Raw genomic sequence first — 95957 nt, 5'->3', positions numbered from 1 at the left:
TGCAGGGGCCAGATTTGAACTGACGACCTTCAGGTTATGAGCCTGACGAGCTACCGGGCTGCTCCACCCTGCATCAATATATTAGTTAATTAATTAAGCCAGTTGGGCAACAACCAGCTTCCAAAATTGGGTGCAGGGGCCAGATTTGAACTGACGACCTTCAGGTTATGAGCCTGACGAGCTACCGGGCTGCTCCACCCTGCATCAAATGGAAAGCTCAGGAACAAATCGGGTGCGCCGTCCTCATGCAAGAGAAATTTCAAAGTATTTTTCACAATCGTCAAAAAACAATACTTTTCCTGCTTGCCAGAGGCCTGACAGCGCCTAGTCTTCCGCCCTTCAACTTTTGCCAAGGCGTCTTCCCGGGCCGCTTTGGTTTATCAACCCGATAAGAAACAATGGCGAGTCCGTAACGGATGAGCCGCCCTATTATCCAAGGTTCGCCCAATGCCGGGGCTGGCGCGAATACGGAGACAGATCAAAATGAATATCACTGTAAAAGACCTCCTGGACGCAGGCGTCCACTTTGGCCACCAGACCCGTCGCTGGAATCCGAAATCGAAGCCTTACGTTTTCGACCACCGCCACGGCATCTCCATTATTAATCTGGAGAAGACCTACGCCCTCCTCGAAAAGGCCTACGCCTTCATCGAAGAGCTCGTCGCCAGCGGCGAAGACATTATGTTTGTTGGCACCAAGCGCCAAGCTCAGGAAATCCTGCGCGAAGCAGCCACGACCTGTAACATGCCTTTCGCAGTGAACCGTTGGATGGGTGGTGCCCTCACTAACTGGACCACCTCCAAGGCCAGCCTCGAGAAATATAAGCGCTACCTGCGCATGGAAGCCGATGGCTCCCTGCAAAAGCTGCCGGGCAAGGAACAAGCCGCGATCCGTCGCGAAATGGCCCGCATGCACCGTAACTTTGAAGGCATGCTCGAAATTAAGGGCATCCCGAAGGCTCTCTTCGTCATCGACGTGAAGAACGAAGCCATCGCTGTGAATGAAGCTCGCCGCCTCAAGATCCCGGTCATCGCTCTCGTCGACACCAATTCCGACCCAACCATCGTCGACCTCCCGATCCCGGGCAACGACGACGCCGTAAAGTCCATCCGTCTCGTAACGGAAGTCATCATGGAAGCGATCCAAAACGGCCTCGCCCGCCGCACCGAAGTGCGCAATGCACCGCAGCAAGGCGTGACCCCGATCGTTCGCCAGGACTTCACCGAAAACGAGCCGGAAGTGACCTTCGCCGACGACATCGTTCTCGAAGATCCGAAAAAGTCTGCTCCCGCCGCTGAAGAAGCTGCTCCCGAAGCACCAGTTGAAGAAGCACCCGCTGCGGAAAAAGAATAATTTCCACCGATTAAAACCCGAACGTTAGAAAAACCATGTCAGCAATTACCGCAACTATGGTCAACGAGCTCCGTCAGCGCACGGGCCTCGGTTTGATGGACTGCAAAAAGGCGCTTGTCGAAGCCGGCGGCGACCAAGAAGCAGCGATCGATCACCTTAAGAAGAACGGCGCGATCAAGGCAGCCAAGAAGGCAGGCCGTGACGCCAGCGAAGGCACCGTAGCCAGCTACATCCACACCGGCGGCAAGGTCGGCGTGTTGCTCGAGCTCAACTGCGAATCCGACTTCGTTGCCAAGAACGACGCTTACCAGGCCCTGGCTCGCGACATCGCGATGCACATCGCTGCCGCCAACCCAGTCCCGCTCGCCGTTAGCCGCGAAGAGATTCCGGAAGACGTGATCGCCAAGGAGCGTGAAGTCGCCGAAGCCCAGGCTGCCGGCAAGCCCGCCAATATCATCGAGAACATCGTGAAGGGCAAGGTCGACAAGTACATCTCCACCGTAGCCCTGCTCGAACAGTCCTACGTGAAGAACCCGGATCAGACGATCCAGGAGCTCCTCACGGAGAACATCCAGCGCATTGGCGAAAACATTAAGATCCGCCGCTTCGCCCGTTTCCAAATCGGCGAATAAGCAATGCGTCGGTTTCACGACTAGTTTTTCAGGCCTTCGTTCCTTCGGGAGCGAAGGCTTTTTCTTGGCATGAGCGAAGACACCCCGCCTCACATCATCATTGCCGGAGCAGACCCGGCTGGCGTTTTTGCCGCCATCAGCGCCGCAACTACCGCCCCTGAAGCCAAAGTAACCCTGTTGGCCGAAGACGCCCCCCTCCCCACCTGGCGCAACAGCGAGCCCTTTGCCTGCGGGCTAACCCGCGAGATCTGGGACCCTGCCGAGCTCGCTGCGCTGCTCGTAGCTGGCGAAAAAGAACTCATCGGCCCCTTCACCCGCTATGGTCCCGGCGACTTCGAAGCCTGGCTCGAAGAATGCGGCCAAACGCTCGTCATCAACGACGATGGCCGCGTATGCCTGGCGAATTCAACCACCGCTGACATTGCCAACTTCTTCCAAGCACAGCTCGCCAAACTCCGCGTCAATGTGCTCACCAAAGCCGCGCCGCGCGCAATCGACATTAAGTCAACTGGCGGCTTCTGGTTAACCTTGGCCGATGAGCGCACCCTACAGGCGGACCGCTTAATCGTTGCGGGCGGCGGACTGATTAGCAGCGCCTTCAAGCGCATCATCCAGACTGACCTCAAGCACAGCGTCACCGAGCTTTACCCGGCGCTAACTGGCTTTCAAACGATCGACGATCCGCGTCTGCGTGGCCTTACCGAGACGCTCCCCAGTCACTGCGAGCTGCGCATAGGCGAAACCGATCGCCGCGCTGCGGGCATTGTCAGACTCGAGCCCTGGGGCATCAGCGGCCCAGCCGCCTGGGAGCTATCTGCCCAACAGACAGACTATTTAAACAAGCTGCAATATCGGTTTCCACTGCGCATCAGTTGGCTCACTGGTGGCTCCCGAGCTGCGGCCAAGTTAATCGATGAGCAACTACGCCAATTTCCAAATGGCAAAATTGGGGCGCTGGAGCACCCGCAAATTGCATCTCGGCTCTGGCATAATCTCGTCGCGACAGCCAAGCTCAAGGGAGAGGAATCCTGGGGCTCACTGACACCGCCTCAGCGCTCAGCGCTGGTGCGTGAGCTTGCTTCCGGCGACTATGAAGTCGTCAAAAAAAAGAACGTGCGCGGCATCAGCAGCGTCCTCGGCGGCGTGGCCAGCGAGGAGATCGACTTCCGCACCCTCGCCAGCCGCATCACACCCAACTTGTTCTTCGTGGGGGACGTCCTAAACGCCACCGCCATCTCCCCTGAGCTCAACCTACAGATCGACTGGACCACGGGCTGGATCGCCGGCGCTCAAGCCGCGGGAAAAGCAGACTTTGAGTGCGCCTGAAATGACTAGACCTAAAGGAGCAATCAACGCATAGTTGGCGACTCAATCCCTTCATCTCCATGAAAAAACTACTGATACTCTTCACGATCCCCCTACTGCTCGCGACACTTTCCGCTCACGCCGACAAGCCCCTGCCGGAAGTATGGGAAGTTGGTGACGGCGAAGGCGGCACGTTCCTGATCAAACTCTTTGAGGGCAATCTTGCCCGCACCAACTACAGCAAGGGCGACAATGGCTTTCTCGGCGAAGTCGGCTACTGGCACCGCCACGACAATGTCATCACCATTCTATATGATAGCGGCTGGGCTGACTCGATCATCAAAAACGACGACGGCAGCTACACCAAGCACGGCTACAGCCCAATCAGCTCCCTAAAGGCAGAGCCTTCCAATACCTCCGCCGCCAAGCAAGTGATCAACCAACCGCTCTTTGCACCCGTTAGCGAAGAAAACTTCGTCGGTGTATGGAAGCTCGACGATGAAAACGGTGACACCTTTTACCTAATCACCAAGCCCGATCGCACCGCGCGCAGCAGCTACAGTGGCGGCAAAGAAGGCGTCTTTGGCGAAACGGGCGTCTGGCGTCATGAGGGCAACCGCATCACCATCGTTTACAATTCCGGCTGGGTAGACATCATTGTGTTTGGCGACGGTAAGTTTAAGAAATACGCCTACGCCCCAGGCCACATCATGGCGGGTAAGTTCGACAACACCTCCTCCGCGGAGAAAGTCGCCCCCAAGGAAGCCGGCATAACGCAGTAAGCCTTCCGCCATTGGCGCACTGCGCCAATCTCAGGATGCAACGGCACGTTGCGAAAAGGACGCCCGTCGTCGAGCGTCCCTTTCTCATTAACCACTGCTATTCGCGCTATGCGAAAGTTTTTTACGCACTGATTGCCTCAAGGAGATCGTCACTGCGGTCATCATCTGTATAAACCGTGGCAGCGTGCGAGGCGCCCGTCATATCGAGCATTAGCTTGAGGGCATTGACCACATCCTGACCAGTGAAGCGCTGGAGTTCCATTGTGCGCGTCACCTTTTCGGCGATAGTGAAAGGCTTCGCCCAATGGCGTAGCCAGTATTCTTCCAGATAGTGCGCCGATATCTTGCCGCGCTCGATCATCTCTAACGACAGGTCTTGAATCGGATTACCATCGAGATTGATCGCATCAAACGGAATGCCATGATCATGCGAATCCCGCGTAATAGCGCGACGAATCTCAAAATACTGCCTAAACTGGTTACCTGAGAGATTCAAACGGAAGCGCTTGGCGCGGCGAATAACAAAATGCACTTCAGGAGGTAAAGATTCGAGCTGTAAGTTCGAGAGGTCGACTTCCATGTTCTCATAGCGCGTGCCGTCGGCAATGATTTCCTGGAGCCGATGCTTAGCCACCAGGTAATCGCGCTGCCGCTCCTTATCCCAAGCGGTGAAGGCGTCGATTTCAATCAGGTGATGTTGGGCTGAGGGGGTTTTGAGAATTTCAAGAATGAGCGACTTGGGGGCTTGAGCCAGATAAAGCAGCTCGTCAACGGATAGGTAGCGTTTTTTGGTTTTCATGGTTTGCGTTGGTATAATTGTGAGAATGATGCATGGGTGCTATTCCATCTGCTCCGACGGAAAAAACCTTATCAAAACCTGAGCAAAACACAAAGTTTTATCCTGCTGAAGGATTTGTAAAACTTCAGCGACGTCAGGGCCATCCCCCTAGCCTGCCCTCAAATTGTCAGTAATTTCACGGGTGTAAATTACGCCCACAGCAGGGCCGATTTGCGGCTAATTGGCGAATACGTCATAGACAGCTGAAAAATCCTCAAGAAAAGAGTTTATTGGAGCACATTCTCCGTTCAGCCGTTTAAAACTTTGCCCAAACGAACGCACAAAAAGCTTGAACTTCGGCGCAAAATGCTGATTTTCTCTCGCCTTGCGTTAGAAGCCAGTCTGCTTGCCGTAGTCTCGCTTCCTCGAGCCCAGCCCGTTAGCACGGGTTGTTAACGGCATTTCCGGCGCGTCGCGGGAAATGCGATTCCGAGCAATTTCGGGGTCCCGGCGTTCGTGAAAAACAGTAATCAATACAATGGCTAGTTCCACCGCAATCGATAAAGATAAGATCATCGCTGAATACAAAACCAAGGACGGCGACACCGGTTCGCCCGAGGTCCAGATCGCTCTGCTGTCTGCTCGTATCAGCCACCTCACCGAGCACTTGCGCACCCACCGCAAGGACTTCCACACCCGTCGCGGTCTGATCCAAATGACCAACAAGCGCCGCAAGCTGCTCAACTACCTGCGCAAGAACGACCTCGAGCGCTATAAGAATATTATTCAGCGCCTCGGCCTACGCCGCTAGGCAGCGTGCCGCTGCACCCAACGGTTGGGCATTGCCCAAAGTTTAGCATGGCTCAACGCCTTCTAAAGCAACGACAGTTCTTTTAAATTCCGCAATAGCGGGCCCGGTTACGCCGCGCCCGCTATTTCTTTTAATTAGCCCCACCCAATGATCAATTGGCTGCAATTAATTACTTTGTTGTTCCCCTTATTGCTCATCGTGCTTCATGTCTGGCTGGCGCTATATATTTTCTTTGACGCCAAAGTATTTCGGAACCGCCAAGGGCTCTTTCTGGACTCACCCGCATTGTGGGGACTCATGACGCTCATTTCCGGCATCATCGGCGCCGCCTTCTACTGGCTCGTCCACTACTCCACTCTCCGTAAAACCATTTCATCATAAAACCCAAAAAGAAACATGTCCGCGACCGCGTCCGATCCGCCCGCTGACACATCCAAAAAGATAAATGAAACAAGAACATAGCGTATACATCGAATCGCTCGACATCACTATTGCGTCGGGCACCATCGCAAAACAGGCCAACGGCGCTGTTACCATCACCAAGGGCGAGACCACCGTATTTGTCTCCGCCACCGCTGCTACCAGCCTGCGCTCACCAGACCAGGACTTCTTCCCACTCACTGTGGACTACCGCGAGCGTTTCTCCGCTGCCGGTCGTTTCCCTGGTGGCTACTTCAAGCGTGAAGGCCGCCCCTCCGAGAAGGAAATCCTCACCTCGCGTCTCTGCGACCGCCCGCTGCGCCCGCTCTTCCCGAAGGGCTTCCTCTTTGAGGTTCAGGTCATCGGCATCCTCATGAGCACCGACTTGGTCAACGACCCGGACGTCCTCATGGTCAACGCCGCATCCGCCGCCTGCTTGTGCTCCGACATTCCGTGGCACGGCCCGATCGGCTGCATCCGCCTGGGCGAGATCGACGGCGAGTTCGTCGTCAACCCGACCCACGAAGAAATGTTCGAGTCCACACTCGACCTCATCTACGTTGGTAACGAAAAGGAAATGATGATGATCGAAGGCTCGGCGGACCAGCTCCCCGAATCTCGCTTCATCGAAGCCCTTGAGTTTGCGCAAAACGCCATCCAACCGCTCATCGCCGCTCAGAAGGAACTCGCTTCCAAGGTTGGCAAGACCAAGAAGGACTTTGACCTCATCAAGGTTCAAGACGACGTCCTCGAGCTCTGCCGCAAGACGGTGGGCGAAAAGATGCAGGCCGCCGTATTCCAGGACTCCAAGGTCGAGCGCGGCAACGCCGTTTCCGCCCTGAAGGACGAAGCCACCGCTGCCCTGACCGAAGCCAACCTCGTCGAGGAAGGCATGATCGGCCCGCAGATCAACATGGCTTTCGAAGTGCTCCAGGAAGAGCTCTATCGCGAAAACATCCTAGTGAACAAGAAGCGCGTGGATGGCCGTGGTCCGGATGACCTGCGCCCGATCTCCTGCAAAACCGACGTCCTTCCCCGCGTGCACGGCTCCTCGCTGTTCCAGCGTGGTGAAACCCAGGGCATCGTTTCCCTGACCCTCGGCACCAGCAAGGACTCGCAGGAACTTGACGCCCTCACCGGCGGCGTGAAGAGCAAGAGCTTCATCCTCCACTACAACTTCCCGCCGTTCTCGGTTGGCGAATGCGGTCGCTTCACCGGCCCGGGTCGTCGCGAAATTGGCCACGGCGCACTTGCCGAGCGTTCGCTCCTCGCAGTGCTCCCCGGCGAAGATGAGTTCCCTTACTCAATCCGTCTGGTCTCCGATATTTTCGAGTCCAACGGCTCCACCTCGATGGCTTCCGTTTGCGGCGGTACCCTGTCCCTCATGGACGCGGGCGTGCCGATCAGCGCTCCAGTTGCCGGCATCTCCGTGGGCCTTGTGACCCGTGGCGCGGAAGAAGGCAACATAACCGAAAGCGTCATCCTGACCGACATCCTCGGCGCAGAAGACCACTTCGGCGACATGGACTTCAAGATCTGCGGCACCAAGGAAGGCATCACCGGCTTCCAGCTCGACCTTAAAATCAAGGGCATCCCGCTGGATCTCGCGAAGGAGGCTATCTACCAGAACAAGATCGCCCGCGACAAGATTCTCGACATCATGACCGCTTCCATCGAAGCGCCGAGCACCGAGCTCAAGCCCTGTGCACCGCGCATCGAGCAGGTCCAGATCGACCCGGAAAAGATCGGTGCCCTCATCGGCCCCGGCGGCAAGAACATCAAGCGCATCGTGGAAATCACCGGCGCACAGATCGACATCAACGAAGACAACTCCGGCCGCGTGCTCATCTTCGCCAGCGATGGCGACGCCATGCAGCGTGCGATCAACGAGATTGAACTCGTCACCGCCGAAATCGAACCGGGCAAGACCTACAAGGGTATCGTCCGTGCGATTAAGGAGTTTGGCTGCTTCGTCGAATGCCTCCCGGGCAAGGAAGGCCTCGTTCACGTTTCCGAACTCGCAGAGTTCCGCGTGGAGAAGGTCGAAGACGTTTGCAAGCTGGGCGACGAAATCCTCGTCAAGTGCGTTGGCATCGACGACAAGGGCCGTGTCCGCCTGTCCCGCCTCGCAGCCCTCTGCGAAGCCCAAGGCAAGCCTTACGAGCCCAAAGGCCGTGATGGAGGTGGTGATCGTGGCCGTGGTGGTCGTGACGGTGGCCGTGGCCGTGGCCGTGACGGCGGTCGTGGCGGTCGCGATGGTGGTCGTGGCCGTGGTCCGCGCCGTGATCGCGATGGCGACTCCGGCGGGGACAAGCGTGAAGAAGCTTCCTCCGAAGCCTAAGCGCCCGCTCTCAATTCATTCATTTCAAACCGCGTCCTGTAAGGGCGCGGTTTTTTTGACACACGCAGAGAATCGACACTCATGATGGTAACCTGCACACCATGCACACCGCATCACTTTGCCCGAAAATTTTTATTAGCTCCCGCTGCGATCTAATATCGCCAAACCCATGTGGCCCTGCGGCGTAACACTATGCAACGCCTTCAATACAATGCGTAAAATACAAATTCTTAATGAATTTTTCGATAGAATCCGTCCCTTCGAAATCATAAATCCTCGTTTGAGTCGGTAACGTTCCGCCAATGATCAGTAAAAACAACATACAATCCTTGACGTAATCATACTTCTGCTCGAGCTCAAAACTGAACCTCAGCACATCATCATGCACCTCACAAGATGTACGCTCATATAGTTCGAGCAAAAGCCTCTTCAAAAAGGACACATCTGCTTCGAACTCAGATAAATTACATTGCTCAACTAAACGATTCATCGCAGCCCATCTAGGTTATAATACCTAATTGTTGAATAAATCAGCCCTCAGTGACAAGATGATTTTACAATTTAACAAGAATATGATTAAGAAAATGCCGATTTAACGCCACTTTAGGTAAAGCCATTGATGTGACTAATTACCCCGACTAATGCGAGCACTATTTTTCAGAATTTTCCACATCAACGGTGAATTTCCGAAGCAGAAAACAGTAATCAAACCCCACCAAACATAAGTGAATAGAATTCAACATTAAGCAGAGGATTGACCCATTAATCCATTTACACAAACTCTGACCATGCAGGAATGCGGCGATGGGTAAAACCACCCTTGACTTGCGGTGTGAAAGCAGCAGACTCCCCGCCTTTTGCAAATAGTGCGCCAATCGGCGACCAAGCCGTCAGGCAATGGAACTCAAAGACACCTTAAACCTCCCAGACACCAAGTTTCCCATGCGTGGGAATTTGGTCAAACGAGAACCCTCCCGCCTCGAGCATTGGCGGAAAATGGGGCTCTATGAAAAAATTCAGGAGCAGAACGCCCAGGGCCCTTCCTTCGTGCTGCACGACGGCCCGCCGTTCACCAATGGTGATGTGCACATTGGCACCGCGCTGAACAAGATTCTTAAGGATTCCATTTTGCGCTACAAGTCCATGCAGGGCTTCCGCGCGCCCTACGTGCCTGGCTGGGACTGCCACGGCCTGCCGATCGAATTCAAGGTCACCAAAGAGCTGCGCGAAAAGGGCGAAGACCTCTCCCCCGCTCAGCTGCGTGAAGCCTGTGCCGATTTCTCCGCATCGTTCATCGAGAAGCAGCGCGGTCAATTCCAGCGCCTTGGTGTCCTCGCCGATTGGGCCGAGGAATACAAGACCATGAAGCCGACCTACGAGGCGACTATCCTGCGCACCTTTGCGTCGTTCGTCGAGCAGGGTTTGGTTTACCGGAGCAAGAAGCCGGTTTACTGGTCGATCCCCTGCGAGACGGCACTAGCCGAAGCCGAAGTCGAATACCACGACCACATCAGTCCGTCGATCTGGGTTCGCTTCGAAATCCCCGGCCATCAGTTCCTCCACATCGACGGCCCACTTTACATCGTCATCTGGACGACGACTCCCTGGACGCTGCCTGCCAACCTCGCGGTAGCCGTGCACCCGGACCTCGAATACGTCGAGGTGAAGCACAACGGCGCGACCTACATCGTCGTCGACCAGCTTGCGGAAAACTTTATCCAGAGCTGCGAACTCGAAGGCGCGACGCTGGGCGAAAAGCACCTAGGCCGCAAGCTGGAGAGCCTCCAGCCCAAGCATCCGTTCATCGATCGCAACAGCCCGGTCGTCCTCGCCGACTATGTCACCACCGAGTCCGGCACCGGCTGCGTGCACACCGCCCCCGGTCACGGTCTGGAAGACTACCTGACCGGCCTCAAATACGGCCTCGAAATTTACTGTCCGCTCGACGATAATGGCTGCTATGTCGATGATGGCCAGGTTCCTGCTGAACTCGTCGGCGTGACCGTCCTCGAAACAAAGGGCAAGTGCCCGGCCAACAGCGCCGTCCTGAGTATCCTTACGGAGAAAGGCGCACTCATGGCGGTCAAGAAGCACGAGCACTCTTACCCGCATTGCTGGCGTTCGAAGACGCCGGTTGTCTTCCGGGCGATGGACCAATGGTTCGTCTCGCTCGACGCGCATCACATGCGCGAAAAGGTCCTGGAGCAAATCGAGCAGGTCAAGTGGACGCCCGAAGCTGGCATCAAGCGCATCCGCGGCGCGGTCGAAACCCGCCCGGACTGGTGCATCAGCCGTCAACGCTCCTGGGGCGTGCCGATCCCTGTTTTCTATGACGATGACAAGAATCCGCTGATCGACGCCGACGTCATCAAGGCCCTCGCCGACAAGGTGGCTGAAAACGGGACCAACATCTGGTTTGAGCAGTCTGCCGCAGAGTTGCTCGATGGCATTGAGCTGCCCGCTGAATTTGCTGGCAAGACGCTGACCAAGGGCGGCGATACGCTCGATGTGTGGATCGACTCCGGTTGCTCACACCGCGCCGTGCTTCAGCAGAACGAAAAGCTTTCCTGGCCCGCCGACCTCTATTTAGAAGGCAGCGACCAGCACCGTGGCTGGTTCCAGAGCTCGATCTGGACGGGGGTCATCGCCGATGGCGCGGCACCGTATAAGAACGTCGTCACCCACGGCTTCATAGTCGACGAAAAGGGCGAGAAGATCTCCAAGTCCAAGGGCGCGATGAGCTCCGACGGCTGGGTGAAAAAGTTTGGCGCGGACATCATGCGCCTGTGGGTCGCTTCACAGGACTACCGTGGCGACATCCGTTTGTCGGAAAACCACTTCAAGCTCGTCTCGAACGTCTATCGCGGCGTTCGCAACACGCTGATGTATCAGCTCGGCAACCTCGCCGGCTTCGATTACGAAACCGACGCCGTGAAGCCTGCCGACCTGACTCCGATCGACCAGTGGGCGCTCATGCAGACCGCTGGTTTCGTGGAGCGCGTCACGACGGCGATGGACAACTACGAGTTCCACCGCGCCTATCAGGAAATCGACCGTTTCGTGGGCGTCACCCTCTCGCGCGTGTATCATGCGATCCTCAAAGACCGTCTTTACACCTTTGCGCCGGAGTGGACCGAGCGCGCGTCCTCGCAGACCGCGATCTACCTGATTTTCCGTGCGTTGGTGCGCGTCATTGCGCCGGTGCTCACCTTCACCGCCGACGAAGCCTGGAGCTTCCACGTCAGCGGCGAAGAGCTGGCCGACGACAGCATTCACCTACAGCCCTGGCCCAAGGCGAGCGACTTCCCGTTCGACGCCCAAGTCGCGGCCGACATCGACGCCGTCATCAACTTCCGCGAAGAGCAGGTCAACCTGCCCCTCGAAAAGCTGCGTGAAGAGAAGGTCATTGGGGCCAACCTTGAGGCCAAAGTTTCCATCACGGCGACGGAAGAAGATCCGCTCCTGAAGCTTCTTAAGAAGTATGAAGCAGATTTACCGGAACTATTTATCGTTTCTCAAGTCAGCTTGGCCACGAAGACCGATGGCGAAGTTGAACTCACAGCCGCACATGCCGATGGCGAACGTTGCCCACGCTCCTGGCGTTGGGTTTCTGAGCTCGTGCCAGCAGGTGATTTTGGTAGCGTATCCCCACGCGACCGCGACGCTCTGAAGGCGCTGAACTTAATTTAACCACATACCCTTTACCTTAAATCACACATAATTATGCCCGCAAAAAAGAAAACAGCATCCAAGTCGTCTAAGAAAACATCTGCTAAGGCTTCTCCCGCGAAATCGAATGGGAAAAAGGATGCGCCTGCGGCTAAAAATGTGCCTGACGAACAAACCAAGGCACTTGTGCTCGGCGCTCGCCGCCGCAGCAACACTCCCTCCATGTTCAAGGTGAAGAAGGGCAAGACCCCCGTCGTCTTCACAATGGAAGACGTGGCTCAGATTTTGGAATCCAAGAAGCCGGAGGCCGAAGAAGAAAAGCCCAAGGTAGCCAAGAAGGCTGCCAAGGCAAAGACCGAAATCAAGGACGAGCCAGTCGAGAACCGCGCCCACAACGCCGCTTCGCTAGCCGACATCCTCGGCTTCAACCCGACCGAGAAGAAGTCTTCAGACGTCCCCCCTGGCCGCCAAGTCCCCAAGAAGTGGGCCAAGCACTACAAGCTGCTCCTCGAGCTACGCGAGCACGTCACCGCCGAGCTCGAGCTTCACACCGCAGACACCCTCAAGCGCTCCAACCGCGACGACTCCGGCGACCTCTCTGGCTACGGCCAGCACATGGCCGACGCCGGCACCGACACTTTCGACCGCGACTTCGCCCTGAGCCTCGTGTCCAACGAGCAGGAAGCCCTTTACGAGATCGAAGAAGCGATCCAACGCATTTTCGACGACGACTATGGCGTCTGTGAGCACACCGGTGAACCCATCGACAAGGAGCGTTTGCTGGCTGTGCCGTTCACCCGCTACTCACTCGAAGGTCAGCGTCAGATGGAACGCACCCGCAAGCACAAGAGCCACCGTGGCGGCGTCTTTGCAGATGCGGACGACAACGATCTCGCTATGGGTGGCGACGACGACGACAACTAGTCGATGGCCGCTACGAACCCGGCCGTGAGCAGCCCCAGCAACCCAAAGGCCGCTTCGGCCCCCGTTAGTTACGCCAAGCTATGGATCATCGCAGTGGTGGTATTGGTCCTCGATCAGGCCACCAAGCTTTGGATCGTCAACTCGGTGCCCGCGGGTGCCAACCCGTATGATGGGGGGATGATCGAGGTCGTCCCCAACTTCTTTTACATCATCCACGTTTACAACGATGGCGCGGCCTGGAGCATCTTCTCCGGCTACTCGACCATCCTCGGCCTGCTGGGCTTTGTTGCGCTGGGCGCTATCTACTTTTTCCGCAAACAGCTGGAGCTGCATCGCAGTCTCTTACAGTTGATCTTCGGCCTGCTGATCGGCGGCATTATCGGCAACATGATCGACCGCTTTGCCTACGGCCATGTGGTGGACTTCCTTGATTTCCACCTCGGCAGCTACCGCTACCCGGCCTTCAACGTCGCCGACAGCGGCATTACCGTTGGCGTCGGCATCTATATCGTTTTGTCTCTGATTGAGGCATTTAAGGAAAAAAAGGCCGCCCCCGCTCCAGAAAAGAGCTAAAACTTCCTAAACGCTAGGTATTCATATACTTACAGCACACTTACCGTGCTTATGAATTTCCAAACCAATACTTTTATTCCATTTTCCGACCCATTTGGGGCAATTTCATGGAATCTAAAGCATACTTTGGGCCGCGCCTTGCCTCGGGTTTCGCCAAGTCAGATTACCGGATTAGACAAATAGCCAGCGCTGTCATGCGATAGCCCAATCACCCGCGAGACGTTTTTTAACCGCGAAGGACACGAAAAGCACGAAGGTTTCCACCGAGGCGAGTGTTGTTTCACGCGAAGGCGCGAAGAGCCAACCATCGAATTTGAGATTATGTGGCAATGACTGCCCCAAAGAATCTTCGCGTCTTTGCGTCTTCGCGTGAGACTAAAATCATTGCCTCTCAGCCTTCGTGCTTTTCGTGTCCTTCGTGGTTAAAAGTCCGTTGTGCCGGAAACCCCGCCCTACGCCAGCCAGGCCAGTAACCCAACCACGAGCAGCCAGCCGTCGGCCACACAACGACGGTCTTCCGGATCGCGGGGCCATTCAAATTTATCAATCGCCAGAAGCGAGAGCCCGTAAATCGCAAGTGCGATGGCGCTGTGCGACAGGATCGGCGTGGCAAAGACAAAGACCAGCAGTCCAAAGATACACGTGGCCAGCGCGTAGTGCCGGAGCTTTGCAGCGCGGTCTGGCATAGCTAGCGGCAAAGACTGCCGCCCCAGCGCGACGTCTGCATCCATTTCCCAGCGCGCCAGCAGCACGCAGTTGGCAAAGCAAGCCATGCCAAACAGCATTAGCTTCAGCACGAGCCAAAACCACGCTGCGCCGCCCAATGTTTCACCCACAAAAAACGCCCCCACGCCCACGGCAAAGATCAACGCCACCTGCAGCTCCTTCGTCCGTCGCACTCGAGCCCGCCGCTGAATACCAACCGTATAGGCCACGCTCAAGCCAAGCACGAGCAAACCAGCATTAAACTGTGCGGCAGTCAGCGTCTGCCAGGCCAACCAGACATCCACGATCAGCACCACAAGCCACAAGCCCAGCAACGGCCAACGCCAGCGCGCTGCCAGCCAGTGGCGCTGCGTCGGCAGCTGCGACGGTGCTTTCCGACGCACGTCCAGCCAACGATCTCCCAAATACACCAGCCACACCGACAATCCCAACACCCACTGAGAGCCCGCCGAGACCGTTAGCCCCAACCCATGCGCCAGCGCCAGGCGCCACACCACAGCGATTCCTGCGGCGTCCAGCGCCAGATCATTCGGCAGGCGCCTCAGCGCAAAACCCGGTTTCAGCGAGGACATCTAAAAGCCATGCATTCGGTGGCCCGCAGAATTAACATTAAATTCACGTGCGACCTTGATTTTCCCGGCATATATCTGTAGCTTACCACTTTAATAATACTCGCTACTCAACTGAGACGCGCGCAACATTTAAACTGGAGAACAACACATGAAAGTAATTGCTTGGTTAAAACCATACTGCGGCTGGAGCAATGGCGTCCGCGCTATCTTCAAAAAATATAACATCGAATTTGAAGACCGGGACATCATTAACAACCCGGAGATCTACGCCGAAATGGTAGAAAAATCAGGCCAAACACTTTCACCCTGTGTCGAGATCGACGGCGTCATGCTCGCCGACGTCAGCGGCGAAGAAGTCGAAAATTACATGCTCAGCAACCAGATTGTCGAGCCCAGCAGCGCCGAAGCAGACGTCCCCACCAACGCCCCGTGCACCGATGAAGAGCACGAGCGCATGGCGTCCAAAACGATGCGCTTCTTCTAAGCCAGCCTCCGGCTGGACCGTTAGATTTTCGCACTGCGAAAATGACGCGCCGCACCCAATTCGGGAGCGGCGTTTTTCTTTGGGCCGTACGTTGTTGCCTCCGCTCGCGTCAGGTAGGGACGGTTGCCCTCAACCGTCCGCGTTTCATTCAGTTGGACAAACGATCTTCTGTATGCACAGTGGCGGGCGGTTGAGGGCAACCCAATGAAACCGGACGGTTGAGGGCAACCGTCCCTACCTGAGTTCAAAGATCACGCTACGCATGCCGAAACCACTGGGCAACGCCATCACCGGCAAACGACCAACCCACCGGGAACCCCCGCAACCGGAGGCTGGCTCGCGCCGCATCTTCAGCTTGGCGGTGTTTTTGATCACTGTTTGAAGATGGTAGGGACGGTTGCCCTCAACCGTCCGCGTTTCAATCAGTTGAACAAACGATCTTCTCTAGGCACAGTGGCGGACGATTGAGGGCTACCCAATGAAACCGGACGGTTACCCAATGAAACCGGACGGTTGAGGGCAACCGTCCCTACCGGAGTTCAAAGATCACGCTACGCATGCCGAAACCACTGGGCAACGCCATCACAGGCAAATTACCAACCCACCGGGACACCCCGCAACCGGAGGCTGGCTCGCGCCGTATCTTCAGCTTGGCGGTGTTTTTGATCGCTGTTTGCAAATGGTAGGGACGGTTGCCCTCAACCGTCCGCGTTTCATTCAGTTGGACAAACGATCTTCTGTATGCACAGTGGCGGACGGTTGAGGGCAACCGTCCCTACCTGAGTTCAAAAATCACGCTACGCATGCCGAAACCACTGGGCAACGACATCACCCGCAAACTACCGACCGACTGGGACACCCCGCAGCCGGAGGCTGGCTGGAGCCGCAACCCTGCGCTGGCCGAATCACTCGCCGCTTGCAAAGAGGCCACGCGCGAACACGCAACGAGCTTCTTCTTTGCGTCGTTTCCGCTGCCCGCAGAGAAGAAATGCGCGGCCTATGCGATCTATGCGTTTTGCCGCTGGGTCGACGACGTGATCGATGAAACGCCGCCGGATCAACAGCCCGACCTCGCCACGCTACAAGCCGAGCTCGACGCCATGCTCGCTGGGCAAAGCGCCCTGCCCTTCGCGCCCGCCTTTGCCGAAGTGACGCACCAATACGCCGTGCCAACCAGCTTTTACGTGGACCTGATGGAAGGCTGCTGCTGGGACCGCAAGCCCGTGGAGTTTGTCGACTGGCCTGAGCTGGAACTTTATTGCTACCACGTAGCCTCAGTCGTCGGGCTGATCATGAGCCGCATCTTCGGCTTACAGGAAATCGAAGGCGTGCCGCGCGCCATCGAAATGGGCATCGCGATGCAGCTCACGAACATCCTGCGCGACGTGGCGGAAGACTTTGCGCGCAACCGTATTTACCTGCCGCGCGAGGAGCTGACCGAGTTCGGCCTCGACCGAGAATTCCTCGCCACGCCCAACGCCGCGGACCCGCGTTGGCAGAAGTTTGTGCGCTTTCAAATCGAGCGCGCGCGCGACTACTACCGCTCCGGCGAAACCGGCCTGCGCTACCTCGATGGCGATGGCTCGCGCTTTTGCGTAAAACTGATGAGCCGCGTTTACGGCGGCATCCTCGGCGCGATTGAGCGCAAGCAAGGCGATGTATTTGCGGGCCGTTGCTACGTGCCGACCCGCCGCAAGCTCTGCATCGCGCTGAAGTCAGTTGCGAGCTAGAGCACGGCTATTTCTTATACCAGTTGCCTTTGGTGTCCTGGAGCCAGAGCCCGGGCTTGGCGCCTTTGGAAATCTGTAAGGCGCGCTGTTGGCCGACTTGCGCAGCGGAAACATTCGCCGATTTGGCAATGGCCGTGTAGACAGTTTTGCGATCGGCATTTTCCGCGGCAACGAGCTTCGTCTGATCTGCCGAGAGGCTGCCGCGGGCTTCGAGGTAGCCCTGATTGTTTTCACCAACCAGGCCCTGGGACCACAAGGATTCAATCTGCGGCAGGCGCTGCTGCATCGCTTTTTTCACCGCTCCCAAATCGGCGGCGCTGGCGGAGGCGATGGAGAAAATTAAAGAGAGGAAAAAGGTAATGATGACTCGTTGCTTCATGGCTCGTAAAGGGGGTTGAGGTTATTGAGCGCTGTCTGCGGCGGATTCGTCGATCAAGCTCGACTGGTTGTCAAGATCGCCAAAGAAATCGTCCAGCTCGCGCTCTACTTTCAGGTTCACGTCGACGGTGATATGAATCGGGTCGATCTTGTGATGCGTTTCGACTTTGTGCTCGGTCTGTATACAACCGCAGAGGAGGCTCGAGGCGATGACCGCCAGAGGAAAGGCTTTTTGCATAAACCTGAGCATACACTGGGCAACGTGGGCGTCAATGCATGCCACGCATTATTACATCTTTTGTTGAAGTTTTAAAATCAGGTTGAGCGTCTCCAGCACGTCGCCCTTCACCGGGATATCGAGCACGATAGGCACCGTCGTGCCCTTCACTGTGCTCTCACCTTCGATGGAAATCACCACCTTTGCGGGCTGAGCTTTCTTGGTTTCGGAAACATCGAGGCGAAAGTTCGTCATCGACAGATCGCGCATGGCAAGCTCGGTCAGGATCGTCGCCCCATTGGGCTCTTGCAGCAGCGTCAGCAAATCCTTGTCGCGAACGTAAGCCGCCACATCCATGCTCGGGTCCTGGGTGATCCAGCCTTGTTTATAAAATTGAAAACGCCCCGTCGTGCCCGGAGTCATTTCAAGATGCCCTTGCATGAGCCCGTCGATTTCGTGGCTCAGCCGTAGACCAAGTTCGCCCGACACGGAGCCGATGATGCGCCCTTCGAAATCGGGCATCAGCGCAGCGAGTTTCTCCAAGTCCACGTGGTCAAAGCGCACGCGTACTTCCAACGAACGCGGCTCAAACGGGCTGCCTTTGATGAAAATGGTAATCGTTCCATCGAGCGCCTTCGCGTCCAAATCCACATCAAGCACTGGCTCGCTATCCGGCGTGTAAGTAAACGTGAGCCGACCTTCGCTGGCCGTGAGTTTGCCCTGTGCAAAACTGTCGAAGCTGAGCGTCTGCGGCTCGAAGACGCCAAGCGGCGTCAGTGAGACGGGATCGATCTTGCCACGTAATCCTTCGATGCTGCCCGAGCCGTTGAGCCAAGCCAGCGTGGCGGGCGTCAGGGCCAAACGCGCCTTCAAGCCATCCGGCCAAAAGCCATAAACCGCGGCCTCCAGCGAATCGCCTTCCAGCGAACCATCGGCAATCGACGCAGAGATCGGAGCCGCGCGCAAACTTGCCTTTACATCGAGCGCGTCCTTGCGCGCCAAGGCTGCATCAAAATTCAGCGTGCCACTCATATCGATGCCGCGCGCGAGCTTCGGCAATTGAACATCGAACTCCTTCGCAGAGTTCAGCCAATGCGTCACGCTGTCGAGGGTCCACGAGGCGCGCAGCACGGCGCGCTTGCCTTCACGGTAGCCAACAGCAGTCATGTTCAGCGGACTCACACCATCGTCCACCATCAGCTTAATGCGCGTGCGCGCATCGAAATTGATGTCCGCATTGGCGTTCAGCTGCTGCCGCCAGTCGCCCTTGAGCAGCTCGATCTCGGCGTCCTCTACCAGGAACTGACGCAGCGGTTTTTCAGCTGGGATATGGAAGCCACTGGATTCGTTTTCGACCTCTTCCGATTCGCTTGACTGATTCAACAGCGCACCGAGATCGAGCGCCAGAAACGGATGACTGATCGTAATCGAATCGATGTTCTGACGCTGCAATTGCTCGACGGTGTAATCGACTTCGATTTCGGTGTCTCGCAAGGTCACGCCCGGCATGCGCAGTTCATCGATCTGCACTTCACTGGCCGTAATGCCCAGCTCTCGGCTTTCCAGCGTTGCTTGCTCCAAAGGAGCTTTCGCCAGCAGCGGCGGCAAGGCGGCATTCACAGCGCTCGTCACCCACCAGCGCAGCGTGAACAACGCCACAGCAATCAGCAGGCCGATTACCAGCGCGGTCCACCAAATGAATCGCCACAAGCGTCGCATTAAAGAACCACGCTATTTACTTTGCCGCGCAAAGCAATCTTGCAGGGTGCAAAAGACGAAGACTCCGCCAATACCCGTAGCGCAACCACCGGATGGTGCGACTCGACGCGGACCACGGGCCTGCGCTCGGCAAAGGCCAAATCAAAAATATAGATCAATTCCTGCACTTACTGCATTGATCTAAACGAATAACTACTACTACATAAACACAGCCTTCCCCATTCCGGCCAATATTTTTCTCTCCCGCCCTCCCACACTTATGAACGTTCTCTGCCGATCCGCTGTATCTTTGGGCGCTATGTTCCTTCTGGTAGCCTGCTCTCCTGAGCCAGAAGCCCCCCCAACGCCACAGGATCACGCAGATAAGCCCGCACCACGCGCCCTCTCCCGCAGCGAGCAATTTGACCGCGACTTCGCCTTGATCGAACACGGCAACGTGCAGGATTGGGCCGAATTATACGGCCGCATGATGGATGAACTGGATACGGGCCGTCCGTTCCTTGCCGCGAATCTGCTGGATGCGTTACTCACCCAATGGGCCGAACAAGACGCCTCCAACCTTGCCACAACAATCAGCCAAGATCCCCGCTGCGTTCTCCACGAACTCAGCCCCCAACCAGTCCAAGTTCTGAGTCGGGAGAATCCAGAAGCGTTGTTGAAGATTTGCCAGGAACACGACCTTCGGGGGGCAGCGAAATATGCCGCCTATCTGCTGAAAGGAACGGATGCGGCAGCACCATTTCAAGCATGGCTAAATGAGCAGGCAGACTCCGGGCAGCCCAATGCGAAAAGCATCTACGCCCTTGCCGAGACAGATTCAGAAAAAGCGCTCAACCTCATGCGTATTCACCTGGGCCCGGAGACGGACACCGACACCACCATTACCTTGCTCCGGCGCATCTACGAGGGTGAGCCCGAGGGCGCGGCAAAGTATGCATTGGACTACGTCAGCGACCACCCTGATCAAGCATCCCGCTTTGCGTTCATCGTGGCAAACTGGGCAGCCGTCGATCCCGATGCGGCGATCATGGCTATTGACTCACAGCCAAGCCTGACCGCCATCAACGAGCTGCTGCCCGACGCCATGCTCGTGTGGGCTCGCACAGAGCCTGTAGCGGCCCTGGATTTCGCAACCAACAACATCGTTGCCACCGGCATCCGGCAGCAAGTGCTCACCGATATCTTGTCCCAATGGATGGAGCGCGACCCCGCCGCCGCCTCCGAATACGCCATCGCGCTGCCTTCCTATGAAATCCGCATGATGAGCACCGTCTTCCAGCCTTGGGTCCAGCAAGATCCAGAGAGCGCCATGAATGCGGTGAGTTCCAGAATGGTCGGCCTTCGCAGTTTAGCGACCAATTCAACCTCTCACCAAAGGTTGATTGGATTCTGGGCTGATAAAGACTTGGGCGCCGCCACCGAGTGGGCGTTAACGCTCCCCCCGGGGCGCACCCGCAATCATTACCTGCTCGAGCTGGCCAGCCATTATCGGCATAACCCCGAACGCGCCGCGGAACTAATCAGTGCGATCAATGAAAATTGGGCCCGTGACAAGGCGACGGAATCCATGCTGGACTCGTGGGGCGCACAAGACCCCGCGTCTGCTCTGGCCTGGGTCGAGTCAGTCCCCATCGAAAACCGGAACCCGGACATGGAAGAATCCCTGTTTGAAGGCTGGGCCAGCGAATCCCCCCAGGAAGCCGCCAAATACTTGGCCTCAAGTGAGAAAATTAACAACAAGGATCTCGTCGAAGCAGTCGCCAATGACTTCTACCGCCAAGACCCGGCAGCCGCAGCAAAATGGATTCGAACCCTGCCGACTGCGGCCCAGAAACATGCCAATGCGGAAATCGCGAAGTCTCTATCCCGGCGAACTCCCGTTAAGGCGGCGGCCTACCTGAAAGATCTACCGGACGAAGCTTACGACGTCAATGCCATCAACCCCATTGCCCGCAGTTGGGGCCGCAAGGACCCGCCTGCCGCCTTGGAGTGGGCGCTCTCGCTCAATGACGAGGTTCGCACCAACGGCGTGATCATTTCGCTCTATGGCTACCTCCGCCAGACGCCCGATACCGTGGAGCAGTGGACTACTTCGCTGGAGGCCGGCTCGCTGGAGCACTCCGCCGCCGCCTACGCCTGCTCCCTGCATTTTGAAGAAATAGACGCCATCAAATCCGCGCGCTATGCCGCCCAGATTCAAGATCCGGATCGCCGCAAAAAGGCCTTTGGCACCATCTTTTGGGACGAAAGCAAAGAGCGCAAACAACAGATACTCGACGACGCGCGCGCCTCAGGAACCTTTACCGAAGCAGAGCTCGCCAACGTTCAGGAATACGTGAAATAGCCATGCCGAAACTTCCCATCCATCTCACGATTTTCGCGTTCATGTGTTGCCTGCTCAATGCATTCGGGCAAGGCCCCACGTTTGCAAGTTATACGGCGATTTCTGACCCAGCAGTCCAAGCCGATTACCTGACCGGCGTGATTTCACTCATGCCTCCGCCGAAGTCGAAGAATGCGGACTACCAACCAGCGCTGACCCTCGCGGCAGCTTGGGCGCTGAGCGAGCGCCCCGCCCTGGTCAAAGCCATTGGCGACAGCTTACAAAGCGAAAGGGAGACGGTCGGCGTGCTGCTCAACGCTCTGGTGCGCGTCACCTTCGACCAACCCCAAGAAGTTCTGGCCGTGGTTGAAGCACTGCCCGAGAAGGCGCAGGCGAAATACCTTTATGACGTAATGCAAACCCGCTTGCGATACGGTTTGAAAACACCAGACACAGACCTGCTGCCCGTTTATTTCCAATATAACCTGGCCGAGTATTATCTGAGGCGTCATCCACAGCCAGACTTCTACGCCTATGAGAAACTACTCAGCAAAGCCGAGTTAGAGGACTGGGATCGCAAGCAACAGATGCGGCATCTACTCGACCGCTGGCTCTACCTCGACTCCGAAAGCCTGATCCAGTATCTGAAATCAAAGCCTGAGACCGCCTGCCAACACAGCGACTTATTTCAGGACTGGGCCAGCAAAGACGCCCACGCGGCAATCGCCGCATCCACCCAACTCACCGGAGTCTGCGAAGGATCGGGCAACTCTCCCTTAGGCAAAGCAATCAATGGCTGGTATCAAACCGACCCAACCGCCACTGAAGCATGGTCACTCTCGGTGGACGAACCCACGCTCCAGCCATTGGTCATCCAAGCCCTCAGTCATGCATCTGCCAATGCAGATGGCCGCTTGGCGGCTCAGCTGTTTAACCAGGTTCAAGACTTGGGCGCGCGGGCAGAATTAGCGCCAAAGATCGCCCGCGCCTTGGCGGACAGCGACCCCGCGCTTGGCCTCCAGTGGATTCGCGACAACCAAAACGCCATGGACATGCGCGAACCCACCAAGGCATTTTATAAGCACGTCGCCAAATACGATTTGGAATTTGCCATCGAACAATACCCGCACGACCTCCCCGTCAATCTCCAGCAAGTCACGGTGCAAGCGATTATGAGCCACGCCGCTCAAGCAAACCCCGAAGTCATGTTTGAATGGCTGGCAGCGCTGCCGCCGATCACCACGCGCGACTACAACTTCACCCGCCTCGCGGACATGATCATCATCAGCCCGGACGCCGTGACCCATTATCTGGAGAATCACCCGGACTCCAAGACCCACCACCGCCCCTACATGAGGGTGGCCCAAAAGTGGGCGTCCGAAGACCCCGAAGCCGCGATTGCCTGGGCCAAAACGATCACTGCGGGCGGCCCGGAATACGGCTCCGCTTATGGCGTAACCACGGGCTTGCTGGAAATTAATGACGACATGGCGGTCGAGTGGATTGTTGAGCTGCCCCCCGGCCATCGCCGAAATTCCGCCATTCTGGCCATGATCGATAAGCGTCTCAAACAACGGCCGCAACTAACCTTCGAGCTCATCGCGACGATGACTCACGATGACAAGCGGCGCGCCGAGAATCTGGAGAAAGCAGCAAAATTGTCGCTCAAGCGCAATCCACAAAACGGCGCGGCTCTGCTCAGCACCCCCAATCTCTACGACGCAGATCGCGCCATGATTCAGAATTTGCTCAAGCAGTGAGCCATGCTTCAGATCGGCAACAAAATTTGCATTGAGCCGTTGCTTTTATTACAATTCACGTGAAAGAAGATAAAAGCTGTTCACCCGCCATGAACTTACGCTATGCTTCGCCTACCACCTATGGCTTTAGAAGAATCGATTATCGAATTGCTGGGGAAGAAAGATTACTCCCCGATGCGCCAGGACGAACTGGCAACCGCCCTCCTGCTCCGCAAAAACGAACGTAAACAGCTGCGCCGAACCCTGCATAAACTGCTCGACGAGGGCGTCATTGCCCGCGTCAAAAAAGACCGCTTTGTGCTGCCCAAGGACGCCGACCTCGTCGCCGGCGAAATCAGTTTCCGCCAAAGCGGCTCCGCCCGCGTCTTTCCCGAGCAAAAACCCGGGCAGGCCACCCGCGAGCCCCTGGAAATCAAGTCCGAGGACACTGGCCTCGCCATGCATGGCGACAAAGTCCTCGTCCGCGTGGACGATTACGAAAAGCGCTTTCACGGGCGCGACCGTGGCAGTCGCCGCCGCACCGACTTTGCCAACATGCAGTTTGGCCGCGTTATCCGCATTCTCCAGCGCAAGCGGGAAACGTTCCCGGGCACGCTCAAGCGCTCTCGCATGTTTTGGTATGTCATCCCGGACGACCCGCGCATCATCCAGGACATCCTCGTCTCACCGCCTGAGCAATCTGCCTTCCTTCCACGCCCCAAGGAGGACGACAAGGTCATCGTGCGCATGCTCGAATGGCGCCAGCGCCACCTTAATCCCGAAGGCGAGATCATCGAAGTCCTCGGCGAAACGCATGAGCCCGGCGCCGAGTTTAAGGCGCTGCTCCACAAGTTTGACCTCACACCGGAATTCCCACAGGCCGTCAGCGAGCAGGTGCTCGAAGTCTCGCCCAAGGTGACGAACAGCGACATCGGCAACCGCTTCGACGCACGCAAAATCTTCACCTTCACCATCGACCCGGACGACGCGAAGGACTTCGACGACGCCCTTTCCATCGAGTATAAAAAGAGCGGCGGCGTGAAGATCGGCGTGCACATCGCCGACGTCTCCGCCTACGTAAAACACAACACCCCGCTCGACCGCGAGGCGCAAAAACGTGGCAACTCCACCTACCTCGTCGGCTGCGTGATCCCCATGCTGCCTCACGCCTTGTCCAACGGCATTTGCTCGCTGGTCGAGGCCGAAGACCGGCTCGTAAAAACCGTCTGGCTGGACTTCGATGTCAAAGGCGGCTTGCGCAAAAAATCTTTTAGTAACTCCGTCATCCGCTCTAACAAACGCCTGACTTATGCACAGGCCCTAGCGCTGCTCAAGCAGAGTGATTTGGAGAAAGTTCGCGCCACACCGCTGCCCGCCGCGCACCAGACCGGCTCCACCGGCCGCGCGCTGAATGAGCTCAAAGACGACGAACTACTCGACCTGCAAAAGGGAGTCCGCGCCCTGTGGAAAGTCGCTGCAAAACTTCGCCGTGACCGCTTCAAGAAAGGCAGCCTGGAGCTCGATATGCCCGAGGTTAAAATCTACGTCGATGAGGCTGGCTATGCGGACAAAATCGTCCAGCACGAATACGACGAGAGCCACCAGCTCATCGAGGAATACATGCTGTTGGCCAACGAAGTCGTCGCCAAGGAATTGTCCCTGGCGAAGCTGCCTTACCTCTCGCGCGTCCACGACGAACCCGAGCCCGACAAGCTCGACGAGCTGCGCCAGCAAATGGCCATCGCCGGCATCAAATGCGGCGACCTCACCAAGCGCGGCGAAGTCACCAAGCTGCTCCGCACGATCAAGGATCACCCGCAAGGCTACACGCTCCGCATCAGCTTTTTGCGCAGCCTGAAGCAAGCCTGCTACCGCGCCGAGGCCGACGGCCACTACGGCCTAGCCAAGCAATTCTACGCGCACTTCACCTCGCCGATCCGCCGTTACTCGGACCTCATTGTCCACCGAATCTTCGACTTCCACCTGACGAAGTCCGGCAACGAAACCGCGCCTTCGCGACCGCCCAAGATTTACTCCAAGAGCGAACTCGACCGCCTCGGCGACCACGTCTCGATCACTGAGCGCAACAGTCAGGAAGCCGAACGCGAGTCCAATAAAATCAAGCTCCTCGAATTCTTCGAACGCGAGGCCGAGCGCCCCGAGAAGAATCACTTCGACGCAGTCATCACCGACGCCCGCAACCACGGTCTCTTCATCGAGCTCACGCAAACAATGGCCTTCGGCATGGTGCACATTTCCACGCTGCAAGACGACATCTACCACGTCGTCGATGGCGGCGCAGCCCTCCTCGGCCGCAAGAAGCAAAAGCGCTACAGCGTGGGCGACAATGTGCAGGTGGTCATCGAGCGCATCGACCGCTTCAAGCGCCAGATGGACTTCCGCCTCACCGACCAAATCGAAGAGAAGCCCAGGCGCGGCGGACGTGGGGGCAAAGGCTATGGCAGTGGCGGCAAAAGCCGGCAGGGTCAACGGCGGCGCAACAAGTAAGGATTTGCGCGCCGCCCCCTGATCATAGCCGCTACTTTTCCAGCGGGTAGAACTTCACCCAGTCGATGAAGTAGTCCGCGTCTTCCGTGGTCGGACCGTGGATCCACTTCGGCATGGTCCAGGAGTTGAAGAACATTTCGTAGCCTTCGTTGGCGTATACCTCCTCGGTGTATTTCCACTCGTGCAAGAGTTTGCCATCGATGTGCCAAATGATGCGGTCGGGCAACACGTCGAAGCCCCACTCGTGATAATCGTCGGAGGGATTGAAATCCAGCGTCGGGTTGATGCTGATGTAATTGGTGTAGCCCTTAGCATGGATCGCGAGGTGGACCGCGCCCTTGTCCTTGCCAAAGGTGTAGGAGAGCAGCTCAATATCGATCTCGAAGCCGGTGCCGTCGTTATCGGGCTTGGCGGTCGTCAAATCGTCCCAATCCTTGGTGAACATGCTGTTCAACGCGCCGGGAACATCGGTGGGCTTAATACGCGCAACCCAGCGCCCCCAGCCAAACTCACTCGCGCTCTGCAACGAGCCACCCTTGTAAGGAGGGCCGCCCTTTAAAACGGTTTGCACGAGCATGCCAGAATCGTCCACATAGCAGCGCTCCGGGCTCATCATCGTGCCGTTTTGCTTCCAGCTTGCCACGCGCCAGGCCTTCTTGTTGGGCCAACCGGGATCAAAATTGTCCTCAAACGACGGCTCCGCCGCAAAACCTCCTTCTGCCAAGGTCGCCACTGGAGGAGCTGAGTTCATGTAAAACGGCTTGGCCTCGGCAGTGATTTTCTCGTACTCCATCGTCTCATGGCCGGTAGCTGGCTTTGCTTTCGGTGTGAGGCCAACCACGCCCGACTCGGTCTTGTTTTTCCAATTGCCATCGGGTGAGAGATACAGGGCCAAGCTCACGCTCTTCAAGTCGGGCTTGGACTTCTTAATCGTCACTTGGAACTCGAAACTTTTCGGCTCGGAAATGTCCTCATTGATATTGAGCAGCTGTAGGAATCCGCCAAAGCCGCCGCTCTTCTTCAGCCAATTTGCATTGATGACCAACTTCGTCGGCGCATCAACTTTTAGCACATCGACCTTGATCGTAAACGGAACGCCTTGCTGGTATTCCGTTGGCGCAGTCACTTTGGCCCAATCTCCGAGGGCGACATTTTGCTCAGCCTGTGCTCCCGAGACGAGCAGACACAAAAGGGTAAATAATACGAGGTATCGTTTCATGGAAACAGAATTGCTCAGTAACCCAAGCGAGTCAATGCATTGATAATTACGAGAATCGCGATGCAAATACACTTATCCGTGATTATCTCTTAGAGGACGTCTAAAAAGTCTGATCGAGTCGGGGAGATGTATTCGAGAGGCAAAATTTCGGCTTCTGAAGCGAGGCGAAACCAGTTTCGTCGAGATGAAGAAATGATATTTTGACCCCGAAGACGCTCTCGGGCGAAGACCACTTGAGTTTTTAGACGCCCTCTAAGAGGGCGTCACTCTGCACTTCCCGAAGCACTATCGCCATGCGCTTGGCTGACTCGCTTGGCAAAGCGCTGCGCCCAGGTGTCGATGCCCTGCGCGATGTCGCCCCACTTGTTGAGGCTTTGGCGGACATCGAGCTTCTTGCCAGCCAGCGTATCGATCGCCGCCGCCACCGGTTCTCCCGTTGCGGAGTCGAGCGCCTCGGCTTCGATGGAGATAACGCCCACGCCCATGTGCGTGCCGCCAGTCGCAGACTTCGTGGCGTCGGCAATGCGCGCGTAGGGAAAAAACGAGCCCGCATACTTCACCGGGTTGCCTGGCACGACGTTGACGATCGCAATGCGCAACACGGCCACGCCCTTGCCTCCCTGCTCCACCACGGAAAAGCCTTGCGCCTCCAGAGCCTTCGTCAGCTCGTAGCGGAAATAGTCCGTGAGCTTCTTCAGGTCGTCGGGGCTCACGGCTTGAAACTCCGCCCCCTTCATTGGGTAAACCACGATCGGTGCGATGGCGAAGCTCTTGTATGCGGCCAACGGCTTGGGCTTCGCAGTCCAGATCCAGGCGCCAGTCTCGGGGTCTTCCTTAAAGCCATCGTAGCTCGGTAAAAAGCCGGACTTGGTCATCGGCGCCGCGCGCGTAGGCGTCAGCTCGGAGATGCCGTCCTGAATCGGCGCCTTGACCGTATCGACGATGGCCTGAGCTGGCCCGGTTTGGTTGGCGGAATCGGTGTCCAGCGGCTCGGTCGAAGACAGAAGTGCGCTGCGATCAGTGATGTTTTCAGTGCGCTCATTGAGGCGCTCCTGGATGTTGGAAAAAATTCCGGCACCCGCAAATGTCGGGGTGTATACGGCCAGGGCCAGGTAGATCGCGGTAGCTTTCATTGGATAAACAATCAGACTGCATCGCAGCCTGGGAAGCAATCTCGAAGTCATCGCCACAGCTTTGCGCCTTGTGTTCAGGCGTGGTCTTCCTCCATTTTGAAGCACGAAGGATTTCAATAGAAGTAACCAAGCACTCCCAGTAAGTCAGCCACCCATGATCGACGTAAAGACGCCAGCCATTCTATTCCCTGCAGTATCACTGCTGATGCTGGCTTACACGAACCGCTTCCTCGCGCTCGCGCGCATCGTCCGCGACCTCGCCGGGCAGCTCATGGAGCACGACGACGAGTCGATGCAGCGGCAGATCGACAACCTCGAAATACGCCTTGTCCTCATCAAGTGGATGCAGGCGCTGGGCATCCTCTCGTTGCTCAGTTGCCTGGCGTCGATCCTCGCGATTCATACCAATCTTCAAATGCTCGGCGAAGTGCTCTTCGGGCTGAGCGTAGTGCTGCTGTTTGCGTCACTCACCGTCTGCCTGCGCGAAGTCATGCTCGCTGGCAACGCGTTGAAAGTTGTCCTCGAGAACTGCCGCCCTGAAGGCCGCGCCAAGAAGCGTGGCTGAGACAACTCTTTGAACAGAATGCAGCAGAGTTAGCAAAGGATAGCCGTAAGTGGCTTTGCTCTCTTTGTTACCTTCTGTTCAAAAAATCCGGTTCATTCTCACCTGCCCCTAACGCTCTCCTGACAAGGCAAAGCGGCAAAATGCCGCTTCAACTTTGATGCACTACCTCCGCGAAAAAAGTGGCGAACTCCATTCAAGGAATTCGCCACTACTTTAATCTTTAAACTTTTTCCTTTAATCTCCGTTTCGGCTCCGCCGAAACGGCATCAGTGCTCCGGCGCGTCTTCGATATTGATTGAGCCTTCGGCGTCTTCGGGTTCGCGGACGGAGTCGATCAACTTCTGAATTTCCGGTCCCGGCTTTTCGCAAACATAGGACAACGCAATCGCGACGATGAAGTTGATCACCATGCCGATGGCGCCAATGGCCGCCGGTTGAATACCAGGCTCACTAAGGCCCCAGAAGGTCCACTGTGCCATCCCGAAGTATTTCACCGCGATGATGTAGAACATCGTGAAGCCCATGCCCGCCATCATGCCAAACACGGCTGGAGTCGTGCTGACGCGGCGATTGAAGATGCCGAGCAGAATGACCGGGAAGAAGCTCGCCGAGGCCAAACCAAACGCGAAGGCCACCACCTCGCCCACAAACCCGGGCGGGTAGATGCCAAAGATGCCCGCGATCACGACCGCCAACCCAATAAAGCCGCGACCGACCATCAGCCTTTGCTTCTCCGAGGCCACGGGATTGATGATGCGGTAGTAAAGGTCGTGCGCGACAGAGGAGGAAATCACCAGCAGCAGACCACTCGCCGTGGAGAGCGCCGCGGCCAAACCACCAGCCGCAATGAACGCGATGATCCAGTTCGACAGCTCGGCCATTTCGGGCGTTGCCAAAACGATGATATCCTTGTCCGGACCGCTTAGGCCCATGTCGCGCAGAACCGCACGTCCGTCGACGCCTCGCGGGTCTGCAGTCCCCTTGGTGTCAATGTAGAGCTGGTGATCCTTGATGATGTGGAGCAGTTCACTATCGCTGAGCGTTGGCCCCTGACGGAAGATTTCGTTGTCCTCTTTATTGGAGAAATGCAGTTTGCCGTCGCCATCATCCACCCATAGAATCAGGCCGGTTTCCTCCCAGTTGGTGAACCACTGGGGAATGTTTTCCTCGGTCGCACCATTGAGCGTATTGATCATGTAGAAGCGTGCAAAGCCTGCCAGCGCCGGCGCGCTCAGGTAGAGGCCCGAGATGAACAGCAGCGCCCAAAAGCCACTCCAGCGAGCCGCCGCGGGTGACTTCACTGTGTAGAAGCGCACAATAACGTGCGGCAAGCCTGCGGTGCCAGCCATCAAAACGAGGGCGACCATGAAGACGTTCGCCTTGTCCCACTTGCCCTGGAAAGGCTCGGTGTAGCTGCTGAAGCCTAGTTCCTTGTGGAGGCCGTCGAGGCGGTCGAGCAGCATCATGCCGCCGTCAACCAGCTCCGAACCGAGACCGATCTGCGGGACCATTTCCCCAGTCAGTTTGAGCGAAATGGCAATCGTCGGCACGAGGAAGGCCGTGATCAGCACCCAGAACTGCGCTACCTGCGTCCACGTAATGCCCTTCATCCCACCAAGCGTCGAATAGACAAACACAATGATCATACCAATGACCACGCCAACGTTGATCTCCACTTCGAGGAAGCGGCTAAAGACCAAGCCCACACCACGCATTTGCCCGGCCACATAAGTGAAGCTCACGAACAAAGCGCAGACCACCGCCACCACGCGCGCGGGGTTGGCCAAAATGCGCTTCATCATCGAGTCCGGCTTGCCTTCACCGTAGTTCGTGCCAAAGCGGTCGCCCACAAAGTCCGGCACCGTGAAATGGCCAAACTTGCGGAGATACGGCGCGATGAGCAACGCGAGCAGCACATAGCCTCCGGTCCAGCCCATCAGGTAAACGCCACCCGAATAGCCCATCGTCGAAACGAGGCCAGCCATTGAAATAAACGACGCGGCGGACATCCAGTCAGCCGCCGTAGCCATGCCGTTGGCGGACGCCGGCACGCCGCCCCCGGCAATGTAGAAGCCCTTCGTGTCGGCCACGCGCGCCCACCAGGCGATGCCCAAATAGAGCGAGAAGCTGAGGCCGACGAAAATATATGTCCAAACTTGAACGCTCATGCCTCACCTCCCTTCGCCTTAAACTCGTCCATCTCACGCTTGTGCTTGCGGTCGAGTGCATTCATGAAAATCGCGTAGAACAGAATCAGGAAGACAAACACAATAATCGAGCCCTGCTGAGCGAACCAAAACCCGAGCGGGTAGCCAGTGCCAAACAAATGGATAGCGTCCAGTTTATCGGCGAATAAGATTCCGCAGCCAAAGCTGACGAACGCCCAGACAAACAGGAGGCCAAGCGTAATTAAGACATTTGCTCGCCAATAGCGGTTAACGAGCGCTTCTTTTGTAGGGGTGGGTTGAGGCACGCGCGCTGTTATCGAAGGTAAAGCACTGGAGCGCAAGCAATAATTATCAATCCACCAAGAGATGCTAATGATAGAAGCGTCCTTTGATGTGTATCAGACGCCCACGCGCTATCAGCGCACGTAATCTTCCAGCATGCGTACCGCCTTCGCGGGGCCGTCTTCCTGGCCCAACGTCTCCGCCACCGACACCGCCGATGCACGGTAGCCAGCGCCGGCCTCCACCGTCGCCACCCATTGGGGCAAATCACGGGACCAAGTTTTCTGTCGACCAATGATCGCCACGCCGAGCTTCTCGCATTGCCGCGCCCAAAAGAATTGGTCCGCAATGCTGGGGATCACGATTTGCGGCACACCGGCATGCAGCACGGAAGCCGTCGTCCCGGCGCCGCCATGATGAATCACCACTGAGGCCCGCGCAAAGAGGCGGTCGTGGTTCGCATGGCCGATTAAAAGAATGTCCTTCCGCTCGGCACCCGGCAGTTGGGCAAAGCCCGCCCAGCCGCTTTGCACGATGAGTTTTTTGCCACGTGGCCAGACCTCCAGCAGCTCGGTAAACTCATCCGTCGCGCTGTCCCACGTCACGCTGCCAAAGTTCAACACCGGCACGCGCTCGCCCGCGCAAAACGCGTCAACCTCCGCTTCGAAGGCGTCGTTGACCGGCGTTTGGTAGCGCCAGTAGCCGGTGTAAACAAAGCGCGGGTCCACCCGGCCCTTGCCCGGTGCAAACAGCTTTTCCGACACCGTCACCAACGCCAGCGGCGCCGGCCGCCGGAAGAAACTCCACTTCGTCGAATAACCGCGTGCGCGCAGGTCAGCGCCCACCACGCCATTGAGCGTTGGCACAACAGCGGTGTCCGCGATCCACCACCAAAGCCGACGCCACGCAACTCCCAAGGCACCCGGCAAAAACGGAAAATCCAGCAACGGCAACGGCGACTGATCATCCGTCGGCACGGCATTGTGCGCAAAGGTCGCCACGGCAAACTTCGCGCCCTGTCGCTCGGCCAAGGCCTGCAAGCACGGGTATAAATACGACGACACCAGCAGGTCCGCGCCCTCGGTCAGCGCCTCCAGTTTCTCGAAATACTCTTGGTAATGCCCGCTGCCAAATTCGTAAATTCGCTTGAGCTGATTCATCGGCGACTTGATGCGCGCCAGCGCTTTCATCGCCGTGCGTCCGTCTTCCGTGGACCACTTGGGCGGGACCTCGTAAAACGGCACGCCCGCGCCTTCGATCAAATCTTGAAACAAATCCGGCGCCGTAAACACCACGTCATGCCCGGCATCGAGCAACGCACGGCTCAGGGCCACCATAGGCACCATGTCCCCCGTGGAGCCATGACTGGTGATGACGACGCGCATCGAAATTCTCCTAGGCCAAGTCAGCCAGGATCTCGCGCAGCTCGGCGGCGGGGTCGTCGTGATTTTGGTCGACAGCCAACTGTAGCGCGTCAGCCAGGACCGGCTTTGCGGCCTCGGTATCGCCAGCTTCGAGCAAGGCCTTGCCCAGCAAAATGCGCGGCATCATCCAGTCCTCGCGACTGTCCGCACAGAACTGCAAGTGCTCCTGCGCATCGGCGTATTGCTTCTCGTCAAAGAGCGCCTGTCCGAGGCTGTAGCGGAAGAGGCTGTTGTTCGGGTCTTTGGCGACCTTTTCTTTAAAAATGTCCGAGCGGTTATTCATGAAAACAGTTTCGAGTTATGAGGGGCGAGTTGCGAGTTAAGAAACGCTTAACTCCCATTCCGCGAAGAAAGCAACCCCACTCCCAACTCGCAACCCCCAACTCGCCACTCGAAACTAGTTTCAAAAAAGACTTTTCACTCGATTGATTTAGCCTTTGGGTAAAGGCTTGAACGCCGAACGCCTGAAATCTACGCTACGCTGGCTGAAGCAAGCTAACCAGCTGGACTTTTTCCCGCTTCGCAAGCACGTGCGCGGATACAACGCGAAGACGGCGGGCTGCGACTTTCGCGCCGGGCTCAATGTCGCGCTGCTGGCCTTTCCGCAAGGCATGGCCTACGCGCTGATCGCCGGGCTACCGATTCAATACGGAATTTACGGCTCGGCGGTGGCGGCGATTGTTGCGTCGTTTTTCGCAGGCTCGCGCTTCATCACGTTGGGGCCAACGAACGCCACCTCTGTCACTTTTGCTTCGGCGATGGCGGCGCTCTCGATCATCAACGAAGAGGCGCGCGCGGCGATGCTGCCCCTGCTCCTCGTGATGATTGGCGGCTTCATGGTCGTCGGCGCCTACCTGCGTGTGGCCAACGTGATCCAATACATTTCGCGCACGGTCGTCACCGGCTACATCACGGCGGCCTCGCTGCTGATCATCGTCGGCCAGGCCAAGAACGCGCTCGGCATCACTTTTACCCCCGATGAAAAAGAGCGCGCCACGACGTTTTTTGAAAAGCTGATCGTCACCTGCCAGCACCTGCCCGAGCTCCATCTGGAGTCCGCCACGCTCAGCGCCATAACGGCCATCCTGTTCGTCGCGCTGCAAAAGAAATTCAAGACGCTGCCCAACGTCGCCATCACGATGCTGGTCGTATCCGGCATCGCCGTGCTCGCGACCAAGACGCTCAACCCGGAATTCAGCTTCGAGCGCCATGCCCAGCTGATGACCATGCAGAGCGCAATCGTCGAGGAAGAGATGAAGGAGGAAATTCTCTCGCCCGAGTCCATTCCCCCGCGTGCAGACGAATTTCCGCTCGAAGTCATGGCCGACCAACAGCGCCCCGAGGAAGAGCGTATATGGTCAGGCTCCGACATCCGCTGGCTCCAGCCCATCGACGCCAGCAATTGGCCCATCACGATGCCCAGCATCGATTTCGACTCCATCGCGCAGCTCGCCAACGTGGCCCTCGCCCTCGCCCTGCTCTGCGTCCTCGAAGGCACCAGCATCGGCAAAAGCCTCGCCGCGCGCTCGGGCGAAAAACTCGATGGCAACCAGGAAATGTTTTCCATCGGCGCAGCCAATATTGCCTCCGGTTTCTTTGGCGGCATGCCAGCCTCGGGCTCGCTGACGCGTTCCCAGCTCTCGTGGAGCAGTGGCGGGCGCACGCCGCTTGCCTCGCTAATGAACGGCCTCATGGTCGCCGCCGGCGCCTTCATCCTCGGACCGCTGATCATGTATATCCCGCAGTCCGTGCTAGCGGTGCTCGTCATCTTCATCGGCATCGGTCTCTTCAACCGCCACGCGATCAAGATCGTCACCAAGGCCACCCGCAGTGACGCCGCCGTCTTTTACACGACGTGCATCGCAGGCCTGCTGATCCCCCTCGATACTGCGATCTATCTCGGAGCCGCGCTGAGCATTATCCTCTTTCTGCGTAAGGCCGCCACGCCCGAGCTTTCGGAGTTTGGCTTCGACGACGAAGGCGGCCTCTCGCAAATGGAAGACAAGGACAAGCCACAGAATGCCGAGATCTCAATTGTCCACGTGGAAGGCGACCTCTTCTTTGGCGCTGCCGAAATTTTTGACGAGCAAATGCGCCGCGTCTCCGAGCGCGAAAACCTGAAAATAGTCGTCCTTAAAATGCGCAACGCGCGCCACCTCGACGCCACCTCCGCCATGGCGATTGAGGAGCTAGTGGGCTACATGAATGAGCGCGACCGCATCCTCATCCTTAGCGAATGCCGCGAGGAATGCATGCGCACGCTGACCAACTCCGGCATCATGGACACGCTCAACCCGAAGAACGTCTTCCCTGACAACCACGCCAACGCCACCCTCTCCACCGCACTCGCCCTCGGCCGCGCCCAGGAGATTCTCGGCGACCAAGAGGTCGACATCAAAATCTACGTCAACCCCAACAAGCGCAAGAAAGTCGGAGAGGAATAATCAACTTTGCGATGCAAAGCTTACAATTCAAAATTATAAATGCAAAATTCAAAAGATGCGAAGTTGAGCCACATTATTTTGCATTTAGAATTTATAATTTTGCCTTTCTCACGCCATGCCTGAACTCGCCGAAGTCGAATATTTCCGCCAGCAATGGGACCCCGGTATCGGCGGCAAAGTTCAAGCCATCGAAGCCAACCCCAAGGCGCGCATCTACCGCGAGTCAGCCGCCACAGTGGTCATCAACGCCTTGACCGGCGCCACGCTCAAGGCCTCCTACGCGCAGGCCAAGCAAATGCTTTTTGAGTTCTCTGGCGGACGCTGGTTGGGCCTGCATCTTGGTATGACAGGGAAGTTACTTTGCGATGCAAAGCAAGTCGAGCGGGCCAAGTGGGACCACTTCGTTTTGCGGCAGGCGAAGCGCACGCTCATCTTTCGCGACCCGCGTCAATTTGGCCTACTCAAGCTGCACATTGGCAAAGAGCCGCCCCAATGGTGGACCGATTTTCCGCCGCCGGTTTTATCCGACGCCTTCACGCAGGAAGTCATGGACGCCTTTCTCGCCCGGCGTGCAAAGTCGCCGATCAAAGCCGTGCTGCTGATGCAGGAACGCTTCCCCGGCATCGGTAACTGGATGGCCGACGAGATACTCTGGCGCGCGCAGGTTTTCCCCGAAACCAAATGCGGCCAACTCACCGCCGCGCAGCGCATTACTTTGTATCGCAATGTTCGCGAAGTCGCAGCCGACGCCATGCGTTGCATTGCCGGCGCTGGTGGCGAACTGCCGCCCGACATGAATGTCAACATCCCCGAGAGCTGGCTCTTTTGGCACCGCTGGAGGGATGGCGGCCATTGCCCCAAAGACGGCGAAGCTTTGCAACGCAAAGCAGTCGGCGGCCGCACCAGCTGCTTCTGCCCCCTCTGCCAACCCAGCGGCAGCGTGCCGCTGCACCCATAGTTTTGCCCGGTGGGCAAATGGCTTAGCGATGTATCGTGGAGGCGGTGTGTATTGGCGTAGCACGGGCGTCTCGCCTGTATACCGATTCTCATCTGACTAAAACAACACAGGCGAGCGGATGAAACTGCGGGGCGAGACGATCCGCGCTATCTCAGAGTCCTTGATTGGCTATTGGCGCAATGCGCCAATCTATGGATGCAACGGCACGTTGCCTAGTCGGCTGGGAGGGGGAAGTCGTCGCCGGTTTTGGTAATCCAATCTTGGAGTAGCGCCTTGAGCTCGCAGCGCTTTTGGTGATACCAAGTATTGAACGCGAGGTTCGTTTGCTCGTAGGGGTCCTCGTTGAGATTATACATGAGCCAGTGGCCGCTTTTCACGGCTGCATATTTCCACCCGTCACGGGTGACCACGCAACGCCAGGCATAGCCGGATTCACGGTCGCCAATTAGCTGCAGGAAGGCGCTGTCGGGCTCTTGGTGAACGCGGTCGGCGAAGTCGACTCCGGTGCGGCGATGCGAGTAATCGAAGCCTTCCATCCAGTCCGGCGTGGCGATGCCGCAAAGGCCAAGCGTGGTCGGGGCGATGTCCACATGGTTCATCAGGCAATCGTTTTTACCGGCGCGCCCGTAGTAATTCATCGGCTGCCCGCCGCCCATCAGGAAGGGCACGCGGGCCGACTCCTCGTAGGGCACGCATTTGCCAAAGGCCCCCTGGCTGCCCATCTGGTCGCCGTGGTCGGAGAAGAACATCAGGTGCGTGTCGTCGATCATTTCCTCGGTGCGCAACAGCTCCATGATGCGGCCGACGTTGTGGTCGATATTCTCAATCTGGGCGTAGTAGCCGGAGAGGTCGAAGCGGGCCTGCTCCTCGTGCTTCGCCGACACGTTGGGACGCAGCTCCAGCTGCTGCGCCTGGTAGTGGCGATGCTCCGGCGGCGCGAGGCACGGCACATGCGGCGGCTGGACCGACACCACCATGAAGAACGGTTTGTCGGAATCCTTGCGCGCCTTGATGCGCTCCAAGGCCATGTCGGTCAGGGCATCGGTCTCGTAATCAATCAGCTTGAAATGCGGGATCTCGGTGTCGCCCTCGTGGCCGTGGAGGTGGCAGTCCCACTGGCTATTATTGTTTTCGTAGCCGATCCAGGTATCAAAGCGGAAACGGTCTTCCCGGGGAACGGTCATCAGCGAGACGCGCCCTTCGCGTTGCTTAAAGCCGGCCAAGTGCCACTTGCCGAGGTAGATGGTCTCATAGCCATTCTCATTAAATGTATCGGCCAATGTCTGATAGGACGGCTCCAGCTTGTCCTCGTGAATCTTAACCGAGTGGTTGTGCGCGTAGCGCCCAGTGAGCATCGTAGCGCGAAAGGGACAGCAAAGCGGGTAGCCCGAGACGGCCTGGCTAAAGGCAGCGCCGCAAATGGCCATGTTGTCGAGATTGGGGGTAAAGACGTTCGGGTCGCCATTGTAACCCGTGGCTTGGCCACGCATTTGATCACAGACAAACCAGATGACGTTGGGCTTCTTCATGGCTATCCAGTTAGGAAAATGCCGGAGAATATGTCCAGCCGCTTAGCAGGAGAATTTTATGGAACAGGTTCATACTAATGGAATGAGCACCGCCAAAACGAGAAGTTTGCGCTTTTTCCTTTCATCCCACGCGCGAGGTGTGTTTGTTCAGCCCCATGAAAGTTTTGGTCATTGGTTCTGGTGGTCGTGAGCACTCGCTGGTCATCGCCTGCAAGAAAAGCCCCCTGGTGGACGAAATCATTGCCGCGCCCGGCAATGGCGGCATGGCGATGGACGCCGATTGCCGCCCCGTCGATGTGAACGACTCCGAGGCAATCGTGGCCTTGGCCAAGGAAGTTGCGGCCGATCTGGTGATTGTCGGCCCCGAGGCCCCGCTTGCCGTCGGCGCATCCGACGCCCTGCGCGCCGCCGGTTTTGACGTCTATGGCCCAAACCTCGATGGCGCCCGTCTGGAGGCCAGCAAGACCTTCACCAAGGACTTCCTGATCAACAACAAGATCCCCACCGCCTGGGGCGAGAAATTTACTGACTACACCAAGTCGGTCAACTACCTGAGTAACGTCGACTACCCGATCGTCATCAAGGCCAACGGCCTCGCCGCGGGCAAAGGCGTGCTGATCTGCCAAACTTTCGAGCAAGCCCAGGCAGTCGCCAAGGATATGCTCATCCAGAACGCCTTTGGCGCCGCCGGGCGCGAAATTCTCATCGAGGAGTTCATGGACGGCGAGGAAGCCTCCATCATGCTGATGGTCTCCGGCGAAGACTACGTGATGCTGCCAGCCAGCCAGGACCACAAGCGCGTGGGCGAAGGCGACACCGGCCTCAACACCGGCGGCATGGGTGCCTACGCTCCCGCAGCCGTGGTTGACGAGGCCGTCGAAAAGAAGGTCCGCGAGGAAATCATCCTGCCGACGCTCAAGGCTCTCAAGGCCGACGGCATCGACTACCGCGGCACGCTTTACATCGGCATCATGGTGCTGCCCGATGGCCAGCCCAAGGTGGTCGAGTTCAACGTCCGCTTTGGCGACCCCGAGTGCCAGATCCTCCTGCCGCTGCTGGAGCAAGACCCCGTTCAACTGATCCTCGACTGCGCCCGCGGTGAGCTCAAGCCCGAGTCGGTCCGCGTGAAGGACGAGTATTCGATGATCGTCGTCATGGCCGCCGGTGGTTACCCTGACGCCTACCACAAGGGCGACGTGATCTCTTTCCCGGCTGAGCTGCCGGACAACGTGTCGATCGTCCACGCTGGCACGGTGAAGAACGAGGCTGGCGAAATCCTGACCGCCGGCGGTCGCGTGCTCGGCGTGGTGGCCAACGCCCCCACCCTCCAGCAGGCCAAGGAAGACGTCTATAAGGTGGTCGAACAGGTGAAGTGGAAGAACGCCTTCTACCGCCGCGACATCGCCTGGCGCCAACTCGCCCGCGAAGGATAAAGTCCTTTTTAGCGGCGGCTCTAGTTTTTTAGTGCAAGGCCATCAGCCCGTGTTATAACGAAAATAACTATGTCAGAGCGCGACCAAATCATCATCGTTTGCACTGCAAACATCTGCCGTAGCCCGATGGGCGAACGCCTGCTTGCGCATGGTCTGGCCGCCGAAGAAAGTCCGGTCAACCAGCTCAAGGTCGTCTCAGCTGGCGTCTCAGCTTACACGGGCGACGCCGCCTCGCTCAACTCAGTTAAGGCGCTCAGCACCGTGGGCTTGGATCTGCGCGACCACAAGAGCCAGCAGATCAGCCAGGAAATGCTCAACCGCGCATTTGCCGTGTTCTGCATGACACAGACCCACCGCGCGCTAATTGAGGTGCATTTCGAGCACATCCCGCGGCACCTGTATTTGTTCCGCGAGCTCATGCCGCCAGACGCCTCCATTGAGATCCCCGACCCTTTCGGCCGCGACCTGGACGCCTACGAGCTTTGCCGCGACTCTATGGTCGAGGCCATTCCCAGCCTCCTCACATTTCTGCGCGAGGAATACCCGCGCTACCTCCAATCCTAACTTATGAAGATTTCCATCGGATCCGACCACGGCGGCTACGACCTGAAAACCGCGCTTGTCGCCACACTCCAGGAAGATGGCCATGAAGTCATTGACCGCGGTGCCAATGGCCACGACAGCGTCGACTACCCGGACTTCGGCGAAGCCGTGGCCAAGGACGTCACCAGCCGCGCGGCCGACTACGGCGTGCTTATTTGCACGACGGGCATCGGCATCAGCATCAGTGCCAACAAGGTCCACGGCATACGCGCGGCAGTCTGCCACAACGAAGACGCCGCCGAATTCTGCCGCCTCCACAATAACGCCAACATCATCTGCTTCGGCCAGAAATACGACACGCCCTACATGGCCTCCAAGATGACACGTATCTTCCTGGCCACTGAGTTTTCAGGTGGCGAACGCCACGAACGCCGTCTCAATAAGATTACTGCCATTGAAGATGAACGATAAGCATTTTTCCTAATCGGTCGATAGAAACGGCGTCATGTTTTTTCGTCGCAAATCCCAAGCGCCAGTCATCCCCCCGTTCAACCAGCGCGTTGCGCAGTTTTGGGCGTGGTATGCAGCGCAGGCCGAGCGCTTTACTCAGACCATCGACGCGGGGAGCTGCGCCGACCTCAGCGACGAAGTCAGCGCGAAAATGGCAGAGCTCCTGCCCGGCTTGGCTTGGGTTTTCGGCCCCGGCCCCGAGAAAAAAGGTGGACACTCCTTCACCTTGTCACCAGAGGGCAACCCACACAGGCGTTTGCTCACCAACTTCTGGCTCGCCCAGGCACCTGAGCTACCCGGGTGGACTTTTTATGCCAGCCGCCAGCCCTCGCCCGACTTTCATGGCGGTATTCAGTTGGAAATCGCCGGCCAAAAAATCAGCGCGGAGGAAATCTGGGTCACGCTCCACCCTCAGCGCGACACCCAGCTGATCAACCTCTCGGCGTGGCACCCCTGCTTCAGCGAGCTGCCCGAAAATGCCGCCTATCAAATCATTTTCATCCTGCTCGACGAGGCCCTCGGCGAGGACGCCGTGGAAAACCATATTGGCGACATCCACATCAGCAACGACAAGCTCGCCAAATCCGTCCCCATCCACGAGCTGCGCGAAGAGGTCGAGTCCATCTGCCAAAACTGGGAAGCCCCCGATGCCCGCGGCATCTACTCCACCTACCGCCTCCCCGCGCCGGACAACAGCTTTATCCGGTCCGACACCCTCGTCGGCAGCACCCGGCATCGCCCGCTCATCAACGAGTTCCTGAGCGAGGGCGGCCGTATCGCCGAAGACCCTATTGCCGGCACCGGCGCGCAATTCACCTTTCTGGCCTTCGACACGGATTCCCTGCCCAAGGGCGAGGAAGACACCCTTCGCGGCGGCCTCGAAGCCGCCATCGATGAAGCGCTCACAGCCGACCACGCGGGTGAAATCCTCGGCGGCGCCATGGGCCACAATTCCACCTACGTCGACCTCCTCCTCTTCAACACGACCGAGCCAACCATCGAGCGCATCCGCGCCATCACCCAACGCTTCGGGCTGAAAAACCCCGCGCTGTATCCCTTCTTCAAGTGCGACGGCAAGCCGCTGCACCTACTATAGGCGGAGGAATTCCTGTAAGCCAATTACCCGCGCACAGAATGTCTGGACCGAGTGCTTTTCCGCACCAGCCGCATTGGGTTTTCGCTCACAGGCTTCCAATTTGCCGCGTCGCTTACGTCAACGGCTCAATGCGCAACGTGACGATTTCGTAGGGCTTGAAACGCACCTTGGCACCACTGAGCGCCTCGCCGACGCCGCTTTCGATGATGTCCGTTTTGAACAGCTTCACGTCTTCGCTGAACTGGAATTCCGCGACGCCGCGTTGGCCCGATGCCTCATGCAAACGCACCAGCCAGCCGCCTTGCTTCGACGGCTTGACCCACGCGGGAATGAGTGTTTCACCGCCAGTAATCGACTCCAGGCAGCTCGGCAACGCCTTACCTTGGTAGGCCACTGGCGCAGTGAAGAGCGTGTCCGCGAGCATCGCGGGCTGACGCTCACGCGGCAAAGCGGAGTCGTAACGGCCGATGCTCAGCTCGATCGAATGCTGGCCCATGTCACTGCACGTCGGCAGGTCCTTGAGACGCGTCAAATGTGCAGGCCAAGCATTGCCGTGGCCACGATCATAACCGGTCACCTTCGGGCTGCGCACGAGGCTCAGGCCGATCACGCCATCGCGCACCGTGGCACCGTATTTCGACTCTGTCACGACAAACATGCCTTCGCGCTCGCCTTCGTCGAAGACAGCCAGGTAGCGGCTAAACGGCAACTCCCACATGGCTTCGGCCAACATGCCACTGGCCAACTGCGGACGCAGCACGCTACCGAACGGCGAGCCAAAGCGGGCGTTGGCGGCGGCGTATTCCGTGGGAATGAGCAGCTTGATCAAGCACTCCGGCTCCTGCCAATCCAGGTCCACGCGAATGTCGACCAGCGGGCTGCCCGGCTCGAGCAAGAAGGTCACCGTGGCTTCGCTAGCTTGGCCGACCTTGCGGGTCACGGCAAAGCCGGCGCGGACGCCTGCTTCCACCGTCGTCACGGTCGGCTTATTGCGGCAAATTTCGCCCAGCGAAAGCACGTGGCGGTCGATGTCCCACGCTTCGAAATTCGCCGCGACATCGGCATAAATTTCCAGTTGCCCCAACGGCGCGCTTAGCGGCACATCGACGCCTTCCCAGCTCAGGCGATCCACCCAGCCAGCGGCATTCAGGTGAATCTCAACGAGGCCGTTGCTCGCAGTCTTGCCCTTCACAGTCACTGCTTCCGGCGACTCGATCACGGCTTCAGCAACAGGCTTGCCACTCACCGGCGGCAGGCTGACGTAAGCAGGCTGGCCAGCGACATCCACCCAACGGCGGACCTCCACGGCGTGCGGGTTGAAGAGGCAGTCGGTGCCCTTACCCGCCAGCGCCTTACCGGCGGCGGCGAGTTGCTCGGCGGCGTGGCCATCGAGCTCCGGCAGGCCTTCCAAATAAACGTCCCACACCGAGCTGCCCGGAATGTAGTCGTGGAACTGCGCGAACACGAGGCGCTTCCACGCGGTTTCCATTTCCCAGGTTTTACCCGTGACGGCCGAGACTGATTCGGCGACTTGCATTGCACGCTCGAGGCCGCGGAAGCTGGCCTTCAGGTTGCCATGCGTCGTGTAAGTGCCGCGATGGTATTCCAAATAACACTCGCCCTGGTGGGTCGGCAACTGGTCGCGAACGCCGCTCAGTTGATCAAAGAAATTCTCAGGCTGATCCCACTCGATCGACGGCATGCCCGGCAGATTGCCGAGGCGACGCGCGCGCTCGAGCATGGAGTCCGTGGCGCCACCTCCGCCGTCGCCGTAGCCGGTCGGCAGCAGGAAGCTATCGAAGATCGCCGCCTGCTGGTTGGCGTTCATCGGCGCCTTCACGTGGCTGATCTCCATTTGGGTCACGTAACCGGAATCCTGCGTCACGTGCGCGAGGACTTCCGAGCCGTCGTTGCCCTTCCAGATGAAGCTGCTGTGGGGGAAGCGGTTGATCGCATTCCATGTCATCTTGGTGGTGAAGAAATAGTCCACGCCGGTCTGCTGCATAATCTGCGGCATGCAGGCCGAGTAGCCGAAGACGTCGGGCAGCCAGGTCAGCTTGGACGGCTCGCCAATGATTTCCACAAAGCCCTTTTGACCGAGCACAAAGCTGCGGGCAAGTGCTTCGCCGCAGGCAATCAGCGTGTCCGACTCCACATACATGGCACCGGTGGCCTGCCATTGGCCGGACTCAATGCGCTTCAACGTGCGCTGGTAGAGACCGGGCTCGCGGCGGGCAATTACCTCATAACTTGCGGGCTGACTGTAGGCAAAGCGGTATTCAGGATACTCGTCCATCAGACGGTCGGCCGTGGCGAACAAGTTAACCGCCTTGAGTTCGCCCATGCGCTCAGGCCAAATCCAGACGAGGTCCAGGTGCGCGTGACCAGTCAGCACGCAACGGGCAAAAGTCTTGTCGGCCTTGAGGCTCGCGTAAACGTCGGCCAAGCATTTGCGCATCGCGGCAACGCCCTTTTGGTCGAGCGCATCGACGGCGGCATCCATGCCCGCGAGCAGCTTGCGGTAGGCCGGCGAATAGCTGTCGACCACCGGCTGGAGGCCAGCCCCGCTGAGCGGTGGAATGAGCGGATTTTCGCGAACACGTTGATCCATCGCCAAGTCCACGAGGCACTTCATGTCGTGGTAGGCATCCCAGGCTTCGTAGTCGCGAGCCGCCAGCGTGGCACCTTCAAAGTAGCTGCCCTTCTCGCCCATGCCCGCTGCTTCCGGGTGCCAGATTGCGCTTTGAATGCAGCTCGACTGAACCCACAGCTCAGTCGCTCCCTTGGGCAAACGGCAGTAGCGGTGGGCCACGTTGAAGCCGAAATGCGGCTCGTCGTTCACGTAAAGCGTCGCCTCCCCCTGATCGCGCCAGATCAACCAGCTGTTGTCATCTGTCGGCTCATCCAGAATCACACGGCACCAACGCTGGTCGAAGAGTTTGCCCCAAAACGACGCCCGCGGTGCCTTGGTCATTTTCAGGCTCTTGGCCTCGGCCAGTGTCACCTGCTTTGGCGAGGGCTTCGAGGCCTCAACTTGGAGCGGACGCTGGTTCGCCCAGATGGCGTTTTCCAGCCTTTGAGCAGCCGCGTTAACACGATTGGGGATCAGTTGGGGGAGGTGATGTTTCGGAAGCATATCGATGGTAGATAGCTTATCAGATTCCGCAAAACATATCTTGCGCCGCCAAGGTAATTTTTTACGCTGACTTGATGCGTCATCTTTCCACGCATGACTGGCCTAAAGCTTACGGCTGCACGTATGAAGTCTGGGACTATCAGTTTACGGGACATCCGCACTTGCATAGCCAAGACTACCATGAATTCTTCTGGATTGAGGGAGGGCGCGGCAAGCACGCGATCAATGAGCAGTCACGCCTGATGGAAACGGGCTACCTCGCCCTGATCCGCCACGACGATATCCACGGGTTTTCGGCGTGGGATACCGATGGGCGCACCAGCCTTATCAACTTCGCCTTCCCCTCCCGCCTATGGTATCAAATTCGCGATACGTTCTTCCCGGGCAAACCAGTTTTCTTCGACCAGCCCGACATCGCCGATCGCGAATATCAAATCGGCCTCGATGAGCGCGAACGCCTCCGCCACCTAGGCACAGATCTCGCCGCAGGTCGGTTAACCACGGGCAACGCAGCCGCCTTTCTCCACGGCTCACTCTCTATGCTCGCCAACCACGTGAACAACCAAGCGCAAATCCCGCAAGGCCCCGAGTGGCTGATCCGCGCGGTGCGCAAGATTGAGTCCTGGCCGTATTTCGTGGGCGGTGTCCCGGAGTTTGTCCGCATTGCTGGGCGTAGCCACGAGCACGTGAGCCGTGATTGTCGACGACTGCTCAACACCACCCCGCGCGACATCGTCAATCGCGCGCGCATCCAATGGGCGAGCATCCAGCTTGAAACCACGACGAAAGAAATCGTCGATATCGCGCACGAATGCGGCTACGAAAACCTGGGCCACTTCTACAAAGTCTTCAAGCAACAGCTCAACACCACCCCACGCCAACATCGCCTTAAAAACGGTATCCCTAGCTTCCCCTAGAAAGCCCTCACTAATTATTGGATGCAGGCAAGAATCCCACACTATAGGGCAAGCCCAATTTAGAGCAGTTTTTAGGGCATCCGATTAAAGGGGACTTCGAGATCTATTGCTGCGATGTGAGAGGATTCCCCCCCTCGCGAAGCGTATTGAGCCAGAGGCTTTCAACCACATAAAATGGCTTGTGCGGATTCACCTTGGTCGATTTATGGCCGGCCGACGGCATCGATACAAGCTCGACCGGGCCTTCGATTTCGTTGGCGACAGCAAAAACACCACTCGGCGGGCAAGTGATATCCGCCAAGCCCAAGCCGATGAGCGTTGGGCACTCGATTAGCGAGCTGAAATTGACGACATCATAATATTCGGCCGCCTTGCGCACTGCGGTCTTATCCTTGTTTTCCACCGCGTTATACCAGTTGGGCCAACCCGGCGCGCGGCCTGCCATTGGTCCATTGAGATCGCAGCCCGCTGGAATCTTGGCCAGGGCCGCCGTGACTACATCATTACACAACGCCGCCGTAACCAGCGTTTGCATGCCGCCTTGGCTCGAGCCGACGACAACCAGGATTTCCCCATCCCAGTCATCACGCTCCTGTAGATAGCGAACCGCCTGATAGCAGCTCAAATACATGCGCAAGAAGTAACTCGTTTCACGATCGTCGTTGCCCTGCGCAGTGTAACCTTTCAGCGGCCCTTTGGACTTCTGGGCGTAAAACTCCTTGTTTTCGTAAACCGGCAGATCATGCGCAAGAATGTTCAGCGTCAGCCAGCCGTCAGCTGCACGATTACAAGCCCAGGGCTTTTGCAGCGGATAGACCCCCGCCCATTGCACAATGAGCAGCGCCGGTAATTTGCCCTCAGCCTTCTCCGGCCTTGCCAATTGACCACGGACCTTGGTGTCGTTGATGTTGTCCAACGTCACTTGCCAAAGCTCAACACCGTCCTTGGTCGATTCTTCGGGAATTAAGACAGGATTAAGCGCCACGGAGTCGGCCATTGCCTTTTTAGACGCCCAAAATTCATCAAAGTCCGCCGGTCGCTCGATACTGGGTGCCAGTTCTTTTGGCGAAAACGCCGCACCGGAATTACCCTTCACGTCGCCTGACTGTAGCTTCAGTAGCAGCGTCCCGGGCTCCTGCTTAGTACCGCTGATCGAGGCCTTTCCCTGTGAATCCAGTGGAATCTCGCCGCTAAACCACTCGTCCAAGCCATTGAGTAAAATGCGATAGTGCGCAGACTTGGGCGCTGCCTCACCCTCCTCCAAATTCACGGTCTCAATCGACCAAATGACGCTTTCACCCGGCTGATAAATGCCATCCTCACGGTCCGTTCGGATCTTAAATTCAGCCGCCCAGAGCGAGGAATAAATGGCCGTCAAGCCAAGCGTTGCCAACAGGGTTTTCTTTAAGGGCACATGCATATCACCATTGAGCAACCTCACCTCACCAACTTCAACAAAAATTGTAAACTGCTGAAGTGATGTAGGATCAGAAACAGTGCACCCAGCAAAATTGTGCCGATCTCCAAGCTAGAGATAACATGAAGTTGCCGGGTCCAGCACTTGCTCAACCCGGCAACTTCATGTTATCTCTAGTATTCCGGTTATCCAAATTGACTGGGCGTGCATCAGACGTTTTTACGGGCAAATGGAGGTGTAGCATGCCGTCTGCACCGATGTGAGCTTGAAGCTTTATCACCTAGAAACTGCGCTGATCCGCTAAATCCGTGTCGTAGTGTAGCGTGGATGCCGGATCACAAAGCAGCACCCCTGCCCCTTCGTCTCTTCCAATTCAACTGTAGCGCCGAGCCGTTGGCACATTTTGCGGACGATGTAGAGGCCGAGGCCGCTGGAGTGTTCGCCACCGCTCGGGCGAGAAGAAAGTGGACGAAATTTTTGGAAGAGCAATTCGCGCTCGCCTTCCGGAATCCCGGGTCCCGCGTCGCGCACGCGCAATTCAAATTCCTCATTCGGCGTGACAGCTGTTTCGATCGTCACTTGACTGCCCTGCGGTGCGTATTTGATCGCGTTGTTCACGAGGTTATTCAGGCAAATATCCATCCACTTACTGCGCGTGAGGATTCCCTGCTCGGCGCACTTATCCAAGTGTAATACAAGCTCGATGCGCTTCGCCGCAGCCCGAGCTTGAAAACGCTCCTGCACATCCACCGCCAAGCGATTCCACGGACAGGGCTCCAACTCCACCGGCCCGTGGAAGCTCTCAATCGAACTAACATCAAGCAAGTCACCAATCAACTCCAGCATCTGCTTACCACACTTTCGAATATCGCTCAGAAGCTCACGGGCCTGAGTATCGTCTCCGCGCAGCCCGTCTTTCATCAAATCGGCTAAACCAAAAATATTACTCAAGGGCCCACGCAAGTCATGCGCAACAATCCCCAAAAAGTCGTCCTTCTCGCGATTCACCATGGACAATGCGGCATTGGCGTCGGCCAGCTCTTGGGCAGACAGCTCAAGCTCATGCTTCTGCCTTTCGATTTCCACATTCTTCGAGGAGAGCTCTTCATTGCGCACCTGTAGCCGCTTTTGGTGCAAACCAATCGCAGAAATGCACATACCCGACACAATGACCGTGATGACCAACGCCAGGAAGATGTTAAACGTTAACGTATTACGCAGGGGCGAAAGCAGCTCGTCCTCTGATTGTTCGACCATCAAATACCAATGCAGTTCCGGCACCCATCGACTGTTGAGGAAATACGTTTTGCCGTCCCGCTGATAGCTCAGCTTACACTCCTCCTGCGTTGCCAGCAAACCACCGACCTGAGCAGCAAGTCCCGGTATCTCAGACACGTTGTCAAACGCCGCCAGTCGGCTGTTACTCGGACTCAACACGATACGACCATCAGCGCCGACAAAGAAAATCTCTCGATTGAAGCGAGCCTCGTAGTCCTCAATCATGGCGTTAACGCGGTTCACGGTGAGCCCAGTGCCCGTAACACCAATGAAGTTCTGTTCGTAATCGTAAACGCGGTAATTCACAAAGACGGTTAAGGCGTCGTTGTTGGCCATATCGACATCGACATTGATCTCAAATGGCTCATCGATTTCACGGACACGGAAATACCAAACATCGCGCGGCTCTTGCTCATCCACCTGTTTCAAAATCCCGCCCCAATAGTAGTAGGTGCGCGATTCCTCCGAGACAAAAAAGCTCGTCACGGTTCCGTATTCTCGGCGAATTTCGTCCAAATAGCGGCGCAACTGATCCGGATCCTGCTCGCCCGAGATCGCCCAATCACGCAGAAAGGCGTCATTGGCCATCATCGACGAGATAAAGGTTGGCTGCAGGAGATCCCGCTGAATGACCGAATAGATGTTGTCCGAAGTCAAGGGCAACGAACTTTCAGTAATCGTCTCACGCACATTGGCGCGAGATACATAGTAGCTACTGATGCTATTGGTCAAAAAACCAATCAGCAAAAGCATGCATACAATCCATACCAAACGGTATCTGGCAAACCCGGTCATTGAGACGGCATGAAGTAAAGCCTCTCAGATATCAACCCACATATTAACCACAAATCATACTTAAAGCGTTTAAAAATGATCTAAGTCTCTAACAATCTAAGACTTATTAACTCTGAATAAAATTAGAGCACTCTAGTAATTTTAGCGTCCAAAGGACATCGCTATCGAAGTATTTCAAATATTTTTCAAATATCCATTTGAAACTTTCGTTTAATATGGTTGTTTGACGGAGTGATGACCATCAAAACCAAGAAGTCGGAGGAAACCTGCGAACGCCTGCTCAAGGTCGCGGCGGAGCATTTTGCTGCCCAAGGTTACCGCCAGGCGCGCGTGGCTGACATCTGCCACGAAGCCGAGGCCAACCAGGCCGCGGTCAGCTATCACTTTGGCGGCAAATATGAGCTCTATGAAAGCAGCCTCAAGCACGCGCTCGAAATTGCCAGCGCCAAATTCCCCCTCCCCTGCGACGAATCCCTGCCCCCCGAAGAGCGCCTGCGCCAGTTCCTGTCTGCCGCCTGTCGACGCATTTTTGACGAATCCGAAGGCAGTCTCTTCCCTAAAATGATGGTCAAGGAAATGGCCGAACCGACCGAGGCCCTCGAAACCATTTTACGCGACCTCGTGGCAAAAGAGCGCGACATCATCATCGGCATCGTCCGCGAAATACTCGGTCCCAAAGCCACCGAAGAGGACCTCATACTCAGCCACCTTTCCATCGTGGCGTTGTTCCAGTTTTTCAATTTCAGCCGCTCAATTCGGCAAATGCTCCAGCGCAAATTACGCAAGGAGCCGCCCAACATTGAGCATGTGATCCAACACACTGTAGGCTTTGCGCTGGCTGGCCTACACCACAAACAAGCGGAGATCGCAGCCCGTGTGTAATAAACTCCTCACTCTTTCTGCAGCCCTGGCACTCGGCGTTTTGACCGGTTGCCAATACACGGCGCAAACGCCCAGTGCGTCCTCGCCGCAAGCCTTGCCTGAGAGCTACGGCGTCACGCACGACAGCGTGACCGACGCGGCTAGCGAAACGACCTGGTGGACCTCGTTTGAGCGCCCGGATTTGAACGACCTCGAAGACCAGGCGCTCGCGGACAACCTCGACCTCGCCGAAGCCTGGGCCCGCCTTCGCGCCGCGCAGGCGCAAGCCGTGATCAGTGGCGTCGGCCAATACCCTACCGTCGACGGCACGGCTAGCTGGAGCAAAGGCTACGAAGGGAATTCCACGCGCACCGGCTCCACGGAGCAATGGACCCTCGGCGCGGGCGTCGGCTACGAGGTCGACCTGTGGGGCCGCATTCGCGCCCAAGCCGAGAGCGCCCAATCGCTCGTCAATGTAAGTCAATTTGATGTCCAGGCAACCGCCCTCACCCTCAGCGGCGATGTGGCGGGATCCTGGCTGAACATCCTCGCGCTGGCCGACGGCATGCGCCTGCTTGAGCAACAGGTCGCGACCAACCGCACGCAACTGGAGTTGGTTCTGCTGCGGTTTGGCAACGGCCAGGCCAGCGCCTTGGATGTTTATCAACAGAAGCAGCTCCTCGCCAGCGCGGAGACCATCGTCCCGCAAGTGGAGCGGCAAATCCGACTCTATCAGCATCAGCTCGCGTTGCTCCTCGGCCAGCCGGCCGACTGGGAGTTCGCCGTGGACAGCCTTAGCATGCCGACCATGCCCCCTGCCCCCACCACGGGTGCGCCGTCCGAACTCCTGCTTCAGCGCCCGGATGTCCGCGCCGCTTATGAGACGCTCAACTCCGCCGAGTGGAACGTAGCCGAAGCCCGCGCCGACCGTTTGCCCAAGGTCACCTTGAGCGTCGACGCCACCACGACCGCTGGCGCCTTTGCCGATTTGTTCGACAGTTGGTCCGCCTCGTTCCTGGCCGGTCTTGCGCAGCCGCTCTTCGACGCAGGTCAACGTCAGGCCGAAGTCGAGCGCCAGCTCGCCCTAGCCAAGCAGTCGCTCTTGCAATACCGCACGACGGTCCTTACCGCCTACAAGGAAGTGCGCGACGCACTGGTTAAGGAGCAGTGGTATTACGCCGAGCTTGCAGCGATGGACCGCCAGATGGACGCCGCGCAGCAGGAGTTCACCGAGGCGCAATCACGCTACCTCAGCGGCCTCACGAACTACCTAGACGTCACGTCCTCCCTTTCTTCGCTCCAATCCCTGCAACGTGAGCGCATTGCTCTGCTCGCCGACTTACTGCAATCCCGCATCGATCTGCACCTCGCGCTCGGTGGCGACATACCGCTGACCAACCCGCAACCCGAGCCCATTCTTTCGCCCGAAGACACGATCCCGCTCGTGCCCGTCTTTGCCGAGCTGCTCGAAAACGACGACGCTCAAGAAACCACGACTTCCGAAAATTAACTGCCATGTCCGACCAACCTTCCACCACTAAGAAACGTTTTCCCTGGCGTCGCACCATTGCAATCGTCGCCATCATCGGCGTCTGCGCCGCAGTCTGCGTCGTCCTGATCGAGACAGGCCCGAAGGCCACCCGCAAACCGCCGGCGCCGATGCAGGCCAATGTCAAGGTCCGCCCACTGGAACGCACGAACGAGCAGATCATTGTCAGCGCGATGGGCAGCGTGATCCCGATGCGTTCCATTTCGCTCAGCTCACAAGTCAGCGGCGAAGTCACCGAGCTTGGGCCCGATTTCTCGGAGGGCAACCACATCGCCAAAGGCCAGTTCATCGTTAAAATTGACGACCGCGATTACCAGACCGCACTCGCCAGCGCCCAAGCCACGCTCGACTCCGTCATGAGCGACATGGCGATCGAGGCAGGCAACCAGACCATCGCCAAGCGCGAGTGGGAGCTCATTCAAGAAGCCAGTGAAGTCGCGGGCGTTGATTCCTCGCTGGCTCTGCGACAGCCGCAGTTGAAGTATGCCGAAGCACAAGTCTCCATGGCGCAAGCCGCCCTCGAACAGGCCCAGACCGACTTGGCCCGCACACGCATCACCGCGCCGTTCAACGCGATTGTGCTGGAGAAAGGCGTCGACCTCGGCTCTTACGTTTCGCCGCAAAGCGAAGTCGCCAGCCTCGCTGGCACCGACACTTATTGGATTCGCGCTGCGGTGCCGAAGTCTCAGCTCCAATGGCTCACCGTCCCGGCAAGCGATCAAGACACGGGCAGCACGGCCCGCGTTTACCCGACCGCCAGCAAGTCCGAGTTCCGCATTGGCAAAATCATTTCGCTCCTCGGCGACCTCGATCCCGACGGCCGCATGGCCCGCGTGATCATCGCCATCGATGACCCGCTTTCACTCAAGGCCGAGAACGCCGGCCAGCCACCACTACTTCTCGGCGACTACTTACGTGTCGAAATCCTCGGCCGCGAGATGAACGATATCTACAGCCTGCCCCGCGAAGCCTTCCGCGATGGAGGACGCGTGTGGTTGGCTGCCGCCAACGATCAGCTTGAAATCCGCCCCATCACACCAGTGTGGCAAGGCGACGAGTTCGTGATTGTCGACCAAGGTTTGGCCGACGGCGAGCGCCTCGTCCTCAGCAACCTGGCAATGCCGACCCCCGGCCTGAGCCTCGTCGTCGCTGACGAGGATGGCAACGTGCTGTCGGCTGCGCTGCCCACCGAAAGCAATGGAGGCGATTCATGAGTCATACTACAAACGAACCCAGTAAAGGCCGCGTGATCTTTCTCGCGGCGCTGAGCGCGATGCCGCCTTTGTCGACCGATATGTATTTGGTCGCCATTCCGCACTTGGCTGAAACCTGGTCCGCGCCCACGAACATCATTAACCTGTCACTCGTCCTATGGTTCGTCGCGTTCAGCATCAGCTTGCTGGTGTTCGGATCGCTGTCCGACCGCTGGGGCCGCCGACCAATCATGCTGGGCGGGCTCGCGCTGTTTGCGTTGGCCTCGGCTCTGTGCGCCATGGCGACGGGACCTGTTCAGTTGATCGTCTTCCGCGTCCTGCAAGGCATTGCCGCAGCGGCTCCGTCCTCCATGACGATGGCCTACTGCCGCGATAATTTTGAAGGGCACGCCCGGCAAAAGCTACTCGCTTGGTTGGGCATCATCCTCATGGTCGCGCCGATGGCTGCGCCGTCGGTCGGTGCCTTCATCATGCACTACGCGCCCTGGCAGACCATCTTTGCGCTCCTCGCCGCTTACAGCGCCAGCATGCTCGTGCTATCCTGGTTCTACTTTGAAGAGAGTTCAACAACTCGCGAAACCGGCGGCGCACTCAAAGCGCTCAACCGCTTTGTCCGCCTTTCGCAGAACCGCAATTTCGTCATCGCCAACTTCAGCATGACGCTCATTGCGGCTCCGGTTCTGGGCTACGTGGGCATCGCCAGTGTGGTTTATATCGAGCACTTTCATTTGAGTGAAGCTACTTTCGCACTGCTCTTTGCCGCTGTGCCGATGAGCTCAATGGTCGGCGCATTCATCTGCACGCGCCTGCTCAAGGTCTACAGTGATCGCACCTTGATTCAATCCAGTCTGATCGGCTGCGTCCTCGCCAGCATTGTGCTGCTTTCGATTGGCTCGCTGCACGTCGCAGCCTTTGTCATCGGCATGAGCATTTTCGGGTTCTTCACCGGCGTCAGCCGCCCGCTGACCAACCACCTCGTGCTCGAGCAAGTCGACCGCGACATCGGCGCGGCTTCCTCCACGATCATCTTCACGCAATTCATGGCGGGCGCCATTTGCATGGCCTTCACCACTGGAGGCTGGTCATGCCCCATCGTCGCGCTCGGTTTCTTAATGCTGTTAATGCCCGGTGCCGTATTACTCGGCTGGCCATTCATCCAACGTCGCTTGCAATTCACGCCCGCACATCAAGCCGCCTAAGCATAACCCAATGAGCAAATCTTCCTTCACTAAGCAAAAGGGCGCCATCGCCTGGATGGCGGGACACTCCGTCACCGCGAACCTCATCATGCTCGTCTTCCTCATCGGTGGCAGCATCATGATGCTGCGCGTCAAGCAGGAGATCTTCCCGGAGTTCACCATGGACTTCGTCAACGTCAGCGTCAGCTACCCTGGCGCGGCGCCGGAGGAAGTGGAGCAGAGTATTGTGCTCCCTGTCGAGGAAGCCGTGGAAGGTCTCGACGGCGTGAAGGAAGTCACCTCGACCGCCAACGAAGGCAGCGGCTCGGTCAGCATTGAGCTGGCCGAAGGTTCCGACCTGCAGCAGTTGTCGAACGAGATTAAAAACGAGATCGACCGCATCACCACGTTCCCCGACGAAGCCGAGGAGCCCAATGTCGCCATCGCCAGCCGCAAGCGTGGCGTGGTCACGCTCGCACTCCACGGCAACCTCGACGAGTGGACGTTGCGCAGCGCCGCCGAAACCGTGCGCGATACCTTGCTCAGTAACAGCGGCGTCACGCAAGTCGAACTGGAAGGTGCCCGCGACTATGAAGTCACGATCAACGTTCCGCGCGAAACCCTGCGCCTCTACGGACTCACGCTCAACGACATTGCCGACCTCGTCAGCCAGTCCTCGCTGGACTTGGCTGGCGGCGGCGTCAAGACGGCCACGGGCGAAATTCTGGTCCGCGTTAAAGAGCGCCGCGACTACGCCCGCGAGTTTGAAAACATTCCGATCATCACCACCGACGACGGTGTGCGTGTGCTCCTGGGAGACATCGCGACCATCACCGACGGCTTCGAAGAAGACTCCGATCTCTACGCACACTTCGATGGCGAGCCCGTAGTGCTGCTCGAAGTTTACCGCATCGGCGACCAAACGCCAATCGGTGTTTCCGACGCCACCATGGAAGTCGTGGAGGAACTTCGCGGCACCCTGCCCGAGGGGCTTCACCTCGACGTGATGGACGACCACTCCGAGATCTACCGCCAGCGCGCGGAGCTCCTCGTGAAGAATTTGCTGATGGGCCTCGTACTCGTGCTCCTCGTACTTGGCATCTTCCTGGAAGCGCGCCTCGCCTTCTGGGTCACACTCGGCATTCCAATCTCCTTCCTCGGCGCATTCCTGTTTTTCCCGCCACTGGACACGACCATCAACATGATCACGATGTTCGCGTTCATCATCACGCTCGGCATCGTGGTGGACGACGCCATCGTCGTCGGCGAAAATATTTACAGCCACCACCAACGCGGCAAAAGCTTTGGCGTTGCCGCGATTGATGGCGCGCGCGAGGTCGCCATGCCGGTCGTCTTCAGCGTGCTGACGAACATCGTGGCGTTCATGCCGCTGTTCTTCATCCCCGGCTTTATGGGGAAAGTGTTTGGCGTGATCCCGATCGTCGTCATCGCCGTGTTCAGCATTTCGCTGATCGAATCGCTCTTCATTTTGCCCGCGCACCTTTCACATCAAAAGGACATCCACCCAACGGGTATTCGCGGCAAGCTCCACCACGCGCAGCAACGCTTTGGCAATGCATTCAGTAGTTTCGTTGAGAATCGCTATAGCCCGTGGATTCGCAAAGTGCTCGCTTGGCGCTACGTGGTCGTCGTCATCGGCCTGTCGTTCATGGCCCTGATTTTCTCATACGTCGACAGCGGCCGCATGCACATGATTCTCATGCCGCGCGTTGAGTCCGACTACGCCTACGCCTCCGTCGAGCTCCCCTACGGTTCGCCCGTGGAGCAGACGGAAAAAATTCGCCAACAAGTCCTCGCCGCCGCCGAACGCGTGGTCGCGAAAAATGGCGGCGATCAACTTTCCAAGGGCATATACACGCTCGTGGGTAGCGGCGGCAGCCACGCCGTGGAGTTCCGCGTCTTCCTGACCGACGCCAACACGCGCCCGATTTCGACCATGCAGTTCACGCAGCTTTGGCGCGAAGAAGTTGGCCAGCTTTACGGCATCGACACCAGCAGCTTTGCCTCCGACCGCGGTGGTCCCGGCTCGGGTGATTCCATCACGGTCGAGCTCAGCCACCGCGATACCGACATCCTCGAAGCCGCCGCTGAACGCCTTGCTGGCGAGCTCCGCGAATACCCGCAAACCAAGGACATTAACGACGGCTTCCAGCCCGGCAAGGAGCAGTTTAACTTCACCGTCCGCCCCGAGGCGCAAAGCCTCGGCCTGACCTCACGCGATGTCGCCCAGCAGGTGCGCGGCGCATTCTATGGAGCCGAAGCGATTCGCCAATTACGCGGCCGCCACGAGATCAAAATCATGGTGCGCCTCCCCGAGGAGCAACGCACTTCGGAAGCCGACATTGATTCGCTGATTCTCATGACGCCCAACGGTGGTGAGGTCCCGCTAATCGAGGCTGTGGACATCGACCGCGACCGCGCCTTCACCAGCATCTCGCGCCGCAATGGCCGACGCGTGCTCAACGTGACTGCGGACACCAGCGACCCCGCCGACGCCGGACCTATTCTCGAAGACATCATGGCCAACGTAATGCCCCAAATCGAAGCGGAGTATCCGGGCCTGAGCTACAGCTTTGAAGGCCGCCAAGCCGACATGCAGGAAAGCGTCAGCGCCATGATCATTGGCCTGCTCTTCGCGGTGGGCGGTGTGTATGCCCTGCTGGCCATTCCCTTCAACAGCTATTCGCAGCCGGCGATTGTGATGGTCGCGATTCCGTTCGGCATCGTGGGCGCCGTGATCGGCCACATCATCATGGGTTACAATTTGAGCCTTATGAGCCTTTTCGGCATCGTCGCGCTGAGCGGCGTGGTGGTCAACGACTCGCTCGTGCTGATCGACCGCACCAACCAATTCCGCAAAGACGGTCTTTCTCCGATGGAGGCAATTGCCCAAGCGGCGACCTCGCGTTTCCGCGCCATCGTGCTGACAACGCTAACCACTTTCGGCGGCCTCTTCCCGATGATTATGGAAACCTCGCGCCAAGCCCGCTTCATGATCCCCATGGCGATCTCGCTCGGCTTCGGCATCCTGTTCGCCACGCTGATCATCCTCGTCCTCGTACCCTGCCTCTACGTGATCCTCGAAGACCTGAAGGGTCAGGACATTCTCGAGACGGATACGGAATCAGACGAGTTACCCGCTCAACCTGCAATCCCCCAAACCTAGCAGGCTTGTAGCGTTCTCCCAAAAGTAGCAGCAGGCCTCAAACAACTCAACGGCATAGAGATGAAGACGGTTTTCAATATTGAATAACCTTTGAGCAATTCAATACGAGCGGCCTTCGCGCTTTTCGTAGTAGTTGATGAAGGCGCGGTTGAGGACGCCAAAGCCGCCCGGCGTCGGGTAGTTACCGGTGAAATACCAGTCCCCGTGGTTGTTCGGGCAGCTCTTGTGGAGGTTCTCAATTGTCTGATAAATCACCTTTACCTCGCCGTCCCAATCGGGTGTTTTCGGCGCGACGAGCTCAGCGATTTTCTCCGAAATTTGCTCCGGCGTGAAGTGGTCGTAGAGACGCTTCACGTGGTTGACCATTTCGCTGACCGGCTTTTCGGCCTGCGCGCGGCAGTCGCGGTAAACTTCGTCAATCAGCTCGGTGGCACCGGTGTCCTTCAGGAGCGCAATTGTCGCCTGGAAGGCGATAAACTTGCCGAGCTCGGACATGTCGATGCCGTAGCAGTCCGGGTAGCGGATCTGCGGCGCCGTGGAGGCAATGACAATCGACTTCGGCTCAGTGCGGGAAAGGATGCGCAGGATGGAGCGCTTGAGCGTGGTGCCGCGGACGATGGAGTCGTCGATGCAGACAAGGTGGTCCACGCCGCTTTCGATCTGGCCGTAGGTGATGTCGTAAACGTGCGACGCCATCTGGATACGGTTCGATTCCTGGCTGATAAAGGTGCGAATCTTGATGTCCTTGTGGGCGATTTTTTCGCCGCGCGGCCAGTTGCTCATGATGAGCTCGTCGAGCAACTGCTCGTTGAACTCGCCCTTGGCGTGGGCTTCGAGCAGGCCCTTGCGGACCTGTTCGCGGCGGCGCACACGGAGCTCGTCCATGAGACCGTAGTAGGCCGTCTCGGCGGTGTTCGGAATGAAGCTGAACACGCTGTGACCAAAGTCGTCATCGATCGCGTCGCAAATCTGGTCAGACAAGGCACCACCGAGGGCCTTGCGCTCGGCATAGATTTCCGGGTCGTTGCCGCGGGAGAAGTAAATGCGCTCGAATGAGCACGGCGCGGGATCGGGCGCGGGCTCACGGACCTGGCCGACGCGCAGCTCGCCATTGGCCTTCACGACCACGGCGCTGCCGGGCGCGATTTCCTTCACGTCGCCTTCGTGCTGGTCAAAGATCGTCATCAGCGCCACGCGCTCGGAAGCGAAGGCGACGACATCGTCATTGGCAAAATAATAGGCCGGGCGGATGCCCAGCGGGTCGCGGGTCACGAAGCAGTCGCCGTTGCCGACGAGGCCGCCCAGGGTGTAACCACCATCCCAGTCGTGCGAAGCATCCTTGAGGATATTGATCAGGTCCATGCGCTCGCTAATGATCGCCGCAATCTGATCGCTCGGCACACCGCTGTCGCGCAGCTCGTGGTAGAGGCGCTGGTGCTCTTCATCGAGGTGATAGCCGATTTCCTCGAGGACGGTTTGGGTGTCGGTATTGAAAATAGGGTGCGCGCCGCGGGCGATGAGCTTGGCGTTCAGGTCTTCAACGTTGGTCATGTTGAAGTTACCCGCGAGCATGAGGTTGCGGGTCGGCCAGGGGCTGCGGCGGAAGTAAGGCTGGCAGACGCCCTTGCCGTAACCACCGGAGGTGCCGTAGCGCAGGTGGCCCATCAGGACCTCGCCGCCGAAGGGGAAATTCTTTTTGAAGGTATCCGGAAACTCAGGGAAGATGGTCTTGTTGAGCTTCTTGTTGTAGTCCTTCATGATCTTCTTGACCACGTTGGCGATTGGGTTGCGCCCGTTGTCGCGCTCGCGCTCCATGAACTGCTCACCGGGAGGCATGTCCAGCTTCACACAGCCGATGCCAGCGCCGTCCTGCCCACGGTTATGCTGTTTTTCCATCAGCAAAAACAGCTTCTGGAATCCGTAAAGAAGGTCGTCGTATTGGTCGCGATAATACCGCAACGGCTTCAACAGCCGAACGATCGCAATGCCGCACTCATGCTTAATTTGGTCGCTCATCAGGGAAAGCCCATCGTAGTAAAGGCCGCAAAAGCCAGAAAGCCAGCATGAATTCACGCTCGCGTAACAACGTAACGAAAAACGGTTGATCGCGTCGCGCTGGAGCCTGCATGCTGCCTTGGATTCGGGAGTTTATAGGAGGTGAAAAAATCTCTTATCGGCGCTTTTTTCGCTGTGTCAAATACAGCGGCAGGAGCGTCGACTCGATGTGGGCAAAGGCCGCGTCGAGGCCGTCGGCCTGGTAGACGTCGCCAATGCCGGCCTCGACCTTCGTCGGTTCGCCCATGCAGCCCAGGAAGTCGTTGGCAGTCATGCGGATAAACTCCTCGGTGCGGTCGGCGGGCTTGATGTCCACTTGGGCAAGAATCCACTGGCGCGCATAGAGCGCGAGCACGGCGTCCCCCACCCAGGCGCGGGCTCGGAGGTCGGCAATGTCATCGGTTGGCGGCATATTGGGGATTTAACAGGAAGATTGGGAAGAACGGGAAGACTAAAACCAGCGTTTTTAAATTTTGAACAGAAGGCAGCAAAGAGAGGAAAGGCTGAGAGGCAGGACTTTGAAACTCACGCGAAGACGCGAAGGCGCAAAGAGCCACCCAAAAAAATTAAACATGTTTAAAGTAACCTTCGCGCCTTTGCGTCTTTGCGTGGAAAACGATACGGCGGAGTGGCTTTCCTCTCTTTGCTGCCTTCTGTTCAAAAACCACGCGCCCAACCCTCAGCTTCCCGAGCTGGCGTCGGCGAACTTAAGCGACGTAAAGACCTTATCCTGCATTTTCAGGTCGCTGCCGACCAAGTCCGTGACCGAGATTACGTAAAGATAATCGCCGACTAAGTAGAATTGCGCCTCGCCGTCGTAGCCGGGGTGCCCCTTCAGCGGCGGGGTCTGGAACATCAGCTTCATGCCGTCAATGCCCTCGTAGGTGATGGGGTCCCAGGAAAGCTCTTTGCCGTAGGCGCCGGAGAGGAATTTGCCCTTGGCGTTGCCGTAAATCGTGTCCTTGCCTGCAAAAAAGAGCGCCGCGCCGGGGAGGTCGGAGCAGGCAATGGTCACGTTGCCATCATCGGGCACGACCACCTTGTAAATCTGCGTATTGACGTCGCCCACGATCGAGCTGGAGCTTTCGTTTTTTTCGGTGGGTTTGCCCGGCATCGTCAGGGTGACTTTGTCGCTGTTGATGGAGACGCTTTGCCACTTGAGGTCGGAGGCAAAAGCAGAAGTGGACAGTAGAAGGGAGGAAACAAGGACGGCTAATGACTTCATAAGAAAAATAATAATACCGAATAAGCCTTTAATCAATCGTAAACCCGAATTTGACATGGCGTTTTGCACGGTTGACACTTTACTTTATACCCAACCCTATTAAGCATCATAACTCGTGATCATTACCCAGGCCGAACTCGATTCCGTCATCACCGCCCGGCACGCTGCACCCCATGATATCCTGGGCCTGCACACCGTGAAGCGCAGCGGCGCGCAATGCCTTGTTGCCCGGACTTTTCAGCCCGAGGCCGTCACCTGCGACATCGTCGATGTGCAAACCGACGAACGGTTTCGCCTCAAGCGCCTCTGCCGCGAAGGCTTTTTCGAGGGCGTCATCGAAGGCCGCACCGAAGCGTTCGACTACCGCATCCGCACGGAAAACGCCAATGGCGAAGTTTTCCAAATCTGGGACCCCTACTGCTTCCTGCCGACCATCAGCGAAGACGACGCCTTCCTCTTCGGTCAGGGCAACCACCACCACATTTATCAAAAGCTGGGCGCTCACATAAAACACTACGACGGCGTGCAAGGCACGGCGTTTGCGGTGTGGGCGCCGAGTGCTGAGCGCGTGTCCGTCGTAGGTGAGTTCAACCACTGGGACGGCCGCCGCCACCAAATGCGCCGCCTCGGCAGCTCCGGTGTTTGGGAGCTGTTCCTGCCCGGCATCGGCGTGGGCACCAAGTATAAATACGAGCTCATCGGCGCCGATGGATCACTCCGCCTGAAAAGCGATCCCTACGGCGAATACTTTGAATCGCCCCCGCACAACGCATCCATCGTCTGGGAAATCGACGACTTCGAGTGGCGCGATAACGAGTGGATGAATCAACGCGCCGGCCGCGACTGGAAGACCCAGCCCATTTCCGTTTACGAAGTCCACTTTGGCTCCTGGCGACGCGTCCCCGAGGACGGCAACCGCCCGCTGAATTACCGAGAAATGGCGGCCGAGTTGACCCGCTACGTGCTCGAAATGGGCTTTACCCACGTCGAGCTCATGCCGCTCTCCGAGCACCCCTTCGACGGTTCTTGGGGCTATCAGGTCACCGGCTTTTTCGCGCCCACCCACCGCTTTGGCGCGCCGCAGGACTTCATGTATCTCGTCGATTACCTGCACCGCCACGGCATCGGCGTGCTGATCGACTGGGTCCCCGCGCACTTCCCCAAAGACGCCTTTGCCCTGGCCCAGTTCGACGGCTCCTGCCTCTACGAACACGAAGACCCGCGCCTCGGCGAACACATGGACTGGGGCACGCTCATCTTCAACTACAGCCGCCACGAAGTCCGCAATTTCCTGATCGGCAGTGCGCTGGCCTGGTGCGAGCGTTTCCACATCGACGGCCTCCGCGTCGACGCCGTGGCCTCGATGCTCTACCTCGACTACTCGCGCGAGGATGGCGAATGGATTCCTAATGAATACGGCGGCAATGAGAACATCGGCGCCATCGATTTCCTGCGGCAGGTCAACGACCTCGTCCACCAGTATTTCCCCGGCGTGCTGATGATCGCCGAGGAATCGACGTCCTTCGGCGGCGTAACCAAGCCGACCAGCGAAGGCGGCCTCGGCTTCGACTTGAAGTGGAACATGGGCTGGATGCACGACACGCTCGAATACCTCGCCCACGAGCCCATCCACCGCAAGTACCACCACGGCGAGCTCACCTTTGGCATGCTTTACCAGTATTCCGAGCAGTTCATCACGGTGTTTAGCCACGATGAAGTCGTCCACGGTAAGGGCTCGATGATGCTCAAGATGGGCGCCGGCTACGAGATGTCTCAAAAGGCCGCCGACCTCCGCTGCCTCTACACCTGGATGTGGCTCTGGCCCGGCAAAAAGTGCCTTTTCATGGGCAGCGAGTTTGGGCAGTCACAGGAGTGGAAATACGATGGCCAGCTCCAGTGGGAGCTCCTCCAATACATGGACCACCAGGGCATCAAGCTGCTCATCAAGGACCTCAACGCACTTTACCACCGATATCCCAGCCTCTCGGCGCACGACCTTGACCCCGCGGGCTTTGAGTGGATCAACGGCGACGGTTACTGGGAAGAATCGCTCTCCATCTTCCTCCGCCGCAGCGCCAAGCCGGAGGACACCTTTGTCGTCATTGCGAACTTCACGCCCGTGCACCGGGATACGTTCCGCTTCGGCGTACCGCACGCCGGCCATTGGAAGGAAGTCATCAACAGCAATGCCGATGTATACGGCGGCCAGGGCGCGGGCAACGGCGGCGGCGTGAACTCCATCCCCGGCGAATGGGACAACCGCGAGCACAGCATCGAAGTCGTCCTCCCCGGCCACACCGTGCTGGTCTTCAAATACGAAGGTGCGTAGCGCGCTAAGGCTACACTGAACCCACCGGCGTTCGCGCCCAAATCGTAAAAAAGTGTCAAAAGTCCCGAGCAGTGTCTAGATACGCTTGCCGTTGCGTTCTACATAATTACATGTAGAACCAATGTTACTACTACGGAAGGCGTTAACTCTGCCGGCAATTTTGCTGTGCGCGTTATCAGGAACCTCGGCGTCGACGATTGAAATATCACGTGCTGGCAGCGAGGTAACTGTCACGCTCGAAAACACCTCTGAATTCTACTACGGCGTCGAGTTCAGCGAATACCTGGGCGACTTCGAGACGATTGACATGGCGCTCGGCAGCCCGGCGCCCTCCTTCACCTACGACCGCACCGGCGTGGACGCAAATTGGTTTTTCCGCGGGCAGCCGATCAGCATGTTTGCCCCGCAAGACGCTGATGGCGACGGGCTTGACGATGTTTACGAACTCCAGCGCCCTTACCTCGACCCACTGGACCCCGCCGACGCCCTGGAGGAATCACCGATCTTTGCCGGCCTAACGAACCTCGAAGCTTTCCTGCTGCTCTACGGCCTCGACGACAATGCCCCACAGGTTTACTCCCGCGAGGTGAGCCTCTTCAACTTCGGCGCGTCAATTGGCGGCGAGTATGCGACGATTTCTCGTGAGGTGTCGCTCTTTAATTTCGGCGACTCCTTTGCCAACTACTACAGCCGCGAGGTTTCCATTTTCAATGGCGAGCAACCCGCCATCGCGGGCTACCCGCAGAGTTACTCCCGCGAAGTCAGCGTCTATAATTTCGGCGCAGCAGCCTACAGCATCGAAACGCTGAGCCGCGAAGTCAGCGTCTACAACGGCGAGCAGCCGGCCATCGTCGGCTACCCGCAAAGCTACTCACGAGAGGTCAGCGTCTACAACATGGGCGCACCCATTTACAGCATCGAGGCCGTTTCCCGCGAGGTCTCGATCTACAACGACATTCCCGAATCCTAAGCACATAATGAAAGCACCGCTCACACACGCACTACTGCTCTCCCTCCTGGCTACGGGCAGCGCCAAAGCCATCACCATCCCATCAGACGGATCCGACGGCGCACTCTCGCCCACCAGTGACATCGTCATCGACCTCTCACTGGCCACCACCGGAAATTGGGACGACGACAACTCCGGCAACGCTGGCAACGGCATCTACGACTCTGAGCAGTGGGCCGTGGTCTTCAAATACACTTCGGTCAACATCCCTGCTGATGTCACCGTGAGTTTCATCAACCACCCCACTCACGCCCCCGTGGTGATGCTTGTTTCGGGTGATGTCACCATCGACGGCACGCTCGATATTTCCGGTGAAGCCGGCAACACCGACACCATCGAAAAGCTCGTCTCATCCGAGCCCGGCCCCGGTGGTTTCCGCGGCAGCGCCATCGGCCCAGACGGAGCTGGTGACGGCTATGGCCCCGGCGGCAACACCGGCTCCGGCGAAGGTCTTTACGGCAGCGTTTACGGCAACCCGCAAATCATCCCGCTCATCGGTGGTTCTGGTGGCGGTGCCGACGGCATCAGCGGCGGCGGTGGTGGCGGCGCTATCCTCATTGCAACTCCCGGCAACATCGATATCGATGGCACGATCGACGCCAATGGCGGCATCTCGCCCTCACTTTACGATCCCGACGGCTCCGGCGGCGCCATCCGCCTAATCGCCGACTCCGTAACCGGCATTGGTGCTCTGACCGCGATTGCCCCACAAAGCACGATCGGGTATGGCCGCATCCGCATCGAAGCCAACTCGCTCGACACCAGCGTCCAGCTCGCACCTGACTCGGTAGCAGTGCCACCACTGGAATTCCCTATCATCTGGCCCGCCAGCGATGCGCCAAAGGTCCGCGTGGCCTCCGTCAACGGCGTCACTGCGCCAATCGATCCCGAAGCACCACTGCAAGCCAGCGCCGATATCAACATCGAAAGCAACAGCACGGTGCAAGTCGCCCTCGAAACGACCGACTTCCCGATCTCCGGCGTCGTCGAAGTGCGCGTGGTGAAAAAATACGGGACCTCCAGCTGGGTCACGGCGACCTACTCCACTGGTGATTTCTCCCAGGCCACTTGGATCGCCAACGTCACTTTCGCGCCGGGCTTCACCACGCTGCAAGCCCGCGCCACGGTGCCCTAAGCACAGCCCACTGTCCTTTCCTGCACACGCCTTCGGTTCACCGCCGGAGGCGTTTTCGTTTCAAAACTTAGCCTTCTTCCATCGGCAACTCTTCCGGCTCGGCGCTCCAGATGCGGTAGCGGACCTCGGCGTCGGCTGGCGCGTACACCACGACTGGCAACTTGCTGTTGTAACGGATCAGGTAAGGCCCGCCGCCTAGTTGAATGAAGCGATCGACCTTTGGCGCCCGCGGATCCACTGCCATCATGGTGCCGCCCATCATACCCAAATCCTCGACCACGTAACGCGTATACCCCCAGCCAGGCATGGACTCTGCCTGGATTTTACCACTGTAGAAATAGTTATTGGCGGCATCGAGTTCCAAAGTCCTGCCTACGATAATTTCGACCTTGTAGGCAGACTCATCCAACTGCGGATGCAACTCCAGCACATGGCGCGTCATTCCCTCTTCAGCGGGCGGAAACGCATTCATATTATCGGCCGCGCGAGTCATTGCCACGGTGCCCAGCATCAGGGCGACAGTCAGTAAATTCAATCTTCTCATGCCAATAGGACAGTCTCTCAACCCCGCGGTTCCCTACGGGCAACGGACTGCGCCACGTAGTTGCAATTCTGACAAACCCGGCTACCGATACAGTGATGAAGCATTACAACTATCAGCAGACCCTGGAATCGCTCTGGCAGAAGGCCGTCAACCAATATCAGGCCGGCCAACGGGGCTCCGACACCTATTTCAACGCCGAGGAAACTCAGTGGCTCCGCGACAACGGCATCACGCCGCAGGAGATTTATGACTTCGCCGAAGACTTCAATAACTACGGCGATCCCGACTTCCTGACCTTCGCGCTCGTCACCGACGTCCGCCGCTCGTATTTCCTCAAAGTCATGCGGGGCGAATACACCGGCAAAACGGTCAACCCGGCAGATTACCCGGCCAAAACGGACGAGATCGATGGCATAGTCTGGCTCCCCCGCCTGATCAAAAAAGCCAAAGCCAAACTCCGTGGCGAGCTCGACCTCGACACCATGTATGGCTGCGGCGGCGACCGGAATTTCTTCAAAACACACGACATTGCGCCTTCCGATTTTCTACGCTTTGTAGAGCAGCACATGGACGACGAACAGGCGGTGGTTGAATGGGTAAAATTACGTTCTCCCCAATTCAATGCAATTGGCGCAGAATAACGCTAACGGTTTTTCCAATCTAGAGCCCAGCCGACTTTTCGGTTGGGCTTTTACGTTTAATTAGAAGCATTTATCATCGCCATTTCCTAAACAGGGAATAAAGATAGTGGTTGAAAACACTGACTACTGCAAAACGGCCATTCAGCAATCCGCCTATTTGGGGTCAAAAAATCTACTACCTGGGTAATATTGTGGCCTGCTGATGCACACGGCCATTAACAAGCCTTAACTAAGCCATTAAGCGAATGAATCTTTCGCATACTACTTTCTGCCTACTACATCGCAGCATCTGCGGTGTTCTTCTTACAGCCTGCTCCCTGCAAGCACAGACCTACGTGAACATCAACGCCACGGGCGCCAACACTGGGACCAGTTGGGAAAATGCCTACACCGACTTGCAAACCGCGTTCGACGAAGGCCAGAGTTCGAATATCTGGGTGGCGCGCGGTGTTTACAAGCCCAATGGCACAGACCGCACTACTACTTTTTCCCTCCCGAGCGGTAAGACAATCTACGGCGGTTTTGAAGGGGACGAAACCCACGTCAACCAGCGCGACCCCAATCCTCTGACCAATGGCTGTGTCCTTTCAGGCGACATAGGTGTAGAGGGCGACGACTCGGATAATAGCTACCATGTCCTGAGCGTCACCGGCATTAACTCCAACGTAAAAATAGAAGGCTTTACCGTCACCGGCGGCAACGCCAATGGCGGCGGGACCGATCAGAATATTGGCGGTGGCGTGATCATCCAGGACAACTTCAGCTTCGTCTATTTCGCTTCAATGCGTTTCATCGGCAATCAGGCCAGTAACGGTGGCGGCGCGATGTATGTCCACGGCTCCACCGCACTGATCCACACCAGTCAATTTCTGGCCAACCGAGCGGGTAACCGCGGCGGTGCGATATATTTTTATTACGAAGGCCGCGTGCAGCTATACAACAGCGCCTTCGTCGGAAACGAAGTCTACAACGCATCCAGCGCCGGTGGCGCTATGTATGCCTACGGTAAAAATAGCTACGACAACGAATACACTGAAGGCGTATTCTGGATCTACAATTGTACCTACACCGCCAATGCCGCTGTATCTGACGGTGGCGCGATCGCCAACTGGGGCCCCAGCAGTTCCCAATCTGCCTCTACGCGTCTGGTCAATTGCATCGCCTGGGACAACACGGCCAGCACGGATCCCAATGTGGACCCCCCACTCACCGATCAAAGCGTCAACAACTACATCGGTGTCGATCCCGACTTCCGTTTCGCACCTGACTCCGGCGACGGGGATTGGCTCACGCTGGAAGACAATTACTACGGCGACCTGCGTTTGCACGAGTCCTCTTCGCTCATCGATGCGTTTGAGTATTACTACATGGGCACGGACTACACCGACCTCGACAATGACCTGTCCACCAGCGACTCCCTGCCCTATGACCTGGCCTTCCGCCCGCGTGTTAACAACACCATGGAGCCCGGTGCCTACGAATACTACGATCCCATCTTTTTCGTTGATCAGTCCGTTGCAGAGCCCGGCGATGGCAGCTCTTGGGAAAAGGCATTTCAGGAGCTGAGCGAAGCTCTCGAATACAGTCGCGAAGGCGATCAGTTCTGGGTGGCAGAAGGTATTTACAAGCCAGGAACAGAACGCAGTGACACATTCACGGTCAATCCCGGCGTCACCGTATTTGGCGGATTTCCAGCGGGTGGTGGACGTCGTGGCTTCGAGGCGCGTGACTACAATCCGCTGACGAACAACACCGTGCTGAGCGGCGACTTAAATGGCGATGACACGACGGGCTTCAGCAATCGCTCGGACAACAGCTACCATGTCGTATCGTTCATTCATGGCTTCGACGATCCTTGGCTGGATGGGTTCACCATTCACGGCGGCAACGCCAACGGCTCCGGCAACCATCAAAACGGCGGCGGCATTTATAGCGCCTACAGCAGCAGCTCCCAGCCCAGGCTCGCTAATCTGTTCATCACAGACAATCGGGCAGATAACCAAGGGGGCGGCATGTTTGCCGGCGGTTACATCAAGCTGCTCAACTCCCAGGTCCGCAACAACGAAGCAGCCCTCGGTGGAGGCATGTCGCTGTCCAATAACTATAGCAATATCACCAATGTGCTGGTGGCCGACAACAACGCCACTTCTCAGGGTGGCGGAGTTTACATGCTGAACGCCTACGCCCAGATGAATAACATCACCGTGGCGCATAATTCTGCTCCAGCAGGTAGCGCCTTCTATGGAGAAATAGCCTCTGAGAACTCTCTCTTCAACTCGATCATATGGGGTAACACCGGCTCGACGAACGCCGTTGAAAACGTGCCCTTTATCCTCGGCGCCAGCCACAACCTAAATCAGGACGACGGCGCCGAAGACCCATTGCTAGATCCCACGACCTTTGAGCTTTCGGTCGGCTCGCCCGCAATTGATGCAGGCAGCAATATTCGTCGTGGCATCGACTGGGCAGACACCGACCACGATGGAAATTTCTCCGAAGAAATCCCGACCGACGGCTTTGGCTTCTGGCGGCTAGATGGCGCGTTTGTCGACATCGGCGCCTACGAATACCAACACCCGTTATCCGGTCTGGACAACACGCGCTTCACTGAATCCTGGGAAATCGGTCTGGGCGATGGAGACATTGAAACCTTCCTACCTCAACCCTGGATCTGCACTGACGAAGATTTGAACATTGTCTGGCGCCCTGGCCCAAGCGCCGAAGGCCAGCGCTTTAACCAGACAACTCCCCTCCCCGCCCCTGCACACGGCCAACACGTACTGTACATCGCCGCCGATGAAACCTTCGTGTATCGCTTTGCCGGAGTCGAATTAGCCAATGACACACTCTACGAACTGAATGCCGCCATCGGCTATGATCTCCTCGTAGATTCGGATGGCTGGAGCTTGGAGCTCTGGATAGATTCCGACGAAGACGGCAACTTTGAACCTGATACGGACGACGCGCAATTAGCCTCGCTGACACGCCACTCAGCAGGTGCGAACAATCCGGATGAAGGGCTATGGGCACCCAACCGTCTAAGCTATGTTTACAACGCAGCACAGCACGCTGCGTTTCTGGGCAAGCCCATCATCGTGGCCCTGACCAACCGCGAAGCTGACACCACCGCTTATTTCGACAATGTCTCCTTTGCCGTCACGACCGAAGCCACCCTGGCAGCGACCACTCCCGCATCCAAATCGGTCGGTAATGCGATCGATGCGCCCATCGTGATGAGTTTCAACGACGACATCAGCGCTGACACGATTAATACTGGCAGCATGCTCGTCAGCGGATCAATCAGCGGACAAATTAGCGGTAGCATCAGCATCGATGGGAACGAAATAACCTTCACGCCAAATGCGCCTCTCGAATTGGGCGAGACAATCAGCGTCACCTTTACCGACGCCGCCAAATCGTCGGGCAATGCCTCGCTTGCAGGCAACGACTTCACATTCCAAACCGAACTGGCTCCAGAAGTCGATTGGTTCGCGCGTCTGAATCACCAGCGCCCCGACAGCATCATCGGCAACTTTGTGGATGCTGCCACTGGAGACTTCCGCCCTGCTATTTCCTTGATCGATGTGCAGGGAGCACGCGGCTTGGGCTTCCCGATTTCGTATCATTCACTCTTCACCTCCACCATCGGTGAAGTTGGCTACGCCTGGACACACGCTTATGAAATCCGCCTCACTGGCGATCCCAATGGCGAGGTCTACTTGCGCTGGGACAACACTCGCCGCAATACCTTCCACTACCGCGGCCCCGGCACACCTTATTTCTCCGACGAGCCATCAATGATCGATTACCAGCTCGTTCGACAGGACGACGGTTCATGGCTGCTGAGCACTCCAAGTAAAATACACTATGAATTCGACGCCAACGGGCGCCTCAACCGTGTGGGCAACGCCGTCTTTCAATGGCTCCAGCTTCACTACACCAATGGCATGCTGACGCGCATCGAAGAACCCATTGCCGAGAAATCCATTTTCCTCACCTACAACGAAGATGGCTTCATCGAAACCGTCAGCGACGACATCCAACGTCAGGTCACGCTGAGCTACGACGACGAAGGCCGACTAGTCGGCGTATCGGACCCAATGCTCTTTGGCGAAGGCCTGATTGGCGATTCCATCGGCGCACCGAAATCCATACCTGACGGTGGCGCACCGCTCACCCACAATATGGTCGTCAATACCATGGGCGCCGTTGGTAAGCTACGCATCGAAACAGGTTTACTCACCGCCGGCGCCGACATGACCGACGTGACCATCACCCTTTTCGCTCCCTCGGGCAAAAGCGTAGTCATCCACGACCAGGAGGCGCATGGTTATGACTTTTCTGGTGAAATCATCGATGGCTTCGACGGCGAATCACTTGCTGGCACATGGCAACTCCAGATTCAGGATCAAGCCGGTAGCGGCAGTAGCTTTCTGCTCGACTGGCAAATGAGCTACACCGGCTCCAGCAACACGACCCAGTTCATATACGAGGATGGCGCGTTCCCCGCCGCAGGCCGCATTAGCCAAGCCACAGATCTTTTCGGTCATCAGCTCTACGCCAATACATACGACGACTCGGGGCGTGTCTTGACGCAGGATGATGGCCTGACAACCAACCAAATGGTAACGCTCTCTTATACGCCTAATGGCGATGCGTTGACCACCGTTTACTCTGACCGCTTGGGCAACGATTTCACGCTCGCCTACAATGATGCGCGCTTCCTCACCAAGCTCATTGACTCTCGTGGAGCTATCACCGAATACGAGCTCAATTCCGTGGGCGACCGCATCAGTATGACCAATCCACTCGGCTGGACTTGGCTCTTTGAATACGATGAATTCGGCAACCTAACCAAAATGACCAACCCCTATGGCGCGGTTTACCCGTTTGCCTACGACGACAATGGCAACGTCATCGACATCAACGACGGCAAAACCACGCTCGAATATGATGAGCTCAATAACGCGATTTCCCTCAAGCACCCGAGCGGCAATGTCCGCGCCAATGAATACGACCCGACCAGCCAATTGAGCGAAACTCGCGACTTTCGCTTTGATGATGACGATGCAACCCTCAGCGAAACAACCTACGTGCTATGGAACGGCTCCATTGGCCGCGAACGCACGATGACGCTCCCGGATGGCGCCACCATTGTCACCATTTACGACGCAATCGGGCGAGTTATTGAGACAACCAATACCAACGACCAAACCAATACCACTGAGTTCACCCAAACCGGCCAAGTCGCCTCCACTACCGACCCACTCGGCTATCAGGAATTTTTCGCCTACGACTACCGTGGACGCATGATCTCCAAGATAGACAAGAACGGCAATGTCTCGACCTTCAGCTATGACGGCAACGACAACATGGTCCAGCGTGTCGAGTATCTCGACGAGTCGACACCGCTCATTACCACAATTCAATACGATGGCGAAGACCGCCCAACGGTCAGCACCGACCCTGCCGGGAACTCCACAACGCGCGTCTACGACGCTATGGGCAACACCGTCAAAACCATCGACGCTGAAGGCCGCTACACACTGACCCGCTACGACCTCAACGGCGACGAAACAGAACGCTACGACCAGAACGGCAAACTCATTCTGCGCACAACCTATGATCGCCTCGGCTTGCCGGAATACGAGCTCGATAGCGATGGCTTCGAAACGTATTTCACCTATTCCGGCCTTCAAACGCCAACAGCGGCCTACACCCAAGGTAAAATTCAGGCAGGGTCATATACGCAAAATTCTGACGAGGTAGCAATCAGCGGACCAGGCGGTTCCCGCACAATTCGCTCGACCTACGGCGTCTCGCAAATCCGCAATCCGGCTGACACCCGCACCAGCTTTTACTTTGATGCCAATGGCCGCGTGACTTCCGCCATCACCTACGGCAGTCAGAATCTGGAAACGCGTTGGGAATACGACAACAGCGGCAACATGACGCAAATAGAACGCCCGAGCGCCCGCAATATCCGCTACAGATACGATGAACTTGGCCGTATCGGCAGCATCGAACCGAGTAATGGCGCTAAAGGTCGCGCCTACGAATACGATCCTAAGGGCAACCTGCTGACCGTTACCCAAACAACGCCTTTTGACTTCAATCCACTTCCCGATGAAGTCATCAGCCACGAATACGATGCCCTGGATAGATTGGTGAGTTACACCGATTCGGGCGGTAATAAAATACGCTTCCAATACGATCTGGCAGGTCGAGTCTCGTTGATTGTTTATCCGGATAACAAGACCGTCGCCTACGCCTATAATGACGCTGGTCAGCTTATCAGCGTCACCGACTGGGCTGCACGCCGCACCTCATATGCCTACAATGACATTGGCCGCGTCTCACGCATCGATTTCCCAAATGGCGCTTACCGCGAAATTTTATACAATAACTCAGGCGGCATCACCAAACGCTACGACCGCGAGCCCGATGGCGCCGTCATCGTTGGTTACGAATACGTCCGCAATCTTCCCACCGAACTTGCCGCGGAAGTCCCCCTACACGAGGAGGCCCCATATCTCCCCGCCGACGTGACCATGACCTATGACGGTCACGACCGGTTGCTGACCTACAACGGCGAATCGGTCGAAGTCTCGATGGATGGCAACATGACCACGCCACCCGCATCACTTGGTTTGGGCACACTCGAATTTGATTCCCTCAACCGACTGATCACTCAAAACTACACCAACACCTTTGAATACGACCCCGCCGATCGGCTGATCAACTGGAACATCAACGGCGAGTCAACGGACTTCATTGTTCACCCTGGCGGTGGCCTCGGCCAAACCCTTGTCAAAGTCGATGAGGACGGCACTCGCACCAATTATGTTTATGGCATCGGCCTGATTTATCAGGAAACTGAGGGCGCTACCCGCACCTTCCACTATGACACCCGGGGCAGCACCGCAGCGCTTTCTGACGACAGCGGCGCGACTGTTGGCCGCATATCCTACGGTCCATGGGGCGAGATCGCCAACCGCACTGGGGACACCGACACCGTGTTCCTTTATTGCGGGCTATACGGCGTCATGACTTCGCCACAGGGCCTCGTGAACATGCGCTTCCGCTGGTATCTGCCAGAACTCAAGCGCTTCATTTCGGCCGACGCCCACCGCGGCAATATCTTTCGTGCAGACTCGATGAACCGCTTCGCCTATGCGAACAATAATCCGATCACGCGCATCGATCCCAATGGCGAACTAGCCTTCCTCGCGCCACTGGTAGGGGCAACGGTTGGCGCAGTCGTCGGCGCAACCACAACGCTAGTCGTAGACTTCATAGATGACGGCCAGATAAACACTCCCTGGCAGGAATATGCCGGTGCAGCCATCGGCGGCGCTGTAACCGGCGCGATTCTCACGGTCAATCCCACGCTACTCTTCACCGCCGGGGCGGCGGGAGCCTTCAGCGAAAGTCTCTTTGTCGGAATAACTGATCCTGAGACCGACCTGACGTTGCAAGGCCTCGCCACCGACACCCTTATCGGCGGCGCGCTGGGCAAAATCGGCCCCGCCGGCAAGAAAGCAGGGAAAAGTGTAAAAACCGCAGTCTTCGGCGCTGGCAAAAAGTCGTTCAACATGGCTAAAAGGCGCGCCGTTTCCGGCTGGGGTGACATTTTGGCGCTTGAGGCTAAAGAATCACTCAAGGAAGTCTTTAAAGGAGTCGGTAAAAAGGTCGCAGGTCGCGTCGTCGTGAACTCTGTAATCGATGGATTCGCCGGTGATCCCACCGGCATTGACGCCCCTGGAGGCGGCGTCGGGGATGGCGGCTCCGGGGGCGGGCTCCCACCGGGCAACGCCAGTGTCTTCCTCCGAACAATCAACGAACCGCAACAGGGCGTCACCGGCATCTACGGCGCCGATCTCCACTGGAGCATCTATGTGGAAGCCCTCCAACGCGCCGGCCGCCCCGTGCCTAGCCACCCCAACCAGACAGTCGATAATTTCTAAGCTGCGCCGAACATGAAGTACCTAACATTCATCCTAGTTTCTACCCTGCTCATCCCAGTAGCGAACGCGCGCTCACATCAGTTTGACGACCTCGGGCGCCTCACCCGAGTGGCTTACCCCTCCGGTGGCGGCATTGCCTACACCTATGATCTGGCGGGCAACCTACTAAACACAACCACCCTCGACTTACCGGCTGCGCCAAGTGGATTCACCGCCACACGAAGCGAAGAAGGCGAAGCTGTGCTTAGCTGGGTGGACGAGGCCGACAACGAGACCGAGTACCGCGTTTATCGCCTCAACCTGTATCCTGACGGCCAACTGAATCCTAACGCTAGCGTTGTCGCCACCCTGCCTGCTGGCAGCACGACCTATACCGACACCAACATCTATGGCCAAACGAATTACGAGTACTGGGTCGTCGCGGTGAACGACGATGGCGAGTCCGCCCAAACACTGCCCAAGCTCGCCATCGACCCCACTCCGTTTGTCATCAAAACTGTGACCGTGGAAAGCGCGGGTGGCCGTAAGATGGCCGTTACCTGGAACTCAATCAGCGGCGATTATTATTCCATTCAGACCAGCACGGACATGATTTTTTGGGACTACGAACCAATCCTGCCCAATCCAGAAATCTACACAGGCAGCCAGCGCATCATTATACTCGGTAATTTTAGCGGCGATGAAAGCACCGTGGAAATCGAACTGCCCGAATCCGAATCCCAAGTTTTCGTTCGCGTCGTACACCGTTAAATCTTTTGTTGGGAAGAAACCCGATGAAGCATTATAATTATCACACTCAGCTCAAAACCCTCTGGCAAAAAGCAGTCGACGCCTATGCCGACGGCAACCGCGACTCCACCACCATTTTCACCACCGAAGAAACCCTCTGGCTCACCGCCAACGGCGTGAGCACGCAGGAGATTTATGACTTCGCCGAAGACTACAATGCCGTCGGCGAGCCGGATTTCACCACCTTCGCCATGATAACCGATGTGCGGCGCTCGTATTTCCACGACAAGATGAAGGGCCAACCCAGCGATCAGACCATCGCCCCAGCCAAGCTCCCCGCCAAGGACGCCGAGGCCGACGGCATTGTCTGGCTCCCCCGTATCACCGCCAAAGCCCGGGCCAAGCTCCGCGGCGAGCTCGACCCCGACACCATGTACAGCTGCCCCGGCGACCGCAAATTCCTGAAGCTCCACGACATCCATCCCGCCCAGTTTTTAAAGGTCGTCGCAGACCACTTCGACGACGACTCCGCGATCGTCAGCTGGGTCAAGCAGCACATCGGGGAAGGCTGAATGAAGCGCTCATCCCGGGAATAAACCCAGCGGTTAGCTCATCCCACCATCACTAAACAGGGTCTGGAGCCCCCAGATTCATGGTTGCACCGTGGCGACGTTTTACCATTGAATCAAGACTCAGCCTGCTCAGCAGACCCTCAGCACTCATGCGAAAAAACTTTCTTTCCATCATCATTGCCCTGGCTTGTTTCAGCGGCCAAGCGCAAGCCTTCACCCCGACCGAGGACGGCCTATATGCGGTATTCGACACCAGCATGGGCGAGTTTACGTGCCAGCTTTACTTCGAAGACACTACGCAGACCGTAGCCAACTTTATCGGCCTGGCCGAAGGCACACAGGAGTGGCTCGATCTGACAACTGGCAAGATTCAGCAAAACCATCCGTTTTATGATGGCATCATTTTCCACCGAGTCATCGAGGGCTTCATGAACCAAGCTGGCTCGCCCAATGGACAAGGCACCGATGGCCCAGGCTACAATATTTTTGACGAGATTATCTTCAATGATTCCAACTTTGATTTTTCCCGGACTGGTTTGCTGGCAATGGCGAATTCTGGCGCCGCCAACAGCGGGGGATCGCAGTTTTTTGTAACGGTCAGCCAACCGACTTACCTCAATAACAAGCACACGATATTTGGCGAAGTTGTCGACGGCATGGCGGTAGTCACTGCGATCAACGAGGCGCCGACCACCGATGACAAGCCCGATGAAGATATCGTGATCAACTCCGTTACGATCATCCGGCAAGGTTCAGCCGCCCTTGCCTTTGACGCCTCTGCCTATAACATTCCCACCTTGGGCGAATCGGATATCACTGCCTCTGTAGTGGACGATGTATACTACTTGAGCTTCGATATTCAGCCGGACATGTCCTATAATGTTTACAGCAGCCCGGACCTCCAAACCTGGAGTTCTATTGGCAGCCTTGGACGCTATAATACCGGCACAGGAGTACAAGCATTTTCGGTTGGCTCAACCTTGCCGGGTGGAACACAAGGCTTTTGGTCTGGAGTCCGCACCCAATACCCAAGCTTGCCCAATGGCGGCTACACAATTGAGATCATTAACGCCTCTACCTCCACCGTTATCTACACCATCCCACTCAATAGCGACCTGACCGGTAACTTCAACCAAACTGGTGGCACGTCATATGAGATCAATTACTACGAATGGCACGACTTCGGCGGAGACCATGCAACAATTTACCTGGAGGGGCCTGTAGTCCGTCCGCTACAATTCTACCTTTCGGGTGGCACAACCGGTGAGGCCATCTTGTTTCTCGAAGCCACCAGCGGCTCCGCAGAAGATTTCATCACTGGGTTGGAATACGAAATCAAACTCACCGTCCCCTAAGCTTTGCATAGCAAAGTGAATTAAAACAATTCGCCCTGCTGCGCATTGTCGCCGCCTTGGAGGTAGCTCTGGTAGCGCTTGCGCCAATCGTCGATTTTGCGGAGGTAGTAGTTCACATCGATCGGCGTTTGATCGGCGTCAAATTCGTCCACACTGCGGGCGACTTGCCAGTCCGGATTTTTCGACTTCGGGCCGGTCGTGATGTAGTAGCTCACGCTCTCGCCCATGCGCGGCAGTGGGTCCATGCGCAGCGCGACTTCCAACGACGCGCGGCGTGACTTGCCGCCCTGCTCCACAGCCTTCTGGTAGGCCTCGGGCTTCTGCGAAAGAAACTCGCGCTTGGCCAAGCGCTTGACCGGAATCTTGCCATCGGCCAAGTCTTTGCGGATCTCCGCTTCGAGCGCTTCGGGCGTTTCATCGGTCGCGCCAAGGCTGGAATAAATCAGTCGCTTGGTCAGGTCTTTTAAGATCGGCTCCATGCCGCGCGAACGCAGCGCGCTGCCGGCGATGCTGACCTTTTCGCCGTCGTAAAGCGCGTAGTTCTTGGCCTTGTAGCAGAACATCGCTTCGTAGCTGCCGTCGTATTCCAGGTCGATGCCATCGGGCAACACCGCGCATACTTTGCGAAGCAAAGCTTCCGGGTCGACGAAGTCTTTTTCCGACGACACATAAATGCCGTCGGTATCCGCTTCGAGCACCGTGCAATCCTGCCGCTGGAACTCCACGATGAGCTTTTGCATGAGGTCGCGCCCCTGCTTCGTCACCTCCGCCGCGAGGTCGCCATCGGCAAACCGCGCACCCGCAAACCCGAGGTAGCCGTAGAATGAATTGATGAGGATTTTATAGCTCGCCTGCCGCGCGTTATACTCGCGTTGGAGCACGGGGTCGGACTCCTCGCGGGCGAGCTTTTTGTAGCGCAAACGGTAGTCACGCAGCTCGGTCAGCAGCGGAATAAACACGCCCAGCGAATCGTTCTCCGGATTGCGCCCGATGTGCAGCAAAAGGCTCGGGTAAAGCGAGGCCACGTCGAAATGCATCACGTGGTGGAACACGCCTTCGACAAAGCTTTTGCTAAAGGCGCCCGCGTAGGGCTTCACCTCGGGCGGCGCTGGAATGGCGTGGTTGGCGTGGAAATATTTGTCGAGGAACAGCAGGTCCACCTTCGCGCCCGTGCCGCGCAAACAAGCCTCTTGCAGCGTCATGGGAAACACCTGCACCTGCGCTACGTAGGTCGGCAACAGCAGCTCGGCAATTCCCTTGGTTTCGCGGAGGTCATCGAGCAAATACGCACGGAATGTTTCGCGGTCTTCAAAGAACATTACCTGGATTTTTTCCGGCGCCAGGTAGGTGCGTTCGTCGGCCTCAGTCGTCACGCCGAGGTAGCGCGCGGCGGCCTTGAGCGTGTAGCTTGGCAAGTCGCGCGTGGTGATGTCATACATCTGAATCGCCAGGAAGGTATCGAAAACCGTGCGCCCGGGAATGTCGCAGCGCGTGTAGTCGATCCAGCGCTCGGCAATGCGAATGCGACTGCTGCGGAACGTCGCCTTTTGGCCAAAACGCCCCCACGCACATGGCACCTTGAAGCGCTTGCAGCGGGTCTTCAGGTAATCCAAATCGAACTTAAAAATGTTGTGTCCCTCGATGACATCCGGGTCCAGCTCGGCCAAGGCTTCGTTGAGCGATTCCATCAACGCGCGCTCAGCATCGTCGTCGAGGGATTCGATTTCGAGCAACCGCGTCTCGTCGCCAAAACGCAGGCCAATGGCAATGACGCGGTCGCCCGCATTACGCGCATCGGGGAACGAGCCCAGGTCCTCGCTGAAGGTTTCAATGTCCAGTTGCACGCGGCGGACCTGGTTAAACGTCATGCCCTGAAAAAGGCGCTCCCCGCTGGCCAGCAGATACTGATGCTCCAGCGGACGCAGCCATTCCATCGCGGCCTCCCCCTTGTGCGCCTTGGTGAAATCCGCCAGCTCGCCCGGTGTGTCAAAACTCTGCCGCCAGGCAAATGCGCCATCCCCTTCCAGATCCTCGGCGCCGGGCAAATCCGCCGTCAGCCAGACAAACGGTTGGAACGCGGACGTCTGCTCAACACGCGGCGCGGCGCCGTTAACGGCAGCAGCATGTGCTTGGCCTTGGGCATCAATCCAGACGCCGGCAATGGGGGTTTCGGTCGTTTTCTCAGTCACACACACAGGCAAGCGCATAGCTGTTCAAACGTCTAGCACATAAACCATTTTCAAAACGACTCATTGAAAGAAAAAAGCTCCAGGGGGCGACAGTGCGACCGCGTCAGCGATCTTGATTTCCGCTCTTGAAAGGTGTGTAGTGCCCCGCATGGAAACAGCAAACTACAAGCATGCACTCGGATGGGGCGCAGCGGCTTTGGCCAGCACCACGCTGTTTCTGCTGGCCATGCCTCCGGGCTACGTGGCGCTCGGCGCGTTCATTGCGTGGGTGCCCATGTTTGCGGTGTTCTCAACCGCTCGTTCGGCGAAAGCCGTTGCCGCGCTGTGGTTTGCGGTAGCCTGCGTGCTTGCCTTTGTGCTGTCGTACCCGCTCATACGCTACCCGATCGCGGCGTTTGGGCAACCCTTCGCCCTGGCCTTTTCCTTGATTGCCATCAACTCGCTCTGGACAGCCATTCCCTACGCGCTTGCCGCCTGGATCAGCCATAAATTGACTGCACGCTGGAGCCGAGCCGGGCACATCGCCACGCCCTTCATCTTCGCTACTTGCGTCACGCAGTTTCCGGTTGTTTTTCCCGCCGGGCTTTATTTGTCGCTGTATCAGTTTCCCTGGGCCTACGGATGGGCGGAGTTCGGCGGCTCCTGGATACTGAGCCTGTGGCTGTTTGCGTTTAACTGGCTCATTGCACAGCTTGTCCTATCGCTCTGGCAGAAGGGCCAAACGCCCAAGGGCGTCATTCCCACAGCCATCGTTTTGGTCATCACCTTTGTCGGAGTTGGCCATTGGCGACAGGGGGTCTGGGAGGACCGCGAGCAAGCAGCGATTACCGCAGGCCGCGTCGTAAAAGTAGCGTTGATTCAGCCAGCGCTACCGCCTGAAAACGCTGCCAAAGTCGACCTCCCGTTCCCGGAAAATTACACCCGCGAAGACCTGCTGCTGATCCCACTGAGCACCGAAGCCCTTCAGCAACACCCCGATATCGACTTAATCGTCTGGCCGGAATTTCCGCTGCGCATCGACTACCTGACCCAGCCGCAACCCCGTTCATTGATCAACCAATGGCGCAGCCAAAACCAAGCGGCGCTCTTATTTTGCTCCCTGGAAAATGTTGACCCCGCCACCGATTCGACAGCTTCCATCGCTCATTTCCTCTATCCGAGTGCCGCCAGCTCCGAAATGCGCTCCAAGAAGCGCTTGATTCCCATGAGTGAAGTCCTGCCCGGCGAATCGTTTTTGCCATTCATGCGGGACCTTTTTCCTCAAGTGAACAATTTAACCAAAGACGAGAATTTCCAACCAATTGAGCTCCGAAAAGGCGTTCAGATAGCTCCGCTCATCTGCTACGACGACATGTTTCCCTCCGTTGCCCGTCGCTGGGTGGCCGAAGGCGCCGATATTCTGGTGTCGATGACCAACGACTCCTGGTTTGGCGACAACCGCATGCAAGACATGCGTTTAGCCGCCGGCATGCTCAACGTAATGGAAACGCGAAAACCCTGGGTGCGGGTCGGGAACGCCAACAACACCCTGATCATTTACCCAAGCGGGGAAGCATTTGATAAAGAGCTAGTTAGGGACTACCGCCGCGGCTGGATGGTTGGTCAGGTCCCGCTGCTTTGATTTCTAGTTGATTCGCGTCAGATTAATTAAGTATAAAGTAAGTTATCCGATAAATCCCAATAGGGTGAAAGATACGCTTACAGTTTGGCGAACAATACATCACCGAGGAATTCTCCTCGGGAGTTTTGCTTTATTGGCCACATCCAATGCCTTTGCCGGCGGCAGCTCGGAGTGGACTCCCAGTGGAGGCAGCACCAATTGGCATAGCGGCTCCAACTGGGACAACGGCGTTCCATCCATCACCACCGAGGCGGAAATCGGCGCCAGCGGCAACGGCACCATCTCGATTGGCTCCACCAACGCCAATGCCGACCACCTACGCCTCTTGAACACCGCGACCCGCAATTGGACAGTCAATGGTACCGCCACCCTTAATCTGGACACCGACCAAAGCGGCGGCACCGGCTACACAGTCGTCAATGAGTCCAATGGCTATTTGCTGACAATCAACGCGCCCATCAACCTCTCGAATGGCACCGCACCCGGAGGCGATGACAGCAAGTTTTTTGCATCCACTGGCGACATCACCGTCAACGGCAACATCAACTTCAATGCCGTCAATCCGCACGTAGAGGCCTCCAGCGGACGTACCGTTACCTTCAACGGCGCCCTCAGCGGTGCCTCCACCGTCACCAAGCAGGGCGACGGCGCGTGGGAGATCGGCGGCTCCACCGGCAACACCTACTCGGGCGGCACAGTTATCAACGGCGGCACGGTCACGCTCAACAAGACCAGCGGCAACGCGATCGCCGGCAGCAGCATCACGCTCAACTCCGGCTCCCTCATCCTCAATCGCGACAACCAGATCGGCAATTCGACCGACCTGACCTTGGCCGGGGGCAATTTTTACGCGAATGACAATAGCGACGCCTTGGGCTCCCTCACGCTGTCCACAACCTCCACCATCGACTTGGGCTCCGACCTCGGAGACGGCAGCACCCTGAACTTCAGCAACAGCTCGGGCAATGCCTGGACTGGCGATCTTTACATCACCGGATGGAATGGCGATAGCGAAGGCGGCGGCTTGGATCAGGTTTACTTTGGCAACAGCTCCGGCGGCCTGACCACCAGCCAGGTCAACAGCATCTACTTCGTCAACCCGTGGGGCACGACCGGTATCTACGAAGCACGCATCCTAAGCTCTGGCGAAGTGGTTCCCGTGTTACCTGAGCCCAGCACCTACGCCTTTGGCGCGTTTCTGATCGGCGCAGCCTACGTTTTTCACCGCCGCCAGAAGAAAGCCGCAAAGCCTGAAGCTTCGCCCGACGAAGGTTAAACGGCGAAAATAGTGATGCTCTGTGGATTCTTATCCTGCAAAGCGCCTTGACAGAGAATTTCTCAAGTTCTCAATTGTCGGCTTTTGCGCACCATGAAATTTCACAAATACCACGCCCTCGGCAACGACTACCTCGTCCTCGACCCTGCGGACGCCCCGATGCCCTCCCCGCAGCAAACAGTGGCCATCTGCCACCGTAACTTCGGCCTCGGCTCGGACGGCATTCTCTACGGCCCCCTCCCCACCGAAAAGGCGGACTTCGGCCTGCAAATCTGGAATCCGGACGGCTCCGAGGCGGAAAAGAGCGGCAACGGCCTGCGCATTTTTGCGAAATACCTCTTCGACACCGGCAAAGTCACCGACCAGCCGTTCACCGTGGACACCCTGGGCGGGGTCGTGACGGTCGAGATCCACGATGGCGGCGAGTCCATCGAAGTCGAAATGGGCAAAGTTTCTTTCCACAGCGACGTGATCCCGGTCAACGGCCCGCCCCGCGAAGTGCTCGATGAGCCAGTCGAAATCAACGGCCAGACCTACAGCACCTACGCCGCCACGATCGGCAACCCGCACGTCGTCCTGCCGCTGGAAGATCATTCTAAGAAACTTGCCTGCGAGCTTGGCCCGGTCCTGGAAAACATGACCAGCCGCTTCCCGAACCGCACCAACGTGCAGCTGCTTAAAGTGCTCGACCGCAACAATATCCAGATTGAAATCTGGGAGCGTGGCGCCGGCTACACTTTGGCTTCCGGTTCTTCCAGCAGCGCCGCAGCCGCCGTGGCCCACAAAATGGGTGCCTGCGACGGCCAGATCCTCGTGCACTGCCCCGGCGGCGACATCCAGATCAATATTGGCGAGAACTACGCCGTCACCATGACCGGCCCGGCGACCCGCGTCGGCACCTTCCTGATGGAAGACGCCGTGCAGGACCAAGTCATTCCCAGTTAATCCCTTGCGGAATTCTGCCGATTAGGCATAATACTAGCAGCAATTCATTTATGAGACAAAATTCCCAGCCCAAGCGCAAAGCAGCGCTACTCGGCGTCGGCCTGGACAACAAAGACGGCCATAAGCGGATCACGCAGGCCGAAAAGTTTGCCGTGGTCGGTGGCTCCGAGGAGACGCATGACCGCATGACCGAGACCCTCATCAAGACCTGTGAGGACCTCAAGCGCAAGGGCCGCGAACTCGAAGACGCCGCCCCAAAGGAAGTCGCCGACCTTTTGCACAAAAATACGCCCCGCTAAACATACATACTTCCTGCGGAGTGTTCGAAAGGTGGAGCCTGGTTCCCGGCCGGGCTTGTATCACCCAGCAAGTTGACGAAGAGGTAAAAGCAACCCCAGTAGGGACACCGGCTGACCAAGGAAGCCGAACTCCTAAACTCTGAAGTTTGCTTTCAGGAGACTACGTTTTAATGGGTCACGGTTGATCGAATTGAGTTTCGACCATTCATTACTCGATGTAATACAAAGATAAGCGAGACGCCGGCGATGATCAGTGTCGTGAACGCTGGCTCAGGAACACCAGCGACGACCTCAAGGTTACTCCATCCACTTTGGGGATCGTTAGGATTGACGACATAGGGAACGGACTGCCCAATCATCGCCTCAAAAAAAGATTTATCATGCAGATCACTATAGCTGACTCGCTCGGCGTATCCGGCACCGGTGATCGTTAATTCGCCAGAAGGATGAAGTCTTCCCACGACGCCAAAAGCGCCAAACTTGTTGCCTGAATTGGTCTCTTGCTCGGCGATGGAAGCCGTCACGTATTCCATTTCAAATGCACCGGCATTGGAATAATTGACTGGTGTGCCCGTGTCCGCACCATCCACGGGAAAAGAGTCGGGGAAGTAAAGGACACCGGACGGAAGGTTCATCCCGTAGAATGGGGCTTCCTGCTGGTAAAAGGACCAAAATACGTAATTATCACCCAGCTCTGAATCTTGCGTCAGCGTGCCAGTATCGGACCCTTCGAGCCAAAACTCTTCCTGCTCTAAGTCAATCAACAGTTGAAGTGACGCCCAAGCGGGCGAACAGGAAAGCATTAGCCACACGCATGGTAGCTTAATCGCTCTAAGATATTGGGAGAGTGTATTGAAAAGCATTATAGCCACAGCTGATTTTGAGCGGTATGTGTAATACAGATACCTTATCTGAAGTCATTGGCAAGCCTAGGTAGTGTTCTAAAAGTGAAAAAAAGAGTTTTACTCTGATTTTATACTTATATCGTCGTATTCATGAAAGCCCAAGCAGTGTATCTGAATGCGGTCGATGAGCGACTGATCGAGCCGCTTAAAAAATTAATTCTGTAGTTGTGAGGTGGTCCCAAACCTTGGACAGGTTGCCTTGATTGTTAAGATGTAATCCAGTTGTGTTTGGGATGAAAGTCCAGACTGGAAGGATGTTTGTTGATGATGTGGTTGGTTGGCAACTGCCTTGGCGTAGTGCAGGCCGTCCCCGCAGGGGTGCCGCGTAGCGGCAAGGCCGGAGCGAAGCGAAGGCAGCCGTGGTGGATTGTTTCTCACGCGGCGTCCTTGATTTCAAAACCGCTGCGATACTTGTCTTGCGGGCTCATGCTCAGTATCTGGTGTTTGCGAGCGTTATATTTGCGGAAGAACGCAGAGAGGCCCTGATAGAACTCAGCCATCGTCTCGTAGTCACGAATATAGATGTCGTCATACTTTACGGTACGCCAGAGCCGCTCGATCATGACGTTGTCCAAGGCACGCCCTTTGCCGTCCAAACTGATCTTGATCTGGTGCGCCTTGAGCACACCAGTGAAGGCCTCTCCAGTGAACTGGCTGCCCTGGGTATTGAAGATCTGCGGGGGAGCCTTCAGCAGTAAATTACACCTCATGGTTGACGCCTTGGACTACCCAATGCACTTCATTATTACTGGCGGCGAAAGCGCCGATTGCACCCAAGCGCCCGCCCTGCTTAAGCAATGCGAACAGGTAGTCCAAGCCGTCATTGCAGATAAGGGTTACGACAGTAACGCCGTGCGTGAAGGTGTCGTGCAACAAGCCAACGAAGACGTCATACCCTCAAAGAACAATCGTAAGGAAACGATTCCGCATGAGAAGCTGTTTTCTGCCGCTAGACATCTGGTCGAAAACACCATCGGTAAGCTCAAACACAACCGAAGACTCACCACACGCAATGGCAAAACGGTGACTTCATTTGCCGCATTTGTGAACCTCGCATGCATCAAAATGTATCTTGACAATTAATTTTAAGAAACTGCATAGAACTCAAGCTAGCAGTTGCATCTTATTGATGCCCCCTGGGCACGCCGTTGATCCGAATGAGCAAATCGCGAACAGCGGAAACGAGCGCTCGTAGCGCATCGGTTGGCGACTCTTCGGCCATTTTCGTCAACATAGACTGACAGCGCGCAACCTCACGCTTAACGTCAAATAGCAGGAGAGTGATGCCAGCCACTCGGAGTTGTGCGCACTGACTTGTTAGCAATTTTTCCAGAGCATATTACCCTCCGTCATTGATCCACAAAGGGGTCCACCGTCATCGCCAGTCAAGTCAATCTCTACTATCAGTGGTTTCGATTTCTTGATGGCTGTGTCGATATCATTTCTGCTCAAATGATTTAACTTTATCTTTGTTCTTCGGAATCTTTTCCCAGCAATATCCTCATTTCCAATAAACCACCCAAGGTATAGAAAACGATCACCAGCCTTTCCATGCACATAGGGCCCAAGAAAATGGAGCCTTCCATCTTTTGTTTCAGATGGTTTCAGCTCACATTCAAATTCAACTTCATCCAAACCTGCTGACTTTAGATCAATGGTCTCCTTCCCCTTCTGTATTCCAACGTATACAGGTTCTTTGACGTCTCCTTTGTGAGGATCCTCAAACCTCTCTCCGGGTAAGTTGTATCCTTTTATTGTTATTTTTAACATAAATTCTTACTAATCAAAGAATCTTCACGCCGCAGGGGCTACCCACAGTAAACGCAGTCAATTTGCTTTCCTTCCTTCAGCAGCTTGAGGATTCGATTAAATGATGGAGTGTTTGGGACCAACCACTACCTGGGATTGGCTCGAAGCGTTGGCGACGCTCTGGGATTCAGAGAAAAAATGGGTAGGATTATCGGATTAACATTTGCCCTCGATCTAACTGCGCACGTTGCCCCATGTAGAGCCATCCGCAGCGTCAGAGGTTTGATGACCGTAACAGTTAAAAAACCAAGAAATCCACGTCAAAACCTAAGTGTTCCAGCGTCGGACCAAGGCTTTCTATCACCAGAACGCATCGATCCTGCGCAAAACTTAGGCGATCCAGTCCCAAACCTAAGCGATCCTGCGTGAAACCGAAGCGATCTTGGCAGAAATCGACTAGAGATAACATGAAGTTGCCGGGTTGAGCAAGGGCTGGACCCGGTAACTTCATGTTATCTCTAGAATTTTTGACAGTCATCTTCGACTCAGTCCAAATTCTCACGCAGGAACTGTAAGACTAACGGACGTAGGTCCATCTGCTCCGGCTGAAGATGGAACGAATGCCCCGCGCCACCGATTTCGAAATACCAGTATGGCAAATCCCTCTCCTCAAGCTTGGCTGCCAAGTCCCTCGAGTATTCCACGGAGACCGTTTCATCCGCGGAGCCGTGCAGGATCAAAATCGGCGGAAAGGAATCCAGGTAGCTCACAGGCGAAGCAGCTTGGACATTGGCCGCTGTTTCCTCCGGAGTTGAGCCGGCGAAGGCCTTCGTCCAAGGATCGCGAATCTCGTGCAAACCGTAGAGATTGATCACGCACTTCACCTCGTTGGACTGCTCCAGGTAGAGACCGCCCTGGTTGAGGCTTTCACTATCCGCCGTGCAGCCGACCATCATGGATAAATGCCCACCTGCGGAGCCGCCCATCGTCGCAATGCGCGCGGTGTCCACGTTGAAGCGCGAGGCATTCAGGCGAATCCAACGCAGCGCCGTCTTGCAGTCGTAGAGGTTCTGCGGCCAGGCAACTTTCTCGTCGACGATCTCACCAGTAGTAGGATCACACGTCTCCTCGTTGAGCAGGTAGTTGATCGAAAAAACGGCGTAGCCATGCGAGGCCAGCGTGTAGCCAATATTTTTTTCGCGCGCCATACCCTTGTCGAGCATGCGCCAACCACCACCGTGGATCAGCAGCACCGCCGGACGCGGGCCTTCGAAACTTTCGGGCGGCAAATACACGTCCAGCTTCTCAGCACGGTCAGAACCTAGATATTCCAGATCCGCTTCCAAGCGGACTGATTCATCGAACAATACGGGAGCTTCTTTATTCATCGGAATCGATTCTCAAAGTGGACAAGGCATAGATTTCCGCCGGGCTAAGCGCGCGACGATAAACCGCCACGCCCGCGATCAGCCCCTTGAAGAAGTTGCCCATCTCACCGCTGCGATCCACCGCACCCACAGTGAAGTCCGATCCCTGCGGCCCGCCGTCGTGGAGTCCACCAGCGAGGCTGTATGGGTTCAAGCCCAGGCGCGAATCCAGTCGGCCGTTTAACCACGCATAGCCGTGCGAACCATCGTAGCTCATGCCGACTACGGACCACTCATCACAGGCAACTTCCGTCGCGCCGACTGGGCCGTCCATACAGTATTTATAGCCCGGCGTTGGCCCGCCCACATTCGAGATATGGCCGGTGACTTGATTAAATTGGTCCCACACGCGAATGTTCAAAAAGAGTCCGTATTGGCGGCCTAGGTGGGTCTCGTTCCACTGCCCGGCCACGAACTCGCAGCCACCATGTTGAGTCGGCTGACGTTTCACCCACGCCATCACGGTCAGGTGGCCATCCGGCCCATGCACATCGAGCGCCGGACATTCCGCGCGCGGGCATGTGAGCCAGTCGCCTTCTTGAATCTCCAACGCCTTGTCGCCAAACGGCGAGCCTGCATCATCGACCACGCGCATGTCCGCGTGCTTGGGTGTTAGCGTATAAGCCTCGCCCTGCTGCGCCCGAAATGAATCGGCTTGCGTATTAAATTGCCAAAAGGCCGCCAAGCCCGGGAAATCCTTGGGCTGGCGGGGAATCAAAAATCCGGAGTGTGGTGTCTCTGTCATGCGATCGGCTCTCCAGCCAAATTGGTGCAGCTATAGGAGTGAAACGGATCGTCGTTCGCCGCAAGCCAGCTTTCCAATTCCTTGCGCAACCGTTGCTTTTCATCATGAAAATCCGCATGCGCCGTCAGTTTTTCAATCTCACATGGATCATTAGATAGGCCCTGATGCTCCTTCCCTCCACCGCCAGTAGAGTGTGTGGCGCTCTAGTTTCTACCGAACACCGTGCTCTGCCGAACCAGCCGATCGATATTCGGTGAATTGAACGTGCTGTCCTGGCAGTTGTTCGGCTCCCAATGCTGTTGATCCGTGAAGATGAAAAGAATGTTCTGCTTGGTCATGGGCTAGGCGCTTGCGGGGTTGAGATGATGGCGACCAGTCAGACCTTGAAACGTTTGTAGCGTGCCGGATGCGTCGGGCAAAATAACCGTGGCCTCAACGCCGGCCGGCAACTCGAGCTCCAGGCTCATGGCTTGGCCGGGTTCATTGACCAGCGAAAGATGAATCGGCCCATGCGGCGTTGGGTGCTTCAACTTCGCCCAACGCAAGGACGCTGGTTGCGGCTGAATCGTCACCCGCCGGAAACCTGCCTCCGGCTTAACGCCCATCAGGCAGCGAGGGATGATGTTGGCCGGCGCGGCACCCCAAGCGTGGTTCCAATCGAGGTTGTTTTTGTATTTCCAATCCCAGGCTTCCCACGTCATCGAGCTGCCTGAGTTGATCATGTGGAGCCAGCCGCGGTCGTGCTCAGCGGTCATGAGCGACAGCGCAGCCTCGGCCTCTCCAGCATTATAAAGCGACTCCAGCAAATACTGCGCGCCATAAACGCTGCATGCCATACCACGCGATTTAATAAACGCCGCCACGCTCGCTTGGCGCTCCTCCGGGACCAAGCAGAACGCCAGCATAAACATGTTGCTGTGCAGCGAGCTATGATCCGAGCCTTCACCGTCCACATACACGCCGCGATCGGCATGCCACATGAGTTCATTGAGGCGCTGTTTCACCCGCACGGATTGCTCATGGTAGCGCGCGGCCTTGGCCGTATCACCGAGTAGCTCGAGCATGTTGCCAATCAAGCGACAAGCATAGGCGTGCATCGCGTTGACGACCGTATTCACCGGACGCATGTCGTGGTCGTCGCGCTCACCGACTCCCCCACTCGCAAACGAGCCGGGAGGCCAATCAACCAAGTCACGTAAACCGTGGTCGAAAATGTAGCGCTCGTTCCACAAATTGAGCGACTCCTCAAACTCACGTGTCGGTGCGGGCTCTTTGGTGCTAATTAGGCCGTCCTCACGCGCAAGGTCGATCAGTGTTTTGCGCTGGAGTATGCCACTGAACTTGCGCAGCGATGCCTTCTCGCCGGTGTAGCAAAAGTCCTCCCAGGCCATCATTACGGAGTGGTATTGCCATTCCGTCGGCCAGGTCGGCTGCTGCAAAAGGTACTCGTGCGAATAGCGCGGCATAGCGTATTCCTGATCGGTGCAATAATGTCCCAGCTGGTTGATGTAAGCATCGCCTTCGTAAGGAATTCGCTCGCGGTCGCCATCCACATAAACGCCGCAAAACGTCGTGGCCTTGATCGTGTATTTGCAGATGTTCCACACCGCATTGAGCCCGGAGTCCGAGCACTCAAAATGCGACGCATCGTCGTCAAACGGATAATGCGCCGCGAGCTGCGTCACGCACTGCGGATCGAAGTCCGGGCCCGCCTCCACCTCTACATAGCGGAAGGGAAACACTTCGCCGATTTCCGGCGGCATCTTGACCGCGCCCGGACCGGTATTGCGTTGATCTGGCGGGATAACCAAGCGCTCGCCAGCCTCGCTTACATCCAGTTCGATACAGCAATAGCGAATGCAGCCGGGCGGGTTACGGTCAACCCTCCCCTCAGCGTCCAGCTTCTCGCCCAGGTGGACAAGAGTTCGACCAAGCGACGTGGCAAATTCCAGCGTGCCAAAGGCCGCCCGTCCGAAGTCCAACAACCAAGCGCCACCATCAAGCTGACGGACGTTGACTGGAGCAATACGGGATAGGGTTAGCGGCTGTGGCGTTACGGTGAAATGGGGGGATCTCATAGCGGCTCACGCAATTGCGGAGCCACTAGTTTCCATAACTGGTCGGACATTAAGCAAGTCCATTTCAAGCGCAGCTTTGTTGGCTGGGTCCGAAATTTTGGCAACTTCCCGTTTGGCCTTAGCAAGCGCTTGCTCTGCTTGGTTCGTCTTTCCCGCCAAGAAATAGGCGCGAGAGGCAGCTTCCCAAGCATAACCGACATAAAAGGCGTTAAGCTTGTGTCCTTTGACGACCTCGATTCCCTTCTCGGCATAGTCTAAAGCAGTCGCAGCATCGTCAACCAAAGCATAAACTCGTGAGAGAAGCCAGTAGCCTACGGCGTCATTAGTCGCTTTTCGCCCGGCAGCATGTTGCCAGTGCCAGAATGACGTTTCGGCAAGTCGGAGCATCATACGTTCTTCATCCGAATTACGCTCGGGAAGATGCATGAGCTCCCAACATTCATTGAAAGCCTCCACCGCAAAGAAACGGTGGGATTTAGCAGTTGTTAATGGATCCATTAGGGCAATTTATTGGGGGATAATGTCCAGTAAGCACGTTGAAAGACGACATCCTCCGCGTCAAGATTCGCACGCTCAGATGCTCGTAAAAAAACCCTTAAATATTTTTGTTTTATGGAGTTTCCACCTCTTCAAATAGCATAAAGTGCTGCGGTCATTCATCACCGTAGGACCAGCGGCAGACCATATCGCCACAGTGCAAACATGTAAATTTTCTGGCCAGCTTGATTGCATGCGGCTATGGGAAACCAATGCTGTTAAAGAAATCTGCTATGAAAAAAAATTACTTCACGCTTTCCCTCGCGATCATCCTCACCCCGCTCGTGCTGCAAGCCGATGAGACAGCACAACTCAATGGCCGTCAGTTGATGGAGCAATATGTCGCCAGCCAAACTGTGGATTCCGAACTCGCTTTCATTGAGCTAAAAACTTTCGAGACAGAAACACCTACCGATGAGGTCATTAAAAAGCGTCTCATTGCATTAACAGAGAAAAAAAACGACGGTGCCTACGACTACCTCATTCGCATGGTCCTTCCCAAAGATATTGAAGGCGTCAGCGTGCTTTCCAACATCTCAGGTGACACAATCGACCAATACCTTTACCTGCCGGCACAGGGCAAGCCCCTCAAACTCGGATCGGTTGGCAGTGGCCAATTCATGGGTTCCGATTTTGCCTATGAAGACCTCGTACGTGAAACACCTGGCAACTACACCTACACGCGCCTGCCCGATGCGGTGGCCCAAGGCGAAATCTGCGCCGTCGTTCAGGCCGTACCCGCCTCAGAGGACAGCAGCCAATACGCAGCGCGCAACATCTTTCTCGATCCGACCACCTTCGAGGTGCGCAAGATTGAATTTTACGACGAATTGGACGGCGAACCCGTCAAAGAACTACAAGCCTACGAATACCGTTCGCCAGATGTGGACGGCACAACGGTCCGCCCTCGCTTTGCGGTCATGACCAACATGCAAACGGGCACGATCTCGGTCTTCAAGGTCCTGAAGAGCCGATTGAATCTACCGATTGAAAATCAATTCTTTGAGGCAGAGTATTTGCCATCGATTAGCGAAGCCGATGTCAACGGGCTCTTGGTAGAAATTGACGACGTCGGCAATTGACGGCTTCGGCAAGAGCGCATCGTAATATTCGTTAGCTCTTGGCGCCTAATAAGGCCTCACGGGCTTCCAAACGAAGCTGCCACTTGCGCAAGCTTTCTTCACGCTGGGCGAGTTCGTTTTCCGCCTCGTAGTGTGCTTGCGCAATTTCGGAGAGCTTGTTTTCGCTTTCTTCGATATAGGATTCCCGCGTCCGCAGCTCGACTTCGCGTTGATCCAGCTCTTTTTCACGATCACGGATAATCTTCCACGCCTCGTCCAAATCCCGTGCCGCCATGACGCTAGCTCGCTCATTGGCCTCTTCTTCACGCTGAAGCCGCTGCTCTTTCTCCAAATGGCGTGTTGCCTCGGCCATGACGCCTTCACGGGCAATTTGCTCCAGGATCAGACATTTTACATACCCAATCGCGCGCAGGCCATCGAGCACCAGGTTCATCACTTCGTCGAGTGATTTATAGTCAAGGTCTGGACCAACCGAGAGAATCGCCTTCTCACCCATCCGCTTCTTGCCGAAAACCACCAAGTAATGAACCGAGGCGTTCCCCCACAGCTCACGAATCCCCTCGTGGTGCTCAGGCTTAGACTCACTTAACAATTCGTATAGTGAAAACTCACGAAATGCCTCTCTTCTCCTTAACATAATCCTAAAAAGTGTTTTTAAAACTTAACGACTGAATACGCTGTAAATGGTTGATTCATACCCCTTAAAAGTCGATTTCATTTACGACTGCCCTGTAACATTTAACGCTAACGGCACACAAGATGACACTCTTGCAACGCGTTGGTTACAAAAAGGTTAAGCAAGCAAATATACGCCTATTCCTTAGGAATTCAGTCAATAAAACCTACAGAGATTCCTGTAGAGAAAAGACGCTCCAATGCGTCGTATCCGTTACGAATGTCAAAGTTCAGTGTACGGCTGGATTTGGATTGGACTCTTAAAGCACAGAACGGTTTCGCTAATCCGAATCTATGGAAAAGTTATCCGTCAACGAGAGTCAATCACTGCGCAAGCTCAGGAATAAATCCGGTATGCGCAGCATGGTGGAACTACGGCCCGATGGTGCCGTGGCCGCACAACGTGGTTCTCATGACAGTGACCTGACTTCGGCAACCACCGACTTCATACGCATCGGCCAAAAGCTTGGGCAAAGCCTGGGCTTGGAGCAAATGCTGGAGATGCACGTCATCCAGCCCCACGAAGCAGTGACCTTCGCTGAATGCAATGACCGCAAAGCGGGCGTCATTCATCAAGACGTTGCCGAGCGCCTTTTGGATACCAACCATGGAACTTAATTTCATCAGGGATCTACTCGGTAGAACCAAAGGCGTTGAAGGTTATGTGGTCATGGACGTCAAAGGGGCCGTCTTGTCGCAAGACTTAGGCTCATACGCCAACCGCATCAAGCGCACTGAGTTCGCGACTTGGATACTGAACTGTTTTTACGCCGTCGACAGTTACTACCCCCAGAGCTTTTGCCTCCTGCTCCGCTATGCGTCGGGCTGCGTTTATTTAACGCGAACCGACAACCGTCTTATCACCGTCATGTGCCGTCAGGGCGCAGACCTAGTTTCTATCGAAAACGCTTTTAGCAAACACCGACAATCCATGGCAAAATCAGATACTTCCGGAATCGTCCGGGAAAAATCAAAAAAGGGCGAAACTGTCTTCCTTAAAATCAGCGAATCGGGTGATAGCGCTACCGCCAGTCCCATTCCGCAAACAAAAAAATCCGGGCCACCGACTGGCGCGATTATCGGCATTGCCGCGGTAGTCATACTCGCGGGTGTCGGCATTGCGATGTCGATGGGCGGTTCCAAGGAAACACCAGAGCCAGCGTCCACCACTGCGCAAGCTCCAGCGCCAACACCAGCGCCAACCGCCCCCGTAGAACAGACCAAGCCCGAGCCAAAGGCCGCCACGCAGGAAGTCACGCAAGCTACCGCTGAGATCGCTCGCGACCGCGCCGAAGCATTAACGAAAATTGCAGAGCAACAAAATGCCGATGAATACGACGCGATGAACATGGCGCGTGCAGTGGCCAACAAACAATCCGCGCTCCAGGCATACACCAACGGAGACTACTCACAGGCTGCAAATCTCTGGAATGAATCCGCAATTTCATACGGCAAGGCCGCCGTCTCCTCCAGCAAGGCAAAGTTCAATGCCGCAATCAACCAAGCCGGGCTGGGCGATATCCGCAACTACCCGACCACGATGTGGATCAACATCGAAAACGAAATTAAGGCCGCCGAAGCAACTGCGGCTAAAGGCAACTACACGGACGCAGTGCAAACCATCTCAGCTGAGAATCAAAAGCTGCCGCAAATCAAGAGTAGCCTAATCAGCCAGCTCAATGCGCTCGCATCTAAAGCCGCCGCCGCCAGCAACACCACCGACGCGATTCAATATTATCAGAAAATTGTCGCGCTGGATCCCTCCAACACTACAGCCAAGCAATACATTTACCAGAACCGCTACCAGCCCGGTGAAGTCATCACGAACTCCGTCGACATGCAGTTCGCCTACATCGTGCCGGGTAAATTCACCCGCGGTTCTCCCGACTCGGAAGCCTTCCGCGACAACGATGAAATTCAGGCTGAAGTCACCATTACCAAAGGCTACTTCATCGCCACCACCGAGGTGACTCAAGCGCAGTGGGAAGCCGTCATGGGTAACCGAGTCAAATTCGACAATGTCGATCAGGCGTTCATCGGCAAAACCCTCCCCATGCACAGTATCACCTGGGAGCAAGCCGTTGAGTTTTGCCAGCGTCTAAGCGAAAAGGAGGGAAAAACCTACCGCCTCCCCACCGAGGCAGAATGGGAATATGCCGCGCGCGCTGGAACCCAAACCCCCTACAACAACGGCTCCGAGCGTCTTACTAGCCGCGACGCGAACATCTACGACCCGACCGGCGAAGGCCTCGATGGCATCGCCGCGGTCGGCTCCATTGGCAAAGCGAATCAGTGGGGACTCTACGACATGCACGGCAACGTCTCCGAATGGACTGCTGACTGGAGCGCGCCCTACCAGCCAGGTGCCCAGACCGACCCAACCGGCCCGTCCGAAAACGAAAGCCGCGTTGATCTGGCGATGAAGATTGTGCGCGGTGGTTCTTACATGGACGACCCCTATCTGGCCCGCAGCGCCAACCGCAGTGAAGCCTCCCCCGTAGTCGCCAATGACTACACTGGCCTTCGCCCAGTCCTCGTCGTCAGCAATTTCTAACTGATAACTCCCGAAAACGTCATGAAAAATATTCCAACCACACGCATTGCTCAGACAGCTCTACTGAGCGTTATTGGCAGCCTGTTCTTCATGGGCTGTAGTGAAAGCACCTCGACTAACACCGCCTCGTCGACCAATGCTTCCCAGCCAATGCAGAGCCAGACGGTTCAGTCCAAGAGCTCGTCATCCAAGTCGCAATCTTACTTCGACGAATCAACTGCTGCCGCCGCCACTGCGCCCACCAGCTATCAAACAACGGTGACGCCAGTCTATCCCTCGCTACCACACTACGCGCCGAGCCATGCTGTTCGCGGCCGCGTTCGTTCGATTGGTTCCGACACCATGGATGGCATTGTGGCCGACTGGGAAAAGGACTTCAAAAGCTACCACCCCGGCATCCGCGTGATTCACGAGGGTAAGGGCTCCTCCACTGCAATTCCCGCCCTCGTTGAAGGCCGCTCCGACTTCGGCCCCATGAGCCGCGGAGTCAAGTCTGCCGAAGCCGAGAAATTCGAGCAAAAGTTCGGTTACAAGCCGACCTCCATGCCTGTCGCCATTGACGCGTTGGCCGTATACGTGCACCCTGACAACCCAATTAAAGATGTGGGCCTTTCGATGTCTGAGCTCGACGCCATTTTTTCTTCTACCCGCCGTCGCGGGGCTGACAAAGACATCAAGACCTGGGGCGACCTTGGCTTGACGGGCACTTGGGCCAATAAACCAATCAACGTTTACAGCCGCAACAGCGCCTCCGGCACCTATGGTTTCTTCAAAGACGAGGTGCTTAAAAAAGGCGATTACAAGAGCACCAACCGCGAGCTGGCCGGCTCGGAAGATGTCGTTCGCTCGGTTGAAAACGACCGCTACGGCATCGGCTACAGCGGCTTCGGATACAAAACCCCAGGCGTCGCAGTGGTGCCGCTAGCCAACGGAGGTCAGCCGATCGCCGCCAACCAGCAAAATGCCGTCAACGGCTCCTACCCGCTCGCCCGCAATCTTTTCCTCACCTTCAATCACCGCCCCGGCACCGAGCCCAAGACGCTCCATGCCGAGTTCATCCGCTACGTATACAGCGACAATGGACAGCAGAAGGTCGAGGACAATGGATACTTTCCCGTCAGTGCTGAGACCGCTCAACAACAACTTTCGTCACTTGGTCTCTAGGCAGACCGTTATAGCCATAAGTCAGTCCTAAAGCGGTCCCGGCATGAGCTGGGACCGCTTGCTTTTATACAATAAATCCACTGCCCCAAGATACAGGCTTAGAAAAAGCGATCACACTTACAGCTGCATTTGATCCCATCATACTCCAGCTGGCTCAACCAAATTGAGCTATTCTTCGCACTTATCACAAAAGTGCGCATTCGCAGAGGTTAACTCAAAGCCATCAAAGAACCCAAACAGCTATCGAGCAATAGTAAGCGTCCGAGCTCCATCCCACTTGACTACCAATGGTAAGCATTGTCGTTTCTCATTGGTAAGGGTTTGTAGTTA

The 95957-nt window shown here is 56.9% G+C and carries 75 protein-coding genes and 2 tRNA genes; 45 read left to right on the top strand and 32 right to left on the bottom strand.

The annotated features are described in order from the left end of the window. Together RBB62_RS12950 and RBB62_RS12945 are read right to left on the bottom strand one after the other, a co-directional pair. A tRNA-Met gene (locus RBB62_RS12950) sits at positions 1 to 73 on the bottom strand. Between the two features lie 54 nt (positions 74 to 127). Then, positions 128 to 204 (bottom strand) — tRNA-Met (locus RBB62_RS12945). 279 nt (positions 205 to 483) lie between these two features. Between RBB62_RS12945 and rpsB the strand changes: the two genes are divergently transcribed. From rpsB to RBB62_RS12925, 4 genes are all read left to right on the top strand, one after another. Continuing rightward, positions 484 to 1353, top strand: coding sequence for a 30S ribosomal protein S2 (gene rpsB, locus RBB62_RS12940; RefSeq protein WP_309399330.1), 870 nt, complete (start codon positions 484 to 486; stop codon positions 1351 to 1353). A 35-nt stretch (positions 1354 to 1388) separates the two neighbouring features. After that, on the top strand, positions 1389 to 1985 hold the full coding sequence (tsf, locus tag RBB62_RS12935) for a translation elongation factor Ts (RefSeq protein WP_309399329.1): 597 nt from the start codon (positions 1389 to 1391) through the stop codon (positions 1983 to 1985). 69 nt (positions 1986 to 2054) lie between these two features. Beyond that, positions 2055 to 3311 carry an aminoacetone oxidase family FAD-binding enzyme gene (locus RBB62_RS12930; RefSeq protein WP_309399327.1) on the top strand — a complete coding sequence of 419 codons (1257 nt, stop codon included), beginning with the start codon at positions 2055 to 2057 and terminating at the stop codon, positions 3309 to 3311. Between the two features lie 59 nt (positions 3312 to 3370). Then, positions 3371 to 4072 carry a hypothetical protein gene (locus RBB62_RS12925; protein ID WP_309399326.1) on the top strand — a complete coding sequence of 234 codons (702 nt, stop codon included), beginning with the start codon at positions 3371 to 3373 and terminating at the stop codon, positions 4070 to 4072. Between the two features lie 121 nt (positions 4073 to 4193). Here the strand turns inward: RBB62_RS12925 and RBB62_RS12920 are convergent, their stop codons facing one another. After that, positions 4194 to 4871: a hypothetical protein gene (locus RBB62_RS12920; RefSeq protein WP_309399325.1), complete on the bottom strand. Its 678-nt coding sequence runs from the start codon at positions 4869 to 4871 to the stop codon at positions 4194 to 4196. Positions 4872 to 5388: 517 nt separating this feature from the next. On the opposite strand from RBB62_RS12920, the gene rpsO reads away from it, so the two are divergent. The 3 genes from rpsO (at position 5389) to RBB62_RS12905 (ending at position 8422) form a co-directional block, all read left to right on the top strand. Further along, entirely contained in the window at positions 5389 to 5661 is a 273-nt protein-coding gene (gene rpsO, locus RBB62_RS12915; RefSeq protein ID WP_309399324.1) for a 30S ribosomal protein S15, read from the top strand. A 147-nt stretch (positions 5662 to 5808) separates the two neighbouring features. Then, on the top strand, positions 5809 to 6042 hold the full coding sequence (locus RBB62_RS12910) for a hypothetical protein (RefSeq protein WP_309399323.1): 234 nt from the start codon (positions 5809 to 5811) through the stop codon (positions 6040 to 6042). A 64-nt stretch (positions 6043 to 6106) separates the two neighbouring features. After that, entirely contained in the window at positions 6107 to 8422 is a 2316-nt protein-coding gene (locus RBB62_RS12905) for a polyribonucleotide nucleotidyltransferase (protein WP_309399321.1), read from the top strand. Positions 8423 to 8612: 190 nt separating this feature from the next. Here the strand turns inward: RBB62_RS12905 and RBB62_RS12900 are convergent, their stop codons facing one another. Beyond that, a complete protein-coding gene (locus tag RBB62_RS12900) occupies positions 8613 to 8912 on the bottom strand; it encodes a hypothetical protein (protein ID WP_309399320.1) in 300 nt (99 codons plus the stop codon). 452 nt (positions 8913 to 9364) lie between these two features. Between RBB62_RS12900 and ileS the strand changes: the two genes are divergently transcribed. The 3 genes from ileS (at position 9365) to lspA (ending at position 13588) form a co-directional block, all read left to right on the top strand. Beyond that, positions 9365 to 12112, top strand: a complete 2748-nt coding sequence (gene ileS, locus RBB62_RS12895) for an isoleucine--tRNA ligase (protein WP_309399319.1) — start codon at positions 9365 to 9367, stop codon at positions 12110 to 12112. Between the two features lie 138 nt (positions 12113 to 12250). Next, positions 12251 to 13015: a TraR/DksA family transcriptional regulator gene (locus tag RBB62_RS12890; protein ID WP_309399317.1), complete on the top strand. Its 765-nt coding sequence runs from the start codon at positions 12251 to 12253 to the stop codon at positions 13013 to 13015. A gap of 3 nt (positions 13016 to 13018) precedes the next feature. After that, entirely contained in the window at positions 13019 to 13588 is a 570-nt protein-coding gene (gene lspA, locus RBB62_RS12885) for a signal peptidase II (RefSeq protein WP_309399316.1), read from the top strand. A gap of 452 nt (positions 13589 to 14040) precedes the next feature. On the opposite strand, the gene RBB62_RS12880 is transcribed toward lspA, so the two are convergent. Continuing rightward, positions 14041 to 14886, bottom strand: a complete 846-nt coding sequence (locus tag RBB62_RS12880) for a hypothetical protein (RefSeq protein WP_309399315.1) — start codon at positions 14884 to 14886, stop codon at positions 14041 to 14043. Between the two features lie 148 nt (positions 14887 to 15034). On the opposite strand from RBB62_RS12880, the gene RBB62_RS12875 reads away from it, so the two are divergent. Together RBB62_RS12875 and RBB62_RS12870 are read left to right on the top strand one after the other, a co-directional pair. Further along, positions 15035 to 15370 carry a glutaredoxin family protein gene (locus tag RBB62_RS12875; protein ID WP_309399314.1) on the top strand — a complete coding sequence of 112 codons (336 nt, stop codon included), beginning with the start codon at positions 15035 to 15037 and terminating at the stop codon, positions 15368 to 15370. An 803-nt stretch (positions 15371 to 16173) separates the two neighbouring features. Beyond that, positions 16174 to 17100, top strand: a complete 927-nt coding sequence (locus tag RBB62_RS12870; RefSeq protein WP_309399313.1) for a phytoene/squalene synthase family protein — start codon at positions 16174 to 16176, stop codon at positions 17098 to 17100. 7 nt (positions 17101 to 17107) lie between these two features. Here the strand turns inward: RBB62_RS12870 and RBB62_RS12865 are convergent, their stop codons facing one another. From RBB62_RS12865 to RBB62_RS12855, 3 genes are read right to left on the bottom strand one after another with little or no spacing between them, the layout of a single operon-like run. Beyond that, the gene (locus tag RBB62_RS12865; RefSeq protein WP_309399312.1) at positions 17108 to 17479 is read right to left on the bottom strand and encodes a YdbL family probable chaperone protein; all 372 of its coding nucleotides are present in this window, start codon (positions 17477 to 17479) and stop codon (positions 17108 to 17110) included. A 21-nt stretch (positions 17480 to 17500) separates the two neighbouring features. Beyond that, complete coding sequence (locus tag RBB62_RS12860; RefSeq protein ID WP_309399311.1) at positions 17501 to 17716, bottom strand: hypothetical protein; 216 nt, start codon at positions 17714 to 17716, stop codon at positions 17501 to 17503. 51 nt (positions 17717 to 17767) lie between these two features. Beyond that, positions 17768 to 19405, bottom strand: coding sequence for a translocation/assembly module TamB domain-containing protein (locus tag RBB62_RS12855; protein ID WP_309399310.1), 1638 nt, complete (start codon positions 19403 to 19405; stop codon positions 17768 to 17770). A gap of 307 nt (positions 19406 to 19712) precedes the next feature. Between RBB62_RS12855 and RBB62_RS12850 the strand changes: the two genes are divergently transcribed. From RBB62_RS12850 to RBB62_RS12840, 3 genes are all read left to right on the top strand, one after another. Then, positions 19713 to 21758 (top strand): hypothetical protein, encoded by a 2046-nt coding sequence (locus RBB62_RS12850; RefSeq protein ID WP_309399309.1) that lies wholly within the window; start codon positions 19713 to 19715, stop codon positions 21756 to 21758. 2 nt (positions 21759 to 21760) lie between these two features. Next, on the top strand, positions 21761 to 23497 hold the full coding sequence (locus RBB62_RS12845) for a hypothetical protein (protein ID WP_309399307.1): 1737 nt from the start codon (positions 21761 to 21763) through the stop codon (positions 23495 to 23497). A 120-nt stretch (positions 23498 to 23617) separates the two neighbouring features. After that, positions 23618 to 25984: a ribonuclease R family protein gene (locus RBB62_RS12840; protein WP_309399306.1), complete on the top strand. Its 2367-nt coding sequence runs from the start codon at positions 23618 to 23620 to the stop codon at positions 25982 to 25984. A gap of 31 nt (positions 25985 to 26015) precedes the next feature. On the opposite strand, the gene RBB62_RS12835 is transcribed toward RBB62_RS12840, so the two are convergent. Both RBB62_RS12835 and RBB62_RS12830 read right to left on the bottom strand, forming a co-directional pair. Then, positions 26016 to 27203, bottom strand: coding sequence for a glycoside hydrolase family 16 protein (locus tag RBB62_RS12835; RefSeq protein ID WP_309399305.1), 1188 nt, complete (start codon positions 27201 to 27203; stop codon positions 26016 to 26018). Positions 27204 to 27466: 263 nt separating this feature from the next. After that, positions 27467 to 28336, bottom strand: coding sequence for a DUF3313 domain-containing protein (locus RBB62_RS12830; protein ID WP_309399304.1), 870 nt, complete (start codon positions 28334 to 28336; stop codon positions 27467 to 27469). Between the two features lie 154 nt (positions 28337 to 28490). Between RBB62_RS12830 and RBB62_RS12825 the strand changes: the two genes are divergently transcribed. Next, complete coding sequence (locus RBB62_RS12825) at positions 28491 to 28901, top strand: DUF2721 domain-containing protein (RefSeq protein ID WP_309399303.1); 411 nt, start codon at positions 28491 to 28493, stop codon at positions 28899 to 28901. Between the two features lie 266 nt (positions 28902 to 29167). On the opposite strand, the gene RBB62_RS12820 is transcribed toward RBB62_RS12825, so the two are convergent. The 4 genes from RBB62_RS12820 to RBB62_RS12805 form a co-directional block, all read right to left on the bottom strand. Next, positions 29168 to 31069, bottom strand: coding sequence for a sodium:solute symporter family protein (locus RBB62_RS12820; RefSeq protein WP_309399302.1), 1902 nt, complete (start codon positions 31067 to 31069; stop codon positions 29168 to 29170). Further along, positions 31066 to 31374: a DUF4212 domain-containing protein gene (locus RBB62_RS12815; RefSeq protein WP_309399300.1), complete on the bottom strand. Its 309-nt coding sequence runs from the start codon at positions 31372 to 31374 to the stop codon at positions 31066 to 31068. Before RBB62_RS12815 ends, RBB62_RS12820 begins: the two co-directional genes overlap by 4 nt. A gap of 111 nt (positions 31375 to 31485) precedes the next feature. Further along, on the bottom strand, positions 31486 to 32736 hold the full coding sequence (locus RBB62_RS12810; RefSeq protein ID WP_309399298.1) for a glycosyltransferase: 1251 nt from the start codon (positions 32734 to 32736) through the stop codon (positions 31486 to 31488). Between the two features lie 10 nt (positions 32737 to 32746). Beyond that, positions 32747 to 33058, bottom strand: a complete 312-nt coding sequence (locus RBB62_RS12805; protein ID WP_309399297.1) for a molecular chaperone DnaJ — start codon at positions 33056 to 33058, stop codon at positions 32747 to 32749. 166 nt (positions 33059 to 33224) lie between these two features. Here RBB62_RS12805 and RBB62_RS12800 point away from each other — a divergent pair, with 166 nt between their 5' ends. Continuing rightward, positions 33225 to 35219, top strand: coding sequence for a SulP family inorganic anion transporter (locus RBB62_RS12800; RefSeq protein ID WP_309399296.1), 1995 nt, complete (start codon positions 33225 to 33227; stop codon positions 35217 to 35219). A gap of 115 nt (positions 35220 to 35334) precedes the next feature. Next, a complete protein-coding gene (locus RBB62_RS12795) occupies positions 35335 to 36177 on the top strand; it encodes an Fpg/Nei family DNA glycosylase (protein ID WP_309399295.1) in 843 nt (280 codons plus the stop codon). Between the two features lie 212 nt (positions 36178 to 36389). On the opposite strand, the gene RBB62_RS12790 is transcribed toward RBB62_RS12795, so the two are convergent. Further along, positions 36390 to 37706: a sulfatase family protein gene (locus tag RBB62_RS12790; RefSeq protein ID WP_309399294.1), complete on the bottom strand. Its 1317-nt coding sequence runs from the start codon at positions 37704 to 37706 to the stop codon at positions 36390 to 36392. Between the two features lie 155 nt (positions 37707 to 37861). On the opposite strand from RBB62_RS12790, the gene purD reads away from it, so the two are divergent. The 4 genes from purD (at position 37862) to RBB62_RS12770 (ending at position 41288) form a co-directional block, all read left to right on the top strand. Next, positions 37862 to 39139, top strand: a complete 1278-nt coding sequence (purD, locus tag RBB62_RS12785) for a phosphoribosylamine--glycine ligase (protein WP_309399293.1) — start codon at positions 37862 to 37864, stop codon at positions 39137 to 39139. A gap of 69 nt (positions 39140 to 39208) precedes the next feature. Beyond that, positions 39209 to 39703, top strand: coding sequence for an arsenate reductase/protein-tyrosine-phosphatase family protein (locus tag RBB62_RS12780; RefSeq protein ID WP_309399292.1), 495 nt, complete (start codon positions 39209 to 39211; stop codon positions 39701 to 39703). Positions 39704 to 39706: 3 nt separating this feature from the next. Then, positions 39707 to 40153 (top strand): ribose 5-phosphate isomerase B, encoded by a 447-nt coding sequence (rpiB, locus tag RBB62_RS12775; protein WP_309399291.1) that lies wholly within the window; start codon positions 39707 to 39709, stop codon positions 40151 to 40153. A 34-nt stretch (positions 40154 to 40187) separates the two neighbouring features. Then, complete coding sequence (locus tag RBB62_RS12770; RefSeq protein WP_309399290.1) at positions 40188 to 41288, top strand: hypothetical protein; 1101 nt, start codon at positions 40188 to 40190, stop codon at positions 41286 to 41288. Between the two features lie 112 nt (positions 41289 to 41400). Here RBB62_RS12770 and RBB62_RS12765 read toward each other — a convergent pair whose 3' ends face one another. Next, positions 41401 to 44424 carry an alpha-mannosidase gene (locus tag RBB62_RS12765; RefSeq protein ID WP_309399288.1) on the bottom strand — a complete coding sequence of 1008 codons (3024 nt, stop codon included), beginning with the start codon at positions 44422 to 44424 and terminating at the stop codon, positions 41401 to 41403. Between the two features lie 74 nt (positions 44425 to 44498). Between RBB62_RS12765 and RBB62_RS12760 the strand changes: the two genes are divergently transcribed. Further along, positions 44499 to 45341, top strand: coding sequence for a helix-turn-helix domain-containing protein (locus RBB62_RS12760; protein WP_309399287.1), 843 nt, complete (start codon positions 44499 to 44501; stop codon positions 45339 to 45341). A gap of 103 nt (positions 45342 to 45444) precedes the next feature. On the opposite strand, the gene RBB62_RS12755 is transcribed toward RBB62_RS12760, so the two are convergent. Together RBB62_RS12755 and RBB62_RS12750 are read right to left on the bottom strand one after the other, a co-directional pair. Then, positions 45445 to 46755, bottom strand: a complete 1311-nt coding sequence (locus RBB62_RS12755; protein ID WP_309399286.1) for an acetylxylan esterase — start codon at positions 46753 to 46755, stop codon at positions 45445 to 45447. A 303-nt stretch (positions 46756 to 47058) separates the two neighbouring features. Further along, positions 47059 to 48789 (bottom strand): sensor histidine kinase, encoded by a 1731-nt coding sequence (locus RBB62_RS12750; protein WP_309399285.1) that lies wholly within the window; start codon positions 48787 to 48789, stop codon positions 47059 to 47061. Between the two features lie 276 nt (positions 48790 to 49065). Here RBB62_RS12750 and RBB62_RS12745 point away from each other — a divergent pair, with 276 nt between their 5' ends. Genes RBB62_RS12745 through RBB62_RS12725 form a run of 5 tightly spaced genes read left to right on the top strand, consistent with a single transcriptional unit; the run spans position 49066 to position 56820 of the window. After that, positions 49066 to 49713, top strand: coding sequence for a TetR/AcrR family transcriptional regulator (locus RBB62_RS12745; protein WP_309399284.1), 648 nt, complete (start codon positions 49066 to 49068; stop codon positions 49711 to 49713). After that, entirely contained in the window at positions 49706 to 51202 is a 1497-nt protein-coding gene (locus RBB62_RS12740) for an efflux transporter outer membrane subunit (RefSeq protein ID WP_309399283.1), read from the top strand. The genes RBB62_RS12745 and RBB62_RS12740 overlap by 8 nt, the downstream gene beginning before the upstream one ends. 5 nt (positions 51203 to 51207) lie before the next feature. Then, complete coding sequence (locus RBB62_RS12735; protein ID WP_309399282.1) at positions 51208 to 52455, top strand: efflux RND transporter periplasmic adaptor subunit; 1248 nt, start codon at positions 51208 to 51210, stop codon at positions 52453 to 52455. Beyond that, complete coding sequence (locus RBB62_RS12730) at positions 52452 to 53654, top strand: multidrug effflux MFS transporter (protein WP_309399281.1); 1203 nt, start codon at positions 52452 to 52454, stop codon at positions 53652 to 53654. Before RBB62_RS12735 ends, RBB62_RS12730 begins: the two co-directional genes overlap by 4 nt. 10 nt (positions 53655 to 53664) lie before the next feature. Then, a complete protein-coding gene (locus RBB62_RS12725) occupies positions 53665 to 56820 on the top strand; it encodes an efflux RND transporter permease subunit (protein ID WP_309399280.1) in 3156 nt (1051 codons plus the stop codon). A 99-nt stretch (positions 56821 to 56919) separates the two neighbouring features. On the opposite strand, the gene RBB62_RS12720 is transcribed toward RBB62_RS12725, so the two are convergent. From RBB62_RS12720 to RBB62_RS12710, 3 genes are all read right to left on the bottom strand, one after another. Then, positions 56920 to 58836: an amidophosphoribosyltransferase gene (locus tag RBB62_RS12720; protein ID WP_309399279.1), complete on the bottom strand. Its 1917-nt coding sequence runs from the start codon at positions 58834 to 58836 to the stop codon at positions 56920 to 56922. A 154-nt stretch (positions 58837 to 58990) separates the two neighbouring features. Next, positions 58991 to 59287 (bottom strand): hypothetical protein, encoded by a 297-nt coding sequence (locus tag RBB62_RS12715; RefSeq protein ID WP_309399277.1) that lies wholly within the window; start codon positions 59285 to 59287, stop codon positions 58991 to 58993. 267 nt (positions 59288 to 59554) lie between these two features. Then, positions 59555 to 60100 (bottom strand): hypothetical protein, encoded by a 546-nt coding sequence (locus RBB62_RS12710; protein ID WP_309399275.1) that lies wholly within the window; start codon positions 60098 to 60100, stop codon positions 59555 to 59557. 115 nt (positions 60101 to 60215) lie between these two features. On the opposite strand from RBB62_RS12710, the gene glgB reads away from it, so the two are divergent. From glgB to RBB62_RS12695, 3 genes are all read left to right on the top strand, one after another. Beyond that, positions 60216 to 62429 carry a 1,4-alpha-glucan branching protein GlgB gene (glgB, locus tag RBB62_RS12705; RefSeq protein WP_309399273.1) on the top strand — a complete coding sequence of 738 codons (2214 nt, stop codon included), beginning with the start codon at positions 60216 to 60218 and terminating at the stop codon, positions 62427 to 62429. A gap of 121 nt (positions 62430 to 62550) precedes the next feature. Continuing rightward, entirely contained in the window at positions 62551 to 63399 is an 849-nt protein-coding gene (locus RBB62_RS12700; RefSeq protein WP_309399272.1) for a hypothetical protein, read from the top strand. A gap of 7 nt (positions 63400 to 63406) precedes the next feature. Beyond that, positions 63407 to 64573, top strand: a complete 1167-nt coding sequence (locus tag RBB62_RS12695; RefSeq protein WP_309399271.1) for a hypothetical protein — start codon at positions 63407 to 63409, stop codon at positions 64571 to 64573. Positions 64574 to 64640: 67 nt separating this feature from the next. Here the strand turns inward: RBB62_RS12695 and RBB62_RS12690 are convergent, their stop codons facing one another. Beyond that, positions 64641 to 65117, bottom strand: a complete 477-nt coding sequence (locus RBB62_RS12690) for an ecotin (RefSeq protein WP_309399270.1) — start codon at positions 65115 to 65117, stop codon at positions 64641 to 64643. A gap of 95 nt (positions 65118 to 65212) precedes the next feature. Between RBB62_RS12690 and RBB62_RS12685 the strand changes: the two genes are divergently transcribed. From RBB62_RS12685 to RBB62_RS12665, 5 genes are all read left to right on the top strand, one after another. Beyond that, on the top strand, positions 65213 to 65758 hold the full coding sequence (locus tag RBB62_RS12685; protein WP_309399269.1) for a DUF5069 domain-containing protein: 546 nt from the start codon (positions 65213 to 65215) through the stop codon (positions 65756 to 65758). A 245-nt stretch (positions 65759 to 66003) separates the two neighbouring features. Next, the gene (locus RBB62_RS12680) at positions 66004 to 73725 is read left to right on the top strand and encodes an RHS repeat-associated core domain-containing protein (protein ID WP_309399268.1); all 7722 of its coding nucleotides are present in this window, start codon (positions 66004 to 66006) and stop codon (positions 73723 to 73725) included. 12 nt (positions 73726 to 73737) lie between these two features. Then, positions 73738 to 74475 (top strand): RHS repeat domain-containing protein, encoded by a 738-nt coding sequence (locus RBB62_RS12675; protein ID WP_309399267.1) that lies wholly within the window; start codon positions 73738 to 73740, stop codon positions 74473 to 74475. Positions 74476 to 74498: 23 nt separating this feature from the next. Then, complete coding sequence (locus tag RBB62_RS12670) at positions 74499 to 75026, top strand: DUF5069 domain-containing protein (protein WP_309399266.1); 528 nt, start codon at positions 74499 to 74501, stop codon at positions 75024 to 75026. A 149-nt stretch (positions 75027 to 75175) separates the two neighbouring features. After that, positions 75176 to 76381: a peptidylprolyl isomerase gene (locus RBB62_RS12665; protein ID WP_309399264.1), complete on the top strand. Its 1206-nt coding sequence runs from the start codon at positions 75176 to 75178 to the stop codon at positions 76379 to 76381. A 20-nt stretch (positions 76382 to 76401) separates the two neighbouring features. Here the strand turns inward: RBB62_RS12665 and RBB62_RS12660 are convergent, their stop codons facing one another. After that, positions 76402 to 78570 carry a DNA polymerase domain-containing protein gene (locus tag RBB62_RS12660; RefSeq protein ID WP_309399262.1) on the bottom strand — a complete coding sequence of 723 codons (2169 nt, stop codon included), beginning with the start codon at positions 78568 to 78570 and terminating at the stop codon, positions 76402 to 76404. 148 nt (positions 78571 to 78718) lie between these two features. On the opposite strand from RBB62_RS12660, the gene lnt reads away from it, so the two are divergent. The 4 genes from lnt to RBB62_RS12640 all read left to right on the top strand — a co-directional run bounded on the left by lnt (position 78719) and on the right by RBB62_RS12640 (position 82711). Further along, positions 78719 to 80191, top strand: a complete 1473-nt coding sequence (lnt, locus tag RBB62_RS12655) for an apolipoprotein N-acyltransferase (protein ID WP_309399261.1) — start codon at positions 78719 to 78721, stop codon at positions 80189 to 80191. Between the two features lie 133 nt (positions 80192 to 80324). Further along, a complete protein-coding gene (locus RBB62_RS12650) occupies positions 80325 to 81467 on the top strand; it encodes a hypothetical protein (protein ID WP_309399259.1) in 1143 nt (380 codons plus the stop codon). 93 nt (positions 81468 to 81560) lie between these two features. Further along, positions 81561 to 82412 (top strand): diaminopimelate epimerase, encoded by an 852-nt coding sequence (gene dapF / locus RBB62_RS12645; protein ID WP_309399258.1) that lies wholly within the window; start codon positions 81561 to 81563, stop codon positions 82410 to 82412. Between the two features lie 50 nt (positions 82413 to 82462). Further along, entirely contained in the window at positions 82463 to 82711 is a 249-nt protein-coding gene (locus RBB62_RS12640; protein ID WP_309399257.1) for a hypothetical protein, read from the top strand. A gap of 167 nt (positions 82712 to 82878) precedes the next feature. Here RBB62_RS12640 and RBB62_RS12635 read toward each other — a convergent pair whose 3' ends face one another. Next, positions 82879 to 83475: a hypothetical protein gene (locus tag RBB62_RS12635; RefSeq protein WP_309399256.1), complete on the bottom strand. Its 597-nt coding sequence runs from the start codon at positions 83473 to 83475 to the stop codon at positions 82879 to 82881. A gap of 515 nt (positions 83476 to 83990) precedes the next feature. After that, positions 83991 to 84326 (bottom strand): integrase core domain-containing protein, encoded by a 336-nt coding sequence (locus tag RBB62_RS12630; RefSeq protein WP_425499894.1) that lies wholly within the window; start codon positions 84324 to 84326, stop codon positions 83991 to 83993. Between RBB62_RS12630 and RBB62_RS12625 the strand changes: the two genes are divergently transcribed. Further along, positions 84325 to 84699, top strand: a complete 375-nt coding sequence (locus RBB62_RS12625; protein WP_309399255.1) for a transposase — start codon at positions 84325 to 84327, stop codon at positions 84697 to 84699. The two genes, RBB62_RS12630 and RBB62_RS12625, sit on opposite strands and share 2 nt — an antisense overlap. Before the next feature lie 234 nt (positions 84700 to 84933). Here RBB62_RS12625 and RBB62_RS12620 read toward each other — a convergent pair whose 3' ends face one another. The 6 genes from RBB62_RS12620 to RBB62_RS12595 all read right to left on the bottom strand — a co-directional run bounded on the left by RBB62_RS12620 (position 84934) and on the right by RBB62_RS12595 (position 90113). Continuing rightward, a complete protein-coding gene (locus RBB62_RS12620; RefSeq protein WP_309399254.1) occupies positions 84934 to 85386 on the bottom strand; it encodes a DUF5990 family protein in 453 nt (150 codons plus the stop codon). Between the two features lie 277 nt (positions 85387 to 85663). Then, positions 85664 to 85876: a hypothetical protein gene (locus tag RBB62_RS12615; protein ID WP_309399253.1), complete on the bottom strand. Its 213-nt coding sequence runs from the start codon at positions 85874 to 85876 to the stop codon at positions 85664 to 85666. A gap of 34 nt (positions 85877 to 85910) precedes the next feature. After that, the gene (locus RBB62_RS12610) at positions 85911 to 86753 is read right to left on the bottom strand and encodes an alpha/beta fold hydrolase (protein WP_309399252.1); all 843 of its coding nucleotides are present in this window, start codon (positions 86751 to 86753) and stop codon (positions 85911 to 85913) included. Further along, positions 86746 to 87537, bottom strand: coding sequence for a LamG-like jellyroll fold domain-containing protein (locus tag RBB62_RS12605; RefSeq protein WP_309399251.1), 792 nt, complete (start codon positions 87535 to 87537; stop codon positions 86746 to 86748). Before RBB62_RS12605 ends, RBB62_RS12610 begins: the two co-directional genes overlap by 8 nt. 341 nt (positions 87538 to 87878) lie before the next feature. Further along, complete coding sequence (locus tag RBB62_RS12600) at positions 87879 to 89615, bottom strand: alpha-L-rhamnosidase-related protein (protein ID WP_309399250.1); 1737 nt, start codon at positions 89613 to 89615, stop codon at positions 87879 to 87881. A 6-nt stretch (positions 89616 to 89621) separates the two neighbouring features. Further along, a complete protein-coding gene (locus tag RBB62_RS12595; protein ID WP_309399249.1) occupies positions 89622 to 90113 on the bottom strand; it encodes a hypothetical protein in 492 nt (163 codons plus the stop codon). 272 nt (positions 90114 to 90385) lie between these two features. On the opposite strand from RBB62_RS12595, the gene RBB62_RS12590 reads away from it, so the two are divergent. Further along, positions 90386 to 91234 (top strand): outer membrane lipoprotein-sorting protein, encoded by an 849-nt coding sequence (locus RBB62_RS12590; protein WP_309399248.1) that lies wholly within the window; start codon positions 90386 to 90388, stop codon positions 91232 to 91234. 31 nt (positions 91235 to 91265) lie between these two features. Here RBB62_RS12590 and RBB62_RS12585 read toward each other — a convergent pair whose 3' ends face one another. Further along, a complete protein-coding gene (locus RBB62_RS12585) occupies positions 91266 to 91826 on the bottom strand; it encodes a hypothetical protein (protein ID WP_309399247.1) in 561 nt (186 codons plus the stop codon). A 377-nt stretch (positions 91827 to 92203) separates the two neighbouring features. Between RBB62_RS12585 and RBB62_RS12580 the strand changes: the two genes are divergently transcribed. From RBB62_RS12580 to RBB62_RS12570, 3 genes are read left to right on the top strand one after another with little or no spacing between them, the layout of a single operon-like run. Further along, positions 92204 to 92527, top strand: a complete 324-nt coding sequence (locus RBB62_RS12580; protein WP_309399246.1) for a hypothetical protein — start codon at positions 92204 to 92206, stop codon at positions 92525 to 92527. Further along, complete coding sequence (locus RBB62_RS12575; RefSeq protein ID WP_309399245.1) at positions 92517 to 94463, top strand: formylglycine-generating enzyme family protein; 1947 nt, start codon at positions 92517 to 92519, stop codon at positions 94461 to 94463. The genes RBB62_RS12580 and RBB62_RS12575 overlap by 11 nt, the downstream gene beginning before the upstream one ends. Before the next feature lie 21 nt (positions 94464 to 94484). Beyond that, positions 94485 to 95627: a PstS family phosphate ABC transporter substrate-binding protein gene (locus RBB62_RS12570; protein WP_309399243.1), complete on the top strand. Its 1143-nt coding sequence runs from the start codon at positions 94485 to 94487 to the stop codon at positions 95625 to 95627. The last annotated feature ends 330 nt before the right edge of the window (positions 95628 to 95957 follow it).

Origin of the sequence: Cerasicoccus maritimus (assembly GCA_031296935.1) — a bacterium.
GTDB classification, from domain to species: domain Bacteria; phylum Verrucomicrobiota; class Verrucomicrobiia; order Opitutales; family Cerasicoccaceae; genus Cerasicoccus; species Cerasicoccus maritimus.
Note: the sequence above shows the minus strand (reverse complement) of the source record. Positions and strands in the feature narration are given on the sequence as shown.

What these genes read in the sequence shown, in the direction of transcription:
- RBB62_RS12605 (WP_309399251.1), bottom strand. Translation starts at nt 87,537, where the DNA reads ATGACAGAGACACCACACTCCGGATTTTTGATTCCCCGCCAGCCCAAG.
- RBB62_RS12825 (WP_309399303.1), top strand. Translation starts at nt 28,491, where the DNA reads ATGATCGACGTAAAGACGCCAGCCATTCTATTCCCTGCAGTATCACTG.
- RBB62_RS12570 (WP_309399243.1), top strand. Translation starts at nt 94,485, where the DNA reads ATGAAAAATATTCCAACCACACGCATTGCTCAGACAGCTCTACTGAGC.
- RBB62_RS12910 (WP_309399323.1), top strand. Translation starts at nt 5,809, where the DNA reads ATGATCAATTGGCTGCAATTAATTACTTTGTTGTTCCCCTTATTGCTC.
- RBB62_RS12845 (WP_309399307.1), top strand. Translation starts at nt 21,761, where the DNA reads ATGCCGAAACTTCCCATCCATCTCACGATTTTCGCGTTCATGTGTTGC.
- rpiB (WP_309399291.1), top strand. Translation starts at nt 39,707, where the DNA reads ATGAAGATTTCCATCGGATCCGACCACGGCGGCTACGACCTGAAAACC.
- RBB62_RS12830 (WP_309399304.1), bottom strand. Translation starts at nt 28,336, where the DNA reads ATGAAAGCTACCGCGATCTACCTGGCCCTGGCCGTATACACCCCGACA.
- rpsB (WP_309399330.1), top strand. Translation starts at nt 484, where the DNA reads ATGAATATCACTGTAAAAGACCTCCTGGACGCAGGCGTCCACTTTGGC.
- RBB62_RS12725 (WP_309399280.1), top strand. Translation starts at nt 53,665, where the DNA reads ATGAGCAAATCTTCCTTCACTAAGCAAAAGGGCGCCATCGCCTGGATG.
- RBB62_RS12750 (WP_309399285.1), bottom strand. Translation starts at nt 48,789, where the DNA reads ATGCTTTTGCTGATTGGTTTTTTGACCAATAGCATCAGTAGCTACTAT.
- RBB62_RS12835 (WP_309399305.1), bottom strand. Translation starts at nt 27,203, where the DNA reads ATGAAACGATACCTCGTATTATTTACCCTTTTGTGTCTGCTCGTCTCG.
- RBB62_RS12805 (WP_309399297.1), bottom strand. Translation starts at nt 33,058, where the DNA reads ATGAATAACCGCTCGGACATTTTTAAAGAAAAGGTCGCCAAAGACCCG.
- RBB62_RS12675 (WP_309399267.1), top strand. Translation starts at nt 73,738, where the DNA reads ATGAAGTACCTAACATTCATCCTAGTTTCTACCCTGCTCATCCCAGTA.
- RBB62_RS12575 (WP_309399245.1), top strand. Translation starts at nt 92,517, where the DNA reads ATGGAACTTAATTTCATCAGGGATCTACTCGGTAGAACCAAAGGCGTT.
- RBB62_RS12920 (WP_309399325.1), bottom strand. Translation starts at nt 4,871, where the DNA reads ATGAAAACCAAAAAACGCTACCTATCCGTTGACGAGCTGCTTTATCTG.
- ileS (WP_309399319.1), top strand. Translation starts at nt 9,365, where the DNA reads ATGCGTGGGAATTTGGTCAAACGAGAACCCTCCCGCCTCGAGCATTGG.
- rpsO (WP_309399324.1), top strand. Translation starts at nt 5,389, where the DNA reads ATGGCTAGTTCCACCGCAATCGATAAAGATAAGATCATCGCTGAATAC.
- RBB62_RS12685 (WP_309399269.1), top strand. Translation starts at nt 65,213, where the DNA reads ATGAAGCATTACAACTATCAGCAGACCCTGGAATCGCTCTGGCAGAAG.
- RBB62_RS12720 (WP_309399279.1), bottom strand. Translation starts at nt 58,836, where the DNA reads ATGAGCGACCAAATTAAGCATGAGTGCGGCATTGCGATCGTTCGGCTG.
- purD (WP_309399293.1), top strand. Translation starts at nt 37,862, where the DNA reads ATGAAAGTTTTGGTCATTGGTTCTGGTGGTCGTGAGCACTCGCTGGTC.
- RBB62_RS12640 (WP_309399257.1), top strand. Translation starts at nt 82,463, where the DNA reads ATGAGACAAAATTCCCAGCCCAAGCGCAAAGCAGCGCTACTCGGCGTC.
- RBB62_RS12795 (WP_309399295.1), top strand. Translation starts at nt 35,335, where the DNA reads ATGCCTGAACTCGCCGAAGTCGAATATTTCCGCCAGCAATGGGACCCC.
- dapF (WP_309399258.1), top strand. Translation starts at nt 81,561, where the DNA reads ATGAAATTTCACAAATACCACGCCCTCGGCAACGACTACCTCGTCCTC.
- RBB62_RS12930 (WP_309399327.1), top strand. Translation starts at nt 2,055, where the DNA reads ATGAGCGAAGACACCCCGCCTCACATCATCATTGCCGGAGCAGACCCG.
- RBB62_RS12900 (WP_309399320.1), bottom strand. Translation starts at nt 8,912, where the DNA reads ATGAATCGTTTAGTTGAGCAATGTAATTTATCTGAGTTCGAAGCAGAT.
- RBB62_RS12690 (WP_309399270.1), bottom strand. Translation starts at nt 65,117, where the DNA reads ATGAGAAGATTGAATTTACTGACTGTCGCCCTGATGCTGGGCACCGTG.
- RBB62_RS12850 (WP_309399309.1), top strand. Translation starts at nt 19,713, where the DNA reads ATGTTCCTTCTGGTAGCCTGCTCTCCTGAGCCAGAAGCCCCCCCAACG.
- RBB62_RS12680 (WP_309399268.1), top strand. Translation starts at nt 66,004, where the DNA reads ATGAATCTTTCGCATACTACTTTCTGCCTACTACATCGCAGCATCTGC.
- RBB62_RS12715 (WP_309399277.1), bottom strand. Translation starts at nt 59,287, where the DNA reads ATGCCGCCAACCGATGACATTGCCGACCTCCGAGCCCGCGCCTGGGTG.
- RBB62_RS12865 (WP_309399312.1), bottom strand. Translation starts at nt 17,479, where the DNA reads ATGAAGCAACGAGTCATCATTACCTTTTTCCTCTCTTTAATTTTCTCC.
- RBB62_RS12875 (WP_309399314.1), top strand. Translation starts at nt 15,035, where the DNA reads ATGAAAGTAATTGCTTGGTTAAAACCATACTGCGGCTGGAGCAATGGC.
- RBB62_RS12620 (WP_309399254.1), bottom strand. Translation starts at nt 85,386, where the DNA reads ATGTTAAAAATAACAATAAAAGGATACAACTTACCCGGAGAGAGGTTT.
- RBB62_RS12615 (WP_309399253.1), bottom strand. Translation starts at nt 85,876, where the DNA reads ATGAAGTTACCGGGTCCAGCCCTTGCTCAACCCGGCAACTTCATGTTA.
- RBB62_RS12760 (WP_309399287.1), top strand. Translation starts at nt 44,499, where the DNA reads ATGCGTCATCTTTCCACGCATGACTGGCCTAAAGCTTACGGCTGCACG.
- RBB62_RS12905 (WP_309399321.1), top strand. Translation starts at nt 6,107, where the DNA reads ATGAAACAAGAACATAGCGTATACATCGAATCGCTCGACATCACTATT.
- RBB62_RS12695 (WP_309399271.1), top strand. Translation starts at nt 63,407, where the DNA reads ATGAAAGCACCGCTCACACACGCACTACTGCTCTCCCTCCTGGCTACG.
- RBB62_RS12780 (WP_309399292.1), top strand. Translation starts at nt 39,209, where the DNA reads ATGTCAGAGCGCGACCAAATCATCATCGTTTGCACTGCAAACATCTGC.
- lspA (WP_309399316.1), top strand. Translation starts at nt 13,019, where the DNA reads ATGGCCGCTACGAACCCGGCCGTGAGCAGCCCCAGCAACCCAAAGGCC.
- RBB62_RS12745 (WP_309399284.1), top strand. Translation starts at nt 49,066, where the DNA reads ATGACCATCAAAACCAAGAAGTCGGAGGAAACCTGCGAACGCCTGCTC.
- RBB62_RS12790 (WP_309399294.1), bottom strand. Translation starts at nt 37,706, where the DNA reads ATGAAGAAGCCCAACGTCATCTGGTTTGTCTGTGATCAAATGCGTGGC.
- RBB62_RS12590 (WP_309399248.1), top strand. Translation starts at nt 90,386, where the DNA reads ATGAAAAAAAATTACTTCACGCTTTCCCTCGCGATCATCCTCACCCCG.
- RBB62_RS12625 (WP_309399255.1), top strand. Translation starts at nt 84,325, where the DNA reads ATGGTTGACGCCTTGGACTACCCAATGCACTTCATTATTACTGGCGGC.
- RBB62_RS12700 (WP_309399272.1), top strand. Translation starts at nt 62,551, where the DNA reads ATGTTACTACTACGGAAGGCGTTAACTCTGCCGGCAATTTTGCTGTGC.
- RBB62_RS12595 (WP_309399249.1), bottom strand. Translation starts at nt 90,113, where the DNA reads ATGGATCCATTAACAACTGCTAAATCCCACCGTTTCTTTGCGGTGGAG.
- RBB62_RS12735 (WP_309399282.1), top strand. Translation starts at nt 51,208, where the DNA reads ATGTCCGACCAACCTTCCACCACTAAGAAACGTTTTCCCTGGCGTCGC.
- RBB62_RS12670 (WP_309399266.1), top strand. Translation starts at nt 74,499, where the DNA reads ATGAAGCATTATAATTATCACACTCAGCTCAAAACCCTCTGGCAAAAA.
- RBB62_RS12580 (WP_309399246.1), top strand. Translation starts at nt 92,204, where the DNA reads ATGGAAAAGTTATCCGTCAACGAGAGTCAATCACTGCGCAAGCTCAGG.
- RBB62_RS12810 (WP_309399298.1), bottom strand. Translation starts at nt 32,736, where the DNA reads ATGCGCGTCGTCATCACCAGTCATGGCTCCACGGGGGACATGGTGCCT.
- RBB62_RS12765 (WP_309399288.1), bottom strand. Translation starts at nt 44,424, where the DNA reads ATGCTTCCGAAACATCACCTCCCCCAACTGATCCCCAATCGTGTTAAC.
- RBB62_RS12730 (WP_309399281.1), top strand. Translation starts at nt 52,452, where the DNA reads ATGAGTCATACTACAAACGAACCCAGTAAAGGCCGCGTGATCTTTCTC.
- RBB62_RS12630 (WP_425499894.1), bottom strand. Translation starts at nt 84,326, where the DNA reads ATGAGGTGTAATTTACTGCTGAAGGCTCCCCCGCAGATCTTCAATACC.
- RBB62_RS12925 (WP_309399326.1), top strand. Translation starts at nt 3,371, where the DNA reads ATGAAAAAACTACTGATACTCTTCACGATCCCCCTACTGCTCGCGACA.
- tsf (WP_309399329.1), top strand. Translation starts at nt 1,389, where the DNA reads ATGTCAGCAATTACCGCAACTATGGTCAACGAGCTCCGTCAGCGCACG.
- RBB62_RS12600 (WP_309399250.1), bottom strand. Translation starts at nt 89,615, where the DNA reads ATGAGATCCCCCCATTTCACCGTAACGCCACAGCCGCTAACCCTATCC.
- RBB62_RS12820 (WP_309399302.1), bottom strand. Translation starts at nt 31,069, where the DNA reads ATGAGCGTTCAAGTTTGGACATATATTTTCGTCGGCCTCAGCTTCTCG.
- RBB62_RS12880 (WP_309399315.1), bottom strand. Translation starts at nt 14,886, where the DNA reads ATGTCCTCGCTGAAACCGGGTTTTGCGCTGAGGCGCCTGCCGAATGAT.
- RBB62_RS12710 (WP_309399275.1), bottom strand. Translation starts at nt 60,100, where the DNA reads ATGAAGTCATTAGCCGTCCTTGTTTCCTCCCTTCTACTGTCCACTTCT.
- RBB62_RS12610 (WP_309399252.1), bottom strand. Translation starts at nt 86,753, where the DNA reads ATGAATAAAGAAGCTCCCGTATTGTTCGATGAATCAGTCCGCTTGGAA.
- RBB62_RS12870 (WP_309399313.1), top strand. Translation starts at nt 16,174, where the DNA reads ATGCCGAAACCACTGGGCAACGACATCACCCGCAAACTACCGACCGAC.
- RBB62_RS12665 (WP_309399264.1), top strand. Translation starts at nt 75,176, where the DNA reads ATGCGAAAAAACTTTCTTTCCATCATCATTGCCCTGGCTTGTTTCAGC.
- RBB62_RS12840 (WP_309399306.1), top strand. Translation starts at nt 23,618, where the DNA reads ATGGCTTTAGAAGAATCGATTATCGAATTGCTGGGGAAGAAAGATTAC.
- lnt (WP_309399261.1), top strand. Translation starts at nt 78,719, where the DNA reads ATGGAAACAGCAAACTACAAGCATGCACTCGGATGGGGCGCAGCGGCT.
- RBB62_RS12770 (WP_309399290.1), top strand. Translation starts at nt 40,188, where the DNA reads ATGTTTTTTCGTCGCAAATCCCAAGCGCCAGTCATCCCCCCGTTCAAC.
- RBB62_RS12860 (WP_309399311.1), bottom strand. Translation starts at nt 17,716, where the DNA reads ATGCAAAAAGCCTTTCCTCTGGCGGTCATCGCCTCGAGCCTCCTCTGC.